Genomic DNA, 115,343 nt, shown 5'->3' on the forward strand with positions numbered 1-115,343 from the left:
CGAAAGCACCATATTTTTCTGCTATTTCTTGATAGTTACTGTCAAATAAGGTACCATCCATTAAATACCCGGCATACATAACATTGACTTTATTACCAATTGCTGGCTTTTCTCCGGTACCGTTTTCTAAAGTCAATACCTTAAGTCCGGATGGCAACGTTTTAGCTTTTGCTTTTTGAGCATCTATTGATGCTGCAAACTCATCTTTTATTTTTTGCACTGCAGCTAATTTCTCAGCTTTTTCCTTTTCTATGGCGGCCAGTCTATCTTCTTCACCATCAAAATAATCGGTCATAATCTGTACAGCATCGAACTTACGAGCTTCTTTACCATTGCGAATTATTTCTATAGTGTTCATAATAACCGGTTCTACCGGTTTGTTGCCTGCTCCTACAGGTACATTGGCAATTGAATCCACGACGTCCATACCTTCCACGACCTCACCAAAAACAGAATGCTTGTTGTTTAACCAAGGTGTTTCTTTATGTGTAATGAAGAATTGACTACCATTTGTTGCGGGTCCTGAATTTGCCATGGACAAAATACCTTTTCTGTCATGTACCAAAGAATCATTGAACTCGTCCATGAATTTATACCCAGGGTTTCCGGTACCTTGACCTAATGGGTCGCCACCTTGAATCATAAAGTCTTTCATGACCCTATGGAAGGTTAAACCGTCATAATACTTTTTGTCTTTGTACTCTTCGCTCACAAAAGTATTTGTACCCTCTGCCAAAGAAACAAAGTTTGCGACGGTAACGGGTGTTTTTTCTTGCTCTAGGCGAACAATGATATCGCCCTTAGAGGTTTTGATATCGGCGAATAAACCGTCACCTAAGTCTGCTCTTTTGCTAGTCTTACAGCTGGTCATAATTAAACCGATAACTGCAAGCAAATACATTTTTTTAATCATAATGGTCATTTTAATTTACTGTATTTTCTTGTTGTTTTTCTATTTGTAAAATTGTTATGGTAGACTTAAGGGGAACGTTACTGCCAATTTTATTTTCATCGCCATGATAACCAAAGGCTATGGAGGAAGGAAACAAAAACGTGGCGCGCTCCTTTTCTTTTAGCATTTTAACGGCATCACGTAAGCCAAGGAATAATTCTTGTTTATCTACCTTGTAATTAACAACACCAATATCTTCCTTAGAGTATATGGTGTCATTGTCCAATGTTAATATATCATAAGTAAATACAACCAAATCGTCCGTTTTAGGTGTGTAGTCACTTGTTTCATTTACTGTTAAATAATGATACCACGAGCCAGATTTGCTATGATCATAATGTTTTAATGAATCCAACTCGATAATCGCCTGAATTTTCTTTTCTTCGGCTTCTAGCAACTTTCGGCTTCTTTCTATAGATGCCTTAAAGAAGCTTCCGCTTTTGGTCTGTACCGGTTTTCTTGGTTCAGGACCATCACAACAGCTAAATAGTACGGCTAAAAATAGAATAGATAATATTCTCATGATTGTAATTGATTCTTATACAATGGTAATAACGCGGTAAATTTGGCAATGGTATCTGCTATATTGTCTTCACTTCTGCCTCCTGCGGCGTTTGTGTGCCCGCCACCATTAAAATGTTTTCTTGCAAAGTCGTTGACAGAAAAATCGCCAACGGACCTAAAAGAAATTTTAAAAATTCCTTCTTCTTTATTCTCAATAAAAATTACGGCAAATTTAATACCGTCTAAGGTTAAACCGTAGTTTACAAAACCTTCTGTATCTCCTTTTTGGTAATTGTATTTGTCCAGTTCTTCTTGGCTCAAAGTTATATATGCCGTAGCATATTCGTTTAAAATGACCATATTCTTTAACGCACAACCTAATAAATGTAGTCGGCTTGGGGAGTTGGTGTCATAAATTCGATGATGAATTTCTGTGCCTTCAGCACCCTTGTCCATAAGGTCTGCTACAACTCTATGTGTATTACTTGTGGTTGCTGCAAATTTAAACGAACCGGTATCTGTCATAATTCCCGTATAGATACAGTTTGCCATATCTGGGGTAATGCTATTTTCATCACCTAGTTGATTAATGAGTACATATACCATTTCACAAGTAGAGCTCATGCTTACATCGGAATACATGATACTGGCATAGTCAGAAGGTTCTTGGTGGTGGTCTACCATCACAAAAGTAGCCTGCGCCGACTCTAAAATTTCGCTCATTTGACCAACGCGACCTAAGTGGTTAAAGTCTAGCGTGAAAACTATATCCGCTTCGTTGATTACTGTCTTGGACTGAGAATTTTCTCGGTCAAAATTTAATATCTGTTGTGCCCCGGGCATCCATTTTAAAAATTTTGGAAAGTCGTTGGGCGCTACAATAGTTGCTGAATGACCATTGTTGGATAAATAGTGCCAAAGTGCCAATGTAGATCCAATGGCATCACCATCAGGATTTTTATGTGGTATAATAGCTATTTTCTTTGGTGATGAAAGTAGCTTTTTAAGGGCGTTCAAGTGCTCTAAATTCATGGCGGCAAAGATACAATTTAATAATATAGGCTTTAAACGGAATACCTTAATTTTACCCAGACTTAACTATTTTACATGAAAAAAATTGCTTTTTTAATTTGGGGTATTCTGCTCGTTTCTTGTTCGTCTAAAAAGAGTTTAACTGAAAAAAAAGACTTTGTGATTGCATTTGGATCTTGCAATAGGGTTGATTTGCCTAACCTTTTGTGGGATGATATTCTTAATACAGAACCAGATGTATGGATCTGGGGCGGGGATAACATCTATGCAGATACAGATGATATGAAAGCTTTGAGGGCAATGTATGATCAACAAAAGAATGAACCTGGTTATAAAAAACTGGCTCAGACAACAGATGTTTTAGGCACATGGGACGATCATGATTATGGGTTGAATGACGGAGGTGTTGAGTTTAAGGCTAAAGATGCCAGCCAGCACGAGTTTTTGAATTTTATGAACGTACCTGAGAGTAGTGAGTTGCGAAAGCGAAAAGGGGTATATAATTCCAAAAATTATGTAATTGATGGTCATGAGGTCCGTATTATACTTTTAGATACAAGATATTTTAGAACACCACTTACACCAGATACCGAAACGGACAAGAGAATTAAACCAAATGAGTATGGTGTAGGTACTATTTTAGGTGATACACAATGGAACTGGCTAGAAAAGGAGTTGCAAAACTCTACTGCAGACTTCAACATTATTGTAAGTAGTATTCAATATCTATCTCAGGAACATGGTTTTGAGGCTTGGGGGAATTTTCCGCATGAAGTGGATAGGCTGGCAAAATTAATAGAGGATACTAAGCCTAAAGGTGTTGTTGTGTTATCTGGAGACCGCCATATTTCTGAATTTTCAAAAATCAATCTAGAGGGTATAGATTATCCTTTAATTGATTTTACCAGTAGTGGACTCACACATGCGTATAGGGAATTTTCTGGTGAACCTAATAAATACAGAGTTGGAGAGGTAGTTTATACCGAAAGTTTCGGAATATTGGAATTTGATTTTAAGGCTAAAACGGTTGATTTTAAAATAGTTGGTGATAACGGAAATGTGTTAGGGCAATTAGAACAAGTCTATGAATAGTTGTGAGATATGTGGAAAAACGTATTTTTGCGCAAAAATTAAGATATGAGTACGAATAGAACGTTTACAATGATTAAACCAGATGCCGTTGAAAACGGACATATTGGGGCTATTTTAGAAAAAATTACTGCTGCTGGTTTTAAAATCGTAGCGATGAAATATACACAGTTAAGTTTAAGGGATGCACAAGAATTTTATGGTGTGCATAGAGAGCGCCCTTTCTTTGGTGAATTGGTAGAGTTTATGACCAGAGGCCCAATTGTAGCTGCAATTTTAGAAAAAGAAAATGCAGTTGAAGACTTTAGAGCTTTGATCGGTGCTACAAACCCTGCTGATGCTGCAGAAGGTACTATACGTAAAATGTTTGCTACCAGTATTGGTGAAAATGCCGTACATGGTTCTGATAGCGACGAAAACGCGGCTATTGAAGGTGCTTTTCACTTTGCAGGAAGAGAAATTTTCTAAGACAATATTTTTATGAATTAAAAAGCCAGTTCTTTAGAACTGGCTTTTTTTGTCTTATTCAATTATAGATGTTTATCTAAGTATCAATTTCTTCACTACTTCTTTTCCAATTTCTTCATTGATCATTCGTACTATTTTAGATTTGCCTAGGCTTAGCTCTTCGCGCAATACGGAAGAACTTAAAGAAACATACAAGGTGCCAAATTTCAGCTCAATCTCTGTAGTATAGTTGTCTACACCGTTACCCATTAATTTAGCCCATGCAGCTCTTGCATCGACTTTGTCTATTCCTTTTTCTAATTTATTCTTTTGAATAAATGCAGAAAGTGCCTCTTTCATTGAAGTATTTTCGTTTCCTCTGCTTGCCATTATGGGGTTATGTTTATAGGTTCAAATCTATTATATCTATAGGTGACACCTTCGCTATTTTTTACCGAAAAACTTTTCTCATCTAATGAGGTCAACACTTCTTCCCATATGTTGGAATCGTTAGTGTATTTCATAAAAATAGAGTCATTAGAAATTCTAATAAAAAAAGCTTCGGCGTCGTTTGATGTTTCAAAGGTGCCATTAAATTTTGGATCTACTTTTTTCCTAAATCCTGATAATGAATCTAACTTTATATAGTCGACTGTACTATTAATTGAGTATTCTTTTTTTGCTCCATCTACGAAGGTAACTTCTTTTATTTCCCAATACCCATTTAGCAAGTGTAATTTGTCTTTGTCAACTTTAGCACCGCAAGAAATTAGAAATAGAGAGAGAATAAGAGTAAGCTTTTTTATCATTACAATTTAAATATTTTATAGGATTGATGAGTTTTTTTAACAATGCTCTCGGTACGGTCGGCGTGGGTGTCACTAATGAATATTTGCCCAAAATTCTCATTGTTTACCAATGTAATGATATGGGAGACCCTATGTTCATCTAGCTTGTCAAAAATATCATCAAGAATTAAAATAGGTGTTGTGCCACTTTGAGATTTCATAAAATGAAATTGAGCAAACTTAAGGGCAATCAAATATGATTTTTGTTGGCCTTGACTTCCGAATTTTTTGATTGGGTATTGGCTGATCTCAAAGCTGAGGTCGTCTTTGTGGATGCCAACACTTGTATATTGTAAGGCGCGGTCTTTGTCTAGATTTTTGTTTAATAGCGTAAGCAAATCATAATCTTTTAATTTACTTTCATAAGAGAGGGAAACATCTTCAGAATTGCCGGTAATAGCTTTGTATTGTTCTTGAAAAATAGGAATAAACGCTTCTAGGAAAGAAGTTCTTTTTTTATAGATTTCAGAACCATAAGTATGCATTTGCTCATTATAAACTGCCAGCGTATCGTTATTGAAAGTTCTATTGGCAGCAAAATATTTTAAAAGTGCATTTCTTTGAGAAACAACCTTATTATACTTAATGAGGTTTTGTAAATACGATTTATCTGATTGAGAAATGACTCCGTCAATGAATTTTCTTCGTGTTTCGCTTCCTTCAATGATCAAATCCCTGTCTGCAGGAGATATGATAACTAGCGGCAACAGTCCTATATGGTCTGCAAAACGTTCATAAGCCTTACCGTTACGTTTAATTATTTTCTTGTTGTTTTTTTTAAGGCTGCAAACAATTTTCTCTTCTCTACCTTCTTTTTCAAACGTACCGTCGATCACAAAAAAATCTGATCCATGTCTAATGTTTTGAGAAGAGACTGGGTTGAAATAACTTTTTCCAAAAGACAAATGATAAATAGCATCTAAGATGTTTGTTTTACCTATACCATTAGCGCCTACAAAACAATTTATTTTTGCATCAAAAGCAAGTTCTTTAGATTCAAAATTTTTATAATTGATCAGTGATAATTGTCTCAGCAGCATTAAAAATTTCCGATTTTAGATTTGGTAGGATGAAAACTAGCTTAAAATATCCAAAAATAACGAATAAATACACTTTGCGATTTCAATAAAACCATTATTTTTGCGCGATCAATAAATTTACAGATGGCAACATATAAGAAAAGAGGATATAAACCTGAAACAAAGGCTGAACAGCAAGAATTTGATGAACAGGAAAGCACAACAGCTGAGGTTTTTAGTTCTTTAGATGAAGGAGCTTCAAGGTCAGAAGAGTGGGTTTCTAAGAATCAGAACTATATTTTAGGTGCCATTGGGGTAATAGCTATTAGTGTTTTGGCATATTTGGCGTACAATCAGTTTGTTGAAAAACCAAAGGAATCAAATGCGGCAAATGAAATGTATTACCCGCAGCAATATTTTGATCAAGCTTTAGTAGCGACCAGTCAAAAAGATTCATTGTTTACTTTGGCTTTAGAAGGAGCTGAAGGTAAATACGGTTTCTTGGATATCATTGAGGAGTATAGTGGTACTAAAGCTGCAAACTTGGCAAATTACGGTGCAGGTATGTCTTACTTGAATATGAACAAATATCAAGAGGCTATCACTTATTTAGAGGATTTTAGTTCTGACGATGCTATTTTAGGTTCGTTGGCCAAAGGTGGTCTAGGTGATGCTTTTATGCAATTAGACCAACCTTCCGATGCTTTAGGGTATTATGAAGCTGCTGTAAAACATAGCGGTAATGAATATACAGCCCCTAAATTTCTTTATAAAGCAGGTGTTACTGCATTGGAAATGGGGGAGAAGGATAAGGCTTTGGAGTTTTTTGAAAGAATAAAGAACGATTTTCCAAAATCAGAAAATGCTAGTTCAATAGATGCGTTTATTGGTATGGCTAAAAGTGCTGAATAATGGCAACAGAAAATAAAAATTTATCGGCTTACGATAAGGCAACAATCCCAAACGCGAACGGACTTCGGTTTGGGATTGTTGTTTCAGAATGGAATTCAGAGATTACCGAAGGTCTGTATAATGGTGCTGTTGATGCATTGTTAGATTGTGGTGCCCAACGTTCTGATGTTATTCGATGGGATGTTCCCGGAAGTTTTGAACTTACTTTTGGTTCAAAAAAAATGATACAATCCCATAAGGTAGATGCTGTGATTGCCATTGGTAGTGTAATACAAGGTGAGACCAAGCATTTTGATTTTGTTTGCGATGCCACTGCGCAAGGCATTAAAGACCTGAACGTGATTACGGATGTGCCTGTTATTTTTTGTGTGTTGACCGATAATAACATGCAACAAGCTATTGATCGTAGTGGAGGTAAACATGGTAATAAGGGCACGGAGGCAGCTATTGCCGCAATTAAAATGGCTGTTCTTGGCAACTAAGGTTTCCGGTCTTTTATTTTTAATCTGTTTCTAACTATTTTAGAGGTAACGGTTGACAGCTTCAACTGTTAACAAATTTTGGCATTCCTATTATGCCCTGTTTTTCTATTTTAAGTAACTTTGAGGTTATGGGGATGTTGAGTAAAATAACAAAGTTGCGAAAGAATAGGCGGTTTGAGTATAACCCCAGATTTTATGATGATAAAGGAAAAGGGAATCCTTACAAAATTGAGCCTAAATTTGACCAATTTCGCAGTACACTGAATACATCTCGAGGTTTAAAAAGAAAAATCAACAGTGCCATAGAAGACGCTAAAAGAAAAGGTGATCGCAACCTTAAGATGAGAATGGTCATCATTATAGCTGTTTTGGTTTTGATTTTTCTTTATATAATTGATTTTGACCTCTCAATTTTCTTTTCTTCATAATGGCCGATATTATTAGACTTTTACCAGACCATGTAGCAAACCAAATTGCTGCTGGTGAAGTGGTACAACGCCCATCATCAGTAGTTAAGGAGCTGATGGAAAATGCCATCGATGCCGGTGCAACCGATATTCAACTAATTATAAAAGATGGTGGCAAAACACTTATTCAAGTAGTTGATAATGGTAAGGGTATGAGTGGTACAGATGCCCGTTTGAGTTTTGAACGCCATGCAACGTCAAAAATTCAAAAAGCTGAAGATTTATTTAATTTGCATACCAAAGGCTTTAGGGGAGAGGCACTTGCATCTATTGCTGCTATTGCCCATGTAGAGATGTTGACCAAAACCGAAGATGATGATATTGGTACAAAAATTAAGATTGAAGGCAGTAAAATTGTTTCACAAGAAGTAGTAGTTGCTCCAAAAGGGACTTCTATGTTGGTAAAGAATTTATTTTTCAATATTCCGGCTAGAAGAAATTTTTTAAAATCTGACCAAGTCGAGTATAGACATATTACCGATGAATTTCATAGAATTTCATTGGCACACCCTCAGGTAGCATTTAGTTTTTATAATAACGGGAGTGATGTTTTTCAATTGCCGGCCAATGAATTCAGAAAGCGTATAGTTCATATTTTTGGAAGAAAGACCGACGAGAAACTGGTTCCGGTCGAAGAGGAAACTCAGGTAGTAAAAATATCAGGATATATTCTAAAACCAGAATTTGCTAAAAAGAGTAGAGGAGAGCAGTTTTTCTTTGCTAACAACAGATTTATAAAAAGTCCGTATTTACATCATGCAATTTTAGGTGCTTTTGAAGGAGTGATAAGACCAGGAACGCATCCTGGTTATTTTTTGAATTTAGAGGTGGATCCAGGTACAATCGATATTAATATACACCCTACAAAAACAGAAGTTAAATTTGATGATGAGCATACATTGTACGCTATGTTGAAATCTACCGTTAAGCATAGTTTGGGGCAATTTAACGTTGTGCCAGCGCTTGATTTTGAACAAGACCAAAACTTAGATATTCCGTACTCTTATAAAAATAAGCAGATTGGTATTCCGCAGGTAGTTGTAGATGCTTCATTTAATCCGTTTGAAACAACTGTTAAAACATCAAAAGGAAATAACAGTACAGGTAATTATAAAAAACCAAAAGTTGAAGGTTGGGAAAATTTATATGCGGGACTAGAAACCAAGGTAGAAAGTAATGTTAGTCATTTGGAATTTGAATCTGAGGTAGTGAATAGCACTATCTTTGATGATGAAAAAGAATCTGTTGAGCCGACTACTACTACGTTTCAATTGCGTAAAAAATTTATAATTACAACTATAAAATCTGGAATGGTAGTTATAAATCAGAGTAGGGCACATCAACGGGTGCTTTATGAAAACTTTTTAAAGAACATAACTATTAAAGAAGCCGTAAGTCAGCAATTACTTTTTCCGTTGACTTTGTCATTTTCACCAGGTGAAATGAACATTTTAAAGGAAATTAAAGAGAACCTTTGCACTGTTGGTTTTGTATTTGGTGATTTGGACGATGAGGGTGTTGAGATAAAAGGAGTTCCTGTTTTGGTCGCTGAGAGCGAAGTACAAATGATCATGGAGCAGTTGATGTCAGATTTTCAACAAGAGGTGCCTGGAGATAGTTTTTCCCAAAGTGATATGTTGGCAAAAACATTGGCAAAAACCCTGTCTGTAAAAACAGGGGAATCCTTAGACGAGTTTTCTCAAGTAAAGTTGGTCAACGATTTATTTGCTTGTAAAGAGACTACATTAAGCCCTTTTAACAAAAAAGTATACGTGACCATTACCGAGAATGATATTGAACGAAAATTTATATAGATGGGAAGAATAACAGAAACTATAAAACATTTACTGATTATTAACGTGCTATTCTTCATTGCCACACAGTTGTATGGGGAACAAATGTATGAGTTGTTTTCTCTTTATTTTCCTAAGAACGAGCATTTTCAACTATGGCAATTAATTACCCATATGTTTATGCATGGGGGTTTTATGCATATTCTTTTCAATATGTATGCGCTATGGGCTTTTGGTTCGCCTTTGGAGCAAATGTGGGGCAGAAATAAATTCCTGTTCTTTTATATATCAGCTGGTTTAGGTGCTGCTTTAATACATATAGGGGTGAACTACTATTATTATAATGCGGGTATGAGTGCTTTAATGGAGGCAGGCTTAGCTGAAAGTAGTATTCTTGAAATCATTAATAGCGGTCAGTATAGTACAGAATGGTACAATATAGCGGATCGTTCAACCATAGATAATTTCTTAGGGGCGTTCAATACACCTGTAGTGGGTGCTTCTGGGGCTATTTATGGTATTTTGGTAGCTTTTGGTATGTCTTTTCCAAATAGTGAATTGTTTTTAATTTTCTTACCGGTACCTATTAAGGCTAAGTTTTTTATTCCCGTTTTAATAGCATTAGATTTGTTTTCTGGCGTTACCGGGTATAGTTTGTTTGGTCAAGGAATTGCCCACTTTGCACATGTTGGTGGGGCACTCTTTGGATTTTTGATGATGTGGTATTGGAAGAAAAATCAGTTTAATAATAATAGGTGGAACTAAAGTATGGCTCAACCAGATTTAAAATATCAATATAGTAGGCTAAACATTGCCGAAAAATTAATTGTTATTAATGTCATTGTATTTCTAATAAATGCGTTGGTACCGTTTCTCTTAGGCTTATCCGGCAATAGTATTGTTAAGTGGTTTGAACTGCCAAATGATATTGTAGATATTGCTTTTCAGCCATGGTCTATAATTACCTATTCTTTTTTTCATGGTGGTTTTGGTCATTTATTTTGGAATATGCTTTTAATTTATTTTGTTGGACGCATTTTCTTAAATCTCTTTGATGCAAAACGATTTCTTAATGTCTATGTATTAGGAGTTATTCTTGGGGGATTGTTTTTTGTTTTGGGTTACAATATTTTTCCGGCATTTTTTAATACAAATGCCTATCTAATTGGTGCTTCTGCAGGGGCTAGTGCCGTATTGATTTTTATATGTACCTATCTACCCAATCAAGAGGTTAGGGTTATATTCTTTAATGTGAAGTTGTGGATTGTGGGCGCAGTCGTTGTGCTTAGTGATTTAATACAGTTGCCTATAAGTAACTCAGGAGGACATTTAGCGCATTTAGGTGGTGCGTTTTTAGGGTATTTGTATGCGAGTCAATTGGCAAAAGGAAATGATATTGGTTCTGGTTTTTCTAGGTTTATGGATAGTATAGCAAACATGTTCAAAGGGACAGGAAAGAAGTCCAACATGAAGACCGTATATAAGAAAGAGAATACATCAAAATCTAAATCCACGGTCAGTGATTATGATAAGAAATCTCATCAAAAGAAAATAGATGCAATTCTAGATAAAATAAGTAAATCTGGCTATGAAAGCTTATCTAAGGCTGAAAAAGATTTCTTGTTTAAAGCGGGAAAAGAAAATTAAAATGAAGAAATTATCTTTTTTCAATAAAATCATGTGGTTTTTAAACGTGATTGCAACTCTTACTTTGTTTTTAGCGTGTATAGTACCTTATACCTCAATTGCTAGTTTAGCCTTTATTAGTTTGGCGGTGCCGGTTTTGGTGTTGTTCAATATGTTGTTTTTTTTGTATTGGCTAATTGGAAGAAAAATCAATATGTTATTGTCGCTGTCCGTATTGATTTATGGATATATCACCTTGGGTTCCTTTATCGCTTTTAATGGTAGAAGTAATGAGAAGATTGAAGAAGATACCATTTCTCTACTTAGTTATAATTCATTGGGTTTTCGAAGTAAATATCATAATGAATGGGAAACATTAACTACTCCGGAAGTGATAGAATTTGTAGAAGGAGAAAATCCTGATATAATCTTTTTTCAGGAATTTCAACCAATTTTTATTAAGGATGATATGTTAAAGGATTACCCTTATAAGGCTAATAAATTCAAAGATAAAGAAGGAGTGTCCAGTAAAAATTTAGCTATTTTTTCTAAATATAAAATCATTGGAAATGGAGAGTTGGATTTTCCCAATACCTTCAATGGTGGAGTGTATGCTGATATCCTATTTAAAGGAGATACGATTCGTTTTTATAACCTACATTTAGAATCGTTGAGCATTAGACCTAACTACATTAAAAAAGAAAGATCAGATAAGCTATTTGTACGTTTAAGAGATTCTTTTGATAAGCAAGAAAGACAATCTAATTTGGTAAAGGAGCATATAGAAAGCAGTCCATATCCGGTTATTGTTGGCGGAGATTTCAACAATACGCAATTCTCAAAAGTGTATTTTAATATCAAAGGAAATTTAAAAGATTCCTTTTTGGAAGCGGGTCATGGTTACGGGGAAACCATCAAGTTTTGGAAGTTTCCTTTTAGGATAGATATGATTCTAACAGACCCTTCATTCAAAGTTGTGTCACATAAAAATTACAAGATCAATATATCTGATCATGAGCCAATTATGGCTACTATTAAAATCCCTTAGTAATAAAAAGGCAATCAATTACATCTGCTAATATATGTATGAGCAGTGCCGCACCAATGATTCTCGTTTTCTTAAAAGTAAGTAATAAAATGTAAATGGCTATCGCCCAATAGGTATGTAATGGGTGAAAATCAATACTGCAGCGGTTAGAATCAAACATTGGTGTAGCCAACAGGTGGTCCACATCTATAATAATACCCGATAAAAGAATTACTGCAGACCAAAATTTGTTTTCACGGTAAAAGTAGATGGCAATGACAATCGGTACTAGAAAATGAATGCCATAATGTGCTATAAACCTAAGCATTATCTTTATAGATAAAATCTTTTCGAAGATATTCAATGGAATTTGGTCCCATGTTGAAAAGCAGGTCTAAAATGCTTAAATTAGGTATGAAACCATGACGATCCCCAAAAACCTGAGTGTAAGGTTCTATAGTAAGGTTGTGTTTTAATTTGGTATTGATCAAAAATCTAAAATCTTCATGTTCACTTAGGGAAACTTCAAATTCTTTTGTAGATTCTTTGGGCATTTCCATTTGTAAACACTCGAATATTGTTTCTATTGTTTTTAAATTGTAATCTAACAACTTATCATATGGTTGGTCATATAATGGTTTAATCTCGTCTTCGTAAAATTCAAAAAACGGAGATGTTCTGTAAGCAGTTTGCAGGGTGCGCCAATGTTGCCTTTGCCATGGATAGGAATTGTCTATTAAAACATCTTTATACTTCTGCCTGCCTTGTTCTTTACCAACATGAATAATCGGTATGCTTAAAATATGCTTGCCGCGATCATTTGAAATGTAGGTTCTATTTCTAAATGTCTGCTTTTGATAATTATCATGTACTTCCCAACATGTAGGTTCATGCAGAACATAGCTAAACGTTAGTATATTTGGAAAGTATGAAGGATGAATTACTTTCATCTGCCTTATTTAGTGCTCTTATTACGTTTCCAGAACCAATTTCCAACTAGATAGGCAACTAATAGTATCAAGAAATACTTAAAATAAGATTGTGGTTCTCCGTCGCCATTTACTGTGGTAAAAATACGATCCCATCTAGGTCTCCAATTGGAAATGCCTTCGGTAAAGTTGTCAAAACTCATCCAAATAAAGATAGGGGTGCCCACAATATGATTTTCAGGCACATAGCCCCAAGCTCTACTGTCTTCAGAATGATCTCTGTTGTCCCCCATCATCCAAAAATAATCTTGTTGAAATGTATAGCTGGTCGCAGGTTGTCCATTGATGCTAATTTGATTTCCGGATATAGAAATTTCATTGTTCTCATATTCTTCGATTATCTTCTTATATAATGGAAGAACTTTTAAATTTAAAGCTACAGTAGCACCTTTCTGAGGAATGTAAATAGGACCTAATTGACTATAGTTCCAAGGATAGTCAGGACTTTGAGGAAATAAATTGATCCCTCGTCTACCTTTTTCTGTTACTTGTTGTACAACAGAATCTATGTTGGAATCTTTTCTTAGTGAATTGACCATTTCAGTGGTTAGCGGAACCGTACGCTCACGATCGGTAATTTCTTTTAACGATAACCTGTATTTGGAAATTAGGTTGGCTGGAATACCTTTTGATTTGGTAAATAATTCAATTTGTCCGTTTTCACTTTGGTTAAACCCAATAATGTAGTTTCTAATTCCGTTAACTTGTTCTTGGTTTAAGGGGTTTGATAGGTATTTTCGTGTAAAATCCGTAATGCCTAAGTTGTCCAAAGCTCTTGATGAAACCCCTTTTGAGCTGTAAATAGTGTAGTCAAATTGAGGTTTAGCACTTTTAGGTAGTTCTAATTGCTTGCCGTTTATAAAGACGTAACCATTACGGACTTCTAATGAGTCCCCTGGAATACCCACACAGCGTTTTACGTAGTTGGATTTTTTGTCAATAGGTTTGTCTACACCTTTTTCCTTTTTGAAGAAAACCCTAACTGTATCGGCAGGCCAACTAAAAACTACAATGTCATTTCTTTCTACTTTGGTAAATCCTGGTAGTCTAAAATAAGGGAGTTGTGGCTTTTTTAAGTAAGATGGCACACCTAAAACAGGAAGTGTGTCGTGAACCATTGGCGCAGCAACCGTCGTCATTGGTGTTCTTGCTCCGTAATGAAACTTGCTAACAAATAGAAAATCACCCACCCTAAGCGTGCGTTCTAATGAACCTGTAGGTATTACGTAAGGTTGTATAAAATAGGTGTGTACCAAGGTGGCCGCGACAACAGCGAATAAAATGGAACTTACCCACTCTCCGGCAGCCGTTTTAGGTTGTAAAGATCTGTCTTCTATATAAGTTACTTCTAAGGCATAATTTACATAGTAAATATAAAAACCTAGCGTTAGAACCACTATCCATGTTTCTAGCTTGCTATTTCTGCCAAAACTTCTAATGGTTTCTACCCATATAACAGGAAACATTAAAAGATTTATAATTGGTATGAACAACAAGATCACCCACCATTTTGGTCTGTTGATGATTTGCATTAAGACAATGGCGTTATAGACAGGTATTGCAGCTTCCCAAGCTTTTCTACCGGCTTTAACGTATAATTTCCAAGTTCCTAAAAAATGGATAACTTGTACAATGAGAATAAATATAATCCATTGAGTGCCGTTCATCTTCTTTGTTTTTTATTGAAATAGTTTGAATTATGATAACATGCGCTAGATATCAATAATCCATGAGTCTTAAAGATTTATTTTTGTTACGTTTTTAACCAAGGTTTAACACATCTCTCATTGAGAATACACCTGTTTTTCCAATAATCCATTCTGCTGCGGTTACCGCACCCAAAGCAAAACCTTCTCTGTTATGCGCGGTATGTTTTATCTGAATGCTATCAACAACACTATCATAGGAAACGGTATGTGTTCCTGGAACCTTGCCAATTCTTTTTGATGTAATTTTCAATGATTCGGCAGACGCACTATCTAGTTTCCATTCTTTATAATTGGAGTTTGCAATAACCCCTTCAGCCAAAGTTATAGCTGTGCCACTGGGTGCATCTAATTTTTGCGTGTGGTGAATTTCCTCCAATTCAGCCTTATATTCTGGTATATTCTGCATCATTTTAGCCAAATAATTATTCAGCTCAAAAAATATGTTTACACCCAAGCTAAAATTAGAAGCATATATAAACGCTCCTTTTTTATCCTTACACAAACTAACGGCATCTTCATAATGATTTAACCAACCCGTTGTTCCGGATATGACCGGTACATTGTTATTGATACAAGTAGTGATGTTATTGAAAGCAGCGCTAGGCATACTAAAATCAATGGCAACATCCATTACGCTAAAGTCAATGTTTTCTGTATTTTCATCAATTTTGGCTACTATTTCATGACCACGATTCAAGGCAATTTGCTCTATCATCTGACCCATTTTTCCGTATCCGAAAAGTGCAATTTTCATTCTTAAAATTTTATAATTAATGCCATGCCGTAATTTGGACTATTGGTTACTTGATTAAAATCTAAGTAAGGCTCAAAGTCTATACTGAGGTCATCGTCAATATTAAACTGTTTTAAATGTGCGTCAACATTAGCATCTACAATATTTAGGGCGTATAACCCTATAGCTGCAACCAACCAAAGGTCGCGGTCATTTTGAAAACGTTCTTGTTGGTATTCAAGGTCATCTAAGTCCAAATCTGGGTCTGCACCTTCTGGGTTATCTCCATTGATATCATAATATTCATCATCTGTAAACCCGGCCTGCCTTCTTTTAAAGGCAGTTCTAAAACTTTTGTACTGATTGTTATTCCATGTATAAGCGTATATACTGCCGCCAATGGCTCCCCAAACAATTGGAACTTTCCAGTATCTCTTGTTATAGATTTGTCCCATACCGGGTAGTACGGCAGAGTAAAATGCAGCTTTACTAGGGGCTAATGGTTTAAATTCTCTTTCTACCTTTTTCAAGGCAACAGAATCTTTAATGACTATCCCTTTTTTGGCAAGGTCTGCCTGTACGCTATCTATTTCAGTTTTAGGTATAGAATCTTGCTCCTCTTGTGAAAAGGTGAAATTAATAAATAGCAAAAGTGTACTAAATAATAAAAGATAGTTACGCACCTGTTATCAATTTTTTGATACGGTCAAATTCCTCTTGAGACTTAAATGGTATGGTTATTTTTCCTTTGGCATTATCGGTAGATTTAATATCTACCTTTACAGATAAGGCATCCGTTAATTCTTTTATCCCTTTTCTAACAAATACAGCTGGGTCGTTCTTCGCCTGCTTTTTGACCTCTGTAGGGGCTTCTGCCTTAGAATGATATGCTTTTACGGCGCTTTCGGTATCTCTAACAGAAAGGTTGTCAAATATAATTTTCTCGTAAATTGAAATTTGATCTTCTTTTTTCTCAATATTGACCAAAGCCCTACCATGCCCCATACTTAGAAAACCATCGCGCATACCTGTTTGAATAATAGGGTCTAGCTTTAAAAGGCGTAAATAATTGGCAATAGTAGATCTTTTTTTACCAACACGTTCGCTCAACTTTTCTTGTGTAAGATTTATTTCATCTATTAAACGCTGGTATGAAAGTGCTATTTCTATAGGGTCTAAGTCTTGCCTTTGTATATTCTCAACCAAAGCCATTTCCAAAGACTCTTGGTCATTGGCAATACGTATGTACGCAGGTATAGTTTCTAAACCTAATAGTTTAGAAGCACGAAACCTTCTTTCACCTGATACTAGCTGAAATTCATTAAAACCTAGTTTTCTAACGGTAATTGGTTGTATAACCCCCAATTCTCTTATAGAAGTAGCAAGTTCCTTTATGTGTTCGTCATTGAAATTTGAACGTGGTTGAAACGGATTTACCTCTATATGGTCTAAATCCAATTCAATTATATTTCCAACAACTTTATCTGCATTTTTGTCAGATGCTGTGTTTATGTCATTCTCCGGATCTTTTAAAAGAGCCGAAAGTCCTCTACCTAAAGCTTGTTTTTTAGTCGCTTTTGCCATACTTAAACCGTCTGCTTATTTTTTTTGACTATTTCATTAGCCATGTTCAAATAATTTGTTGCCCCTTTACTGGCAGCATCGTATTTGATAATACTTTCACCATAACTAGGAGCTTCACTTAACCTAACATTTCGTTGAATTACGGTGTCAAATACCATATCTCCAAAATGCTTTCTTACTTCATCTACCACTTGGTTAGATAATCGCAACCTTGAGTCGTACATCGTCAACAGCATACCTTCAATGTCCAATTCAGAATTATGTAGTTTTTGTACGCTCTTAATTGTATTCAGCAATTTGCCTAAACCTTCAAGTGCAAAGTATTCGCACTGTATAGGTATTATAACTGAATCTGCAGCAGTCAATGCATTTAAGGTCAACAATCCTAAAGAAGGAGCACAATCAATTAAAATATAATCATAATCGTTCTTAAGGTCCGTAATGGCCTTTTTCATCATGTATTCGCGCTCATCCTTATCTACCAGTTCAATTTCAATGGCAACAAGGTCAATATGTGCCGGAATAAGGTCTACATTGGGTGATGTGGTCGGTATGATCGTCTCACGAGCACTTTTGGTGTGTTCCAAAAGTTGGTAAGAACCCAATTCAACCCCATCGACATCTATACCAAGCCCAGAAGTAGCGTTCGCCTGGGGGTCAGCGTCTATCAATAATACCTTTTTTTCCAATACACCTAGCGAGGCAGCTAAATTTACTGAGGTAGTAGTTTTGCCTACACCTCCTTTTTGATTGGCTATAGCAATAATCTTGCCCATGTTCAAAGTAAGTTAGGTGGTAAAAATACAATTATTTATGAGGCTAATGAAAGCTTTTTGTTAACACTAAGTGAATAAGCACTCACTTTTCATTAATAATGCGTTAAACTTTTAGTTTTGAAAAGGTTAAGACTTGGTGTAACATAAAGTATTTAGAAAGTGAAAAACTTATTAAAATGATATGAAAATTATTTTTTATCCTTAAGTTTTAGACTATCCTCATATTCAATAAGATAAATTTCTTCGTTCTTTTTCTTAAGATAATACTCTTCTCTGGCAAATCGTTCCAACTCATCTTCGTCAGATAATTTTTCTATAATCTTTTTATCCTTGGCAATTTCTTCTTTTAAGAATTCTTGTGTTTTCTCAAGCTTCTTAATTTCTTTTCTTAACTCTAGGTGTATTAACAATGAATTGGTGTCAAAAAAAAGCATCCAAACAACAAAAACGGTCAAGACCAACACATACATGTTGGTCATGATTTTAAACCATTTTTTTTGTTTTAAATCTTTGAATGCCATTATGACTGCATTATTTTTTCGTTGATGATACTCTTTACAATTTCAACGGCTACTGTATTGTATTTATTATTAGGTATAATAATATCAGCGTATTCTTTGGTAGGCTCAATAAATTGTTCGTGCATTGGCTTAATGACCGATTGATATTTTTCAAGGGTTTCATCTAAATTCCAACCACGTTCGTTTACATCTCGTTTTAGTCTTCTAATTAATCGTTCATCTGTATCTGCATGAACAAATATTTTGATATCGAACATTTTACGAATAGCAGAATTGGTCATGATTAAGATACCCTCTACTATGATAACTTTTGTAGGGTGGGTAAGTACAGTTTTTGCGGTTCTGTTACATTCAAGAAAAGAGTAGACCGGTTGCTCTATTGATTCTCCGTTCTTTAAGGCGATTAGGTGTTGTTCCAATAGGGCAAAGTCAATGGAGCTTGGGTGGTCAAAATTGGTCTTTCGTCTATCTTCTAATGATAAATGAGACAGATCGTTGTAATAAGAATCTTGTGAGATTACACCAACTTCTTCATTGGGCAATTCATTGATGATTTGATTTACTACCGTGGTTTTTCCACAACCGGTTCCACCAGCAATACCTATAACGAGCATACATTGAAATTTAATGCAAAAGTACATATTTGAATTTCAAAATTACCTAAACTTAAAAATCAACTTTTAATTAACATTGCTTGCATGGTTAAGCCGTATTTTTGCACAATGCAGAATGAACAAGTAAAGCCAAATTTTGAATTTGTAGCCTTAATGGCTTCTTTAATGTCAATTGTTGCCTTAACAATTGATGCCATTTTACCGGCTATGGCAGACATAGGTATAGCTATCAATAGTTTAGATCCAACCCGGAATCAACTATTGGTAACCATGATATTTTTGGGATTGGGGGTAGGTCAACTTTTTTTCGGACCACTTTCAGATAGTTTAGGTAGAAAGCCCATTGTTTATTTAGGTTTTACGGTGTTTCTTATTGCTAGTGTTATTTGCTTGTTGGCTCCAAATCTTGAAATTATGTTGCTGGGGCGTATTTTGCAAGGTATTGGGTTATCTGCTCCAAGAACAATCAGTATATCCATAATTCGTGATACTTATAGAGGAGATTACATGGCAAAAATTATGTCATTTGTTACGGCATTTTTTATTTTGGTACCCGTAGTTGCTCCGGCTATAGGTAAAGGGGTAATGGAGTATACTGGATGGGAAGGAATTTTTTATATGCAATTGTTTTTTGCTCTTGTTGTAGGTATCTGGTTTTATAAAAGACAGGAAGAAACGTTGAAACCCCAACATAAAGTGCCATTTTCTTTTCATGTTTTTGTTAGAGGTACCAAAGAGATTTTTAAATATAAAGAAACTGTTTCGTGTACCATGATTTCGGGTTTGATCACAGGATCCTTCTTAGTGTACTTAAGCTCTGCGCAACACGTGTTTGAAGAACTTTATGGTTTAACAGATACATTTCCATATGTATTTGCAGGTTTGGCATTGTCCGTTGGTTTTTCAACATTAATGAACGGTACATTGGTATTGCGTTTTGGGATGCGTAATCTCTCTTTTGCCGCACTGGTTGCCTTTACGGTAATTGCTTTGTCTTACAGTTTACTGTTCTTGAATTCTCAAAACCCGAGTATAACGATACTATTGATATTTCTTTCGTTACAATTTTTATGTTTAGGTTTTATCTGGGGTAATATGCGATCTATTGCTATGGAGCCAATTGGGCACATTGCAGGAATAGGTGCTGCCATAACAGGATTCATTTCTACAATTCTGTCCATTCCTATTTCTATATTTGTGGGAAGTTTTATTGAGGATTCTGTTTGGGCACTGTTTGCTGGTTTAGGGGTATGCGGCTTAATTTCGGTAGTGTTGTTTATGTCTTTTAAAACCAGGCCCTTGTTCGCGAATAATCATGCCTTCTCTAAGTAATCTTTGTAAAAGCGTCTAATTGTTGCTTAAGGTTTTAAATTTTTAGAGTTTTTGTTATCTATACGCTTTTTAAGGCTATTCGTACGTTAATTGGTTGATTTTCAGAACTGTGAATTTATATTGTGAATGTTATGTTATAATAAATAATAATGTTTACAGCTATGAAAAATCCTTTTCTCTATGTGCTAATACTATGGCTTGTTTTTGTAGCATGTAAGAATAGGGGAAATACGCACGATATTTCAAACAGACCTTTTATAGCTTGTGCGCCTATTACAACAGATTTATCGTGGTATCAATCTGATAATATAGCTCCATTGATCGATGGTTTGGATGTAATGGAGTTTCCCGTAACTACTAATGATAGGCTGGCTCAAAAATATATTAATCAGGGCATGGTATTGGCTTATGGATTCAACCATGCAGAAGCGGCAAGGTCTTTTTATTATGCAACTAAATTGGATCCTGATTGCGCAATGGCATACTGGGGTTTTGCCTATGTTTTGGGTCCAAATTATAATGCGGGCATGGAGCCGGATAATTACCAAAGAGCGTATGATGCTGTTCAAAAGGCAAAAGAATTAGCGAGTAAGAATGCATCTCAAAAAGAAAAGGATTTAATTAATGCCTTATCCAAAAGATATGTTCAATTCCCGGTCGAGGATAGAAGTGAACTTGATCTAGAATATTCAAATGCGTTACGGGAAGTTTATAATAAGTATTCATATGATGCAGATGTAGCTGCCTTATATGCCGAATCTATCATGGATATGTTTCCTTTTGATTTGTGGGATGAATATGGAAATCCAAGAGAAAGAACAAATGAAATTGTTCAAGTTGTAAATAAAGCTTTGGAAATAGATCCAAAACATCTGGGTGCCCATCATTTTAAAATTCATATGCTTGAAGCATCCTTGCACCCAGATGGAGCTTTGGAAAGTGCCAAAATTTTTGACGAAGGTCTGGTGCCTGGCGCTGGACACCTTATTCACATGCCTTCTCATGTTTATATAAGAACGGGTGATTATCATAAAGGTACTTTGGCAAATTTGCGGGCTGTGGTAGTAGATAGCAATTATGTGGCTGCTTGCAATGCCCAAGGTGCATACCCAATAGCCTATTTTCCCCATAACTATCATTTTTTGGCTGCTACCGCTGCGTTGGAAGGAAATAGTAGTTTGGCGTTAAATGCTTCGTACAATGTAGCAAAACATTCAAGTACTACCTTAATGAAAGAGCCGGGCTGGGGAACACTGCAACATTTTTACACGATACCGTTTTATATTAGTGTAAAGTTTGGTAAATGGGAAGAAATATTGGAATTGGAGAATGAGGTACCTTCTTTAAAATACCCTGCCGCAATTCTTAATTATGCACGTGGTATGGCTTTTTTAAGTTTAGGTGAAATGGAAAAAGCAAAAAAAGAATTATACTCTTTGGAAACTTTTGCGAAAGATGAAAGTTTAAAAGAAATAACCATTTGGGATATTAATACCGTTTCGGTATTGGTTCAAATTGCCAGAAATGTTTTAAAAGCTGAGATTTTGGCAAAGGAATTTAAATATTCTGAAAGTATATCATTGTTACGCGAAGCGATTGAAATAGAAGATGGATTAAATTATAATGAACCGCCAGATTGGTTTTTTTCAGTAAGACATCACCTTGGAGCAATTCAAATAGAAGCTGGGTTGTACAATGATGCAGTAAGTACGTACAAAGAAGATTTGCTGAGGCTACCTAAAAACGGATGGGCGCTACACGGTTTAAAACTGGCTTACGAAAACTTAAACAATCAGGATAAGGTGAAAGAGGTTGAACTGCTAAGAAAGCAAAGTTGGGAAAATGCCGATATTGTTTTGACCACCTCTCGTGTCAAATAAAATTCGCCAAACCCATTTTTTCAATGAGCTTGACGAACTTGGTTTAAATAAAGTATGTGTTGTAATTGTAAACTATAGTGCATTGTCCATAATTTCTTGAACAACTTCTGGGTTTAAAAGTGTACTGGTATCTCCTAAATTACTAGTGTCGTTGCTGGCGATTTTGCGTAATATTCTTCGCATAATTTTACCACTTCGAGTTTTTGGCAGACCAGATACAAATTGAATTTTATCCAATTTGGCAATAGGACCTACATGTTCTGTAATTTGCTGGTTGATCTCTTTTCTTAAATTTTCACGATCTCTACTTTCACCAGTTTCCTTAAGAATAACATAGCCATAAAGTGCATTTCCTTTTATATCATGTGGGAAACCTACAATAGCGGATTCCGCAACAGCAGGATGTTCGTTAATAGAATCCTCAATAGGAGCGGTACCCAAATTGTGACCAGAGACAATGATTACATCATCTACACGACCTGTAATTCTGTAATACCCAACGGCATCTCTCAACGCACCATCACCTGTAAAATACATGTTTTCAAAGGCAGAAAAATAGGTATCCCTGTACCGGTCATGATTGCCCCATACCGTTCTTGCAATAGACGGCCATGGGAATTTAATGCACAGCCTACCATCGACTTGATTGCCTTTTATTTCTTTACCATTCTCATCCATTAGTGCCGGTTGAATGCCAATAAATGGTAAAGTCGCGTATGTAGGCGTAGTTGGTGTTACGTAAGGTATTGGTGTAATCATTATTCCGCCTGTCTCCGTTTGCCACCAAGTATCCACTATAGGGCTGTTTTTTTTGCCAACATTGTTGTTGTACCAATGCCATGCTTCCTCATTTATGGGTTCACCTACTGAGCCTAACACTTTAAGGCTGGATAAGTCATGTTTTTCAACGAAATCTAAATTTTCTTTTGCCAAAGCTCTAATGGCCGTTGGCGCGGTATAAAACTGATTAACTTTATGTTTTTCTACAACCTCCCAAAAACGTCCGTAATCTGGGTAGGAAGGAACTCCCTCAAACATTAATGTGGTTGCTCCATTGGCAAGTGGACCGTACACTATATACGAGTGCCCGGTTATCCAACCTATATCAGCAGTACACCAGTAGACATCATTTTCTCTATATTGAAATACGTTTTTAAATGTATAGGCGGTATATACCATATAACCTGCAGTGGTATGTACCATTCCTTTGGGGGTACCGGTTGATCCGGAGGTGTACAGTATAAATAATGGATCTTCGGCATCCATGATTTCTGCAACACAATCTGCATAAGCTTCGTCCAATAAGGGTTGTAACCATTTGTCCCTGCCATCTAGCATGTCTATTTTGGTTCCTGTGCGTTTGGTCACTAAAACATTGGCTACACCAGGGCACCCTTCCAATGCTTTGTCGACAATTCCTTTTAGGTCGATAGATTTACTACCTCGAAAAGAACCATCCGCAGTTATGACAACCTTACAATCAGAATCATTGATCCGTGTTGCTAGGGCATTTGAAGAAAATCCTGCAAATACAACGGAATGTATGGCGCCAATACGTGCACATGCCAATAATGCGACAGATAGCTCAGGAATCATTGGAAGATAAATACAGACACGATCTCCTTTTTTTACGCCATGGTCCAATAAAACATTTGCCATGCGGCAAACTCTCTCGTGCAATTGCCTGTAGGTGATATGAAGAGCTTCTTCTTTAGGATTGTTAGGTTCAAATATGATGGCGGTTTTGTCACCTCTTGTGGGTAAATGCCTGTCTAAACAATTTTCAGTGATGTTGAGTTTTGCACCTTCAAACCATTTTATTTCGGGCTTTTTAAAATCCCAGCTCAAAACATTGTCCCAGCGCTTGCGCCAGACAAAATGCTCCTCTGCAATCTCTTCCCAAAATGCTTCGGGATTTCTGATCGATTTTCTATAGACTTGATAGTATTCCTCAAGATGTTTAATGTGGTAATTACTCATGGTATGCGTTAATTAATATGCAAAGGTTGTTGAGGCCTTTGGTCGTTGTTGTTTCTAATTGATTTATGTTGTTTAATGTCCCGTAGCTTCACCTGCACCACTGGGTATTCTAATATTTTCTACAATTTCTTGAACATCTTCTGGAGGTTCAGGAGTAAATTGCAGTATAATAATGGCTACTATAAAATTAGCGATCATTGCAATGCTACCAAAACCTTCTGGTGAAATTCCAAACCACCAATCGTCTGATGTTCCGCCCCCAAACCAACCGAATTTAAATTTGGTCATATAGAAGAGCATAAGTAAGATGCCGACGACCATGCCGCCAATGGCGCCTTCTTTGTTCATTTTTTTGTAAAATATACCAAGTACGATTGCCGGAAAAAAAGATGCGGCAGCAAGACCAAATGCCAGGGCGACAACTGCAGCTACAAAACCTGGCGGATTTATACCAAAGTACCCTGCAATTATTACGGCAATGGTGGCCGATCCCCTTGCGACCCATAATTCTGCCTTATCCGAGATGTTAGGTTTAAAGACTTTTTTGACCAAATCATGTGATACCGAGGCAGATATAACAAGCAATAGCCCTGCTGCCGTTGATAGGGCAGCCGCCAGACCGCCAGCGGCAACCAAAGCAATTACCCAAGCCGGTAGATCCGCAATTTCGGGGTTTGCCAATACCATAATATCATTGTCAATAGTCAATTCATTCTTTGACTTTTCAGCTACATATTGAATTTTGCCATCTTCATTTTTATCATCAAAAGATAATAGTCCGGTTTCTTCCCAATTTTTGAACCAAACAGGCATGTTTGAATATTCTTCATTACTGACCGTGTTGATGAGATTGGTTTTTGCAAATACGGAAACAGCCGGGGCCGTGGTGTATAAAATAGCGATTAGTAATAAGGCGAGTCCAGCAGATTTACGAGCATCTTTTACTTTTTTCACCGTAAAGAAGCGAACAATGACATGAGGTAAGCCTGCAGTGCCTACCATGAGAGCCAAGGTTATGGCAAAAATATCGGTGACAGATTTAGATCCATCGGTATATTCGTTGAAACCTAGTTCTGTAGATAATCCGTCTAGTTTATCCAATAAAAAAGTTCCAGACCCATCATTTAAGGTGGAGCCCATTCCTAATTGAGGTATAGGATTTCCTGTCATTTGTATGGATATGAAAATTGCAGGAACCATAAAGGCGAAAATCAGCACACAGTATTGTGCTACTTGGGTATAGGTAATGCCTTTCATTCCACCTAACACGGCATAGAATAATACGATGATCATTCCTATAATCACCCCCGTATTGATATCTACTTGAAGAAATCTTGAGAATACTACACCTACACCGCGCATTTGTCCTGCCACATAAGTAAAAGATACGATCAGTGCACAGATCACAGCTACAATTCTAGCCGTTTTTGAGTAGTAGCGGTCACCAATAAAATCCGGAACGGTGAATTTCCCGAACTTTCTAAGATAGGGAGCAAGTAATAGGGCCAAAAGCACATATCCGCCTGTCCATCCCATTAAATATACAGAACCATCATAGCCAGCAAAAGAGATGATGCCTGCCATAGAGATAAATGAAGCTGCCGACATCCAATCTGCTGCGGTGGCCATACCATTGGCTAATGGAGAAACACCGCCACCCGCAACATAAAAATCTTTTGTAGAACCTGCGCGAGACCATATAGCTATACCTATGTATAGTGCAAAGGTGAGTCCTACTAAAATATATGTCCAGGTCTGTACACTCATTTTGTTAGTTTTAGTTGGTGTGATTAATCGTTGTATCCATATTTTTTATCCAATTTGTTCATGAGTCTTACATAAACAAAAATTAGGATGACAAAGATGTAAATAGACCCTTGTTGCGCAAACCAGAAGCCTAATTTGAATCCGCCGATCTTAATAGTGTCCAATGCTTCCTTAAATAAAATGCCAGCTCCAAATGATACAGCAAACCAAATGGTCAGCAAGATGAATAAATAACGTACATTTTCTTTCCAGTAAGCGGTAGCTTTCTTTTGTTTTTCAGACATTTTATATGCTATTTTAATGAGTGAATACGCTTAGCATGTACTAAAGCCGTATTCGTTTAAAACTTGTACCATGACAGAGCAAAGGCTCTATTATTTTAAATCACGATTATCAAGTAAATTAGGCATAAAAGTTTAATTAGGTATGAACAATACTCCACTTGATGAATCTTTTTTTGCTCCAGTTACAGATGAAAGTACATTTGTTAGTTGCTCAACTCTTAAAACGCCCATTAAAGCAAATACCAAAGCTTCTTTAAACTCTATAATTATTTTTTCGGGCACCACTACATTTGTGGTTTCGCCCAATTTAGCTTGTAATGTTTCGGTTAGAAAGGAGTTTAAAGCTCCGCCACCGGTTACCAATAATTCTTGGTTGTTGTGTTTAAAATTCAATTGAATCTGTTGTGCCACTTTATCGCAGATATGATGAATGCTGGTGTGTAACAAGTTCTCTAAGGTATCTTTGGTATCTTCAACAATGGGCACTACCTCGGCTAAAAACCACTCATACCCAATAGATTTTGGGTGTGGTAATAAATAGTACTCTAGACCATTTAACCTTTCTAACATGGTTTTGTTTATTTTGCCCTTGCGGGCTAGTTTACCGTCTTCGTCATATTCTAGATCCACCTTTCTGGTAATATAGTTGAGAATCATATTTGCTAAACCAATATCATAAGCTATTCGCTTTCCTTTTACATCAAAAGATATATTACTGATGCCACCTAAATTTAAACAGAAATCATATTGGTTAAAGAAAATACTATCTCCAATAGGTACTAAAGGGGCTCCTTGACCACCCAATGCCAAATCATTTGTTCTAAAATCACAGATGACTTTTATGCTGCAAGCATTTGCCAAATGCTGTCCTGAGCCAACTTGAAACGTAAGCCCCATCTCTGGTCTATGGTGAGTGGTATGACCATGACTGGCAATATAATCTACTGCCAACGAATAGTCGTTAACAAAGGTCAAAACCTGTTCTCCTAGCCAAGTACCATAGGTGTTATGTAATTCTATAAGTTTTTCTGCAGATAAATCAATGGCATTTTTTAAGGTGTTCAACATTTCAGTTGAATACTTAATGCTCTTGGTTTCTTTGATTTCAAATTGCCAAGTTCCTTTTTTCTCCCAAATGTGACAGTAAGCTAAATCAAGGCCATCTAATGATGTGCCTGACATGAGACCGATAATTTTATATGTTTTCATTTTTGATGGGTTGCCGTTTTTTTACTTGATAATAATAAATGATCAGTGCTGCCAGTGTTAGTTCTGTTATTAATGAAAAAATAGAGCCTTCAAAACCGAATTGCCCTCCGTTCATCATATTATTTTCTGGAACAGTGAACTCTATGATACTATAGATATCTTGCCCGCTTACATTAAAGCCGAACAAGGATTGAAATAGATTCCAACTAAAATGGAAGGCTATAGGGTACCATAAATTTTTTGTGTAGATGTATGAGACCCCCAGTGCAATTCCTGCTAAAAAAAGGCCTGTTAAACTGAAAAGACTAATATTTGGATTTGCTCCATGAGCTATGGCGAACACTATAGAAGAAATTATAAGTGCGATATACTTGTTAAAGGATAGCATAAGGTTCTTTAGAATATACCCTCTAAAAAGAACTTCTTCTAAAATGGCTACAAGTATGAACAGTAATGTGGTATAGATTAACTCTAATACATCAAAGTTATATTCAGTATAGATAATTTCCTCGGCAGCCCATAAACTAACATAGGCCAACCCCATTATGACCAACCCAAGTAGAGTACCTATTATAATATCGTTTTTTCTGTTTTTAATCTGAAGCCCAACGTCCATAAAATTTTGCTTGTCCATATATTTCATGAAAATCCAGACTAAAAGTAGCGTTCCTAAAAACGAGAAAAATGTCATGATTAGTTGCTGAAGAGAGGATTTTTGAAAATCGTTATCACCAAATGGAATACCGGCAACGAAAGCACCGGCAACATGAAATAGACCAACTATTATAAAATATGGAAATATCAATGCAATTACTCTAGCCCACCCACTATGATTCATAAGACTTTAATTTAGTTTTACAGGTAATTTTCCTTTTGCCTCTAATGTACCCATAAAATGTGCTGTGGCAACGTCTTGAAACTCTTTGAAATTCTGATAAGCAATTACGGTAGCCATTGTTTTATCCGTTTTAAAAGATTGTAGAGCATATGGGTTTCCAAAATGATATAGGACCACTTTTTTGGTAGTGATTAAATCATTTAAAAAATCTATTTCCTCTTGAAGAAAACCAAAATTATTGGTTGGTTTTATTTGAGGAGGAGTTAGCAGCAAAAGAATCTCGGTTTCATTTTCAACTTCTTTTCGCATTGCCATAACATTTTTAACAATATCTTGGTTCGTTTGATCTGTGGTAAATCTTTTAAGTGTCAATGTGCAGAAATTGGTTGTTCTAAAATGTTCAATACCTTGCGCAGTGCCATTATGTAAGGTGATTGATCGCTCCGCTATTTGTTTGTTCAGAGCACTTGGGTCTGTTAATTCTAGAGTGGAATCAACTTCTGATATTGCCTTTGCTTTCAGTTTCCAAATACGTTCTATACTCTTGTTAATTTGTGCTTCCGATGCATTTTTTAAAATACATTGAATGCCTTCTTCTATATGCTCGGCAAAGCATAAAACGTCATTACCTGCATTAAAGGCCATCCATTCCAATTCTCCTTTGGTTGGGTAGTTTTTAGATACTGCATGCATGTTCAAGGCATCTGAAATGACTACTCCGTCAAAGCCCATTTCATGCCTTAATACACCGGTTATTATATCTTTATTAATGCTAGATGGTAATTCTGGGCTAGTGGTTAGTGCAGGCACGGATAAATGACCTACCATCACCGAATCTACATCTTCATCTATTAATTTTTGAAAAGGGTAGAGCTCTGTCTCCAATAACTCGGCTTTTGTTTTCTCTATAACAGGAAGCCCCAAATGTGAATCTGTAGCCGTGTCTCCATGTCCGGGAAAATGCTTAATGCTTGTGAGTATACCTTCGGACTGGGTTCCTTTTACAAATGCTTTTGACAATGTGATTAATTGTTCTTTGTCATCACCAAAGGATCTATACCCAATTACAGGGTTGTTAGGGTTTACGTTGACATCTACTACAGGAGAAAGATTCCAATGTATTCCTGCGGCTTTACAATCTTTGGCAATGTTCTGGCCTACTTTAAATACTAAGTCTTTATTGTCCTTATTGGCTCCTAAGGTAATGGCGTACGGATATTGGGGGGTGTTTTCTATGCGCATGGCCAAACCCCATTCCGCATCAATGGAAATCAATAGGGGGTAAGTAGCCGCTTTTTGATATCTTTTGATGAGGTTTTTTAAAGTTTCAAAACTATTTTCATTGACAACAATTTTCTTTTTGCCTTCAAAGTTAGTTGCCGCACTTGCCCGAGAATGAAAAAAACAAAGCCCGCCAACATGGTGTTCAGAAATTAATTTTTCTAGCTGCTGTATTTCTTCTTCGGTATCATTTATAAAAGCTGCGGGCATAAATAATTGACCAACTTTTTCTGAAAGTGAAAGTTGCTTTAAAGCTTTATTTGTAGGTAGTAATCTATTCATTGGTAACCGTTGTTTTTTTGCCGAAATCTGCTGGGTAGGTAATAAATTTTAAAAGTAAGAGTGCTGGTAGGGCCGCAATGACTACCCATACAAAAAAGCCGTCATACCCCAGCCATTGCTGCATGTAACCGCTGATCATACCGGGTAGCATCATCCCTAAGGCCATAAAACCGGTGGCAATGGCGTAGTGAGATGTTTTAGATTTGCCCTCGGCAATGTAAATGAGGTACATTAAAAAGGCAGCAAAACCGAAACCATATCCAAATTTTTCAAAAACCACTGTTGCCGTAACGGCATAGATACTTGTAGTATTGGTCATGGCCAAAACGGCATAAAGAATATTAGGCAGGTTCAATGAAAGTACCATGGGTAACATCCATTTTTTTAAACCATCGCGTGAAATTAAGATACCCCCCAATATACCGCCAACTGAAAGAAAAATAACTCCTACGGTACCGAAAATAGTTCCTAATTGTTCCGTAGAATATCCTAATCCGCCTTTATCAGGTGAGTCCAATAAAAAAGGGGACGCCATTTTTACCAATTGTGATTCACCTAAACGGTACGTAAGAATAAAAGCTAACGCAATACCTATGCCCGGTTTTTTAAAGAATGATGCAAATACCTCTAAAAAGCCTGCTGGTTTTTCTTTATCCTCCGTATTTTCAGATTCATATTTTGGTGTAACAAAAAAGTTGGCAACAGTCATGATCAACATTAAAAAAGCGGCAGCTGACATGGTTATGCTCCAAGCTTTGGTGTTGTCGCCATATTTGTTTTCTAAGAAACCGGCAAGTACAACTATTAAACCTTCCCCCGTTACCATGGCAAGTCTGTAGAAAGTACTTCTCATACCAACAAAGAACGATTGTTTTTTTTCTGTTAAGCCAAGCATGTAATATCCATCTGAAGCAATGTCATTGGTGGCAGAGGCAAATGCAGCCATCCAGAAACAGGCCAAAGATGAAACAAAGAACATATTAGTGGGCAATGTTAAGCCCACACCTAACAATGCAATAGCTATTAATAGTTGCATGCTTAAAAACCACTTTCGTTTGGTGCTTTTTAAATCAACGAACGGACTCCATAATGGTTTAAGTACCCATGGTAAATAGAGAATACTGGTGTATAGGCCTATGTCTTCATTGCTGACCCCTAATTTTTTGTACATGATTACGGAAACCGTAACTACCAATACATAGGGTAAACCTTGTGTGAAATAAAGCACAGGTACCCATGCCCAAGCTCCTTTGTCTTTTTGTACCATACTACTTATTCACTTGTTTTAAATTAATAATTATTGGAGTGGTCTCTTTACCGTAAACATCTATGAAACTAATGGCGTTGTACTTTTTCTTCAACTGGTCAAGTGGTATGTTTAGGCTTGTGTTATTGTTCTCAACATAAATTTTCGATCTTAATTTCTTTATGTCATAGGTGTCTTTTACCCTTATGCCAGATGAGTAGACTAAAGCAAATCTTATATTGTTCAAGTCATTGAACTCTAGTATTAATTCGGTATCGTTTTTACTTGCACTTACCAATTTTGGTGTTTTTACCGTGTGGTTTTTGGCCAAGCCAGAAATAGGATTCAATGCTGGTCTCTTATAGTTTTTTTTGTGAATATATTCTACCACATCATCTTTGTCAGTCATTAATGATTTGGCACTGAACATGATATTGCCTTGTATTTGTGGTGTGTTACGCGCCAACTCTAATTGCATGGGCAATTCTTTTTTTTCTTCCCAAGCTTTATCGCTGTTATTTCTAATTTTATAAGGTCCGTTACCAACATATAGATTAGTGTTATAGTTGTTCTTTGCCCACCAATCAACAATTTTTCTGTGCGATGCTACAGGTAGATCCATACTCCAGTATACTTGGGGTGCTAAATAATCTATCCAACCTTTTTCCATCCAAAGTAATGGGTCGGCATACAAATCTTCATAAGTAGTTTGTCCTGCTTTGGTGTCAGAACCTTTTGGATCTGTACTATTATTTTTCCAAACCCCAAACGGACTTATACCAAACTGAACCCAAGGTTTAATTGATTTTATGGTTTCGTGAGACTGTCTTACTAAAGAGTCAATATTACTACGTCTCCAATCATCTAATTTTTGATGCTCTTGTGCGTACATTTTAAAGGCGACTGAGTCATCAAAAACTTCATTTAAAACCTTGTAAGGATAAAAATAATCATCAAAATGGATGGCATCTACATCATAATTAGTCACCAACTCCGCTATAATATTTGAAAAATGGTTGCGAACTTCTGGCAAACCTGGGTTGTAATAATTTTTCTTGCCGTAATGTACGATCCATTCCGGATGGGTACAGTAGTCATGGGTTTCTGATAATACTTCAAAATTTTCATCGAAAGTTGCCCTGTACGGATTTAACCATGCATGGAACTCCATGCCTCTTTCATGGGTTTCGTTGATCATCCATTCTAGGACGTCTGTATTCCATTTAGGGGCTGTGCCTTCTTCGCCTGTTAAAAATCGTGAATATGGTGCGTAATCAGATTGGTAAAAGGCATCGCCGGCTGCACGTACTTGAACTATAACGGCGTTATAATTCTCTCTTTCATAAAAATCTAAAATCTTTAAAAAATCGGTTTTTTGTTTTTCTGCGGAATCATTGCCATTCTTTGGCCAATCTATATTGACCACAGTAGCGACCCAAACCCCTCTAAATTCTCTTTTAGGGTATTTTTCATATGACTTAAAAATGCCACATGAATTAAGAATAAATAGTAAAGCAAATAGTGTTAGCTGTTTTATCATAAAGTTGAAGCCGATTAGATGACTTTTAACAAAAAAGGCCCATTTTAATTTTAAAAATAGGCCTTTTAATTCAATTCAGTTGTTAGTTGAATTTATGTCTTACAAAGGCTTCCATTGCTGCATATGATGATAAGCCCATTGCTTTGTATTTATTAGCGGTATCCCGATTTCTTTCTTCGGCGCGCATCCAGAATTCTCTTGAATCATCTCCTTGAAACATTACACCATCTTTTTGGGATTGGTGACAGAAAATAGCATTACGCTTTTTCAAAACCTGACCCGGACTCATTGGTACTGCCATTTCAATTTCATTGATGTCCCATTCATGCCAAGCACCTCTATAAAGCCATAACCAACAATCTTTCATAAAGTCTTCGGTCTTTAGTTTTTCGCAGGCTGCAAACACTGCATCTAAACAAACTTTGTGCGTGCCGTGTGGATCGGCAAGATCACCAGCTGCATATATTTGATGGGGTTTTATATCGCTTATAATATTGGCGACAATGGTAATGTCTTCATCAGAGAGATTTTTCTTTTTTATGGTGCCCGTTTCATAGAAAGGCAGATCTAAAAAATGCACATTTTCATCTTGTAACCCCATGTATCTTGTTGCTGCATAAGATTCTCCTCTTCTTATCTTGCCCTTTAAATTTCGAACTTCTGGCGAGTCTATACGGGTTTCATTCTTTTCCGAAAGAGATTTGATGATTTTATTAGCTTCGTCTGACGGACTGATATGTAAAGCTATTTCTGCATATTTCCTGGCGTCTGTATCAGAAACCGCTATGTTACCAGAGGTTTGATATACAATATGCACCTCATGGCCTTGTTCTACAAGCCTGTCAAACGTACCACCCATTGATATGACATCATCATCTGGGTGCGGACTAAATATTATCACTCTCTTTTTTGCAGGAGTGGCACGTTCTGGGCGGTGAGTGTCATCTGCGTTAGGTTTTCCTCCAGGCCAACCTGTTATGGTATGTTGCAGTTTGTTGAACATTTCAATGTTCAGGTTATAAGCATCATTTAGAGCCAATAAGTCTGCCATACCGTTATCGTTGTAATCTTTATCGGTTAAACTTAAAATCGTTTTTCCGGTAGTCTCACAAAGCCAAACGATAGCTTTAGCTTTCAATTCTTCTGTCCATTCACAGGCATCTACCAGCCAAGGAGTTTTGTTTTTTGTCAATTCGCTTCCGGCACCCGTATCAAGAACAAAGGTGCAATTGTCATGCTCTTGCAAATATGTTGCCGGTACGTGTGAAGATATTTCCCCTTCAATTGTTTTCTTAATAATGTTCGCCTTGTTTTGACCCCAACCTAATAAAACAATACGTTTAGCTTTTCTTACTGTTGAAATACCCATAGTAATGGCTTTTCTAGGTACATTGTCTATGCCTAAAAAAGAAGGTGCGGCATCTACTCGTGTAATATGATCTAATGTAATTACCCGAGTGCCGGAATTAAAGTGAGATCCAGGTTCATTAAAACCAATATGCCCTGTTCTGCCAATACCTAAAAGCTGAAAGTCCAGTCCGCCATGTTCTTTAATTTTACGCTCATAGCTTAAGCAGTAAGCCGTAGTTTCTTCATTGCTTACCGTGCCATCTGGAATGTGAATATTCTTTTCAGGTATATCTACATGATTAAATAGATGTTCGTGCATGAAGTAGAAATAACTTTGAATATTATTTGGCTCCATGGGTAAATATTCATCTAAGTTAAAAGTGATTACATTTTTAAAACTTAGACCTTCTTCCTTATGCATGCGAACCAACTCTTCATAGACCCTGATCGGTGACGATCCTGTGGCTAAACCCAAAACGCAATTTCTTTTTTGCCCTTGTCTCTTTTTTATTAAAGCTGCAATTTCATGAGCAACTTGAATAGAAGCTTCATTTGAATCTTGAAAGATTACATTATGAATTTTTTCAAACCTGGTTTCTTCGAATTGCCCAATGGGTTTATGACTAATGTCAATTTTGGAATCTATTACGGCGTTTTTCATTTGATATTGATGGGTTTTTGGATTTTTAAATCATGCAAATATATGCGTTATTTTTATTAACTGCAGTTTTTTGCAATAAATTTTGCGACTTTTTGCTGTTAATTTATCCTTAACTACACTTTACAATATATTAACGTCATAAAACGGCATCTGATAAAATTCGCTATATTTGCCATGTTTATTAGAAAATTGCCGTTAATATGTTAAAAGAGGAACGCCAACAAACCATTTTAAATGAGGTGGATCTGCACAATAGAATTCTTATCACAGATATTGCCGAGGCGTTAGATGTATCTATTGATACCATTAGGCGAGATGTAAAGGAGCTTGATGCGGAAAATAAGCTCAGAAAAGTACATGGTGGCGCCATTTCTATGGGTTATATGACCAATAGTGCAAGAAATACTAATATTTATAAATTAGAGGATAAAGTTACTATTGCAACCAAGGCAGTTGCCATGTTGCGAGATGGTGCGGTTATTTTTTTGGACGGAGGAACCACGTGTATGGAATTGGCACGAATAATACCTGAAAACTTAAATCTTACCTGTTTTACCATAAGTCTGCCCGTTGCCATGGAACTTTCTCATAAAGCCAATATTAATGTGATTTCTATTGGTGGTCAAATTTCAAAAGAAGCACAGATCGCTATTGGTGCAAATGCCATTCACCATATTTCTGAAATTAGGTTCGATTATAGTTTTATAGGAACGGGATATGTAGATGCTACCTTTGGCTTAACGGAGTTTGATTGGGATATCGTTCAAATAAAAAAAGCGATTATAAAAGCCTCTAAAAAAACTGTATTATTATCTATTTCAGAAAAATTAAATTCTCAGCATCGATATAAAACATGTGATATTAGTTCTATTAATACTATGATTACTGAATTGAACCCCGGTGATCTGTTATTGAAAGCCTTTAAAAATCACGATATAAAAATTATATAATTAAATGGATTATAAAAAAATCACCGAAACTCCTTCTAATCATAATAATTTGGAGTTAATGGATACCCAGACCATTCTTCAAAAAATGAACGAAGAGGATAAGAAAGTGGCAATGGCGGTAGAGAAAACTATTCCGCAGGTTACTAAGCTTGTAGATGCTTTGGCAGAACGTTTTGCAAAAGGAGGTAGGCTATTTTATATTGGGGCAGGAACCAGTGGGCGTTTAGGTATTCTTGACGCTTCTGAAATACCCCCAACTTTTGGTATGCCACATGAACGCGTAGTTGGTTTGATCGCAGGCGGAGATACGGCTATAAGAAAAGCTGTAGAAAATGCTGAAGACGCCATACAGCAGGCATGGGTAGATTTAATGATGCATGATATCAATGATACCGATGTTGTAGTCGGTATAGCGGCATCTGGTAGTACTCCTTATGTAATTGGGGGATTGGAAGATGCAAAGAAAAATGGAATTTTAACGGCTGCAATTACCAACAATCCTGGCGCTCCTATTGCAAAAATTGCGGATATTCCCATTGAAATTAATGTGGGACCTGAATTTCTGACCGGGAGCACTAGAATGAAAAGCGGTACATCTCAAAAATTAGTATTGAATATGATATCTACTGCCTTAATGATTAAAATAGGTAGGGTGAAGGGGAACAAGATGGTAAACATGCAATTGAGCAATGATAAGCTTGTTGATCGTGGTACTCGTTATATTATGGAAGGTCTTGATATTGATTATCCCGAAGCTGCTGCCTTATTGAAAAAGCATGGGTCTGTTAAACTGGCTATAGATGCTGGTAAACAATAAAGACGATGACTACTTCTAGCTAAAGAGAAAGCCTGAATATTTAAATTTATATTCAGGCTTTTTTTATGCTTTAGCTTTTCGGAATCAATTTATAGATTCCTTTTCCTTCAACAGCTACATAAATTAATCCGTCCGGACCTTCATGTACGGCACGAACTCTTCCCATACCGTCCATTAATTTTTCCCTAGCAATTACTTTGTTACCATCCAAAATCAATCGTTCTAAATATTGGAAAGCCAAAGATCCTACCAATATACTCCCTTTCCAGTTTTTGTAGATGTCACTAGTAACATAAGTCATGCCGCTAGGTGCAATAGAGGGTACCCAATAATGAATAGGCTGTTCCATACCTTTCATTTCGGTTTTATCTGTAATAGGTGTTCCGCCGTAATTAATGCCATAAGTAACTAATGGCCAACCATAATTTGCACCTTTTTTAATGATATTGATTTCATCGCCACCTCGCGGTCCGTGTTCATGGTCCCAAATTTCTCCTGTTTCGGGGTGCATGATCAAGCCTTGGGGATTTCGGTGTCCATAGCTATAAATAGCTGTTTTGGCACCTTTGACATCCTGAAAGGGATTGTCTGCGGGTATACGTCCATCATCGTGCAAACGGTATATTTTGCCTCCATCTCTTTTAATGTCTTGCGGGTTGGTATCCCTGTCGCCACGTTCACCTATAGAAAAGTATAGAAAACCGTTTTTGTCAAAGGCAATTCTAGATCCAAAATGTTGTCCTTTGGTAGTGTTAGGTGTTGCTTTGTACAATACTTGCTGTTCAGTCAATGAGTTGTTCTTTAATTTTCCTCTCATTATGGCAGTGTGCCCTCCTTTTTCCTTTCCTTCTACAGACGCATAGGTTAAATAGATCCAACCATTTTCTTTGTACTTTGGGTGCAATGCAATATCTAAAAGTCCGCCCTGGCCTCTATTATAAACTTCAGGAATATTACCGATTATCGATTTTTTGCCCTTGTTAAAATGTATCAATTTCCCTTCTTTTTCAGTGATTAATAAACTATTGTCGGGAAGGAATGTAAAGCCCCATGGAATCTGTAGCTGATCGATGAACAGCTCAGGGGTGAAAAACATCTCTTTTGGGGTATTTACTTTATTTTCAGGGTTTTGTGCGCAAGAAAAATTAAGCGTTACAACGAATAAAAGCGGGATGATAATACTATTTTTCATATTGAGGCGTTAGAAATATATTAAAGAACACGTGATTAAATTAAAGACAAAATATAAGTAAAAAATTACACCAAAGAACTATAAAGATCCCAAATCGAAATTGTTCTTAAAAACGAAACTTAACCTATGCTCCCAAAACAACAGCGGTATACGCTGTATGTACTGTTTCTGATTGTTATTTCAGTAATTGGTACTACGGCTCTGGCCAACTCCAAAGTAAGTACTTTGTATGCAGAGGTGGCCCATGTAATCGAAAAGGCTGTTTCGATTTCTACCACAAATCAACCCATAAAAGAAAATAAAGAAGCGCTTACGCAAAAAGCTAGCTTGGCAGCTCCTGCAATGTTCAATACGGTTATTGTAGGTGCAGATGCTACCGAAACGTGTAACGATAACGGATTTACAATTGCCCGCTTTAATTTATGTGGGGATTATGATGATCGTATAATAAGTTTATCAGGAGGTCCTTATAGTAGTGTCATATGGCAAGAATTGGGAGGTTCTTGTTCACCTGATGTTAATACTGAATGTCCTAATACCACCGCTTCTTGTTATTCAAATGTTGTAACTGGGCAACAAACCTTTACTCTTGATGCGAGCTCTGTACCCTCTACTTCTGGAGCTGAGTATAGGGTTTTAGTAGACGGACAACCTTATTACTTTAAGGTTAAAAAAAGTACTATTACCCAAACTTATGTAAAACAAGACTATATATGTGGGGTTGATGGTAGAATTCAAATAACAAATCTTTCTAGTGCCTATGAATTTGCTATTGATAGTGGTAGCGGATTTGGAGCTTGGCAAGGAGCTATTTTCTCAAATTTGGCACCTGGTACATATAATGTAAAAGCTAGATTGAGAAATACGGCAAATACTTGCGAATACCCATATGAGCCTATAGTTATAGAAGAAAAGGAAATTGAGATTTCGGCAACGTTTACAGATGCCCTTTGTAGTGGTGATACCGGTAGTATTACCGTAACCGCCTCAAACGTTCCTGGTCCATATAAATATACCTTGCTTAATTCTAGTGGCGTTGCCCAAGAGTTTACCGCTTTTGTTTCTACAAATCCCTACACTTTTTCTGCTGTAGGTTTTGGAACTTATACGGTACAGGTAGAAACACAGCAATGTACTGGTGATCCGTTAAATGGAATTGATCCACCTAGGCAAAGTGTTGATGTCAATGGTAATCCATTAACTATTGGTGCGGGTGCTTCTGCTTTAGATGCATCTACGGAGGTAAACAGTAGTTTTGGGTGTTCTGACATCTCAAGTGTAGATATTACCTTAAATACTTCTGGTGGTTCCGCACCCTATACCTTTACGGTTAATGGTGGTCCGGTACAACCTTCTTTTGGAGATGCCGCTACCGATTCTGGTACTACCACATATACGGTAACCTCTGCAGGAACTTATGATTTTGTTATTACTGATAGTAACGGCTGTATTATAAATGCATCATCTGATGTAGAAGATCTGTTACCACCAGATGTTACAGTTGCAGGTATAGATGGTACATGTAGCAACGGTGGTGCAAAATTAGAGTTCACCATTAATAATGGTAGAGGTTATAATATTTCATATAGGGAAAGTGCAGCTGATCCTTGGGTAAGTACGCCACAGATTTCTGTTGCGGCAGGTACCTATAATGATATAGAGGTAAGATACCAACAAGGAGGTTTTGAATGTACTTTAGATTTGCCATCTGTAACCGTAGATACTGTGGACTCATTGACCGGAAGCGCTACTAAAGTGGCAGATGTAACCTGTTCTGGAGCTGGAACGGTAGGTGGTCAAATTGATTTTGTTGGTCCATTTTCAGGAGGCTCGGGTAGTGGTTATGAGTTTAGTATTGATGGTGTAAACTTCTCAACTGTTACTTCGTACACAGATTTGGCGGCAGGAACTTATACACCGATCATTCGTGATGCTGGCGGTTGTAGATTAGAACTTACTGCTATTGATATTTTAGATGTTGATCCACCTACGGATTTAGATTTTGCACAAAGTAATACAAGTTGTGCAGCAGGTACTACAGATGTTCAGTTGACACCTACTAGTAATGCTGCAGTAAATAGATATGAAATTATTAGTCCGGCGTATGTTGACAATGGTACTAATGATACGTTTACGGGTTTAATGACCTCACAAGCGTATATCTTTCAAATAACCGATGTTAACGGATGTTCGTATACTGAAGGTTTTAGACCGGTTGAAATTAGTTCTATCAGGGTACGAGTAAAATCTGGTGGCGACTTAAGGGTATGTAACGGTGCAACCGATGGTACGGGATCCTTTGTTGTAGATGGTTTTGCTAACAATTATACCTATGACATTAATGGTGGATTATTCACTGGAGGACCTCAAAATAATAATGAAGTAGCACTTCCTTTATCAGGTGCAGGTACCTATACCATTACAGTAACCGATGCCGATACCGGTTGTACGGATACTACTTCTTTTGATATTGAAGAGGCTCCTGTTTTAGATTTATCTACGAGTACGGTTACGGCAATGAGCTGTGCCAATGGTAATTTAGGAAGTGTAAGAGCAAATGCAACCGGTGGTTGGGGAACATATAGATATACCTTGACCCCTCCGGTAGGACCACAAATAGGTCCAAGATCTGGAAGAACCTTTAGTAATCTTTCTGCAGCGGGAACATACACATTATCTGTAGAAGATGCTGAAGGTTGTACAGATACCTTTACTTTTGACTTAAACCCAATTGATGCGCCATCTATTGCATTAGATGGTCCGTCTTCAGATTTTTGTTTTGTAGCCGGCGTAGGAGCTACGGTTGCCGTAACCTCAACCGCTGGTACTGCAGCAGTAGGTACGCACCAATATAGAATTAATGGTGGAACTTTACAGGCGAGTGCTTCTTTCTCAGGCCTTTCTCCTGGTAACTATACTATTGAGGTGGTAGATGGTAATGATTGCTCGGATAGTTTACCTATCACCATTGAGCCCCAATTAAGGGTAAACACCAGTATTGAAACTGAAATACCTTGTGGAGGAGCTCCTGGTCAAATTAGAGTTCAGGTGAACGGTGGCTATACTGCAGGCGCTGGGGCTAAACAATATGAAGTTAGTTCTGATAACGGGGTAACTTTTGGTGCGGCAATACCATTGACTTCCAACAACTTTTTATACGATACCGCTATACCGGGCGATTATGTCTTTAGAATTACAGATAACAATACTACAAGTAGTGGTTGTGTTGCCGAATCGGTTGCAATAACGTTGAACCCACCACAAAATATTGCAGCGGCGACATATATTACTAGACCCGTTAGCTGTAGCTCAACTAATAATGGAGCAGTAACAATAACACCCGATGCAACAAGTGGGGTGCCACCATATGAAGTTAATTTTAACGGAAATGGTTGGGGTTCAGAAACTGTATTTTCAAATTTGACCGTTGGAACGTATTCTTATTTGGTTAGAGATGCTAGAGGTTGTGAAACCGTTGCAGATACTTTTGATATTATTTTGGATAGTACGCCACCACCTGCAACTACAGTTTCAGAAGTTCAGGCAGTTTGTAGTGGTAGTGGTCCAGTTAGTGGAGGTATAAGTATTGATGCAGTTACAGATGGTACGCCTAGTTTTGATTTTATTATAGAGGATAATACAGGTGTAGAAATTACTCGTGTAGAGGATCAAAGTACTTTTCCGATCCAAATTTTAGATCCATCATTGGTAACTGGAGATTATACTATTATTACGATTGATGCCAATGGTTGTACCGATATTGATACGGTTACCATTACATCAAATGAAGTGGTAATTACACCAATTCCGCAACCGGTACCTCTAGATTGTGATGATACTGCTTTCACCTATGCTGTTAATGTTAGTGGAGGTTCAGGGTCTTATCAGATAAGATTGTTGGATCAGCCATCATTCTATAATCTAAATAATACACCAGGGGTCAATGACCATACTTTTAGCAACGCTACAGACGGTATTCAATATGGTGTAGCGTATACTGTTGTAGTATTGGATGTGGGTACTGGTTGTACCTATGAGCAAGAAATTCCACCAGTTGAGGGTCCGTCTTCTTTGGATGTTACGGCATCTTCCACACCTGGTGCTTGTGATATCAACAGAAATGGTGAAATAGCCTATGAAATTACTGGTTATACTATTGGTGATCAGTTAAGAATAGTATTGATCAATAACGAGGATGGATCGGAAACGGAGTTAGAAGCTGCTTTGACAACTACAGGTTTACCTTATAACGGTACCTACGCGGAATTGCCTGGAGATTATCAAATTTTGGTTGAAAATTTAACTGATACTTGTACAGATGCTGCATCCGTGACTATTGATCAGAATTTACCGGATATTGATATTTTACAGGAGGTTCCTGCAAATTGTAATGCCTTTGGTCAAGTTACGGTTCAAGGAAGAGGTGGTTCTGGCGGACCATATGAATTCGCGTTTATGAACAATGGTGATGTGCCTACTGGTACTGATTGGACAACAGATACCACGTTTACAGCTCCTGATGGTGATTATGACGTATATGTTAGAGATGCTAGCGGATGTACATCTTTTGATATTGCTACCATTATTTCTTTAGATCCAGATTTACCGGCACCTACTTTTACCGTTGTTAATCAATGTGATCCTACCTCAACGGCATTTGATATTACCGTTACCGTACCAAATTTTTTGAATACACCGAGATTTACTCTGGGTGGTGATGAACAATTGCCTACGGATGATGGTACAAATTGGACTTACACTTACACGGTAAGCAGTCCAGGTGATTATGTAGTAGATGTAGTTGATGCCAATGGATGTACAAGTCAAGGTACTGCCACGGTGTATGATTTCTTATCTGCAACAGGTGACTTTACTACTGATAGTACTTGTAATGATGCTGATGGAGAAATTACAATAACTACCAATGGCGGAAGTGGAGATTTCGATTATGAATTAACAGGTATAGATTATAATTCAAATGCGGTGGCACCGGTCTTACAAACCAATGATCCGGTATTCACTGGTTTAGAACCTGGTAATTACCAAGTTGTAATCACTGACCGTGTTGTAAATGATGGAACTGGTTTTTGTGAAACTACGGTATCTAACATTATTCTTAATCAGGCTGCTCAACCAGTAATTGTTGCTCAAGATGCTGATGATATTAGCTGTAGAGATGAGAATGATGGGTTTATAGAAGTAATAGTTGGTCCTGCAAATGCAATGGTTCCTTTTACTTCGCAAGATACTCCGTTAACCTATATTCTAAATGATGTTACATCTGGTACAACGGAAGTTACAAGGAATAATACGGGAGCCTTTTCAGGTTTGCCTGCGGGAGATTACCAAGTACAAGTAGTTACTGCACGTAACTGTGAGGTGTTGTCTTCGGTACATACCATAAATAACCCCGATGATTTTAGTATTACTGCCAGCGCAGCGGATTTTTCCTGTGAACCAGGTGCTAATAGATATAGTTCCACCATTATTACCGTGAACGTTGTTGATGCCGGTACTATAGGTTCTGGTTATCAATATAGTATTACCGGGTTCGAGAACTATCAAACAGGTAATACATTTGAAATCATTGATAATGGTTCTGCTCAGAATATTACGGTTTATGCTATAGATGGCAATGGTTGTCAAACTACATTTGATGTGCCTACGATCAATCCGCCAACAGATGTTGTACCCACAATCATAGATATTGATATTTTAAATTGTAGAGATGATGAACGTGTACGTATAGAAGTTGCGGGTACAACTGACTTTACTGTAAATACAGTTTCGGTTACAGCAGTTGCTCCAGTAACAAGTTCAGCCGGAAATAATTATGTAGACGTATTTTTACCGGATGTTGGTGATTATTTATTCGAAATTGTTGATAATACAGTAGGTTGTACCTATCCAATGCCTGTGCACACGGTTAACACGCCTGTTGCACCAACAGTATTAATAAGTGAGGCTAAACCGGTTAGCTGTGCGGTACCTGGTAGCGATGGAGCATTGTTCATTACCGTAGGTGATTATAATGGTGTATATGATTATATCGTTTATGAGGCTACTGATGATGCTAGAACAACTCCTTTGGCTTCAGGAACTTTTGATACCAATAATTTCCCTGATGTTAATGGTGATGAAGCCCGTATAGATAATTTACCTGGTGGTAATTTGATCGTAGATGTGGTTTCTGTGGGTAATCCATATTGTGCAGGTATCAGTAATGTTGCCAATATTAGAACACCTAACGGTCCGCTACAAGTTACGGCAGAGTCTATAGGAAATGTTAGCTGTACCAATGACACAGGTGAAATTGTTGCTACAGGTACTGGTGGTTGGGATACTACTCCTTATGAGTATAGATTATTAATGAGCACGGATAATGGTGCTACTTATACCACTGAAATTGCTGCATTTTCCAATGATAATGAATTTACCGGCTTGTCATTCGGTTTCTATGAGATAGAAATCAGGGATGTAGAAGGGTGTACAAATACAGTGGAGTTAGAATTAGAAGAAGTACCGCAAATAGTTGCCGGTATAAGAGAACCACAGAGTTTAGATTGTCCAAATGGTAATAATGCGGTTTTAGAAGCTTATGATATTACGTCTGGTGATGCTATTACTGCAACAGCAGGAGCAAGTGGTGGTTTTCCTGGTGCAGGTTACAATTATACATTATTGTATTTAAGTGGTGATGATAATACGGCTGTAGTATCTGAAAGTGGTTTGCAGAATACACCAACCTTTATTGGAGATAGTGGAGGGTACATCAGTGCTGGCTGGTACGCAATAGAAGTTTCGTCTAGTTTTGGATGTTCTTTTGTTACCGAAGCTTATTATGTAGATCCACCACCACCAATTCAGCCGGTATTGGTACAGACAAGAGTGCCCGGTTGTGGAGGGGATGGCGAAATGAGAATGACCGTTGAAAACCCTGATCCTTTGTTTACTTATGAATATTTAAGGGTGGAAAACGGTGTTACCATTGGTACCTATCAACCAATGACAGGGAATTCTGTTACCATATCTGGAGTACAGGGTATTACTTATCAATTTGATGTGAGAAAGGTAAATGCCGCAGGTGCTTGCCCCGCAATTAGATCAAATGGTATTACCATGACCGATGCTACGGGAATAACGTTATTGCCTAACTTACCAGATGATATTTCTTGTGCATCTGAATTGGATGGTAGAATAGAATCTTTTGTGAACGGCGGTGTAGGTGAAGATGTGTTCTATTTATACGAAGGTGACCCTGTTGATGCTTTTAATCCGGCAGCTACTGCAACAGTGGTAAGAGGTCCCCAAGATAACGGTACATTTGAAGGTTTAGCTGAAGGAACCGAATACTATATAGCGGTAACTAGTGGAGCTACTTGTAGTGATATTGCTGGTCCGTTCGCAATAGTTAGACCTGATCCTATAATTTTTGACGCCGTGCCTACAAATGTTTCGTGTAACGGTGAAGAGGATGGTACCATAACCGTATCTGTTAGCGCCGGTGGTGAAGGGTTAATACAGTTTGCGATTGCTCCTAATTTTAATGAGTTCTTTAGTGATTCGGATAACCCTGGTACATATACTTTTGATGAGTTGGCGGCAGGTACTTATGAGATTTTGATCAAGGATGATAATGGCTGTTTTGAAAAGGATTTTATTACTATTGAAGAGCCTGATCAAATAGAGGTGATCAATATAGATACTACACCCGAGTTGTGTATAGGTGCAAATAATGGTACTGTGGTATTTGATGTCATTGGAGGTACTCCTTTCAATGATCCTTTAGTAAATCCTACGCCATATTTTGAATATAAAATAGAAATGATCGATCCGGTAGATGAATCGGGTACCGCCACGTTTGCACCCTATACTGGTGAAATAATAGAAGACTTACAGGGTGGAGCATCTTATGTTATCTATATACAAGATGTAAACCAATGTACGGCTTCAGAATTATTTACTATAGATATTGGAGTAGATTTAACGGCAGCAGCTCAGGTGCAGTATGGTTGCGAAGGTATATTCCCTACCAGTACAACCACTATTCAACTGGAAAATGATAATCTTTTGCCGGAACTAATGTTTGCTCTAGATCCAATAGATCCTACAGATGCTATTACGGCTAATGCTACTGATGAGTATGTATGGGGAGATTTACCTGCCGGTGATCACATTGTATATATTTATCATGAAAATGGTTGTACCAATAGTGTTGAGTTCAGTATAGATGGTTATGAGCCATTAAGTTTGGTAGTTGATAAAACTGGTCCCAATGAAGTTCAAGCTTCTGCCGCTGGTGGTTATGGTGAATATGAATTCTTTTTCAACGGACAATCTTTTGGAGATGAGACCGTATTTACTACCAATGAAAGCGGAATTGTAAATGTTCGTGTTAGAGATGCAAGAGGTTGTGAACTGGAGCTTAGCGTACCCTTTGAATTCACCGGAATGTTAGAATTTCCTAATTTCTTTACACCTGATGGTGATAACTTGAATGATATTTGGTCTCCAAATAATAGAGAGCTATTTGATGGTGTAGTGGTTAAAATTTACGATCGTTACGGTAGGGTAGTAGCTGTTTTGGATGAGGTCAGTGGCTGGGACGGAACCTATGAAGGTAAAGAGGTGCCTACGGGTGATTATTGGTATGTTGTAAATGCAAATAGTGATGCCATCAAATATGTAGGTCACTTTACATTGTATAGATAATAACTTTAAAATAATATGATTTTAAAAGAAGGAGATGCTCTTAGCATCTCCTTCTGTGTTTAGGGGTGATTGCTTATAACTTAGTTTTGGTAAATAGCATTTGAAATCCAAATTGATCTAATGATACTTTAACTTTAATACAACTTGTTTTTAGGTACATTTGAGCGTAAATTGTTTTTATGATGAGGATTGTCCCGTATATAGTTCTATTGATTATTTTTCAAAGTTGTGCATCTCAAGAAAAGCCTAGTCTAATAGACGCTGAGATGGAGACCAATGTAAAAGAGAAATTATCTTATTATTTGTACTATCCTGAGGATTATGAGGACGAACCTGATAAAGAGTTTCCGATCTTATTGTTTTTGCACGGTGGTGGTGAATCTGGTGATAGCCTGGTCACGGTGAAGAGAAATGGTCCTCCAAAATTGATAGTTCAAGGAAAAAAGTTCCCATTTTTGATTTTGGCGCCACAGAACCCCAACGCCAAGAAATGGTGGAATACAAGGGCTGTTAAACAGTTATTGGATTCTATTGTGGATAATAATAGAATAGACAAAAAACGGATTTATATAACCGGATTAAGTAGGGGTGGTGGCGCTGCATGGGAAATGGCAGTGCAGTATCCCAATACATTTGCTGCAATGGCAGTAGTTTGTGGTATGGCACCATTGCCCTATGCTTCGTGGATCAATAGGGAAATGCCCATATGGGTCTTTCATGGTGAGAAAGATAAATCCATTCCATTCTCAGAGTCTGAAAATATGGTGGCTAAATTAAAGGAAATGGGATATGAGGTAATTTTCACAAGATATCCTAACGTAGGTCATAGTGCATGGATAAAAGCTTATGAGACCGATGCACTTTATGATTGGTTTATGAACCAGGAATTAAAGTAGATTTTAAAAACTACAATGAAAAGCAAGCATACAAAATACATTTTATGGTCAATTGTACTTGTATTGCTTGTTTATATCTTATGGTATCTAAAACATACTGTTACAATCTCGGATTATTTAGAGCCGGAAATCGTAGCTACACATTATAATGGCAAAAACTTTGTAGCTCAGGATACCTGCATAGAATGCCATGAAGATATTTTTAAGAGCCATGTAAAAACAGCCCATTACAACACCTCAGCGATTGCCAATGAAGAACACATTAAAGGTAAACTTGCCGAAGGCTCCAATGAGCTGAACCTAAAAGGGGTGCGTTTAAAATTAATAAAAGAAAACGATGGGATTTATCAATTGACCAAACCAAAGTTTGGCGATACTGCCTTGGTGAAATCTAAGCTGGATATTACTATTGGTTCTGGTGTCAAAGGGCAAAGTTATCTTAGCTGGGAAGATGATAAGCTGTATCAATTACAGGTATCCTATTTTGAGCCTGCCAATACTTGGGTCAATAGTCCCAATTTTCCCGAGTACTCTTTCAATAGACCTGTAGATGATAATTGTTTAAAATGTCATGTGACCTTTGCCGAAAACAAAAATGAATCTGGTAACGGAAATATTTATAACCGAAATAAATTGTTGCTAGGTATTGATTGCCAAAGGTGTCATGGACCATTAGAAGAACACGTAGTTTACCATAGGACCAACCCTAATGCGAAAGTAGGTGTGCATGTAGATAATTATGGTAAGTACACCCAACAACAGCGCTTAGATGCCTGTGCCGTATGTCACTCTGGGTTACAAGCACAACAGGTAAAAGGTAATCCGTTCTCCTTTATTGCTGGCGATACATTATCGGCCTACTCCAAAAATTATCAGAATAACAATAGAAATCTCAAATTAGATGTTCATGGAAATCAAATGGGGCTTCTCAGTGAAAGCAAGTGTTTTGTGAATTCTTTAAAAATGGATTGCATTACTTGTCATAGTCCACATGAAAATGAACGAGGTGAACAAGATGTTTTCAATGCAAAGTGTTTGTCTTGCCATACTATTACAGCTATTAATAGTAGCGTTGAGGTAAATAAACATACTGAAACGCTAAATTGTATTTCCTGCCATATGCCCTTGGTACCTTCTGAAGTAATGAAGTTAAAATTAGACGATGGTCTCAACGAAATACCGGTCTATATTAGAACTCATTTAATAGGTGTCTATCAATAGTTTAACCGAGTAGTTTTAAGTTAATAAAGAGTGGCCAAAAAAATAATTTGACCACTCTTTATGCAACTAACAATTAACAATTATTTTAATTAGTAAGCTGGATCTTGTGTCAATGTTGGTTGACCATCAACTGCAGATCTATCAATTGCTTGACTTGGTATAGGGAAATATTCATTTTTTCCCTCCGTAAAAGATTTTCCTACTAAGTATGTTCTATGTTGAGACTCACTGGCTATGTAGTTGTTTAAGGTTTCAGCGGCAATTCCCCAACGGACCAGATCCCAATAGCGGTGACCTTCCATGGCAAATTCCAATCTTGTTTCAAAACGTACGGCATCCCTTGCGGCAGCTTTGTCCGTCCAGGGTGCATCATACGTTGCAATATCATAATTTGCTGCAGCTTCGCCCTCTACAATGCTGAAATCATTTCTGTCCGTACCTTGTGTGGCCAAGGGTACAAATCCATCAGGATTAGCGGCTCTTGTTCTAATTTCATTTACAAGTTCACGAGCTCTTTCTAAACTTCCTACTTCCACTTCTGCTTCTGCCAACCATAATAGAATCATGCCATAGCGCATATATCTGTAATTGTTTGCTGATAGATTTCCCCATCCGCCAACACCAAAACCTTCTGGCTCTGCCACATGCTTCTTAGAGAAGAAAGGACCTGCATATGACAAATCTCTAACAAAATCGGTTTGATAGATTTTGAAACCTTTGTAAAGTATTCCAGGTCTTCCTAAAGTATGATCTATTCTAGGGTCTAAAGTAGCCGTTTCAGCACTAGTACCATCTTCATTGGTATCTATACTGATGTCCTCAGCATCAAAATTATCGATCAAAGGTAATCCTGCTTCGGTTCTATAGGCATTTACCAAGTTTTGTGATACCTGATAAAATCCGCAACAACCCCAAGGGTCTGTATAAGGGTGGGCAAGACCCATACCTCTACTAGAGGCTTGATCTGCAGCACTACTTACGGCATATTGAATTTCAAATATAGACTCTGGGTTATTTCTTGTGGCTACCAAAAAATTATCTTCAAATTTAGTGGCAAGGCTAAATACACCTGAGTTCACAATTTCATCTAGCAAAGTTTTGGCCTCACCAAGTTTTGCGGTATTAGGCGTTCCATTCTCGTCCCAACCCTGGTACATTTTTGATTTGGCCAAGAAAGCTTTAGCTGCCCAACTAGTAGGTCTACCTACTTGACTTTGTGTTGTGGGTAAACTTGCCGCTGCAGCTTCAAAATCAGCTTCAATAAACGGCCATATTTCACGATCATTAGGCACTTTGGTGCTTTCAACATCATCTAAAATGTAATCTTCCTCGCCAATGTAAGGTGGCATTCTCCACATTTTGCGTGCTTCCATATGAAAAATACCTCTTAAAAATCGCGCTTCTGCAATCACTTGGGTTCTCTTTTCATCAGAAAGATCTTCTAAACTATTGGCGGCGTTAATGGCATTGTTTGCTCTAGCTACACCTTTGAACAATGATCTCCATCTATTTGTAATATGACCATTGAAAGATTGATAGTCATAGGCTTCAATAAAAGACTGCTCTGGTTGGTCACCCGCATCGGTACCCTTTAGTGCATCATCCGAAGCTATGTTAAATGCCCAGTTTTCTACCGTAACGTTCCAATCTGCAGTGCCATCTAAACCTGCACCGTCAATCATGGCATAGGCACCCAATAGAATGCCATCTAAACCATCTTCCGTTTCAAGACTATTTGTACCAAATTGCCCCTCTGGAGTTCGTGTTAAAAATTCATCGCTACAACCAACCGTAAAGATGGCCATACAGATAAATACCATTAATATTATATTTTTTCTTTTCATCATTAAAATTTTATATGTTTCATTAAATGATAGCTTTTTTAAGCAATTAGATTTTTTAGTTAAGGGTTAATCTTAGACCTAATGTATAGGTACGCGATACCGGCATGTAACCGCCATCAAAGCCTAATGTAGCGTCATCTCTATTGCCTGCTTGTATCTCGGGGTTTAAACCTGTGTACTTTGTCCATGTAGCTAAGTTTTGACCCTGTACATATATCTGTCCTCTTGAAATACCTATTTTTTCCATTAAATCTGAAGGGAATGAATAGGTCAACTGAACATTTTTAAGTCTAAAATAACTACCATCTTCAATGAAATAAGATGAAGGTCTACTACTAATTTGATCGTTAGCATCCATTATTGGCACAGTGGCATTTGGATTAGCCGCTACCCATTCGCTAATGGGAGCAGAAGGGTTGGCAGGTTGCCATGCATCATAAAGCGCTCTTTTTGATCTGTTTCCTTGAAAGGTGTTGAAATCTGCAAAATACCTTACGTAGTTGTAAATGTCATTTCCTTCAGAACCATTACCAAATATGTTCAAGGCCAGGTTTTTGTAACTAACATCTATATTGACACCATAGGTGAAATCTGGGTGCGGACTTCCAATGATCGTTCTATCATCATCATCTATCTGCCCATCATTATTCACATCTGTTACCTTCAATTTACCAGGTGCATTGTAGCTGCCATATGTAGGCCAAGCATCTGCCTCTGCCTGAGATTGGAAAATCCCTTCTGTCTTAAAGCCATAGAAAGATGATATTGGTTCGCCAACTTCTGTTATGGTTAAAGAAGGAACTCTTGAAGCATCACCAAACAAAACGGTACCGTCATTTGTTTCACTTAATTTATTAACCTCGTTTTTGTAAGCAGAAAGGTTGAAGCTAACACCGTAACCCCAGTCGCCTTTTTTATCGTCCCAAGATATTTGTAAGTCTACACCTTTATTGGTCATTTCACCAACATTGAAGAATGGTGCTTGTGCATCACCTGCGGTATACGTGATTTGTCTTCTAAACAACATATCTGTCGTTATCCTGTCCCATAAATCAAGACCAATATTAAATCTTCTATCGAACATTGAAAGGTCAACACCAATGTTGTTTGATGTAGTAGTTTCCCATTTAGCATTTGGGTTACCATAACTTTGAACGTCAAAACCTAAAGTTGGTGCACCCGTTGCTCCATCAATTGGATATCCTGCGTTGAAAATATTGGAGCGGTAAGTAGTATAAGAATTGTAATCTCCAATTTCTTGGTTACCCGTTTTACCCCAACCATATCTAAGTTTAAGTTCATCTACCTTTTCTAGATTTTGCATAAAGGCCTCGTCTGATACTCTCCAACCTAAACTAAAAGCAGGGAATATTGCACTCCTAGAAGCAGATTGAAACCTAGATGAAGCATCATTTCTTAATATAAACTGAGCTAAATATTTTCCATCGTAGTTATAATTCAGCTTTCCAAATTCAGAAAACAGCGTATAATCTCTAAATGCATACCCGTAGTTACTCGCCGTGGTAGCATCACCTAAATCTAAATAGCGTTGAATGTCAAGTGTTTCAAAAGCATAGCCATTTCTACTGGCCCCAAATTCTTCACCATAAGCCTCAATACCCTCAACCCCTACGTAAGCATCAAAATTATGGACTTCATTCCAAGTTTTAGCATAGGTCAAAACCGTATTCCATTGCCATTGATATTCATACCTGTTAGTGGAAGTAGATCCGCTGATGAAGTTTCCTTCTACATACTCTGGGTTTTGTCTTCTTAAATACCTACCTCTTTCACCTGTAGCATCTACACCAAAACTAGTTTTCACCTGCAAGTCGTCCGTAATGTCATAAGAGGCAAAAACGTTACCGAATACACGTAAGCGATATGTTCTGTTGTCTTGCTCTCTGTATAAAGTTGCATATGGGTTAAAGTTGTTACCTAGGTTAGCACCTCTACTACCTGCAAAGTTACCGGCAATATCGTAGATAGGTAAAAGTGGATGATGTTTATACGAACCCGAAACTGCATTTTGTTCTTCATCATTTCCAAAACCACCTTTTCTATTGTCAAAGTTTACAGAAAGGTTTTCACCAACAGTTAACTTTTTATTTAATGCTTTAAATTCTGTATTTGCACGAATGGATGTTCTATTGTAGCCTACAAATTTAGTTATCGCATCTTGAGCAAAGTAACCTAGTGTAAAGGCATATCTTGCATTTTCAGTTGCGCCAGAGGCTGATATTTGATGGTTTAAAATTGGTGCGGTTCTAGTTACTTCATTCCACCAATTGGTATCGGCGGCGCGCACAATAGCATAAATATTACCTTCTTCCAATGCATACAAATCGGGGTCTGTACCGGGATCACCTTCCATGGCGCCACTTGGGAAAACATAGTCAGGTATTCCTATTTCTCCATTTGGGCCAAAAGAATATTGACCATGACTAGGATCCTTGCCAGCATATAGATCGGCTAAATAAAGGTATTCACCTAACTCCGCAGCATTTAAGGCTTCTACTTCTCCTAATCCCGACTGTAAACCGTAATAGGTATCATAGGTGATGACCGGTTTACCCATTTTACCTTTTTTGGTGGTGATAATTATTACACCATTTGCAGCTCTTGAACCGTAAATTGATGCTGCGGATGCATCTTTAAGAACCTGTAAAGATTCTATGTCATTTGGGTTAAGGTTTGCTTGTGATCTTGAAGGTACCCCATCAATAACGTATAGAGGGTCATTGTTACCAATGGTACCAAAACCTCTAATTCTTACCGTAGCCTCACCACCGGGAGTTGCATCATTTACAATACCAATACCGGCAGCCCTACCTTGTAGTTGTTGTGCAAAAGTAGTAGCAGGCACGGCATTTAGCTCTTCAACATCTACTGTTGAAACTGAACCGGTTACATCTCTTTTAGACTGAGAACCATATCCTGTTACAACAACCTCATCCAAAGCAGCGGCATCTTCGGTTAAGGTTACTGAAATAGGAGAGGAGCTAGCAGCTATTTCAACAGTTTTAAAACCTACGTAACTCACTACTAAGGTTGCAGATGTCGCTACGTTTATGGTAAAATTACCATCAAAGTCGGTTTGGGTTCCATTTGTGGTACCTTTTTCAATGATACTGGCACCAGGTAACGGAGTGCCTAGGTCATCTAATACCGTACCGGTCACAGTTGTTTGAACCTTGAGGGGTTCATTGTACTTAATTTCGTTTGGCTTTTCATTAGCGCTAAGGCCATTAAAGCATAAAGACGCTAAAATCAATAAAAATCCGCTTCTTAAGACTGACTGTCTTTTCTTGGATTTTAATGATCTAAAATCTAGTTTTTGATTCATAATTAGTTGTTGTTTGATTAATTGTTGATTTATTAACTAATCTTAATTTTAGTTAAGATTAACGTAATATTATTATAATATTAGTTAATAATTTATCAAAAAACCAATTTTACCTATTAAATTTTATGAATAGTTTATTTGTAGTTTCAGTGGTGTTGTTTGTCGATAATTAGATGTCGTTCAGGTATGATTTTGTAGGGTAATAAATACAAGTTAAGTGAGGTGTCAAGCAAAAAAGGGTAAAATAATCTGTAACCTCACAGATTATTTCACCCTTTTTTATTTTAATTTAAATAGCTAACAAAAGTTGGATATTCTCTTGAGATGTTTAAATATCCTCTATTTAATTAGGCTTGCTCAAATTAATGAATTCATGCGAACTAGTTTTTTTGAAAAATTCTTATAGAATCTCTGTTTTGCGTAACAATATAATAGGGTAGTGCGTTCTTACTATTTTTAACGGTAGTGATACTTTTTGCATCACCAGGAACAAAAAAGCCGCTTTTGCTAGTTGATACCGATTTAAAATTACCATTACCATCATTTTGCAATAGCAGACCGTTTAAGGCATCATTACGACCTACAAAAACTTCATTACCAAAATTATTGCCAATTAATAAGATGTCATTATAACCGTCTTCATTAAAATCTACCGTTATTGAACCGTTAATAGGGGCTACTTGTGCATCAATAGGTAAAGGCATATGTGAAAATTTACCCTCACCTTCATTTAGCAGCACTATGCTTTTGTCATAATTAGCTGTTAATTTAGTTGAATTTTGTAATTCTTCATTAGAAAACAAGCTTGTGATTGTTGCCCTTGAATAGGCTTTAAAAGAATTGTACTTGGCTCTGAAAATAGGACTTTGGCCATTTAAATCTCCCCAAAAGTTTACAGGAAATGATTTGTAGGTAGGGTTTTCAAAGCTTTCTTTAAAGTAAGCGAACATGACTGGGTCTAAAGTACCATTGTTATCAAAATCTTTGGCAATCAGATTAACAGGTTTTTCAGGTGTAGAATTGTAAAAGTTGTTCATACCTAAATTACCTATTATAAAATCTATATCACCATCATTGTCAACATCTGTTTTTGTTATACTCTCCCACCAGCCAAATAAACTGTCTACCCCGGTATTTTCCAATTTCGAAAAACGTGTAAGGTTATTTTTATAAATGGTAATAGGCATAAATTCACCCACAATAATTAGATCTTCATTTCCATCCAAATCAACGTCTGCCCATACAGCATCGTTTACCATTCCTATATGACGAAGGTCTGGAGCTATATTGTCCGTAACATCTTTTAAAATACCTTTTTCGTTCTTTAAAATAAAACTTTTGTCAGGATTGGGGAATTTAGAAAAAGGAGTTTTGCCACCAACAAAAAGATCAACATATCCGTCATGGTCGTAATCGGTAATAGCTACTGTAGAACCACTTGTTTTAACCAATGGCATTTTATCCGTAGTAAGCATGAAATTTCCGTTACCATCGTTTGTTAGTAACCTATGATTGTAATAATTGCTATCCAATTTAAACTCGTTACTGCCAGAAACGAGATACATGTCTAGATCGCCGTCATTATCTAAATCAAACAAAGCAATACTTTCTTCTTCATATTTTTTATTTTCCTCATCGGTGAACAAAGGTTTTTGTGTAAAATGACCTTGCGCATTTTGGAAAAATAATTGTGGCGACATACCGGCAGAACTGGCAACTATAAAATCTTGATGACCATCACCGTTTAAATCTCCAGCAGTGGTAAATGGACCATTTTGTGTTAGTTTATGCGGTAATGTACGTTGAATGTTATAATCGATGATATCTTTTTCTTCATGTAAAAACGTTACCCCAATATCTTTTGAAACTTCTCTAAAAATTGGTTTTTCCTTTTTGGGGACGAATGGAAAAACAAGGCTGTTATTTTTTACTGTCTTTGCATTTTTGGCCTCTAATATTATACGTTGGTTACTTTCAATGTCGGTCAATTTTTGGTATTTATTATCTGGCCATAAAACTTCGATAGACTTAACTTTTGTTGCATCACCAAGACCAAAATGAAATATATCCTCAACGGTAGACATGTAGCCCCTATAGGTGTGATATTCTTTATACTGAAATGTGCCATCATTTAGCCGAACAACAATTTTAGCTCCATCCTTTAAGGTATTGGAGGAGGTGTTATTTAAAGCTATGCTCAAATAATTATTTTTTTCATCACTTGTGTCTGTAGTATTTTCAAATATGGATGCTTCATCATTAATATTGTTTATGATATAGTCTAAATCCCCGTCATTGTCAAGGTCGGCAAATGCAGCACCGTTAGAAAATGATGGTATGCCAATGCCCCAATCATTACTTACATCAGTAAAACCATTGTTATGATTATTTTTATAGGCATAGTTTGGAATCTTAATTTTAGGAATTGAATCTAAGATTTGTGCAGGACTAAGATATCTACTAACATTAAATTTAAAATCGCCAAAATCCAAATCGGTAATATCTCTAGGAAAGCCATTTGTAATCATTAAGTCTTGGTAGCCATCATTGTCCATATCCGCAAAAAGTGGTGACCAACTCCAATCTGTTTTTGACACGCCAGCCAATAAACCTATTTCGCTGTAAGGTATGTTGTTGCCATTGCCTTTTTGAAGCATGTTTCTAGTGTGTTGGTATTCATAACCAAATCTTTCGTTCAAAATATATTCAGTGTATTTATGCCCAGATAAGGTAGTTTTTAACCTTCTGTTGGTTTCGCCAAGCATATCCAAGGTTACAATATCTAAATAACCATCATTGTTAAAGTCAGATATATCATTACCCATAGAAAATTTGCTTTGGTGCTTTATACGAGATGCAATTTGATTGGTAAATGTTCCGTCTTGGTTATTGATATAAAGAAGGTCATTGGTCAAATAGTCATTACTTACATAAATATCTGGCCAGCCGTCATAGTTAAGGTCAGATATAGAGAGCCCTAAACCAAAACCTTCAATAGTTATACCTGCTTCAACGGTAGCATCTGTAAAAGTGCCGTCGCCGTTGTTCTTGTATAATTTATCATTGCTTAATGCAGTTCCATCGGTAATTTTCTTTCTATAGTTGGTAGGTAAAATATGAATATCTACATTATTAAGTACATATAGGTCAAGTAAGCCATCTTTATTGTAGTCAAAAAAGGTAGCGCCCATACTGTTGCCAGATTCTTCTATACCATATTCTTTTGCTAAATTTTTAAAAATTGGAACGCCATTTTCATTTAGACCTTGATGAACAAATAGTATGTTTTTTTTGGCCTCGTCACTATTCAACATTGCAGAACATACATACATGTCTAAATAACCGTCATTATTGATGTCAGCAAGTGCAACTCCAGTATTCCATTGATCAATAGCTTCTATGCCAGATTCTTTTGAAACATCCTTGAATTTAAAATCACCAAGATTTAGGTATAATTTATTATTTACTTGATTACCGCTAAAAAAAATATCCGGTAGCTCATCATTGTTGAAATCACCTACGGCAACACCACCACCATTAAAAATGTATTCGCTAGTTAGAATATTAAAGCTATCCGTTTCTATTATTTTATTGTTGAAGGTAATTCCAGATTCATTACCCGGAACCATTTGAAATAATGTTGATTTTTGTTTAGTACATGAAAAGATACTAATTGCGATCAGTATTATTGAAGAGTAAGAAATAATACGCATATCAGTTAGTTTTTGTTGTGTTGTTTGTTGTAAGTTATTGTTTAAGTATTGTTCTTATCAGTTAATTGAGTTTAGACAAGTGTTGAGGAGTACTATTTGAATGAATAGTCTATTTGTTCATCTACTATGCAAAATAGTGTTTTACAATGAATTTATGAAAGTTAAATAGATGGCATTATAGGCTTAAATTATTTAAAATTTAACCAGGGTAATTCTAAATAAGGATAGGTTTTTAGGATATAAAAAAAGCAGGACATCAATTAGATGTCCTGCTTATTATAAAGAATTTATGGTCTTAAAAACCTGGGTTTTGTTCTAAAATACCTCCACTTAAATCAATTGCACTTAAAGGTATAGGCAATAAATCATGTTTAGCTTCGAATGCGTTAGCTTTTGTGCCAAAATTTTCAATAGTACGGCTTTCATTAGCAATGTACTCATTGATTACTTCAACTCCGTTGCCCCATCTTCTTAGGTCAAACAAACGGTGACCTTCCATTCCAAGTTCTAAACGGCGCTCATGACGAACTGCTTTTCTTGCAAATGCTTGATCAGAAAAACTTGTGTAAGGTTCAATTACATAATTGGCTGCATCTGCATCACCAGCTTCATTTTGTACATAAGACATGCTTTTTGCTCTGTTTCTAACCATGTTTACCCAAGTTAATGCTGATGCTAAGTCGTTTAATTCAACTGCAGCTTCTGCACCCATTAAAAGAACATCTGCAAAACGTATAATGTTATAGTTTATACCAGAGTGTTGCTGACCCCATGCACCTGTACCTTGGTTGTCGGTATCACCAGATTGATAAACGTTTTTGGATGGTAAATATGGACCTGATATATCAGCAAATGTTGCACGGATCCAAGAATGCCCTGGGAATGTACCATAACCATTATAATCAATACCTCTTCTACCTACAGTATAATCTAATCTAGGGTCTAAAGGTCCGGTATGAGGTGTAAAGGCATCTTCATCTTCAATACCGTAATCATTGGCTACATCATTACCAGCAGCATTAAAGGTATCTAATAATGGTAATCCGTCCTCATCAGTTTGGAAAGCATTTACCAAATCTTGAGAAGGTTGGTAAAAGCCACAACATGAACCAAATGGACCTGGATTAGGGAAGTTTAGTACACCACCAATATTACCGTTAAAAGATTGTCCGGTATCTGCAGTGAACTGAATAGCGAAAACAGATTCTGAACTATTCTCACCTGAGCTAATGAAATTGTCCAAGAATTCAGCATTTAAACTGTATGGACCATTGTTGATTACATCTTCTAATAAATCAAATGCAGCTGCCCAATCTGATTGCTGTAAGTGTACTTTTCCTAAATAAGTCTGGGCTGCCCAAGATGTAGGTCTACCGGATTGCTCTTGTGTAGCAGGTAGATTATCCATTGCGAACTGAAAATCAGCTTCAATCTGATCCCAAATAGGACCTGGATTTGGTTGGTTAAACTCTGTATTTGCATAATTTTCTTCAGAAATGTAAGGAACATTTCCGTAGATTCTTTGCAACTCAAAATTAAAATGACCTCTTAAAAAACGGGCCTCGGCAAGTTTACCTGTTAAATCTGCATCTTCAATTGAAGAAATAAGAGATATAACGGCATTTGCTCTGTTTACACCTGCAAAAATTGACGACCATTTACCTAAAACGTATGGGTTACCTGTGGTCCAGTTGTAAACTTCCATTTCAAAAAGATCAGCTTGGTCACCATCTGTACTTCCTTTGTGGGCATCATCTGCGATAACATCAAACCACCAGTTGTCACCACTAGCGGCAAAACCGTTACCTGATAAATTGTTTCTAATTCCATCTAAGGTTGAATACGCGCCAATTAAAAGTAGTTCTACACCGTCTTCATTTTGAACGGCAGCATCACTTAGCGCACCTATAGCGGGTTGCTCTGTAAATTCATCGCTACATGCACTTATAGCGGCGAATAATGTGAATAAATAAATTAATTTCTTTTTCATTTTTTTACAATTTTAAATTAAATCCAAGTGTAAGAATTCTAGATTGTGGTACAACCTGGTTGTCTACACCCAATGTTAAGTTATTACCGGTAACAGATGATATAATTTCTGGGTCAAAGCCATCATATCCTGTAATAGTAAACAAGTTTGTTCCTTGAATGTATACTCTCAACATATCAAGACCAATTTTACTTGTCACTTTTTCAGGGAAAGCATACCCTAATTGTATATTCTTTAAACGCAAGTAAGAGCCATCCTCTACAAAGTAAGAATTAGGTTGCGTTTCGCTGTTTTGTATTGAATTACTTAATGCTGGTAAAGTAGCATTAGTATTTGATGGTGTCCAAGAATCTAATACTCTGACACTTCTATTTCCATCAACAAAAGTTGGGAAATCTGTAAATATCTTAACGTAGTTGTATACATCGTTTCCTTGAGAACCTTGTAAGAATAATGATAGGTCAAAAGCTTTATAACCTAGGTTAAAGTTAAAGCCATATGTAAAGTCTGGATGCGGAGATCCAATAAATGTTCTATCACTATCGTCTATAGTATTATTACCATCTATATCTCTATACTCAAATCTACCTTCATCTGTGAAACCTATTACTTCTCTACCAAAGAAAGACGAAATTGGTTGACCTACTTGAGTTCTAGATACTGCTCCACCACGGAAGCTATCATCACCTGTTTGGAATTCACTGATCCAATCTGTTACTTCATTCTTGTAATGAGAGAAATTTACATCAAACCCATATTTCCAACCAGATGTAGTTTCATCTTTGTATCTAAGATTAATGTCAAAACCTGTGTTTTCTACATTACCTGAGTTTACGTATGGTGCCGCAGCATCAATTGCTGTAGTACTGATCAAACTGTTATCTTGTGTAATCAAATCTTTTGTAGTGATCTTAAACCATTCAAAATCAACATTGAACTTGTCATTGAAAAAGCCTAATTCTACACCTGCATTAATAGCTTCACTAGTTTCCCAGCGTAAATTTGGGTTACCAACAGAAGATAATATTGCTCCAGTAGCAATTGCATTACCGTCAATAGCATAGTTACCTAAACTCTCATTAAGTGAAGAAATATTGATAGTAGGGTTACTTGCAGGTAAAGATTGATTACCTAATTGACCCCATGAACCTTTTAATTTGAACCAGCTCAAAGCTGAATCAGAAGAAATAAAATCTTCTTTGCTAACTACCCAACCTGCACTAATAGAAGGGAACGTATCACTCTTATTATCCCCTGAAAAACGAGAGGAGGTATCATTACGTAAGGTACCCGTTATAAAATATTTGTCAGCATAAGAATACGTTGCAGAACCAAATAAAGAATAAAGAGATGTAGCCGAATCAAAAGCATTGTCGATGTTTGGTGTTCCGCTACCATTGTTCAACAAATAAAAATCTGGAGTTTCAAATAAGAAACCTGTACGGCTAACTTGTTTTCCTTTAATTCCATCTTCTACAGACTCTATACCTACTAAGGCATCTATTTTGCTGTTTTCAAAGGTTTTCTTGTAATTTAAGGTGTTAGTAAAAGTCCAAGAATAGCCATCTTGATTTATTTCTGTTAGTGTGTTAGTTCCTAACGGCTCACTATGTTCTGGATCTAAAGCTTGGAAACTACGGGTGTTGAATGAATTGATTGTTCCACCAATAGTAGTTTTGAAAGTAAGGCCATCCATTAACTCAGCTGATAAGTATACATCTCCAAGAAGTCTTAAGGTCTTATTAAAGTTGTCACTTTGTCTACTTAATTGAGCTAATGGGCTTCTTGAGTTACCTGTACCTTGAGCACCGGTACCAGCAAAGTTTCCATTGTCATCATATAAAGGAATTAATGGGCTGCTTCTTACCGCTTCTTCATATCTTGCTCCAGCTCCACCTTGGTTACCATTGGAATATGCAGCACTAAAATGCTCTCCAATTCTTACTTTGTCTCCAAGTTTAAATTCAGAATTTAAACGTATTTGACCAATTTTGTAAAATGTATCTACAAGGTTACTTGGGTTGTTTAAATAATTTGCTGAAAGAGAGTATTTACTATTTTCCTCACCATTTGCAACAGAAAAGGCAACACTTTGTATTACCGAAGTTCTTGTAATGGCATCTAACCAATCAGTACCGTTAGGGTTAACAGTAGCCGAAGCGTCACCTCTTACAATAGGGTCATAAGAAACAACTCTGGTATAACCATTTAAGGTAGAAGGAACAATTGCTGAAGAACCATTTCCGTATTGTGGGTGGTCAAAAGCTGTACCATCGTTAGCTGCACTTTGAAATAGGACATCTCCTAATTGTTGTGCGTTCAAAAAATCTGGTGTATTCGCTATTGAAGAGAAACCAGTATAAGTATCAATAGATACTATTGGTTTTTCCATATTGTAACCACCACCTTTGGTTGTAATAATCACTACCCCGTTAGATGCTCTTGCACCGTAAATTGCCGCTGCACCATCTTTTAAAACGTTCATTTGGGCAATATCGTTAGGGTTTATACTATTTAGTACAAATGGATCATCTGTCTGTAGACCATCTATAATAAATAATGGGTTGGTGTTATTACTAGTACCAAATCCACGAATATTAATTTTTGGTGGACTTCCTGGTGTAGCATTCTGTACTACGGTAACACCACTAACACGTCCTTGTAATGCTGAGGCAGCATTTACAACTGGTGCCTTGGTTGCTTCAGAAACATCTACAGAAGCTACAGACCCCGTAAGGTCACCTCTTGTTTGTTGAGAATATCCTAAAACAATAACTTCGTCAAGTGCAGCTGCATCCTCGGCTAGGGTAGCGTTTACATTTGACTGGCCGTTTACGGCAACTTGGGTGCTTTTAAATCCTATATAGCTAAATACCAACGTAGCACCGGCAGATACATTTAAGCTATAATTACCATCAAAATCTGTTTGTGTACCGTTAGTAGTACCTTTCTCTACGACGTTTGCACCAGGTAAAGGTTGACCTGTGTCATCTAGAACGGTTCCGGTAACAGTAGTTTGAACTGCTCCTACTTCAACTTTGTTTGAAGTACTTGTGTTTTCATTTGCCTGCACTAATTGTGCGCCTAGGCAAACAAGCATTGACAATACCCCAGATTTAATAAAGGAAGACCTTTTACTGGAGCTCATCAACGTGTAATCACGTTTTTGACTCATAATTGTTGTTTGTTAGTTTAAATTAATTGTGTAGAAATTGACTTTTTAAAATTTATAGTTGCGGAATTATATGTTAAAAAAATCAAAATCCGGTATAATAATAGCAATTTTCCTTTAATAATCGATGATCCGATAGCGTTAATTTGTAAGTGTCAAAAGTTTAATTTTCTTTAATTTGATTGTGAAAATCGTTTTAGAAGACCGTAATTATTAAGATATCAATAATTTATGATCAGATAAATTTCTGTTCTAGAAGTTAAAATTTTAACAACTTATTGTAATTATGTATAGAAAAATAAGGTTTAAAGTTAATATACAACGTTGTAGTTTGCGAAGTTTCTTGTTTAAGTTGATGTGATTTTTGAACGTTATTATGCCGAAATTCAGAACATTTTAGTGACGAAAACAAGAAATTAAAATTAGTTTTCCTTCTAAATCAGTTGTAGCAAAAACATAGTTTTCACCACCGTCTTTTAGACCTAGTTTTCTTCTAATTTCAGACACTGAATCAGGAAAATTTCTCGTAGTAATATTGGCTTTTTTGATACCGGATTTTTTAAAAGATTTTTTAGAATATTCATAGATACTTTCAATTTTGAACACTCTACCAGGAAACTTGATTAACTCTGTTGAAGTAAAGAGATGTGAGTTTGGATGTAATTTATTTAGTTTGAAGAATGCTCCAATAAATTGAAAAGACCCTGATTTTAAGATAGCTGCATTTGGTTCGTAAAGGTAATTTTGTGGTTTGGAAAAGATGGAGATTGCATTTTCTTCATCACTAGGTTTAAAACTGAACTCTTGTTTTATGCTATTTTTAAAATTGATTGTTTTTATAATAGGTTCTTGATTGTACTCTTTATCCATTAACCATAACACCTCTTTTACATCGTTATTTATCGCAACAATATGTATTTCTTTTACATTGCTCAATTCTGTTAGTCCAATTTTTAAATCTAATAACGGACCTGTTTTAACCAATACGTTATTGGCCTTTGTAAATAAAAAAGATGCTTGGTTGACTATATTTGGCTCACAATCAGCTAAATAGTATACTTTTTTATTGTTTTTGTCTCTTCTGGAAGGATCTATATATAACCAGTTAAAAGTGGTTGTTGAGGCTTTTAAAAACTCTAATCCCTCAGACGCGATACAGTTAATGTTAGTAGCGCCCATTTGCTCAAAATTATGTTGCGCTATGTTAGACAAGGCACTATTTTTTTCAACATGGGTTACTTGTTCAAATTTTTGTGAAAATGAATAAGCGTCTACCCCAAAACCACCTGTAATGTCAACAATACTCTTGCCATTGATTAATGAAGCCTTGTATTGCGCCGTAACTTCAGATGAAGTTTGTGATAAGTTCAGTTTATTTGGGTAGTATATATTTTTCGTTGAAAACCAAGAAGGTAATTTTGCTTTGGCTTTTGTTTTAGATTCAATTTGCTCTACCAATTCTTTGGAGGAAACTTCTGTGAACCTCGGTTTTGATAAAAGTATCTTATGCACATCTGTGCCCAGTTTATCCTTAATATATTGTTGTACCTCGTCTGTAACTATTTCTGAATTCACCTCTACCTAAAGATTATGCGTCAATGATTTAACAATTTGGTTATCGGATAAAAATTCTTTTAATATAACTTTTATTGCGGTGTAACCCGGTACGGCTACAATCATACCTACAACACCAAATAGTAGCCCCGCAATAATAATGACCAGGAAAATTTCTAATGGATGGGATTTTACACTATTTGAGAATATGAATGGTTGTGAGAAGAAGTTATCTACCAATTGGCCAAAGAGTAACCCTAAGAATACATAACCTGTTTTTGGGAGTATAACTTCGCTAAAATCCGATCCTAAATTACTGGTCATGGTAAGGGTCAACATTATTACACCGCCAATTATAGGACCTATATATGGTATTATATTGAACAGCGCACATAGAAAAGCAATTACTACAGCATTCTCAATACCAACGATTAAAAGTACTATGGTGTAAATGACGAAAAGAATAAAAATTTGAAGTAACAATCCCACAAAATATCTTGATAACAAACCATTTATTTTTCCGATGGAATTCGTTGTGCCTTTCTTTTTATCAATTGGAACGAAAATCAACAATCCATTTTCAAATAATTTGCTGTCTTTTAAAAAGAAAAAAGAAATAAAAAGCACTGAAAATAAGCCAATACTTGCAGAGCTTAATACATTTAAAAATGAATTAAGAAAATTAGGAATGAACCCAATATCCAAACCTTGTAAAATATTTTTTTCTAAACCGGCATCATCTATAACGTCTTCTACGATATGAGATGATAGGCCAAGGTGATTGGTGATTTGATGGTATAAGGTGTTTAAACTGGTTTGTAATTCATCAATATCCAATAAGGACAAGTTCTTTCCTTGTTCAGAAAGTAATGGTATAAACAAGGCTATGATACCGGCTAGAACACCTACCATTAAAAGCATGGTCAGTATTACTGCTAAAATATTGGGCAACTTAATTTTTCTAAAAAAACGTACTAGTGGGCTGCCTATAAGCGCTACTACAGCGGCAATGGCCAAATAGGCCAAAACAGATTGTATAGTATAAAGAAAGTATAGCAAAATGGCGATACCTACCAATACGCCAATAGCTCTTAATATGCCCTGTGAGATTGTTTTTGATGTCATAGCTTAGTTTTTAAAGGCGTAGGTAATAATATTGGCTCCCATTTCAAGTGCTTTTTGTCTTACTTCTGGAGCGTCGTTATGAACTGTTGGGTCTTCCCAGCCATCACCTAAATCAGACTCTGAGGTAAATAATAATAGAATCCTATTATCCTGTAAAATTGCAAAAGCTTGTGGACGTTGCCCGTCATGCTCATGTATTTTAGGTAGTCCCTTTGCAAAAGAATATGAATTATTGAAAATGGGGTGATCAGCTCCCAATTCTTCTAAATTTTTGTTGGGGAATAGTTTTTTTATCTCCCTTGTGATGTATGGTTTCATGCCGTAATTATCATCAATATGTAAAAAACCACCTGACATTAAATAGCTTTTTAAGTTTTCAATTTCCTCATCTGAAAAAACCACATTACCATGCCCTGTCATATGTAAATACGGGTATTGAAAAATTGTGCTGCTACCTACTTCTACAGTTTCGGGTTTGTTTTGTATTGTTGTTCCAATATTGTCATTACAGAATTTTATAAGATTTGGTAATGCCGTAGGGTTGGCATACCAATCACCGCCACCTTGATATTTTAGAATTGCAATCTCCTGTGCTCTTAAGTTAAGGCACGTAAACGCCATTATAAGAAAAAGATATATAGTAAGGTTTTTCATTTTATTTCGAATAATAAAGTATAATCACATTATTATGATTGATAAAAAAAATTATGTTTTCTTATTTTCTATAGTTGGCCTTCTGTTAACCACCATTATTTGGTCTCAATCCAGTAAAGATAATAAAGTTGATGTTGCTTTGTTTTCTGAACATTCGGAAAAATTATCTAAGGGTAGTGTGGTGCTTGAACTTTTTACTTCGCAAGGATGTTCTAGTTGTCCACCGGCAGATGCACTTTTAGAAACTATAAAGGATTCATATCCAGATAATGTTTTTGTTTTGAGCTATCATGTGGACTATTGGAATTATATAGGTTGGAAAGATCCTTTCAGTAATCAGAAATTTACCGTGAAACAAAGTGCCTACAATACAAAATTCAGGTATCGCAGTAATTATACGCCAGAATTGGTCGTTAACGGCAAAGAGCATATGGTGGGGTCAAATAGGGCGGATGTTATTAGGGCTGTTGAGAAATATAGCAATTTACAGTCTCAAAATGTTATTGGTATATCTAATATTACAATAGATGGTGATAAAGCAACTTTTGAATATAACGTTAATGGCAAAATTGAAGATAAAACTATAAGGGCTGTCTTGGTGCTTAATGAAAGAACCACAGAGTTTAAAAGGGGAGAAAATCGTCATAGAACTTTAAAGAATGCCAATATTGTAGTAGCCGAAAAATATTTAAATGATGTTAAATCAAAAGGCTTTGGTTCTATTGAAATTCCAAACATTGTAGGTAAAAATGAAGCTATAACTTTGATGTTATTGGTAGAGAACGAAAAGGTGGATATTACTTGTGCTGCAAAGGTTGCTATTTAACTAGCCATTGTTGATAGATGCTACAATGGTACAAGCAACAATAGCCGCAGTCTCAGTTCTTAACCTTGTTTTACCCATAGCTACCGGGGCATACCCTTTTTCCAATGCACTTTTGATTTCTTGATTTGAAAAATCACCTTCAGGGCCAATAAGTATAGTAATGTCTTTGTCAGCTGCAACACGCCTTTTTAGTTCATGTCTTTCGGTTTCTTCGCAATGTGCTATAAACTGTAACCCTGTTATTGGTTTTTCTAAAAACTCAACTAAGGAAATTGGTTCGTTAAGTTTTGGTAGATAGGTTTGTAATGATTGTTTCATTGCTGATTCCAATACCCTTTTCATTCGTTCTAATTTTAGAATCTTACGTTCTGATCGATCACAAATAATAGGGGTGATTTCATCAACGCCAATTTCTGTGGCTTTTTCTAAAAACCATTCAAAACGATCGTTCATTTTTGTGGGTGCAACGGCCATATGTAACCAATGAGATTTGGCATGTGTTTTTTTAGATGAGTTGATCTCTACCTCACATTTTTTAATGGCATCATCAATTATCGTAGCTTCAAATAAGTAACCTGCTCCATTCGTAATCCATAATTTATCCCCATTCTTTTTTCTGAGTACTCTGATGATGTGTTTGCTTTCATTACTGTCAAAAGTAAAGGTGTTGGCAGTAGGGTCTAGTTCAGGATTAAAGAAAAGTTGCATGTGGTTTTTGTTTTAATCTATGAAATAACATATCTGGCCTTTGCCGTAACGTCTTGATCCGAAAATTTTTCATTTTTATATTTCAGATAACCTACTATGCCGATCATTGCGGCATTATCTGTACAAAATTCAAATTTTGGGATGTAGGTATTCCATCCATATTTGGTTTGTGCTTCGGTTAAAATATTGCGTATTCCAGAATTTGCAGATACCCCTCCACCAATAGCTATTTCCTTTATACCGGTCTGTTTCACTGCTTTTTTTAATTTTTTCATTAAAATAGTAATGATGGTATATTGAATAGATGCGCAAATGTCTTCCAGGTTGTTTTTAATAAAATCTGGGTCTGCCTTGGTCTGCTTTTGTATAAAGTAAAGAATATTTGTTTTTAATCCACTAAAACTAAAATCCAAGTCTTTTACATTTGGTATGGGGAAATCAAATTTATGTGGGTTGCCAGTAGCTGCATATTTATCTATTAACGGACCGCCAGGGTAGGGTAGCCCTAATATTTTTGCACTTTTGTCAAAAGCCTCTCCTACAGCGTCATCAAGTGTTTGTCCAATGATTTTCATGTCAAAAAAATCATTTACCTGAACAATTTGTGTATGGCCACCACTTATGGTCAATGCTAAAAAGGGAAATGAAGGTGCTTTCATGGTTTCCTCTTTTATAAAATGGGCCAATATGTGGGCTTTCATGTGGTTAACTTCGATCAAAGGAATCTGTAAACCAAGTGATAACGATTTGGCAAATGAAGTACCTACCAATAATGAACCCATTAAGCCAGGTCCACGTGTAAATGCTATGGCTGATAATTGTTTTTTATCGATATTTGCTTTGGCTAATGCTTGGTGAACAACTGGCACTATATTTTGTTGATGGGCTCTTGAAGCAAGTTCAGGTACAACCCCTCCATATTCTTTGTGAATTGCTTGGGTGGCAACAACATTACTGAGCACTTTATCGTTCATTAAAACTGCCGCAGAAGTGTCGTCACAAGAAGATTCAATAGCAAGTATATAAATTGTTTTGTGCTCCAGCATATTTGGAATAAATTTTGAATAACAAAGGTAAAACATAAAGACCTATCAAAAAACTGAGAAAAATATTGGTTAGAACATTATTGGTGATTTTACTGATATGTGTTTTAGGTACCATCATTTTTTCGCTGCCAGTGGTACAGACCTTATTGGCACAGTTTGCTACGAAAAAAATCAACGATCAATATGGAACGCACATCAATATTGAGCGGTTAAAGGTTTCGTTGATTTCTTGGAATACAGGTTTGGAAGGTGTCTATATTGAGGATTATCAGCAGGATACACTTTTTTATGTAAATGAACTTAAAACCTCTATTCTAAGTTTAGGTAATCTTGCTCAAGGTAATTTGGAATTTGGTGATATCGCTGTTGATCAACTGAACTTTAAACTTAAAACATATTTTGGCGAGAGAAATACCAACTTAGAAGTGTTTGTAGATAAGTTAGATGATGGCAAGCCAAGGGCGGAGGGTACGCCCCCTTTTAAATTATCTTCATCTAATGTGGATATTGCGCACAGTAAGTTTAAATATATTGATGAGAATTTACAAAATACTACAGTTTTAAATTTTGATAGCCTAAACATAAATGCGGGCGACTTTTTAATTTTAGGCCCAGAGGTTTCTGCGGATATTAAAGAAATGTCATTCTTTAGTAATAGAGGGTTAAAAGTAGATCGCTTGGCTACCAATTTTAAATATACTAAGCAGCAAATGCGTTTTGATTCTCTAAGCATTAATACACCATTATCTGCTTTAGAAGGTAATTTGGTTTTTAATTATAACCGAGAAGATTTTGCCGATTTTTTGAACAAGGTTAATGTAGTTGCCGAGTTTAAGGAGTCTAAAGTGGCTTTTGATGAAGTCAACTTACTTTATGATGAATTTGGAAAAGGTAAAGAAGTAACCTTCAATGCAAATGTGAATGGAGTATTGAACGATTTGAACACTGATGACCTTTTCTTGTTTTCAGATGATACCGGTATTCGTGGTAATTTTAATTTTAAAAATCTCTTTAATAAACAGAAAGCATTTAGTTTAAATGCCGAAATGAGGAATGTAACAAGTAGTTATTATCAATTAAATGCATTATTGCCCAATTTAATTGGTAACTCATTGCCGTCGTCATTTAGCAAATTAGGTCAATTTACAATTCGTGGTAATGCCTTTATTACCAATTCTTCTATTGATGCTAAAGTGAACTTAAATACTGCCGTGGGTAGTAGTTATGCGGATATTGTACTTAGCGATTTTAATAATATTGACAATGCAACTTATAAAGGTTTTATTTCTTTGATAGATTTTGATTTAGGTGATTTTGCCGAGAATAAAAACTTGGGAAAAACAACCTTGGATTTTAATGTGGAGGGTAAAGGTTTTGTAAAAGAAAAATTGAACACCGAGGTAATTGGTCAAATTTATTCTTTGGAGTTTAATAAGTACAACTATCAAGACATTAGAGTGTCGGGGATTATAAAAGATCAATTGTTTGATGGTTCTTTGGTAAGCAATGACGAGAATTTTAAGTTCGATTTTAAGGGTCTTGCAAATGTTGCCGAGACAAGGAACAATTTTAATTTTATCGCCTCGGTTGATTATGCCGATTTAAAGAAACTGAATATTATAAATGATAGCGTTTCTGTATTTAAAGGAAATGTAAGTATGGATATTACAGGCACCACGTTTGATAATATTGTTGGTGACATCAATTTTACACAAACTAGCTATCAAAATAAAAATGATACTTACTATTTTGATGATTTTGCGGTTACCTCTAGTTTTGATAAAGAGAGGGAACGAACCATAAATATAAATTCTCCAGATATTATTACCGGATTTATGAAAGGTAATTTTAAGGTAAGAGAATTGGGTAAACTTGTGCAGAACTCCTTGGGTAGTATTTATACAAACTATAGGCCTTTTCAAATTTCAGATGGTCAAAATCTCTCTTTTAATTTTAAGATTTATAATAAAATCGTAGATGTGTTCTTTCCAGAAGTTCGCTTTGATCCAAATACGTTTATTAAAGGTAATATTGTAGCAGATGAGGGTGATTTCAAATTAAATTTTGAGTCTCCAAGTATAGAGGCCTTTGGTACGGCAGCCGATAAAATTGAAGTGCGTATAGATAATAAAAACCCATTATTCAATACATATGTATCTGTTGGTGAGTTGGATACCCCGTATTATAATTTTAAGGATTTTAACCTGATCAATACTACCTTAAAGGATACTTTGTTCTTTAGGTCAGAGTTTAAAGGCGGTAGTGAGTTCAATGATTCTTACAACCTAAACTTTTACCATACATTCAATAAGGAAAATAAATCTGTAATTGGTCTTAAAACCTCCGATGTCAATTTTAAGGGGAATAAGTGGGTTTTAAACAAAGAGGGAAATACAAAGAATAAGGTTATTCTAAGTAGGTCTTTAGATAGTATTACAATTCAAGAAATTGTAATGAACAATGAGGAGAAAGAGCAGATAAGGTTAAAAGGACAATTGGCAGATTCTACTTACAAAGACCTACAGTTGCAATTTAAAATTGTTTCCTTAGATAAGATAACCCCGGTAATAGATAGTTTGAAATTACAGGGAGAGGTCAATGGTACCTTAAACGTTTTACAGAAAGATGGTGTTTATTTACCATCATCAAATCTAAATATTGATAAATTCGGTATTAATGATATTCCTTTAGGTGATTTAGCTATAAATATCATTGGCAATAGAGATTTGACAGAATTTCAAGTGAACTCCCAACTGTCTGATAATGGCTTGGAAAAATTTAGCGTAGTTGGTAGTGTAGAGAATAGGGGAGATATACCAAGGGCAGATTTAATTGCGAATTTCAGCAATTTTAATTTAGAACCTTTTAGCCCTTTGGGTGAAGGGGTTATTGATCATATTAGGGGAGATATAGACGGTAGGGTGGTTATAAAGGGAGATGTTGATAATCCAAACTTTGACGGGCTTCTTACTTTGGACAATGCTGGTATTGCTGTGCCGTACCTAAATGTAGATTATGAATTTGCACCCCGGTCTAGAGTTGTTCTAAGTAATCAAACATTTGATTTTGAAAATATAGCATTAAAAGATGTTGTTAAGGGTACTACGGCAAATTTAGATGGTACCATTACTCATAGTTTCTTTAAAGATTGGGTTCTGGACTTGAATGTTGATACCAAGAATGATAGGTTCTTGATTTTAAATACAGAATTTAAAGAGGGTGAGTTATATTATGGTACTGGTTATTTGAATGGTACAGGACGAATCTATGGTCCTACTACTGCTTTGAATATTACGGTTGATGGTACTACCGCAAAAGGTACTTCTTTAAAAATTCCGCTTAGTGATGTTGCTAGTGTTGGGGATTATTCTTTTATCAATTTTATTGAAAAGAACGATAAAAAGAGAATAGAGAGTCAGCGACAATTAAAGGATTATCAAGGTCTTGAACTTGAATTTAACTTAGATGTAACGCCTGATGCCGAAGTTGAAATAGTAACAGATACAAAAACCGGTAGTTCCCTAAAAGGAACAGGGGTAGGTATTATTTTAATACAGATCAATACCAATGGTAAATTTGAAATGTATGGTGATTATGTTGTGGTAACAGGTGAATTCAATTATAAGTTTGGTGGTATTATAGATAAGAAATTTACGGTTGAACCCGGGGGCACCATTAATTGGGATCAAAAACCATTAGAAGCCATTTTGAATATGGAGGCGATATATTCATTAAATGCGAATCCTGCTCCATTATTAGATGATGCCGGTTTTACCCGTAGAATTCCTACTGACGTAATTATAAGTTTAACCGGGCAGCTTCAAAAGCCAGATATTGATTTTGGTATTGATTTTCCGGGTACTAATTCTATTGTAAAATCAGAATTGGAATACAGACTGCAAGATCCCACCGTAGAGGAGAAAAATGCGATATTCCTATTGGCTCAAGGTACTTTTGTAAATTCTCAAAGTGGTATTAACCAACAAGCAATTACAGGTAATTTGGTTCAAAGCGCATCTAGCATTTTGAATTCAATTCTTAGTGGTGGTAATGATAAGTTCAACCTTGGTCTATCCTATGAGCAAGGTATTTTAGACCGTTCTGCGGATATTGAGACAGACGATAGAATTGGTGTTACGGTATCAACACAAATATCGGATAGAATTCTATTTAACGGTAAAGTAGGGGTTCCGGTGGGTGCATCTAGTGAAACCTTGGTCGCAGGTGATTTTGAAATACAGGTTTTGCTAAATGAAGAAGGTACGTTAAGTGCAAATTTTTTCAGTAGACAAAGTGAAATACAGGCATATTTGTCGGATCAACAGGGGTCTACCCAAGGGGCGGGAATTTCGTATGAAGTTGATTTCAATAATTTTAAGGAGCTTTTTCAAAAAATACTGGCTACCAAACCAAAAGAAAAAGAGGTACCTGGAAAAGAGATTGAAACACCATCATCTGTCATGGGAAATGATAGCCTTATTCGTTTTTACAATAAGCCAAAATCATTAAATCAATAACTAAACGCTACATAATTGTTAAGTATTTAAATATTTTAAGAATTTAAGCATCAATATGTTACAACGAAATCCTTTTCGTTGATTTTTTCTTAAAATGCGATGGAAGTTAGTTCCTTTTTTGATGAAGATTTGTTACTTTCGTTGGCTTAAATTTTTCAATGTTATCACAAATTAAAAAAATAGCAGTGCTGACTTCAGGAGGCGATTCTCCTGGTATGAATGCAGCAATTAGATCGGTTGTTCGTACGTGTGCCTATATGAAGGTAGATTGTGTTGCAGTCTACAGAGGGTACCAAGGTATGATTGAGGGAGATTTTAAACCAATGGATGCCCGTAGTGTAAATAATATTATCAATAAAGGGGGGACTATTTTAAAATCGGCAAGATGTAATGACTTTAGAACTCCAGAAGGAAGAAAAACAGCTCATGATCAGTTAGTAAAGGCAGGTATAGATGCGTTTGTCGTTATTGGAGGAGATGGTAGTTTTACCGGTGCCATGATTTTTAATAGAGAGTATAACTTTCCTGTAATTGGAATTCCCGGTACTATTGATAATGATATTTTTGGTACTACGTTTACATTAGGTTTTGACACAGCTTTGAATACTGTAGTAGAGTGTATAGATAAAATTAGAGATACTGCCAGTTCCCATAACAGATTGTTCTTCGTTGAGGTTATGGGTAGAGATGTTGGGCATATTGCGCTTAACGCCGGTGTTGGAGCTGGTGCAGAAGAGATTTTGATTCCTGAGGAAAACTTAGGTTTAGACAGGTTGTTAGAATCTTTGAAAAGAAGTAAAGAGTCTGGTAAATCATCTAGTATAGTTATTGTTGCCGAAGGTGACAAATCTGGTAAAAACGTATTTGAACTTAAAGAATATGTTGAAGAACATTTGCCTATATATGATGTGCGTGTATCTGTTTTAGGGCATATGCAAAGGGGTGGTGCGCCATCTTGTTTCGATCGTGTGCTTGCAAGTAGAATGGGCGTAAAGGCGGTTGAGGCATTATTAGAAGGCAAAACGAACCTTATGGTGGGTATACAGGATAATCAACTTACTTTAACGCCAATTAACAAGGCGATAAAAGGACATACAAAAATTGATAAGGAGCTCATAAGAGTTTCTGAAATAATGACTACATAATTTAAATATTAAAAAGAGAGAAAATGTCAAATTTGAAAATAGGAATTAACGGATTCGGTAGAATAGGAAGATTAGTCTTCAGAACAACAATCAAGCGTGGAGATGTTGATGTAGTAGCTATCAATGACTTGTTAGATGTTGAGCACTTGGCTTACTTGTTAAAATATGATTCGGTACATGGTAAATTCGATGGTACTGTTGATGTAAAAGATGGTCAATTGATCGTAAATGGTAAGACTGTTCGTATTACTGCGGAAAGAGACCCTAAAAATTGTAAGTGGGATGAGGTTGGTGCAGATACCGTTGCTGAATGTACAGGTATTTTTACAACTTTAGAAACTGCTCAATATCATATTGATGGTGGTGCTAAAAAAGTTGTTATTTCTGCGCCTTCTAAAGATGCTCCAATGTTTGTAATGGGTGTTAACCATACAGAGGTTACTGCTGACAACACAATTGTTTCAAACGCATCATGTACTACAAACTGTTTAGCTCCAATGGCTAAGGTGTTAAATGATAAATTTGGTATTGAAGAAGCTTTAATGACCACCGTTCATGCAACAACGGCTACTCAAATGACTGTTGATGGTCCTTCTAAGAAAGACTGGAGAGGTGGTAGAAGTGCAATGTTGAACATTATACCGGCTTCTACGGGTGCTGCTGTAGCGGTTACCAAGGTAATTCCTGCATTGAAAGGTAAGCTTACGGGAATGGCGTTTAGAGTTCCTACTGCAGATGTATCTGTTGTAGATTTAACTGTTCGTCTTGAAAAGGAAACTTCTTACGAAGAAATTAAAAAAGCATTTAAATCTGCTTCTGAAGGGGAGTTAAAAGGTGTTTTAGGATATACAGAGGAGTCTGTAGTTTCTCAGGATTTCATAGGTGAGTCTCATACAAGTGTATTTGATGCTGGTGCAGGTATCGAGTTGAATTCTAAATTCTTCAAGTTGATCTGCTGGTATGATAACGAGGCTGGTTTCTCCAATAAAATGGTAGACCTAATTCAGCACGTTAACACGTTGTAAGCATCATTTTAGTATAACAATAATATATCCTGAAAATGAGGCTTTTGCGTCTTGTTTTCAGGTTTATTTTTTTAAAGACATTCGGTATATGATTTTAATAGTAGATAGTGGTGCAACCAAGTCAGATTGGATTGCTTTAGATGAAAATGGCGAACAGCTTTTTTTAACGCAAACATTGGGTTTAAGCCCAGAAGTGTTGACAAAAGATGTCATAGAAGATCGCTTAGCGAATAATTTTGAACTTTCTAAGAACAGGGAGAAAGTCAGTCATTTGTACTTTTATGGTGCCGGTTGTGGTACCGATCGTATGAAAGTCTTTTTAAAAGGTATATTCAAAGACTTTTTTCCAAATGCAAAAGCAGATGTAAAGGAAGATACATATGCGGCAATTTTTGCTACTACCAAAGTTGGTCACCAAGGTATCGTTTGTATTTTAGGTACGGGGTCTAATTGTAGCTATTATGACGGTAACCAATTATTTCAAAAAGTAACTTCATTAGGGTATATACCTATGGATGATGGTAGTGGAAATTTCTTTGGACGTAAGTTGATACGTGATTACTATTTTCATAAAATGCCATCTGATCTAGCGCATAAGTTCGCAGCTTCGCATGATTTAGATGCCGATGTAATTAAAGAAAACTTATACAAGCAGCCTAACCCAAATACGTATTTGGCAACCTTTGCTAGGTTTTTAATTGAAAATAAAGAACATCCGTACTCTAAAGGGGTTATAGATAAAGGTTTTCAGCAATTTATAAATAACTACGTAATGCAATTTGAATTGGCTACAAAGGTGCCGATCAATTTTGTAGGTAGTATTGCGCATTACCTAAGAGATGAATTAACATCTGTACTGCTTAGAAATGATTTGATCGTTGGTGTTATTAGGCAAAGACCTATTGAAGGGCTTGTGGAATTTCACAGATCAAATATGTAAAACGTTATTTTACGGCAATCATTGAAATTTCAACATTTACGAACTTAGGTAAATTTGCTACTTCAACGGTTTCTCTTGCTGGTGCAGTTTCTGCATTAAAGTAAGTGGCATAAACTTCGTTTACTTCGGTGAATTGATTCATGTCACTGAGAAATATTGATGATTTAACAACATGTTCAAAGGTCATTTCAGCTTCGGTTAAAATGGCCTTTAAATTTTCCATAGACTGTTTAGTTTCCAATTTAATATCACCTGAAACTAATGCGCCACTTTTTGGATTAATTGGAATTTGCCCAGAGATATATAAGGTGCCATTACTTAAAATTGCTTGGTTATATGGGCCAATTGGTGCTGGGGCATTTTCTGTATTTATAATTTTTTTCATCGTAGCTAATGTTTAATTTTTTAATTCTGACTTCTGTTTTCCCACTTAAGGTCTTTTAAGATAGAAGAATCTATACCAATAAAGAAATACCATCTTTTATAGGTGCCAAAAGGTGTCCAGTTAAAACGCATGGTGAAACTTTTTAGGTCTCGTTGAAAACGCAATTGGGTTAAGGTGAAACCTTGATTTTTGAAATCATAACCAGATGAACCTCCTATAGACCACCTTGGCGCAAGCTCTATGTCACCAGAAAACATTAAAGAGTGACTACTAAATTCATTTTGCCTTGCTGTGTTGCTATAGTTTGCGGAATAGGCCAACCTAAAATTCCATGGTATTTTGGTTCCATATATTGGGTTTTCAACATCGGCATTTTTGTCGTCCTTCCTAATGGGGTTTGAATTGAAATCATCGGCCCTTCCAAAAAGGTCGTCATCTCTACCACCACTTTGCGCTACGTAATCAAAAGGATCTTCATCTTCTTCCTTCCTTCCTTTGTCATCTTTTTTATTGAACATATCACTACTAATAGAATAGGATACATTGGCATTAGCTCTAGTAAGTCTAAATAGGCTACCGCCATTGTCAATATTCCATGTGTCTATTCTTCTACCATTATTATCTATGGCATAAGGGTCTAAACCGGCAGAAAAATTAATGGACATTTTGTTGTCCAAAATGTTGGTTCCACCATTAATGCTCAGTGGATTCAATCTAAGGGAATCAGATTCGAAATTATATCCGGTGGAGACATTAAAATTACTTAAAAGAGATATTTTTTTAGGTTCAAGTTTTGTGGAGTCTTTATCCTTTACCTTAGCTTCTAAAGTGTTGGCCAATGAAAAACTTAAGCTGTTAGACTGCCCTAAAGAAGGTGCTCCGTTTAATGTTCCCGTAAAACGACTGTATTGTACTTCTACACCGTCTTCACCTAAATATTCGTCATAAAATTGCTCAAATGAGGGTGCATAGCCATAACTAAGAGAAGGCCTAAGTGTGTGTCTAATAGCTTGAATTTTTTTGTCCTCACCAAAATTAAAAGTACCATATAAGGTAGTTCCAATACTTGCACTAAAATTATAGGTATTGTAACGGTCAAAACCACTAACCGTATCTATAACAACTTCCTCGGCAACATCGTCATAGCTTCTGTTGTATGTTTCCAATGTCCAAACATCTTCATAGTTACCGCCCAAACTAACGCTGAAAAATTTAGCAACCTTAAAGTTCGTTGCAACAGGAATACTATGACTGGCACCTACACGGGCATTGTCAAACATCCTAGACGTGAAAAAATCCTCGTCATTTGTCACTAACCTATTTTGTGCGTTTACGCTGTACTGAAAGTTGATGTTGTCTATGATTCCTTTCTTTACACCGTCTTGCTTTACAAACGGATAAATACGCTCTACACTTGCTTGAAATGTAGGCAAGGTCATATTAATATTGTCATCATCGTCATCATCATCTGTAGCTACCGATGTCAGTTGTGAGTGGGTAGCGGTCAAACTCATGTTCACAGAAGGGTAATTTGGAAATGTTTTAGAGTATGAAATTGATGATGATAGGGTGTTGTTCTGGGTATTTGGTAAATTTCTTTGTTGTAAGGAATTTTGGTAATAATCGCTACTTCCTAAATTTACCGATGCTGAAAATCGTGAGTTGGGACTTGCCTTGGTGTCTTGTGTGTGAGAAAATTGAATATTATAGTTTCTAGAAAGACTGTAATCACTAAAACCTTTTTGGCTATTAACGATATTTTCAAATCTTAGGTTTACATTACCACGATACTTGTACCTTTTAGTATAAATAGATGCTGTTCTAAATGCGTAACTTCCGTTCGTATAAAAGTCTCCGGATAAAGTAATGTCGGCATAATCACCTAATGGTACATAATACCCCATATCTTGTAAAAAGTAACCCGCATCTGGATCGTTACCGAACGAAGGCATTAAAACACCTGCTGATCGGCCAACACTCAGTGGAAAATAAGCAAATGGCATTGCTATTGGGGTTGGTACATCTGCAATATATAAATTGCTGAACCCGGCAATCACTTTTTTCTTGGGAACAAATTTTGCTTTTCTAACCCTTATATAATAATCTGGGTTAATAGTGTCCGTTGAGGTGGTCAATTTTCCTTCGCTTAGAAAGTAAACGGAATCATTCTCTTTTTTGGTAATCTCGGCATAAACCTTCATGGCATCACTACCCAAAGCACCGGCTGCCGCTTGTTGTTCTGTTCGTGAATTCCAGATCAGTGCCTTTTGCGTATCAAAATTAAAACGGATAGAATCTGGTATAACAATGTTCGATCCCAGTTTAAAATAGGGTAGCTGGCTGTAATTGCCAAGTGAGTCAACCATTCTACCGGCATACACCTCATTTTTAATGTAATCCATGATGATGATACCAGCTTTTAACTCCGTATCTTGATAATAGATTTCAGCTTCGTTATAGAGGTAAATTTTATTTTCTTTTTGGCTTAATTTCACATAATCTTTAGCCTTATAAGTGATTTTATCTAAAAGTAAAGGAGGCTTTTGATTAAGGGAATCTGTAACCAAAGAATCATTGGCTATAGAGTCTTTTATTGCGGTTGGCGGAAATAGTGGTGCAATAATTGAATCTCTCTCTGCTTTGATATTGAGCGGAGTGATTTTTCCTTCTTGACCGATGGCAAAAAAACCACAGACAACAACCATGAATAGGAAAAGTAAGTATTGTTTGTTTGATTGCAAGGCTATATATCCTATTTTTGTAAAGGTTTGGCGGTCAAATGAGCCGTTATTTGAGATGTCAAACTTACATATATTTTTTAATCCCCATGTAGGGTCTTACAATAAATTTAACCATAATAAGGGCGATATAATCCCCAATACATATGAAAATAAAATTCTTAAGCATTTCATTGGTTTTAGTTACAGCCGTATTTCTACTGTCTTTTACTGTTGATAAACAAGAAGTTGAATCTGATGATCCATTTATTGTTGTTTTAGATGCCGGTCATGGTGGTCATGATCCAGGAAACTTGGGAAATGGGTATTTGGAGAAAAAAATCGCTTTGAACATTGTTTTAAAAGTCGGTGAAATTCTTGAAAAGAATAAGGATATTAAAGTTATCTATACGCGTAAGGATGATACGTTCATTGATTTGTACGTTAGGGGCGAGGTTGCCAATAAAGCCAATGCAGATTTGTTCGTGTCGGTTCATTGTGATTCCCATACCTCAGATGCGCATGGGGCAGGTACCTTTGTATTAGGGTTGCATGCCAATAAGCAAAACTTTGAAATTGCGAAAAAGGAAAACTCTGTAATTTATTTAGAGGACAACTATGAAAATAGGTATGCGGATTATGATATTAATTCGCCGGAATCGGTAATAGGTTTGACCATTATGCAAGAAGAGTTTTTGGATCAAAGCGTTGCTTTGGCCACAATGATACAGGAAAATTTTTCTAGCCAACTTAAAAGGACAGATAGAAAAGTAAAACAAGCCGGTTTTATAGTCTTGCACCAAACTTTTATGCCAAGTGTTCTTGTAGAGACCGGTTTTCTTACCAATAAGGATGAAGGTGCTTATTTAAATTCTACTAAAGGGCAGAATGAAATGGGAGATGCCATTGCGAAAGCCATATTGAATTATAAAGAAGGCGTACAACCTACTGTAAAGAATGTAGAAACTACGGTTTCTAAACCTAATGTGCCGCCAATTAAAGAAGAAGTGGTGGCTAAAGCTGATGAAAAAAAGGAACTGGCTGTTAAAGAAATAGCTGAGATTGAAGAGAAAAAAAATGTAGCTAAAGAAACTGTTGCAGAAAAAGTTTCTGAGGTTGAAAAAACGGAACCTATTAATACACCGGCGGTTGTTGTAAAGAAAGAAGAGGTTGCTCCAAATGTGCAGGTAAAAGAAGCGATCAATGCCAATGAAGTAGCTAAATCCATTGTCTTTAAAATTCAGTTAATGGCAAGCAGTAAGAACGTAGCACTTAACCCTGGTAATTTTAAAGGACTTTCAAACCTTTCACAAGAACCTTATAAGAATTTATACAGGTATATGTATGGTGAAACAAGGTCATATAGAGAAGCTAAAATGATGCAAGGTCAGGCACAGGGTAAAGGATATAAATCGGCTTATATTGTAGCTTATAAGCTTGGAGAAAGAATTCCTATTCAAGAGGCTATAGACGAGGTTTCTCAATTTAATCCATAAAGTGTAAATATTATTCATAATTTTGAGTGTAATAAAAATACAGTTGCTTGAAACTATCTAGAGAATTAAAAACGGGAATTATTGTAATTGGTGGCATACTACTGTTCATCATGGGATTCAGTTATTTAAAGTCCACTCCAATTTTTGATAATAGCAAAACCTTTTTTGCAGTTTACCCTAATGTTGGCGGACTCCAATCTGGTACTACTGTTTCTATTAATGGTTTTAGTGTTGGTAAGGTTAATGATATTAGGTTTTTAGATGAAAGGGGAAATCTATTGGTAACTTTTACGGTTGGTAATGATTTTAAATTTTCTAAAAATAGTACGGTAGAATTATATGATACAGGTATTATTGGTGGTAAGGGTTTACAGATAAAACCTATTTTTGATGGTGCACCCGCGCAGTCTGGAGATACTTTAAAAACTGAAACAAGGCCCGGTATTACCGATCTAGCACAGCAAAAACTAAATCCATTGGTACGTAAAGTTGAATCTGCAATTTCTGGAGCGGATTCTGTATTGGTGAATGTGAATTCTGTCTTGGATGAAAACACCAAGAAAGAGCTGAAAGAAGTTATAGGTGGTTTAAATGAACTGATCACTAGCTTAAACGGAAGTGCATCAACACTTAATACCGTTTTGGCCGGAAATGAAGAAAAACTAAATACTTCATTTGAAAATTTTGAAAAGCTTACGGCTAATTTTGCGAAACTATCAGATTCTTTAAACGCTGCCGGTCTTGGCCGTACCTTGGCCAGTTTGGAATCTACCATGGCAAATCTAGATCAGCTAACAGCCAAAATTGAAAATGGCGATGGTTCTATGGGCTTACTTATGAATGATAAGGAGCTTTATTCAAATCTAAACAATGCTTCTAGAGAGCTAGACTTATTGCTGCAAGATTTTCGTTTAAACCCTAAAAGGTATGTAAACGTTTCGGTTTTTGGTAAGAAACAAAAAGATTATGAATTACCAGAAGATGATCCTGCCGCAAATTCTATAGAGAATTAAAGAAGACTTAATTATATGCAATATCTCCCTAATGTAATTTTTGTAATCCTACTTGTTGTGGGTGTTGGTTTTTTTGTCAAGAATATTAGCAAGCTAAAAAGAAATATATTTCTTGGTAAAGAAGCTTCTTTGAATGATAATAAACCACAGCGTTGGAAAAACATGGCTAAAATTGCCCTTGGGCAAACTAAGATGGTCGTAAGGCCAATTGCCGGTATGCTGCATATCATTGTTTATGTTGGTTTTATCATTATTAATATTGAGGTTCTTGAAATTATTTTGGACGGTATTTTTGGTACCCATAGAATGTTCGCCGTTCTAGGGCCTGTTTATGATTTTTTAATTGGCTCTTTTGAAGTTCTTGCGCTATTGGTAATAGTGTCTGTGGTGATATTTTGGATAAGAAGAAACATCATAAGGTTAAAGCGTTTTCTTAAGCCTGAAATGGAAGGATGGCCAAAAAACGATGGTAACCTTATACTTTGTATTGAGTTGGTTTTGATGGTGCTATTCTTGACCATGAATGGGGCTGATTATCAATTGCAACAAATGGGGGCAGACCACTATGCGGCTGCAGGTTCTTTTCCAATAAGTAGCATGCTTTCACCAATTTTTGAGAATATGTCCATTCCTACACTTGTACTTGTTGAGCGTATAGCTTGGTGGTTACATATTGCCGGAATATTGTTTTTCCTTAATTACTTATATTATTCAAAACATTTACATATTCTTCTTGCCTTTCCAAATACATATTATGGTAAGCTTACTCCTAAAGGGCAATTTAAGAACCTACAGTCGGTAACAGATGAAGTGCGTATGATGATGGACCCAGATGCAGATCCGTATGCAGAACCTGCTGAAGATGCTGCTGTGCCAGATAAGTTTGGAGCATCTGATGTGCAAGATTTAAGTTGGGTACAATTGTTAAACGCTTACACTTGTACAGAATGTGGTCGTTGTACAAGTGAGTGTCCGGCCAATCAAACCGGAAAAAAACTATCGCCTCGTAAAATCATGATGGATACTCGTGATAGACTTGAAGAGGTAGGAAAGAATATCGATCAAAATAAGGGTGAATTTAAAGATGACGGTAAGCAATTACTGAACGATTATATTACGCCAGAAGAGTTATGGGCATGTACATCCTGCAATGCTTGTGTTCAGGCCTGCCCAATTAGTATTGATCCACTATCTATCATTATGGATATGAGACAGTATTTGGTCATGGAACAATCTGCCGCTCCAACAGATTTGAATAATATGATGGGTAATATTGAAAATAATGGAGCACCTTGGCCATTTAATCAAATGGACCGTTTAAATTGGAGTAAAGAATCTTAAAGAGAGATATGGCAAGTGAATTAAAAGTGCCTACAATGGCAGAGTTTTTTGCAGCTGGAACAGTTCCCGAAGTATTATTTTGGGTTGGTTGTGCCGGTAGTTTTGATGATAGGGCAAAGAAAATAACGAAGGCTTTCGTTAAGATTTTGAATAAGGCGAATGTTTCATTTGCTGTGCTTGGTACAGAAGAAAGTTGTACCGGTGATCCGGCAAAACGAGCTGGTAATGAGTTTTTGTTTCAAATGCAAGCAGTTACAAATATAGAGGTGCTAAATGCCTACGAGATTAAAAAAATAGTTACGGCATGTCCGCATTGTTTTAATACGATAAAAAATGAATACCCTGGTCTAGGCGGTAATTATGAAGTTGTACATCATACTCAATTTCTTAAAGACCTGTTGAATGATGGTAGAATAGCTATGGAAGGAGGCTCTTTTAAGGGTAAACGAATTACCTTTCATGATCCTTGCTATTTGGGTAGAGCTAACGGAGTTTATGAAGCACCAAGAGACTTGATCAGAAAGTTGGATGCTGAACTTATAGAAATGAAAAGCTGTAGGCAAAGAGGTTTATGCTGTGGTGCAGGTGGAGCGCAAATGTTTAAAGAACCTGAAAAGGGTGATAAAGATGTAAACATTGAGCGTACGGAGCAAGCTTTGGAAACCAAGCCGGAAATAATTGCTGCAGGTTGTCCGTTTTGTAACACCATGATGACCGATGGTGTTAAGAACAAGGAAAAAGAAGGTGCTGTTGCGGTAATGGATATTGCCGAATTAATTGCTACCGCAGAAGATTTATAAATATAAAAGTATAGAAATTGCTAGTAGACTTTAAAACATTACCGGAAACTTCCAGAGTTTGGATTTATCAGTGCAACCGTTCATTTTCTGATGTGGAAATAACTGAAATCAGTTCAGATTTAGATGCTTTTCTAACTTCTTGGACTGCGCATGGTAATGATTTAAATGCCGGCTATGAAATAAAGTATAAACGCTTTATTATCATTGCACTTGATCAATCTACACAAGGTGCTACAGGGTGTTCAATAGATGCATCTGTGCGTTTTATTCAAGAATTGGAAAGAAAGTACAATGTTATGCTTTTGGATAAAATGAATGTTTCTTATAAGCAAGGAGAATTCGTAGCCTATAAAAGTCTATTGGATTTTAAGGCAATGGCGAAACAAAAAGCCATTTCTAAAAATACTATTGTATTTAACAATCTGGTTGCCAATAAGGGAGAGTATTTAGAGCATTGGGAAGTACCTGCTTCCGAAAGTTGGCACGCTCGTTTTCTTTAACATAATTTCTTCTTAAGTATTAGAATTTATTGGGTTTTATCGATGAAATGCAATAATTTCAACCTGTATTAGTTATCTCAGTACATATTATTTTATGCGCCATATTTTTATTATTATTTGTGGGTTGTTTTGCTATTCGGTACTATCAGCCCAAAATCCGTTAGTTACCGGTGATAGTTTAGGACAACAAGCGTGGGTGAATAGCCAATATGCTCAAATGAGCTTGGATGAAAAACTGGGGCAATTATTTATGGTCAGTGTAGCATCTAACCAAAGCAAACAGGCTACCGATAAAATTAAAAACCTGATTGTTCAGGAACACTTAGGCGGTGTTATTTTTTCCAAGGGCGGGCCAGTACGTCAAGCAAAACTTACCAATAATTATCAAGCTGTATCTAAAATCCCTTTATTGATCGGGATGGATGCCGAGTGGGGACTTTCCATGAGATTGGATTCTACTTATGCTTTTCCTTGGAATATGACATTAGGTGCTATACAAGACAGTTCCATTGTTGAAAGAGTAGGTTATCAAATAGGTAAACATGCCAAACGTTTAGGGGTGCATATAAATTTTGCTCCAGATTTAGATATTAATACCAACCCAAAGAATCCTATTATAGGAAATCGTTCTTTTGGTGAAAACAGGGATAATGTAGTTCAAAAAGGAATTGCTTTTATAAAAGGAATGGAAAGGGCTGGTGTGTTGGCCAATGGGAAGCATTTTCCCGGTCACGGAGATACCGAGGTAGATTCTCATCATAATTTACCCATAATTCCTTTTTCCAGAAAAAGGTTGGATAGTCTAGAATTGTATCCGTTTAAAAAATTAATAGGTTCAGGTTTAAGCAGTATTATGGTTGCCCATTTAGAGGTGCCAACTCTTGAAATGAAGAAAGAACTGCCTTCTTCAATCTCAGAACAAATAATTACAGGAATTTTAAAAGAGGAGTTAGGGTATAATGGCTTGATTTTTACAGATGCCCTTAATATGAAGGGAGTATCCACAACCGGTAAAGAGGGTAGTGTAGAACTTGCAGCTTTTATGGCAGGTAATGATATGCTATTAATGCCAGAGAATATTGTAAGTGCCAAAGAGAAATTGACTAAGGCTTATGAAAAAGGTAAATTGACAGAGAATCGTTTAGCCTATTCGGTTAAGAAAATTCTAATGGCAAAATACAAGGCAGGTTTACATCATTACAAACCCATTAAGCTTGAAAACCTATATAACGATTTAAATGGCCTTGAAGATGATATTGTTTATGAGCAAGCTATAGAAAATGCTATTACCGTAGTTAAAAATAAACTGGATCTTCTATCCATTAAGAACTTGGACAATAAAAAAATTGCCTATGTTAAAATGGGGAATTCGGACAACGAGGCATTTGTCCAAGGGTTAAAGAATTATGCAGAAGTTACCGTAATTGAGGCAAGTGATATTACTACTTTAAAAACAAGACTAAAAGAATTCAATTTGATTATTGTTGGTCATCATATGAATAATGAGAGTCCTTGGAAGTCTTACAAATTCTCGAACTCAGAATTGGAATGGCTGCAGGAAATTGCTAATGAGCGTACTTCTAATCTTATATTATGTGTATTTGCAAAACCATACGCACTATCGGATATCGATTCGTTCAATAATATAGATGCTGTGGTAATGGCATATCAAAATAGTGATATCGCCCAAGAAAAAACTGCAGAAATACTATTTGGTGCTGTAGGTGCTACAGGTAAATTGCCCGTTACGGCGCATGAAGAGTTTCCGGTGCATACCGGAATAGAAGTTAAGTCTTTGAGTAGATTGGGCTATAGTATACCAGAACGTGTGGGTATGAGTTCACAAGGACTAAAACGAATTGATGAATTAATGCACGACGGCCTTGATAGTTTAATGTTTCCTGGAGCGCAAGTGCTAGTGGCTAGAAAAGGTAAGGTAATCTATCAAAAAGGATTTGGTAAACCTACCTATGATTCTAAAGAGAACATTACTAACGATTATATTTATGACTTAGCTTCCCTTACCAAAATATTGGCAACATTGCCTATGGTCATGAAGATGGAGGAAGAGGGTAGAATTGGGCTTAATAATACGTTTGAAGAGTTGGTTCCTAATTACTCCAATACAGAAATTAAGAACGTAACAGTGCTTAAAGCATTGTCCCATTACGGGCGTTTGCCGGCATGGATTCCTTTTTATATTAGAACATTGGATGAGAACAAAAAGCCTTCAAGTGAATTTTATAGAAATTCACCTTTGCCAGGTTTCTCTACCAAAGTTTATGATAATCTGTATTTAACAGATGCCTACCAAGATTCCATTTACAATAGAATAGGGAGGCAAGATTTAAAATCTAACCGGTATAGGTATAGTGATGTTCCTTACTACGTAATGAAAAAGGTAATTGAGGATAGCTATGGACAAAGGTTAGATCATTTAACCAATAATTTTTTATACCAAAGAATAGGAGCAAACCATACAACTTACAATCCTTTAGAGAAATTTGATAAGAATAGTATAGTGCCTTCAGAAGAGGATGATTATTATAGGTACGGCACGGTTCAAGGATATGTTCATGATATGGGAGCGGCCATGCAAGCAGGTGTTGGTGGTCATGCAGGTTTGTTCAGCAATGCCAATGATATTGCAAAAATTATGCAGATGTACCTTCAAGATGGCTATTACGGCGGTACAAAATTTTTTGATTCTAGAACGGTTAAGAAATTCAACACTTGTTATTTCTGTGAAAACAATGTAAGAAGAGGAGTAGGCTTTGATAAGCCTCAATTACAGCACAGCGGACCAACATGTGGTTGTGTTTCTCGAAAAAGTTTTGGGCATAGTGGTTTTACGGGAACTTATACGTGGGCAGATCCTGAAGAGGAAATTGTATATGTATTTTTATCTAACAGAACTTATCCGTCCGCATCTAATACACTTTTAGTTAAATCTGGGTTAAGAACTAGAATTCAACAAGCCATTTACGATTCAATTCTGAATTAAAAAAGGTAATTTTGTTGTAATGAAAATAGCAATAGTATGTTACCCTACCTTTGGAGGTAGTGGTGTAGTAGCAACGGAATTAGGTATAGCATTGGCCAATAGAGGTCATGAAATTCATTTTATTACATATAAGCAACCAGTTCGTTTGGAGTTGCTGAGCAATAAAATTTTCTTTCATGAAGTGCATGTTCCAGAGTATCCGTTATTTCATTACCAACCATATGAACTTGCCTTATCCAGTAAATTGGTTGACACCATTAAGCTTCATAAAATAGACCTTTTACATGTGCATTATGCCATACCACATGCCTATGCTGGCTATATGGCCAAGAAAATGTTAGAGGAAGAAGGTATCTATGTGCCCATGATAACAACATTACATGGAACAGATATAACCTTGGTGGGTAAACACCCCTTTTATAAGCCTGCCGTAACGTTCTCAATAAACCAATCTGACGTAGTTACTTCAGTGTCGGAAAGTTTAAAACAAGGAACTTTAGAAACTTTTGATATACAAGGTGACATCGAAGTCATTCCTAATTTTATAGATGCTAAAAAGTATAGTACCTCCTTTACCGACTGCCAAAGGTCTAACATGGCAACAGAGGAGGAACGTATTGTAACTCATATTAGTAATTTTAGAAAGGTAAAACGTATACCGGACGTAATTAAAATTTTCAGTAAAATTCAGTTAGAAATTCCTTCTAAATTGATTATGGTTGGTGAAGGACCTGAGAAAGCTGGTGCAGAACGTTTATGCGAAGAATTGGGTATTTCCGATAAAGTTATATTTCTAGGTAATAGTAATGAGATAGATAAAATTCTGTGTTTTTCAGATTTGTTTCTTTTGCCATCGCAATCGGAGAGCTTTGGTCTTGCGGCACTTGAGGCAATGATCAATAAGGTGCCTGTTATTTCTAGTAATGTGGGTGGTATACCAGAGGTCAACACAGAAGGTGTTAGTGGGTTTTTAAGTGATGTGGGAGATATTAATGATATGGCTTCCAAAGCAATTACCATTTTGAAAAATGATAATGTTCTGGAAAGATTTAAGTTAAATGCGCTTAAGGAAGCCCAACGATTTGATATTCAGAAAGTGGTGCCGTTATACGAAGAAGTTTATGTACGAGCTTATAATGGAAGATTGAAAAATGTTTAAATATTCTATTTATTTACTATTAGCCGCCATAATACAATTAAATTCTTGTAAAAGTACTGCTCAAAGTAATTTGCAAGAATCTGATGATGTTGGTATGGAACTTATTTTAAATGAGAATTATAGCGGATTTGAACAAGAGAAGTATTTTTTGATAAAAAGCCAAAAAGAATTAAGTGCTTTTTACGGCAAAATAAATAGAACCCGTAAGCCGGGGTTGACTCCGCCAAAAATAAACTTCGATTCGGAAATGATTTTGGTCTGGTGTGGGGATAGTTCAGCAACTAACTATGCTAATTTCAAGGTGAGTGAAAAAGATGAGTTTATAGAGCTTCATAAACTAAAAAGTAACACTTCTGAAGAAGAAAGTAAATTGGTGGTAAGCCCTTTTAGTATGTATAAATTACCATTAAGCCCAAAAAGTCTTAAAATTAAAAAGTAATTAATCGATAATATTTCTACATTCAACTATCAAACGATTTTAACTGCTGTATACAGTTATTATTTTTTAACGACCTCATTTACAATTATTTTTACATTTTATAACCCAAATTATTAATTATGAAAACTACTAAAATTTTCAGTTTTATATTTCTGCTCGTGCTATCGTCTGTCACATTTGCTCAAGATGAGCTTCAGATAACGGCTAAAGATAGTGTTGTGCAGAGTTCATGGATTGTTGGTATAGGTTTAAATGCCGTAGATGATTCTGGTAATGTCTTTGATGGTATTTTCAATGTTGGTAAAGAATGGAATATAGTTCCATTTCCTTCAAGGGTAAGTATTGGTAGGTACTTTAAAAATGGATTGGGTTTAGAAGCTATTGGAGCTTTTAACACTTATATGGAGGGTAATATAATTGATGGAAATGTAATATCAGAAGATATCAATTACTATAGCTTTGATGGTAGAATAACATATGATCTCAATAAAATTATTGGTCAGACTGGTTGGTTCGATCCTTATGTTGGTATAGGGGCTGGTTATACAGATGCTAACAATAAGGGTAGAGGTACGTATAACGCAGTAGTTGGATTCAGAACTTGGTTTTCGGATCGTTGGGGTTTAGATTTTAATTCAAGTGGAAAATGGGCAATGAGTCAAGCTGATGGTGCTACAAATCACATACAACATGCAGCGGGTGTTGTATATCAATTTGGTATCGAGAAAGGTCTTTCCAAACGAGGTGAAGAAAAATTAGAATTGTTAGCGGCAATTGAAAAAGAAAAACAACGTCAGCAAGATTCAATCAATGAAGTAAATCGATTAAAGGATGAAGCCTTATTGGCAGAAAGGCTTAAGAAGCAGCAAGAAGCGGATGCATTGGCAGCTGCTGAAAAGGCCAAAATAGATGCGTTAAATAAGAAAAGGGAAGAAATTAAGTCACGAATAGAAAGTTTGGGTAATGTTTATTTTGCCTTAAATTCTTCCGTGGTAAATACTAGTTCTAAGAAAGTTTTAGATTCTTTGGCAAATGTTCTAGAAGAAATACCAACATTAAAATTAAAGATTACTTCTCATACAGATTCAAGGGGAACCTCTAAATATAATGATTGGTTATCTCAACGTAGAGTAGATAAAACAAAGGCTTATTTAATTTCTAAAGGTATAGTTGAAGATAAACTGGTTACAGAAGCATATGGAGAGACTATGTTATTAAACGAATGTGATGATAATACATATTGTCCAGAAGATAAACATGCTGTGAACAGACGTTCTGAGTTTGTTATTTTAGAGTTTTAAATGTTAATCTAAATAGTCGTTCTCCGTGTTTTATGTACATTTCTGTTTTATATAGAAATTGAATTAATTGGTTTTCTATACATAGGGAAAAAATCGTTTGTATTTGGGTCTGAATAATTAATGGAGTTCATTGTAAGTGAATTTTTAATTTCTTCATTCAAATACTCGTATATTTCTTGGTTAACGATTTTTCTTCCGGTATAGAATGTAATATCATTTTCTTTTGGGAAAAATGATTTTTTATAAGCATAAAGATTGTCATTGTTAATTCTGCCACCTCCTAGAACATAGGTTTTATAGCCGTTTTCTATTGCCCAATTAATAATATTTACTTTTAAAAAATCATTTGGACGACAATTAAAAAATTCTGCATTGGTACCGCCAAGGTATGAGTATATTGTATCTTTTGATAATAATAAAAATTCCGTGGAAATAGGGGTGTTACCTTTAGAGACTATAGCGATAGCGCAATGTTGTGGATTCAATTTTACATAATTTTGGAAATAGTTTAAAGAAAAGTATAAATCAATATCCGCATTGCGTCTAATCATTGTGTTTTTGTATATGTCATAAAATTGAGAAACGATTTTAGGTTCCATGTTACCTGAATATACATGAAATGTTAATTGATTTTCTACAGACTTTCTGAAGTTATTTCGAACCTTTTTATCAAACTTATTCCATATTGTATTTGGGTCTGTAAGTTCCCCACAAACATTTTTTAAGGTCGGTATTATTTTACCATTATAGCCTAAGGTGTTATTGTTAAGGCTAAACCTTATAAATTCTGTAATAACATTATTTTCCTTATACCACAGGTCAGCAAGTTGCCAAAATTCATTCATGTCTTTTTCGTTGGCCTCTTTTGATATTAGTGGACCGCTATATCCATATGGACTAATAACGTCATTAAAAGTGGTTTGTTTGTTGTTGATTATAATAGACCGAAGAACTATTGGCATTAGGATTATGGAATCGTTGGCTTTACGCAATACAAAACAATGGATTGAGTTTTTTGAAAATTTATTGTTAAGGTTTAAATCAAATTTGAAAAAAGGGTTGTCATCATTAATTTTTGCACACTCTTTTAGGTAAGAGCTAAAGTTCTTTGGTGTGTCTATATTGAAAACTTTAAAAGAGTTGGATTTCATTATTTAATTTTAATTGCTTGAAATTCATCTGTTAATTTATTAATTGTTTTGACAATTATTTTGAATCCTTTTTTACGAAATTTTGTGTAAAGTAATTCAAAATTATCATTGTCATTTATTTTAATAGCTACTTGATTTAATATAATTCCTTTGTCATATTCATGGTTTATAATGTGAGTGGTAATTCCTGTAATTTTAACTCCATAAGCCAAGGCATCTTGAATAGCTGTCTTTGTTCCTAAAAAACTAGGAAATAGAGACGGATGAATATTTATTATTCTGTTTGGAAACGTACTTAACATTTCTTGTTTAATTAAGTATTTATAGTTCAGGAGAAATATAAAATCTATTTTTCTTGATAGTATTTCGTGGATTAGTTTTTTTTGATGTTCAATAGAATCTTTAAATGTGTTTCTTGATATTTGCAAAACATCAATACGGTTACACTTTGCTATTTTAATCGCACTAAAATCGCTTGATTCGTAAATGATTAGAGAAATATCGAAGAAGTTTTGTTGAGGATTTTTTTGATAATAATTAATGATGTCATATACATTATTACCTTTTCCGCTACACAATAATGCCCATTTTACTTTATCGGAATTCTTCATGTAATCTCATTGAAGTAAGTTTAATCTATGATTACAAAGAGTTAGATTTTATAGTAAATGTATATTTAATTAATTACATTCTATCCTCTCATTAAGAATATTTTAAGGGAGAATTTAATTTCCAACATTGAAATTGAAAACCGATGAGGAAGTTTCATTTCCAACATAGTCTCTTGTTACTATTTTCCAATAATATGTATTGCCGGCCTCAACGGGAATATCGTTATATCTAGTTGTTTCAATATTCTCGATAAAAATTTCGGGAATTTCAGATTCCCCAAAATACAGGTCATAGTTCAATATGTCATTGTCTTCATCTTCGCCCTTCCATATTAAATTTACGGTGGTACTGGTTTGCGATATTGATGCTCCTGATACTGGTGATATTGCAATTGCAGCCAAAGGCGCCGTAGATGTTTCCCAGGGACCTATGTTTTTAAAAGTCCAAAGGGAACTTCCGTGATTTATAGAATCACTTACTGCCCATGAATAAGAGTTGTTTCGTTTAAGTGGAATTGAAACTTTATTACCAGTACTTTCATACACTTGAACAGTTTTATTGTCGAGGTTGGTCAGCTCTAGGTAAAATATCTGGTTTTCATCTTCAGTTGAAGATTCCCATTTAAATTCAAGTGTATTGGTTGTATCTGTAAGTATTATTCCTTCGTTAACCTCAGAATTGTCTTCTGGATATAATAAGTAAATGGTGTTTTTTTGGTATTCAAGAACTTCAGCATCAACGCCACATGAATATATTCCTATGAAAATTAAAAATATGAAGATTATTGTCGTTTTTCTCATTTTAACTTATAGAGTGGGGTTGGTAAAAGTGCAAAAAGTCCAAAATTAAAGATTATATGTTCAACGCTCTAAGTATTGATTGTAAATGTAACTATTTCATATTAATTGATTTAAATGGTTTAATTAATTCAAAGAAAATAAGTAAACATTGCATATTTTGACAAAGTTGCAAGTAACTAGTTCATATGGTAGTTGTTGACTGGAAAAAATAGTAGATAAATGCAATTTTTTTGTAAGAATTATTCGGTTAAATCATTGTTTTAAACCTCCTTAAATAAGCTTTATATATTGAAATTAAACGTTTTTATATGGCGTTGAACGATATTAATCGAGTGTTCGTTAATATTGCTTTTTTTTTGTTTTATAATTATACCCATCTCTATATTAATTAGAATTATGATTAAAAAAATTACTTTATCTTTTCGTAATGTAAAAAAATTACTGCTAGCAACAAGTGTTGTAGGTTCAGTAGCGGTTTTCATGAGTTTTAGTCCAATGTTTTTTGGACCTGGTTTAACCGAGGCTACTCCTTATGTAGCATTTACGGATACCAACTTTCCAGATCTTAATATTAGTACTCAGCCTTATGAAGTTGCATTTGAGAATTTAACTTTTGATTATCCTTTAACATTTAATCCTGTACCAACACAAAATCGTATTATAGTTGGTCAATTAAATGGGGAGATTTTTTGGTTTCAAGATGATCAAAATGCAAATGTTAAAAACTTAATTGTTGATTTTTCTGAAGAAGTCGGTTCTGCTGCGGGTACTAGAACTGATGGAAATATTGAAGTTTGGGACGGTGGTCTATTAGGACTAGAATTACACCCTGATTTTGGGACAAGTGGTAATAATTATGTATTTATTTATTATACAACGGAATCAGAAACAGGTGATGATACCTTAAATGATGGAGGAAATGGTACCTTCGGATGTGATTTCAATAATTTTCATGGAAATTACATTCATTTAGAGCGTTTTGAAATTGACCCTGTTGATCTTTCCTTTGTTGAAGGTTCTAGAACTAGGCTAATAAGACGTAGAATGTTAAACACTGCACACCGTGGTGGGGCTTTGGTATTTGGAGATGATGGTTTTTTATATGTAGCAATAGGGGAACAAGGACGTGCAATTAGCTCTCAAGATATATCTGAAAATATTGATGGAAGTATTTTACGTATAGATGTGGATATGGACATTACTAAAAGTCATCCGGCAATAAGAAAAATGCCTGAAGACATAGGGGCACCAGAAGAAGTTACAGGTCAGAATTATTTTATTCCTAATGATAATCCTTTTTTAGATCCATCAGGTAATAATTTTGAAGAGTTTTATGCTATTGGAATACGGAGTCCACATCGTATGAGTAAAGATTCGGATACCGGTTCAATATATATAGGTGATGTAGGGCTAAGTACTCATGATGAAATAAATGTACTTATATATGGTGGTAATTATGGCTGGCCTATATATGAAGGTGAGGTTCAGGGACCTGAAAATGGTTGCGGAATTACTAGTTTGTTAAATGGCATGCCTCATGAATTACCATTAACTGCATTCTCAAGGGAGGATGCTGGTTCTATTATTGGCGGTCATGTATATAGAGGTTCGGAATTCACGTCTTTTAATGGAAAGTATATTACTGCGGACTACATTACTGAAAAGATATTGTCTGTTGATATATCTTCGGGAGAGGTTTCCACTTTGGGTTCTATGCCTAGAAGACCTATTTCATTTGGAGAAGATGCTGATGGAGACATATTTTACCTTACTGCAGGTAATAATATACAATTACTAAGGTTTGTTGAACCAGGAGTTGTTACTGGTGTACCTCAAACCTTGACAGCAACTGGAGCTTTTACCGATGTTGAAAATTTGGTGGTTAAAGATGGTTTTTTACCGTACGAACTAATTGACCCTTTTTGGTCTGATGGTGCATTGAAAAAACGTTGGATGGCTATTCCCAATGATGGAAATCCAGATACAGTTGATGAACAAATTAATTACTCTGAGAATGGTATTTGGGAATTTCCTGTAGGTTCGGTAATGATAAAGCATTTTGATTACCCTATAGATGAAAACAATCCAGAGGTGACGCAAAAAGTTGAGACGAGATTTTCTATAAAAAATAGCAATGGAAATTGGACTTTCTTATCATATAAGTGGAATGCTGCACAAACCGATGCAACACTTATTGATATGAGTACTGGTGATGCACAAGATGTTCAAGTTGCTTTAGAAGGTGGAGGTAGTAAAACTATTACGTGGCAATATCCATCCACAAGTGAATGTTTAAGTTGTCACAATGAAATATCAAAAGGTACTTTAGGACCAAGAACTAGATACCTGAACAGTGAATTTGATTACGTTGAAGTTGGCGGTGTTGTGGGTAATCAATTAGTTACATTAAGTGAGCTTGGTTTTATAGAGGAAACCATAACTGATGGCGATACACAAAACTTTTTGACCCATGCATCCATTAATGATATTAATGCGAGTGTTGATGACAAAGCAAGATCATACTTAGATTTAAATTGTGCTTATTGTCATCGATCGGATAATAACCTTCGCGCAGATTTTGATTTAAGATTATCAAAAAGTTTAATAGAAACTAATTTATTGACAGCATCAATTGCGGAACCTGTGGAAGAAATGCCATCGGATCAGCAGATTATTTTTGTTGGTGATCCTTCAAAATCTCAAATTTATCATAGAGCTAATAGTACTACACCAGGGGTTATGATGCCGTGGCTAGCCAAAGGTCAGGTAGATGAAGCTGGTGTGGCCTTATTGGAGGAGTGGATTACTAACTTGTCAATTCCACCTACACCGGTAATTTCGGCAGATAAAACGCTTGGTAATATAGATTTGATAGTCAATTTTACAGGTAATGAATCTACCGATGACGAGTCTGTTGATTCATATGAATGGACTTTTGGTGACGGTGGAACATCTTCAGAAATAGATCCTAGTCATACGTATACAGTACCAGGTGTTTATACCGCTACTTTGGCAGTTACAGATAATGATGGTCAAACAGAATCAAAATCAATTGAAATTACTGTAACTGGTGGCGCTGTTAATAATACAGCAGATGAGAATATTAATGTAGCCTTGGCTGGTGATGCAATATTATCTAGTCAAATACATGGTGAAGAGGGGCGTGGGGTAGCCCAGGACATATTATATGACCCTTCAATCAATGATTACGTTGTAGCAACGGATTGGAATGAATTTGGAGTTCTTCGTTATCATGATTCGGGTACATTGCCCATTGAAGAAGCTATTACTTGGAGAGTTGATTGGTTGAATAAAAAGTTAGTTAACTATATCACTTTTGGAGGAACTTATGAAAATCAACCTCAACCCAATACGGCTTGGAGACTTAGTTATCGTCAAGGAGACAATTGGATAGTAATAGAAGAAGGAGTTGGTGGTTGGATCGATTCCGGAATTTATGAATGGGGAGGTAAATCTCAAGATCCAGTTGAAGCTGATGCTTTCCGTATGCAATTATATAGTGATGGCGTAAATGATATTGAAAGTACGCATTTAAGGGCAAGAGGAGGTAACTCTTTAAGAATTGACGACACTGACCAACCTATAAAAGCAACCTTGTTTCAATATTTGGAAGATGATGGTGCTCCAACGGCAAGATTTGATTATACAACTAATGATCTGGAGGTAACTTTTGATACTTCCGAAAGTACTGATGATGTTGGTATTGTTACCTTTGATTGGGACTTTGGAGATGGTGAGACATCTGATGAACAAAATCCAGTTTATGATTTTGTAGGTCCAGGAACTTATGATGTTACTTTAACGGTAACGGATGCTGATGGATTAAGTGATAGTTTTACGCAAAGTATAACTGTTGATGGAGTTCCTGTTATACCGGTGGCCAATGCCTCTTCCAATGTTCAATCGGGTCCTGCGCCTTTGACTGTTGAATTCACGGGCAGTGGTTCTACAGATGATGTTAGCATAGTTTCCTATGCTTGGGATTTTGGAGATGGTTCTACGTCTTCTGAAGAAGATCCAATATATGAATATACGGTACCTGGTACTTATAATGCTACATTAACGGTTACTGATGCAGATGGTAACGCTGATGAATCAACCATAAAAATTGTTGCAAATGGAGGTGCAGTGGATAATAATGCAAACGCTAATGTGAATTTAGCCTTGTTGTCAGATGCTGTATTAAGCGGTTCGGTAGAAAATGGTCGAGGTACACCTGAAGCTATATTATATGATCCATTACAGGATAATTACTTTGTTGTCACTGATTTTAATGAATATGGTGTTTCCAATGGTGAAAACTTAGGAACTCCAGATGTAGATAACGGTTTTAAATGGCAGGTAGATTGGGCTAATAGAAAGGAAGTTAATTATATCACTTTTGGTGGAGTATATCCTAATCAACCACAACCAAATTCTGAATGGAGAATTAGCTATAGAATTGGTAATGATTGGACTATCTTAGAAGAAGGAACTGGTGGGTGGATCGATGCTGGAATCTTTGAATGGGGTGGTGCAACTACAACACCCATTCAGATGGACGGTCTTAGGGTTCAAGTGTATAGTAATGGTGTAAATGAAGTGGTAAGTATTCATTTAAGAGGTCGAGGTGGTATTTCTAATAGATTAGATGATAGTGATACCCTAACAAAAGCTACCTTAATACAATTTTTACCAGATACAGGTGCACCAGAAAGTGCTTTTGCTTACACTATAAATAATTTGGAAGTAACTTTTGATTCTTCTGAAAGTACAGATAATGTTGGCATTGTTTCCTATACATGGGATTTTGGAGATGGTAACGGTTCTACCAGTGCAAACCCTGTACATACTTACGAAACTTCTGGTACATATGATGTTACTTTAACAGTTACGGATGGCAATGGTTTAAGTGATATTTCGGTTCAAGAAATTACTGTAATGGAAGATAATTCTATACCGGTGGCGGTTGCTGCATCAGATGTATCCGTAGGTCCTGCACCTTTAAATGTACAGTTTACAGGTAGTGATTCTAGTGATGATGTTGGTGTGGTCTCTTATTTGTGGGATTTTGGAAATGGAGAAACTGCTGATGTGGCTAATCCAAACTATACCTACTCGGCATCTGGTAACTATACGGTTACTTTAACGGTTACCGATGCGGATGGTAACACCAATATAGACGAACTTAATATTTTAGCTAATGGGGGAGCTGTGGACAACAATCCAAATGCCGGTTTAAATTTGGCATTACTTCCAGATGCAGTGTTAAATGGATCTGTTTTAAACGGTAGAGGAACACCGCAAGCTATTCTTTTTGACCCATCAAGAGGTAATTATTATGAAATAACCGATTTCAATGAGTATGGGGTTGCAAAAGGTGAAAACCTTGGTACACCTGACGTTGATGATGCATTTGTATGGCAGGTAGACTGGGCCAATAGAAAAAATGTTAATTACATTACTATCGGTGGTGTTTTTGATAACCAACCACAACCAAATTCGTTATGGAGAATTAGTTATAGAGTTGGAAATAGCTGGACTATCTTAGAAGAAGGTACGGGAGGTTGGATCGATGCTGGTATATTTGAATGGGGTGGGCAAGCTCAAGCGCCAATCGCTATAGATGGGCTTCGTGTGCAAGTATATAGTGACGGTGTTAATGATTTAATTAGTATCCACTTAAGAGGTAGAGGTGGTGTGTCTAACATAGTAAATGATAGTGCTACGGAGACAAAGGCTACGTTGATTCAATATTTGCCGGACACAGGAGCTCCTGAAAGCAGTTTTGAATATGTTATTAATGATCTTGAAGTTGATTTTGATGCTACTTTAAGTACTGACGATATGGGTATTATATCTTATGAATGGGATTTTGGAGATGGAAATATGTCAACTGACCAAAACCCAACAAACGTGTTTGCAACTTCAGGTTCTTACAGCGTTATGTTAACGGTAACCGATGCAGATGGTTTAAGCGACACCTCTACACAGGTCATTAACTTGGGTGCACCGGCAAATGAAGCGCCAGTTGCCGTAATTGAAACAAGTCTAATTACCGGGGCAGCGCCACTTACGGAAGATTTTGTAGGGAGTAATTCAAGTGATGATGTGGCTGTAGTTACATATGAATGGGATTTTGGAGATGGCAATTTGTCTACTGAAGCAGATCCTACATATGTTTATACTCAACCTGGGAACTATACCGCTACTTTAACGGTAACAGATGAGCAGGGATTAACGGATCAAGCATCTGTAGATATTATTGTAACCAGTGATCAACCAGATAATGAACCTAATGCAGGTATTAATATTGCCTTATTACCAGATGCAACGGTAACTGGATCTGCCACAAATCCTAGGGGAACAGTACAGTCTATATTATATGATCCGGCTAGAGATGATTATTTTGTTCGAACGGATTATAATGAATATGGGGAGCCGTTTGGTGCTAATTTAGGAACACCGGATGTTGATAATGGTTTTAGATGGCAAGTAGATTGGGCCTCACGTAAATTAGTGAATTATATCACCTTTGGTGGTGCATATGATAACCAACCGCAGCCAAACTCTTTATGGAGAATTAGTTACCGTGTAGGTAATGATTGGATTATTTTGGATGAAGGAGCAGGTGGCTGGATCGATGCTGGTATCTATGAATGGGGCGGTACGGAACAAGCACCTATTCAAATGGACGGATTAAGGGTTCAAGTTTATAGTGATGGAGTTAATGATTTGGTAAGTATTCATTTACGTGGAAGAGGTGGCGTGTCAAATTCTTTAGATGATAGTGCTACTGAGACAAAAGCTACATTAATACAATATTTACCTGATACCACTGCACCTGAAAGTGCTTTTGATTATACCATAGATGAACTTCAGGTAAGTTTTGATTCTTCGTCAAGTACGGATGATAACGGAATTGTATCTTATTTTTGGGATTTTGGAGATGGAAACACCTCTGACGAACCAAATCCAATTCATGTATACGCTGCCTCTGATACCTATAATGTTTCCTTAACGGTTACGGATGCAGATGGTAAAGTAGATACTTCTGCCGCTAATATTTCTGTGGCTGGAAATGGTATTCCTATAGCGCTTGCTACCGCAGATGTATTGGAAGGTGATGCTCCGCTAACGGTTTCCTTTAATGGTAGTGGGTCTTCTGATGATAATGGTGTAGCATCCTATTTATGGGATTTTGGAAATGGTGAAACTTCAAATGAAATGAATCCTGTATATACTTTTGAAGATGTTAATGTTTATGAGGTGATATTAACGGTAAGCGATGCTGAAGGTCAAACCCATAATACTTCATTGACCATAACCGTAAATGAACCAAACGTGGCACCAGTAGCCATAGCTAGTTCAGATATTGTTTCTGGTGAAGCGCCACTTACTGTGTCTTTTGTAGGTAGTAACTCCACAGATGATGATGGTATAGCTAGCTATACTTGGGATTTTATTGATGGCGGTACATCAAATTTGGCAGATCCAGAGTATGTTTTTGAAACTGCAGGTGTATTTGAGGTTGCCTTAACCGTTACGGATGAAGAAGGATTGTCCAATACCACAACGCTGACTATAACGGTTGAAGAGGGTATGGTTGTAAATGAAGCACCAGTTGCCATAGCTAGTTCAGATATAACAACAGGTGAAGCACCGCTTTCAGTATCGTTTGTAGGTAGTAATTCTACAGATGATAATAATATTGTTACTTATTCATGGGACTTTGGTGATGGAGGAACTTCTATGGAAGCCGATCCAGAGCATGTTTTTGAAACTGCCGGTGAGTTTATGGTGGTATTGACCGTGACCGATGATGAAGGCTTAACAGATGAAGCATCTCTAGTGATTACGGTGGTTGTTGAAAATGATTTTAACGAAGCACCAGTTGCTGTGGCTAGTTCAGATGTGGTTACAGGTGAAGCTCCGCTTACGGTATCATTTATAGGAAGTAATTCAACTGATGATAACGGTATTGTTTCTTATGAATGGGATTTTGGTGATGGTAACATAGTACTTGAGGCAGATACTGAATTTGAATTTGAAACAGCTGGTACATATGAAGTCGTTTTAACGGTAACAGATGAGGAAGGTTTAACGGATTCAACTTCATTGTCAATTGTGGTAGAAGAAAATGAAGTACTTGAAGAAGTAGCGTTGGATATGGTATTATCACCTAATCCTTCCGTAGATTTTGTTGAAATAACTTTAAATGGTATTGTTGATGATGAAGATATCATAGGTTTTATGCTCCATGATTCCGCGGGTAGATTAATTAAGCAGTACACCCCTAATGAAATTTTTGTAAGTGGCACGTATAGAATATCATTAGAAATTTTAACCGCAGATGTATATGTTGTTACTGTTGTATTGAATAATGATGAACCTGTTTCTAAGAGACTAATTTTAAGAAGGTAACATTTGTTTTATAATTTAAGTCGTGTTAAAGTTTTTTTACTTTAGCACGACTTTCTTGTTTCAATCATGTTATGCTGTTAATTATATAGTTTTATCGAATAATTATAATAAAACTTATTATTTAAGGTTTAATTTGTCAGCAGGCATAGGTATTTATGTTTAGAACTTAACCAGCTTAATAGATTATAGTTATTAGTAGCCATTAAAACAATTCAAATTGAATAATACAATACAAAAGATAAAGAACGATTCTAGTATAAATGTCGTTTTTACAGATTTGTTTGATACTTTAATACATAGAACAGTTCATCCAAATTATGTATATAGAATTTGGGCTAAATTTCTCATTAGAGATTTGGGATTAACATTAGATGTTGGGGTTTTGTTTAAGATTAGAGCAAATGTTGTATCTAAGCTAGCTGCCGATATGAAATTAAGTAAGGTTGAGGTGCCTTATGAGCTAGTAATGAAGGAAGTGTACTATAGATTGATAAATTCTAATATTCTGGATAACGTAGAATGGTTAGAATTTTATAATATTACTATGGAAGCAGATTATAGAAGTGAAACTTCTGTACAGTTTATAAACGCTTCATTGGTAGATGGTCTAAAATTTTTGAAGTCTGAAAATTATAATATTTATATAGTTTCAGATTATCACTTGCCTAAAAGTATTATTTTAAGATTGTTAGATTTTCATGGTATCACTGATATTTTCAATGAAGTTTTTATTTCATGTGATTATAAAAAGAGTAAAGAAAGTGCAGGTAATTTGTACCCTTTAGTTTTAGAAGCAACAGGTTCTGTTGCAGCGGAAACAGCCATGATGGGAGATAATAAAACCAGTGATGTTATTAATTCCGTTAAACACGGTATTTCAGGAAACTTCTTAAAGCATTATTCACATAAATTTAGAAATAAAAAGAATTTATTCGGTAATGTAGAAAAGGAGTTCATTAAGGCTTGTAAAAAGGTAGAAAAGAATTGTAAGAAAAGTGATTATCCATTTAGTGAATATATCATTCACTTTTATTTTTTTACCGAAAGATTGTATACTGAAGCAAAAAAGAACGGTATAAAGGATTTATTCTTTTTGGCACGTGAAGGTCATTATTTAAAGCATTTATTTGATGCTTATCAGAAATTTAATGGAATAAGTTCAGAGAATCAAATAAACACACATTATTTCAAAGCTTCAAGACATTCTGCTAAACAAGTTTCTCTAAAACCTATTGAAGAAGAAAAATTTGCTCCTATAAAAAAGAACTATGATGTCATGACAACTGCCCAGTTTCTGGAATCTTTTAATATTGAAGAAAAAGATATATTAACAATTGCTTCGGCGGTTGGTGTAGATAAAGATGAAGAAATTGAAAATTTCAGTGCATCGGACGTTGTTATTAAGTTACGAGCTAATGACGCTTTTAAAGAAGCCTATGAGTTACATAGGGTAGGGCAACGCGATGCTTTTAATAATTATTTAAATTCATTTAACGTTGACTTTAAGTCAGATGGTATGACTTTAGTTGATGTGGGTTGGGGAGGTACCATGCAAGAATGCATTTATCAATACTTAAATTGCGAAGTACCGGTTACCGGATATTACATAGGTTTGCGCGAAATTTATACTATAGAAAGTAAAACAAAAAGATACGGCCTAAATTTTACGGTGTATCCTAAAAAAGGTTATTCTGACCATATTCTTCAAGCAAATGGTCAATTGTATGAGCAATTATTGGCAGCCCCACACGGAAGTACCTTAGGTTATAAGAATAATCCCGAATTTCCTACTATAGAATACCATGAGCCTAATGAAAAAAAGGTATTTGATGAATTTATATCGCCTATTCAAAAGTTTATGGATACGCAATTCGATGATTTGATGAAATCATTAAATGGACTTACTTATTCTGATACTATGGTTCAAAATTACATAACAGGACTTGCGTTGAGGTTGGGATTGTTTACTAATAGGAAGAAGTTGAAATTTATACAATTAATCTCTAAAGGTTTTTATCAAAATGTTGGGGGAAATAAAGTAGGTATGGTTTATGATCCAAGTCAATTGTCTCAATCCAAAATACAGCTTTTAAAAGAATTTATTTGGAGTCCGGAAAAGACATTTAGATACTTGGTAAAGGTTAAGCCATTATTATATGATAAAAAAATGGCTTGGATGGGGTGGACAGTGAGTAGTTCGTATTATTATATTAAGTTAAATAGATACCTGAAAAGTAGAATGTTTACTAAAGATTTAATTAGTTAGATATCACAAAAAATAAACCGTGTTGTTATTCTACAATGCGGTTTTTTATTCTTAATACTTATTATACGACACTTATTTCATTAAATGATCGTATTAAGCTTTCTGGTGAGTTTAATGCGTTGTAACAACTGTTAGGGTGTATGTTTAATCCATTATCAATAAGACCAATAGTATGCCAACCTAGATACGCAGGTGTTATAAAGTCCTTTTTAAAATTATCTCCAAAATAATAATACGTAGAAACCTTTAATTCTTTCTCTATTAATTTGAAGTTTCTTTTACTTGGTTTTTCGGTACCAACACTTTCGGAAATAATACAGCAATCAATAAGGTTCCATATACCTAACGCCTTTAATTTATTGGATTGTGTAACGGTTCTGCCGTCAGTAACAATACCAATTTTCCCCTGTTTTTTCTTAATGCCTTGAAGGAGTTCCAAAACGCCAGGAAAAGGTTTAATTGTAGGAAAATGGTTCCTATACTGAAATATCAGATAGTCTATGGAAACATCGTATTTTTCAGCTAAATATAAAAAAGGATTATCTCCATTTCTATAAATTGAAAATACATGATTATAGAGAATTTCAGTATCTTTTTCAGTAAGCTCTGAACAAATATACCAATAGGCAGATTTTAAATATTCTATTTCATTATATAAGGTATCATCTAAATCAAATACCAAAGCTGTAGATCTATCAATCTTTATATCCATGCACTAAAACTTCACCGTCATATCGAAGCATAAGTAAATCTTCTTTCCAATCATCGAAATAACCTGTTAATTCTTCTCCTAATAAGTATTCTTGTAAAATCCATTTTACATAGTTTGCACCAGCACTATGCGTTAAAGGGTAGCCACCTCCAAATCTTGGGTTCACTTCTATACCATAAATGTCTTTGGTTTCTTTGTGCATAAAAAATTGAACCGTTAAGCAGCCTCTTATGCCATCTAGGTGTCCTAACTGTTTTTTAATAAAGGGTACTAATTCATTCTTTTTGGTAATTCCCTTATTTACTTCACCGGCTCTTACATAAAGTCGCTGTCTTGGTACTGCACATCTTAAATTGCCATTTTTGGTATAATAAAGATCACATGTGAATTCATCATAAAGGTCGTGGTCCAAGTATTCCAAGAACATTAATTTTTTGTTTTCATAATGATATTCGGTCAATTCATCCTTATTCTTAATAACAAAGTTGTCAATACTGCTACTACCATCGTAAGGTTTTATATAAAGTGGTAATTGAAAAGTGTTTTTGCAGTATTCTTCCGCTACATTAACCCCTTTAGATTCAAAAAAATCATGGATCATTCGTTTATCCCTACATTTTGCAACAAAATCTTCATTGGGTACCACTACCGTTATTCCATTCTTTTTTAATAATTCTTTATGCTGTGACAATGGTAATAAAGAGGGATCTATAGTAGGTATTATTAATCTAATGCCTAAGTTGGTACACTTTTTTATTAATAACGAAATATATTCTTTATCACTTGCTTTTGGCATAGTAAAACTTCCATCGGCAACTCTACATGCAGCGGATAATTTGGGGTTCATGTCTGAGCCATATACCTTTGCATCGGGGAAAATAGATGTCAATTCTTTTTTAAAATAGTTGGCCAAAGAAACTCTGCGACCTATAGAAGTAATTAATATATTATTCATTTAAAGATTTATCTTGGCAGATTATTAAGCATAACTAAATGCAAATTAAATAATTTAAGGTTATTTTAACATTTGCTCAAAAATAGCAATTATTTTAAGATATTGGTTTATAACTTTTTCTTTCAATATCTAGATCGGCCATATAATTGCTCTGATCTAGTTCAACGTCAGAAGTTTTAAAGACTTTAATTAATGTTTTGTAAAAAATTTGCGCATCTTGTTTAAAACTTAAATTCTTAACATAGTAAATATCTTTTTTAAATTTTTCATCCCAACTCATATAATTTCTACCTGTAATTTGAGCTAATCCTGTAATGCCTGGGCGAACCGAAAACCGAATTCTTTCTTCAGGTCTATAGTAAGGTAAATATTTAACTAATAAGGGTCTTGGACCAATAAGACTCATATCGCCTATCAAAACATTAAACAGTTGCGGCAGTTCATCTATTGATGTTTTCCTTATGAAGATTCCAAGAGAAGTTAACCGTTCAGTATCACTTAATAGCTCTCCATTTTCATCCTTTTTATTGTTCATGGTCTTAAATTTAAAAACCTTAAAGATTTTTTCGTTTTTTCCAGGTCTACTTTGTGTGAAAAAAGGGGTGTCCTTAAAGTCTAAAGCCAAAATTACAGCTACTACTAGTAAAATTGGTGATAATACCAGTAAACCAAATAGGGAAAGAACAATATCAAATAATCGTTTTAAGTATTTATACATGATTAGGGGACTATTTAAGTTAAATTTTGACTTCGTTTACAACTTCTGCAAATTGTTTGCATAGTAACGTTTTGTCATAAACGGTTTCTGCAAGTTTTCTTGAATTTTTGCCCATTACTTTTAGGTTTTCTTGATTTTGCGAAAGTAAAGTCAATTTATCTGCAAAGTCTTGAGGAGATTCTGGATCTACAAATATGCCACATTTATTGTTTTCCACTAAATCTTTTGTCCAACCGGCAGAATTTACAATGATTGGTTTCTCTGCAGATAAGGAATCAAACAATTTGTTTGGAGAGTTAGTGGCTAGAATTGGTAAATTCTTGAAAGTTACTAATGAAACATCGCAAAAGTTAACAACTTCAGACGTTTTTTCCATATTAAAAAAGCCTAAGTATCTTACATTGTTATAGCCTTCTTTTGTGTTGTAAGCTTCTATTAATGCAGTACCTGGTCCACTGCCTATAAATAAAAACTCAATGGTTTTGTTTTCTTTTAATAACGCAGCACTTTCTAAAATATATTCAATAGCATTGGCTTTGCCTAAAGCACCAAAATAAATTACTTTAAAGGTATCTTGTGAAATGTTCAAGTCTTTCATTAATGCATAATCTGGCTCTCTTGACCAGAAGGCATCTATTTTTGCCATGTTGGGTATCATGCTAACCTTTTGCTTAGGTGTGTTTTCTTGCAAAACGCCATCTTCCATACCGGGTGAAAGTGCAATGACATGACTGGCATTTTTGTAGATGGTACGTTCAAACCATTTAGCAAATTTAATGGCTGTTTTATTGTTTAGCCCGCCCATTTGAATGGGTACCTCTGGCCAAAGATCTCTAACTTCAAATAGATAAGGGATTTTTTTAATTTTTTTTAAAACCAAAGCAGGAAAACCAATGGTTAACGGGGTAGAGGTGGCTATTACAAAATCAATATTTTTTTCTTTCATTGCTAAATATGTAGAAAACACCATAAAATGCAAAAAAGATTTTAAACGTGATGCTATACTCATGGTTTGTGAATAGGGCACTCTAACATATATGACGTTTATGCCATCTACCGTTTTACGCTCAAACCTTTTTTTATTATTTTTTCCTAAAGAAATAACAGTTACTTTATGACCATGCTTTAGCAACTCTAGGCTGTTCCAATAAGAACGTGTGCCACCAGGTTGATCAGGTGTGGTGAAGTATTGATGTAGGTATAGAATGTTCATTCTCTAGTTGCTTTAAGATTTTAATTGCTTCATTTGGCTTTAAGTTCCAATATTTGGTTTCTTTAATTTTTTGAAAAATATTATCTTCAAATCTTTTTTTATAAAATTTGGCTGGACTACCAAAATATATCGAATTCTCAGGAATATCAGTGTTTACAAAAGACATTGCTCCAATAACAGCGCCATCTCCAATTGTAACGCCTTGCTTAATTATACAGCCAGCCGCAATCCATACGTCATTACCAATAGTAGTGACTTTATCATAAATGCAATATTCACTTAATCTTGGAGATGTACTAGCCCACCAATAAGAATGTTGCATACCTCCAATCTGAACACCTGGAGCTATTGAAGAATAATTACCAATATTTGTATTTATAATAACGGTATTGCATGCTATATAATTTTCTCTACCTATTTTTGAGCCAGATATAAGCGAATTATTACTTATTTTGGTACTATAATGGATTTTATTTTTTTTTATAAAGTCTGTAGGTATTCTTAAAATAACCTTGATTGTAAAATATATTTTTTTAAAAAGTAACATATTGATTATATAGTTGAACGTATTTGTCGGCTATGTTATTCCATCGGAATAAGGAAAAATCAATTCTATCTAATTGATAGTTTTCATAGTTTTCTATAAGCTTTATTAGATTTAATTTAATTTCTGAGATGTCATCAATAGAGCACTTTTCACCTACTTCAAATTCAAAAACATTATCTACTCCATCATTTTCCATATACAAAATAGGTAGTCCTTGGGACAAACTTTCAATATATACCAAACCAAAAGTTTCACCTACTGAAGGCATAGCAAAAATATGATTTTCTTTATACAGATCTTTTAATTTACTTTTATCATTTACTTGCCCTATCAGGTTAATTATAGCACTATTAGAGTACGCAAGCTTTTTTATTGAATTTTCATCTTTGCCTCCAGAACCGACAATACTTAGTTGTAATGGATAATTGGAATTGTTTAATTCAATAATAGCATTTGCTAACTTAATCAGGTTTTTTCGTGGAATTAATCGACCTACATATAGGACCTTGAAGGGTTGCTCTTTTTTTTGGTTTGTTATATTGTCTAACCAAAAGTCATTAATTCCATTGTAAATTACCTTAGATTTATTTTTGAGACTTACTTTGTTACCTAATACTAACGGATGTTTGAAAAATTTGTTTTGTAAAGAGTCACTTATAAAAATTATTTGCTTTGCTTCTTTTAAAATAGCTTTTGCTAAAAAAATTAGATCAGGACGGTATTTTAGAAAAACTTCAATGTCTGTAGACCTTATTGCTACAATATATGGGATATTGTGCTTTTTTTTCAACATATAACATAATCCGCCATCACTAAATAGTGTTGTAGCATGTGAAATTTTAATTTGATCAATTTTAATTTGGGATACCAAATCCTTATACAAAAATTTTATTTTTTTTCTATAAAAAAATTTATGTTTTAGTTTTAATTTTTTTGAATAGAATATATGACTTTTTCCTGTTTTAAATTCTATATTATTATTTCCAACCGGTGTAGTATTTCTAATAGGATTAAATACTATTTGTGGAATATTTAATTCATCTATAGATCTATAAAGATTGCTATGAACTTTTGTTAAAGAAAAATCATTACAAATGTGTAGCACCATTTTGAATTATTTTAATTGTTAATGACAAAAACTTATTCAATTATTTTTTTAAGAGTGTTTTCCCATTTAGTAATTATAAATTCTAATTTAAATTGACTAATATGATTTCGGTCAAAATCTGTGTACATTTTGCGTTTATTTTGATTTTCAATTAATAAATTTATCTTATTTGCCATTTCTTGAATATTGAATGGTTGTATCAAATATCCATTTTTTTTGTCAATTATTATTTCATTAGGACCTGTAGGTATATCAAAACTAACTAACGGTAATTTTGAGGCTAACCCCTCAATTAAGCTCATAGGAAAACCTTCATATTTTGAAGTCATAACCATCATGGCGTAATCATTATATAAATTATATAAATCACTACTTTGCCCCATAAGATTGACTTTACCGCTTAAATTTTTTGATTCTATTATGTTATTCAACATTTCTTCATCTTCTCCTGAACCATAAATATCCCATATAAAGTCAGGATGTTTTTTGAAAACTAATTCAGCAACATCAAGTGCAGCTTCAAAGTTTTTTTGAGCGGTTAATCTGCCAACACTAATAATTTTTTTTGAGTTTTCATTGTAAGTTTTTACATTTTCCAATAATCTTTTGTCAATAGGGTTATAAATTTGAGTAACAAATTTCGCCTTAGTTTCGTTACTGTAATTCTTTTCATCAGTTTTTGTCAGACTAATTAAGCAGTCACAAAAAAGGGCGCTAAAATGTTCGTTGAAAATTCTAAATTGTTTATTTGAAGTACCTTTAAAACTAGAATGAGACCAGTAAACTAACTTGGTTTTATTAAAACGTGTGCCAAGAACGCTTAAGGGTCCTGTAATTGCGCCACAAGAAATAAGAATATCTATGTTATATTTAGAGGTTATTTTTCGTAATTTATTAGTAGCGGACCATATACCCTTTTTCATGGGTGTTCTTTTTTCTAATAAATAATGATATGGTAATTCGCTGTTCCAATCATAAGAGTTAGACTGCTTTTTAGCATAACTGATAATATGAATTTCAAAATTTGGATTTAAACTTAATTCATTTGAAATAATGGAGGTAACCCTTCCTATTCCTCCTCGTTCTGTTATGATACTTAGCAGAAATGCAACTTTTATTTTACCATTCATCATTTCTTATTTTTTAAAATTGACAACAGTTTATTTTTAATTGTCAAGTATTCCATTGGTTTAATTATTTCATTGGTAGAAATAAAAACGATGACTCCAGTAATAAGTTGTATGAATAGCATTAAATATATATCTGATAAAAAATATGTAATGCTTAACATACTAACAAATGTGACAATAGCAATTGTAAAAAATGGTAAAAAATCCTTTAATTGATTCTTTAGATTATAATTAATTATTTTTCTGGTGTAAAAACTATTAATAAAATATTCAATTATTGAGAAGGTAATAAGCCCATATATCATATAAACTATTCCATAATTAACGGTTACTAATATTATTGGAATAAGTATTATTTTTTTTATTACTTCTAGTCTGAGATTTAGATTAGAGTAACCTTTTATAAGTAACAAATTTAAATGTAGAATTTGTAATGGATACAACATGCCTGGTATACATAAAAGTTGGAGATAAAAAATAGATGTTTCCCATTTCTCACCTATAGTAATTAAAATTAAAGGTTTTGAAATGGCTGCAATAATAAGCATGATCGTAAAGTTCAAGAACATACTAAAACGAATGAACTGAATAAATTTTAGTTTTAGATTTTTTCTGTCATTTTGAAAATTAGATAATATTGGAAAACTGATTCTTCTTATAGCGAAGGTTATGTTGGTAGAAAATGGAGTTTGAAATTGGTCAGCTCTTGTGTAAAAACCCAAAGATGTAGGGGAGAAGTATTTGCCAATTATAAAATAATATACATTTTTATAAGCAGTATTTACCAAATTTGTTATTAAAAGTTTATAGCCGAAATTAAATAATTCCGTAAAACTTTGTCTAGAAAATTGAAGTTTTGGAGCCCAGGTAGAGCTTATCCATAACATTATACTATTCATTAGCGGTCTCAAAACTGAAAACGCTATTAAACTCCAAACACCATAATCCTTATACGCCATAAAAACGGCAATAGCACCTGCTAATAAGGAGGATATTACAGCAAAAACACCAAGTTTTTTAAAATCTAATTGTTTAGTTAAAATGGTTCTTTGTATAATAACAAGCCCATTTATGACAAGAATTGATGCCGATACTTTTATTAAGTCATTTAGAATTGGCGTGTTAAAAAAATACGCTATCTGTTTTGCAGAAAAGAAAAGTAATAGATATAAAAAAACAGCCGTAACTAAATTTGTGTAAAATACCGTGTTGTAATCTTTATCATTGGCTTCAACTTTACGTATTAAAGCGCTACCAAATCCAGCTTCTACAACTGAATTAGTCACTGTGATAATAGCGGTTATAATACCTACAACACCAAAATCCTCAGGAGTTAAAAGTCTGGCTAATATTATACCTACAATAAATATGGCTCCTTGGCTAAATATACCTTCAAAAACGGTCCAGCTGAAACCGCTAATTGCCTTTTGTTTTAATGACACATTATTTAAGTTAAAATGTTTTGATAATAATTTATGTTAGCTATCTATTGTGAAACGGTGTCATTCTTTTGAAGCGTAATAATTAGGAAAAAGTACATCATGGAAAAAGGGAATTTATAGAACACATAAAAATTATTATAAATTAGAAATGTAATAAAAAACAATAGATAGAATTTGTATAGTGGGTTATTTTTATCTTTCCTGTAATTTTTGATACTTTGTATTGTCGGTATTAGAAATAAAGCGAATAACAATACGCCTCCAATTATTCCATGTTCGGCTAAGACTTCAGTGTACGAATTGTGGGTAAACAATCTATATTTACTATAAAAAGGGAATTGGCCTAAACCTACTCCAAAAATCGGATTAAGTTTAAAAACTTCTATACCTTCTTCAATTAAAACTTCTCTTGAGTCTTTCTTATGTTCAGTTTTCGCTACTCTGTTTTGTATTCTAGACCCTTCATAAATTTTTAAAAATTGAAAAAGCAATAGAACTAAAGCAGAGAGTATTAGAAATTTTCTAAATATTGTTCTGAATTTAGTTGGGTTGACGGGCTTGTTTACAAATAGCCAAAAACTTACATTGATAAGAGTTATTAGCAGTAATCCTGCTCTTGACTGCGTTGTAAAAGCAATAATCAAGAATAAAATGGGTAGTAAAATTAAAAATATAAGTATAAGATTCTTCCTATATTTTAAATAAAGATAAAACAATGAGAAGTTGGCAAAAATGCAGAAATAGGAATATGCATTCGCATTTAACATAAACCTATCTCTAAATGCTATGGCCGATGCAAAATTGGTAGTGATATTACCATTTATGACCATTATTAAAAACAGTAAAATAATAGATATAATGTAACCAATATGAATATAATTGCTATAATCTATTCTTTTTGTAAGGCCAATGGCAATATATGCAGATATTACTGCACCAAAAAAGGAACTTAAAGTAGAAGTAAATTCTTCAAAGCCTTTGTAGTAAAATACAGTAGTAAAGCTTATTAAAAATAAAGTAAAAAATATGAAAAATTCCTTTTTTTTTAAGTGTAGATCTTTTGAATCGTATAAGAAGGATATTCCAGCTAATATAGGCAGCAATCCCATAGTTACTATATATTGTAGCTGAAAATATGGACCTAAAGCTATTAAAAAAATAATAACAAAAATTATAAAAAGACCAAGTATTAATTTTGGCTGATTAGTTTTGTTCATGCTAATTAATTATACTATACAAAGTGCATTACCATTTCAACTAAATAATAAGATATGCCAAAAATAACTACTAAATAGAAAATACTACTATTAATTCGATGTGATTGTTAATTTGTTCGGTATTAAAATAAAAATTATAAGCCCTGAAAGGGCTTATAATTTTAAATTATTGTTCTGGGTAAACTGGATGTCCATCCTCTAAGATTTTAGCATTTAATGCCGCTATGCCTAAGGGCTGAATTCCATAATAAGTTAAATTCTTACCAGTATAATCTTTTATAATTCTTTCCTGTATTTCTGAATCATAACTACCTAAAACAAGCCATTCATGAATTCTACCATGTAAATCAAATTCACCTGTACCATCCACATTGGACATAAAATTGGAGCCAAATTCTTCTTTCCAAATAACATCTTTTAACGTTGATTTTAAAGCGTCTATATCTTCTTGGTTCCAATACATGTCATTTTCATAGGCGTTTACAATAAAACTAACTATTGCGCCTGCATGATCCGTATCTTGAATTGAATTAATATCCCAACGTTGACTCCAGGTTACTGCTGATGAAACCTTACTGTTAGGTTTTAACTGATTTCTAAGATTAGATGGGCGGTAGATCATATCGCCGTATGAAATATTTTCAAAAACAGTTTTGTATTTTTCCTTGCCAGTGATAATATATAACTCCATACCAATTCTAGCCCAATGAGTAGACATATGGGTGTTAATTCTATAAAAATTATTTAACCCTTGAACTTCATATCTTTCCCAAATGTTTTTCTCTGAGAATGCTAAAAGTTCTTCATATTGTTTTTGATAGTCTTCTGTGGCTCTCAAATTTGGCGATTGATGCATTATTCTAAGTAACGTAGCTACGTAGCGCCAATAGTAACTATCCCAGAGTGGGTATCCATCATTTTCATTGTTTGGCCATCCTAGGTATCCGTTACCTACATTAGCAGCGTCGCTAACCGTTAGATTAATTAGTTTTAAAGCTTCATCCAGATAACTGTTTTCCCCTGTCGCTTGCCAAATTTTAATTAAACCATCAACATAATAGGCTAAAAAATAATATTCTTGACCTACATTTGCACTTTTGGCTCTAAGTAAGGCATCTGCATGATCAATTTGATTATCATTATCCAACCATTCTTGATCGAACTTACTTTGCCAATATTTTACAGCTTCACTGATTTCGTTTGGTGTTCTATTGGACTCATTATCAAGTATAGATTCATCATTACTAACCGTAACAGTAGCCTCTTCCTCTGTAACCGTACCTTCTTCATCAACTTCTTCTGCGGTATATGTAAAAGTGTCTTCAAACTCTTCCGTTTCGGTTATTTCTTCCTTAGGAGTATACGTTAGGGTATTATCACTATTGATTACAATTGTTCCGTTCTGGGCTGTGGAAGTATTGGTAATGGATACATTAGTTAATTCTTCAAAATTGTCATTGTTCAATACATCTAGAACAATATCAGTATTATTATTAATGTAGAAAACATCATTTACAACATAGGTTTGTAAATTAGTAGCGTTATCATTTTTAGTAATAACATACTCAGATAATAAATCGGCATCTTTACTACAAGAGTGGAAAATTAAAACAAGACATAGTAGGGCTGTCATGCGTGTAGGGATGTGTAGGTTTCGCATAATGGGTTAAAAGTGTTTAATTACTTAAGATTTAGGGATTTAAAAATATTTCTTTTTTTTAGAATAACGATGAAATAAACCTTTTATTCGTTGAAATACATCAATTGTTCTTCAATTATACGGACGAAGTTTGTCTTTTGGATTAAAAAAATATTCAAAATCGATAAAAAGCAGTTTTTTTTAACATTTTATTCCCGTTTGTAAATTTATCGTAAACTTGTGGTGGATCTATTTTAACACTAAAATCTGTATAAACAAAAAGGCGTCCCTAAAAATAGAAACGCCTTTATGCTAAAAATAATAAGATTATACTGCAATGTCCATATTTTGGATTACTGCTCTATATTTTGGAAAAAATGAAATGTCATTTTTGTCAATTCCAGGATACTTATTCAAATGGTCTATAGTTAGTTTTTCGTATACCTCTTCATTGACTACAAATTTCCATAATTTAAAGTTTTTGAAATCTTTGGAAAATCCGCTTTTAAATCTGAAAAGAGAATCTTCATTGCTGCCACCTCTTCCTCCTCCAAGGTTTAAATAAGTGTATCCTTCTTCAACTGATTTTAGCCGCATTTCATCTATAATAAGTTTTATGGGGTTTAAATCAAAAAAGTCAGCATCTAAGCCAGATAGGTGATATTGTACAATATTGTCCTTTTTAATAAAAATTGCACCACCTATAGTTTTCTGGGTCTCATTGTCCTTACAAATCATTAGTTGAGGTGTATAGTCCTTACTGGCCATAATACGCTCAAAATATTCTTCATTGAAAAAGTAACTATCGGTGGCATCTACACGCCTCATGTTTTCATGATACAATTCTATGAACTTTTTTAAATCTTCTTTGTGATTGCCTTCAATAACGGTACAAACTTTTCTAGCCTTGTTTAAGTACGTTTTTAGCCTTCTGTTAAAATTAGCTCTCTGAACATCAATAGGTAATGTAAGGTCTAAATAAACTACCATCCCTTGCTCTGTAATTTCTCCTAAACCTTTAAGTAAATCTTCTTGGTTAACCATAAAAGGATGTAGTCTAGAAAATACAGATATGATATTTTTCTCA

At 35.4% G+C, this 115,343-nt stretch carries 83 protein-coding genes (2 of these 83 cut by a window edge); 32 read left to right on the forward strand and 51 right to left on the reverse strand.

Annotated features, from left to right (window positions below):
* The 3 genes in view from CSC80_RS10070 to CSC80_RS10080 are tightly spaced (at most 10 nt apart) and all read right to left on the reverse strand, a layout consistent with a single transcriptional unit that may run on beyond the window.
* Positions 1–913: the 5' portion of a peptidylprolyl isomerase gene (locus CSC80_RS10070; RefSeq protein WP_074674755.1), read on the reverse strand. The gene continues 227 nt to the left of window position 1, outside the view; only the first 913 of its 1,140 coding nucleotides appear in the window; its start codon is at positions 911–913; the stop codon falls past the left edge of the window.
* A gap of 10 nt (positions 914–923) precedes the next feature.
* Positions 924–1,475: a gliding motility-associated peptidyl-prolyl isomerase GldI gene (gene gldI / locus CSC80_RS10075; protein ID WP_071341761.1), complete on the reverse strand. Its 552-nt coding sequence runs from the start codon at positions 1,473–1,475 to the stop codon at positions 924–926.
* Positions 1,472–2,488: a bifunctional oligoribonuclease/PAP phosphatase NrnA gene (locus tag CSC80_RS10080; RefSeq protein WP_099191551.1), complete on the reverse strand. Its 1,017-nt coding sequence runs from the start codon at positions 2,486–2,488 to the stop codon at positions 1,472–1,474. The genes gldI and CSC80_RS10080 overlap by 4 nt, the downstream gene beginning before the upstream one ends.
* Positions 2,489–2,563: 75 nt before the next feature.
* Here CSC80_RS10080 and CSC80_RS10085 point away from each other — a divergent pair, with 75 nt between their 5' ends.
* Together CSC80_RS10085 and CSC80_RS10090 are read left to right on the forward strand one after the other, a co-directional pair.
* Positions 2,564–3,580 carry an alkaline phosphatase D family protein gene (locus CSC80_RS10085; RefSeq protein WP_099191553.1) on the forward strand — a complete coding sequence of 339 codons (1,017 nt, stop codon included), beginning with the start codon at positions 2,564–2,566 and terminating at the stop codon, positions 3,578–3,580.
* A 45-nt stretch (positions 3,581–3,625) separates the two neighbouring features.
* On the forward strand, positions 3,626–4,045 hold the full coding sequence (locus tag CSC80_RS10090; RefSeq protein ID WP_071341764.1) for a nucleoside-diphosphate kinase: 420 nt from the start codon (positions 3,626–3,628) through the stop codon (positions 4,043–4,045).
* Between the two features lie 72 nt (positions 4,046–4,117).
* On the opposite strand, the gene CSC80_RS10095 is transcribed toward CSC80_RS10090, so the two are convergent.
* The 3 genes from CSC80_RS10095 to CSC80_RS10105 are packed head-to-tail and all read right to left on the reverse strand — an operon-like array spanning position 4,118 to position 5,912.
* Positions 4,118–4,414, reverse strand: a complete 297-nt coding sequence (locus CSC80_RS10095) for a DUF721 domain-containing protein (protein ID WP_058103334.1) — start codon at positions 4,412–4,414, stop codon at positions 4,118–4,120.
* Positions 4,414–4,833 carry a lipocalin family protein gene (locus CSC80_RS10100; RefSeq protein ID WP_099191555.1) on the reverse strand — a complete coding sequence of 140 codons (420 nt, stop codon included), beginning with the start codon at positions 4,831–4,833 and terminating at the stop codon, positions 4,414–4,416. The genes CSC80_RS10095 and CSC80_RS10100 overlap by 1 nt, the downstream gene beginning before the upstream one ends.
* Positions 4,833–5,912, reverse strand: a complete 1,080-nt coding sequence (locus CSC80_RS10105) for a DNA replication/repair protein RecF (protein ID WP_099191558.1) — start codon at positions 5,910–5,912, stop codon at positions 4,833–4,835. Before CSC80_RS10105 ends, CSC80_RS10100 begins: the two co-directional genes overlap by 1 nt.
* A gap of 123 nt (positions 5,913–6,035) precedes the next feature.
* Here CSC80_RS10105 and CSC80_RS10110 point away from each other — a divergent pair, with 123 nt between their 5' ends.
* From CSC80_RS10110 to CSC80_RS10140, 7 genes are all read left to right on the forward strand, one after another.
* Positions 6,036–6,803 (forward strand): tetratricopeptide repeat protein, encoded by a 768-nt coding sequence (locus tag CSC80_RS10110; protein ID WP_099191560.1) that lies wholly within the window; start codon positions 6,036–6,038, stop codon positions 6,801–6,803.
* On the forward strand, positions 6,803–7,285 hold the full coding sequence (ribH, locus tag CSC80_RS10115; protein WP_058103330.1) for a 6,7-dimethyl-8-ribityllumazine synthase: 483 nt from the start codon (positions 6,803–6,805) through the stop codon (positions 7,283–7,285). The genes CSC80_RS10110 and ribH overlap by 1 nt, the downstream gene beginning before the upstream one ends.
* A gap of 155 nt (positions 7,286–7,440) precedes the next feature.
* A complete protein-coding gene (locus tag CSC80_RS10120; protein WP_317038720.1) occupies positions 7,441–7,713 on the forward strand; it encodes a riboflavin synthase subunit beta in 273 nt (90 codons plus the stop codon).
* The gene (gene mutL / locus CSC80_RS10125) at positions 7,713–9,566 is read left to right on the forward strand and encodes a DNA mismatch repair endonuclease MutL (RefSeq protein ID WP_099191562.1); all 1,854 of its coding nucleotides are present in this window, start codon (positions 7,713–7,715) and stop codon (positions 9,564–9,566) included. The genes CSC80_RS10120 and mutL overlap by 1 nt, the downstream gene beginning before the upstream one ends.
* Entirely contained in the window at positions 9,567–10,310 is a 744-nt protein-coding gene (locus tag CSC80_RS10130) for a rhomboid family intramembrane serine protease (protein ID WP_099191564.1), read from the forward strand. It begins immediately after the preceding gene.
* Positions 10,311–10,313: 3 nt separating this feature from the next.
* Entirely contained in the window at positions 10,314–11,192 is an 879-nt protein-coding gene (locus CSC80_RS10135) for a rhomboid family intramembrane serine protease (protein WP_058103326.1), read from the forward strand.
* A 1-nt stretch (position 11,193) separates the two neighbouring features.
* A complete protein-coding gene (locus tag CSC80_RS10140) occupies positions 11,194–12,219 on the forward strand; it encodes an endonuclease/exonuclease/phosphatase family protein (protein ID WP_180268600.1) in 1,026 nt (341 codons plus the stop codon).
* On the opposite strand, the gene CSC80_RS10145 is transcribed toward CSC80_RS10140, so the two are convergent.
* The 9 genes from CSC80_RS10145 to udk all read right to left on the reverse strand — a co-directional run bounded on the left by CSC80_RS10145 (position 12,206) and on the right by udk (position 19,124).
* Positions 12,206–12,526 (reverse strand): DUF6122 family protein, encoded by a 321-nt coding sequence (locus tag CSC80_RS10145; protein WP_099191568.1) that lies wholly within the window; start codon positions 12,524–12,526, stop codon positions 12,206–12,208. The two genes, CSC80_RS10140 and CSC80_RS10145, sit on opposite strands and share 14 nt — an antisense overlap.
* Positions 12,519–13,148, reverse strand: a complete 630-nt coding sequence (locus CSC80_RS10150; protein WP_099191570.1) for a WbqC family protein — start codon at positions 13,146–13,148, stop codon at positions 12,519–12,521. The genes CSC80_RS10145 and CSC80_RS10150 overlap by 8 nt, the downstream gene beginning before the upstream one ends.
* 5 nt (positions 13,149–13,153) lie before the next feature.
* Positions 13,154–14,854 (reverse strand): signal peptidase I, encoded by a 1,701-nt coding sequence (gene lepB / locus CSC80_RS10155; protein ID WP_099191572.1) that lies wholly within the window; start codon positions 14,852–14,854, stop codon positions 13,154–13,156.
* A 94-nt stretch (positions 14,855–14,948) separates the two neighbouring features.
* Positions 14,949–15,650: a 4-hydroxy-tetrahydrodipicolinate reductase gene (dapB, locus tag CSC80_RS10160; RefSeq protein ID WP_099191574.1), complete on the reverse strand. Its 702-nt coding sequence runs from the start codon at positions 15,648–15,650 to the stop codon at positions 14,949–14,951.
* A 2-nt stretch (positions 15,651–15,652) separates the two neighbouring features.
* Positions 15,653–16,312: a DUF5683 domain-containing protein gene (locus CSC80_RS10165; protein ID WP_236973370.1), complete on the reverse strand. Its 660-nt coding sequence runs from the start codon at positions 16,310–16,312 to the stop codon at positions 15,653–15,655.
* Entirely contained in the window at positions 16,305–17,213 is a 909-nt protein-coding gene (locus CSC80_RS10170; RefSeq protein WP_058103319.1) for a ParB/RepB/Spo0J family partition protein, read from the reverse strand. Before CSC80_RS10170 ends, CSC80_RS10165 begins: the two co-directional genes overlap by 8 nt.
* A 2-nt stretch (positions 17,214–17,215) precedes the next feature.
* Positions 17,216–17,989: an AAA family ATPase gene (locus tag CSC80_RS10175; RefSeq protein WP_058103318.1), complete on the reverse strand. Its 774-nt coding sequence runs from the start codon at positions 17,987–17,989 to the stop codon at positions 17,216–17,218.
* 188 nt (positions 17,990–18,177) lie between these two features.
* The gene (locus CSC80_RS10180) at positions 18,178–18,510 is read right to left on the reverse strand and encodes a septum formation initiator family protein (protein ID WP_058103317.1); all 333 of its coding nucleotides are present in this window, start codon (positions 18,508–18,510) and stop codon (positions 18,178–18,180) included.
* Positions 18,510–19,124, reverse strand: coding sequence for a uridine kinase (udk, locus tag CSC80_RS10185; protein ID WP_058103316.1), 615 nt, complete (start codon positions 19,122–19,124; stop codon positions 18,510–18,512). Before udk ends, CSC80_RS10180 begins: the two co-directional genes overlap by 1 nt.
* A gap of 108 nt (positions 19,125–19,232) precedes the next feature.
* Here udk and CSC80_RS10190 point away from each other — a divergent pair, with 108 nt between their 5' ends.
* Both CSC80_RS10190 and CSC80_RS10195 read left to right on the forward strand, forming a co-directional pair.
* Positions 19,233–20,456, forward strand: a complete 1,224-nt coding sequence (locus CSC80_RS10190) for a multidrug effflux MFS transporter (RefSeq protein WP_099191576.1) — start codon at positions 19,233–19,235, stop codon at positions 20,454–20,456.
* Positions 20,457–20,617: 161 nt separating this feature from the next.
* Positions 20,618–22,336 (forward strand): hypothetical protein, encoded by a 1,719-nt coding sequence (locus CSC80_RS10195; RefSeq protein WP_099192296.1) that lies wholly within the window; start codon positions 20,618–20,620, stop codon positions 22,334–22,336.
* Positions 22,337–22,408: 72 nt separating this feature from the next.
* Here CSC80_RS10195 and acs read toward each other — a convergent pair whose 3' ends face one another.
* From acs to nagB, 9 genes are all read right to left on the reverse strand, one after another.
* Complete coding sequence (acs, locus tag CSC80_RS10200; protein ID WP_099191578.1) at positions 22,409–24,316, reverse strand: acetate--CoA ligase; 1,908 nt, start codon at positions 24,314–24,316, stop codon at positions 22,409–22,411.
* Between the two features lie 72 nt (positions 24,317–24,388).
* Positions 24,389–26,083, reverse strand: a complete 1,695-nt coding sequence (locus tag CSC80_RS10205) for a sodium:solute symporter family protein (protein ID WP_099191580.1) — start codon at positions 26,081–26,083, stop codon at positions 24,389–24,391.
* A gap of 23 nt (positions 26,084–26,106) precedes the next feature.
* On the reverse strand, positions 26,107–26,367 hold the full coding sequence (locus CSC80_RS10210) for a DUF4212 domain-containing protein (protein ID WP_099191582.1): 261 nt from the start codon (positions 26,365–26,367) through the stop codon (positions 26,107–26,109).
* A 132-nt stretch (positions 26,368–26,499) separates the two neighbouring features.
* Positions 26,500–27,576 (reverse strand): anhydro-N-acetylmuramic acid kinase, encoded by a 1,077-nt coding sequence (locus CSC80_RS10215; RefSeq protein ID WP_099191584.1) that lies wholly within the window; start codon positions 27,574–27,576, stop codon positions 26,500–26,502.
* Positions 27,563–28,414, reverse strand: a complete 852-nt coding sequence (locus CSC80_RS10220; protein ID WP_099191586.1) for a type II CAAX endopeptidase family protein — start codon at positions 28,412–28,414, stop codon at positions 27,563–27,565. The genes CSC80_RS10215 and CSC80_RS10220 overlap by 14 nt, the downstream gene beginning before the upstream one ends.
* A gap of 6 nt (positions 28,415–28,420) precedes the next feature.
* Positions 28,421–29,977, reverse strand: coding sequence for a glycoside hydrolase family 3 N-terminal domain-containing protein (locus tag CSC80_RS10225; protein WP_099191588.1), 1,557 nt, complete (start codon positions 29,975–29,977; stop codon positions 28,421–28,423).
* Entirely contained in the window at positions 29,970–31,244 is a 1,275-nt protein-coding gene (locus CSC80_RS10230; protein WP_099191590.1) for an MFS transporter, read from the reverse strand. The genes CSC80_RS10225 and CSC80_RS10230 overlap by 8 nt, the downstream gene beginning before the upstream one ends.
* 1 nt (position 31,245) lies before the next feature.
* Positions 31,246–32,763: a family 10 glycosylhydrolase gene (locus CSC80_RS10235; protein ID WP_099191592.1), complete on the reverse strand. Its 1,518-nt coding sequence runs from the start codon at positions 32,761–32,763 to the stop codon at positions 31,246–31,248.
* An 82-nt stretch (positions 32,764–32,845) separates the two neighbouring features.
* Positions 32,846–34,774, reverse strand: coding sequence for a glucosamine-6-phosphate deaminase (nagB, locus tag CSC80_RS10240; protein WP_071341786.1), 1,929 nt, complete (start codon positions 34,772–34,774; stop codon positions 32,846–32,848).
* A 200-nt stretch (positions 34,775–34,974) separates the two neighbouring features.
* Here nagB and CSC80_RS10245 point away from each other — a divergent pair, with 200 nt between their 5' ends.
* A complete protein-coding gene (locus tag CSC80_RS10245) occupies positions 34,975–35,724 on the forward strand; it encodes a DeoR/GlpR family DNA-binding transcription regulator (protein WP_099191594.1) in 750 nt (249 codons plus the stop codon).
* 4 nt (positions 35,725–35,728) lie between these two features.
* Positions 35,729–36,541, forward strand: a complete 813-nt coding sequence (murQ, locus tag CSC80_RS10250; protein WP_099191596.1) for an N-acetylmuramic acid 6-phosphate etherase — start codon at positions 35,729–35,731, stop codon at positions 36,539–36,541.
* Between the two features lie 70 nt (positions 36,542–36,611).
* Here the strand turns inward: murQ and CSC80_RS10255 are convergent, their stop codons facing one another.
* Positions 36,612–37,733: a PQQ-dependent sugar dehydrogenase gene (locus CSC80_RS10255; RefSeq protein WP_099191598.1), complete on the reverse strand. Its 1,122-nt coding sequence runs from the start codon at positions 37,731–37,733 to the stop codon at positions 36,612–36,614.
* A 126-nt stretch (positions 37,734–37,859) separates the two neighbouring features.
* Between CSC80_RS10255 and CSC80_RS10260 the strand changes: the two genes are divergently transcribed.
* The 3 genes from CSC80_RS10260 to CSC80_RS10270 all read left to right on the forward strand — a co-directional run bounded on the left by CSC80_RS10260 (position 37,860) and on the right by CSC80_RS10270 (position 48,562).
* Positions 37,860–46,445, forward strand: a complete 8,586-nt coding sequence (locus CSC80_RS10260; protein WP_099191600.1) for a T9SS type B sorting domain-containing protein — start codon at positions 37,860–37,862, stop codon at positions 46,443–46,445.
* A 179-nt stretch (positions 46,446–46,624) separates the two neighbouring features.
* Entirely contained in the window at positions 46,625–47,341 is a 717-nt protein-coding gene (locus CSC80_RS10265; protein WP_058103302.1) for a PHB depolymerase family esterase, read from the forward strand.
* Between the two features lie 15 nt (positions 47,342–47,356).
* Entirely contained in the window at positions 47,357–48,562 is a 1,206-nt protein-coding gene (locus CSC80_RS10270; RefSeq protein ID WP_099191602.1) for a cytochrome c3 family protein, read from the forward strand.
* 89 nt (positions 48,563–48,651) lie between these two features.
* Here the strand turns inward: CSC80_RS10270 and CSC80_RS10275 are convergent, their stop codons facing one another.
* The 8 genes from CSC80_RS10275 to CSC80_RS10310 all read right to left on the reverse strand — a co-directional run bounded on the left by CSC80_RS10275 (position 48,652) and on the right by CSC80_RS10310 (position 65,960).
* On the reverse strand, positions 48,652–50,409 hold the full coding sequence (locus CSC80_RS10275; protein ID WP_236973371.1) for a RagB/SusD family nutrient uptake outer membrane protein: 1,758 nt from the start codon (positions 50,407–50,409) through the stop codon (positions 48,652–48,654).
* A 52-nt stretch (positions 50,410–50,461) separates the two neighbouring features.
* Complete coding sequence (locus tag CSC80_RS10280; RefSeq protein ID WP_099191606.1) at positions 50,462–53,752, reverse strand: TonB-dependent receptor; 3,291 nt, start codon at positions 53,750–53,752, stop codon at positions 50,462–50,464.
* A 380-nt stretch (positions 53,753–54,132) separates the two neighbouring features.
* Positions 54,133–57,465, reverse strand: a complete 3,333-nt coding sequence (locus CSC80_RS10285; protein WP_099191608.1) for a VCBS repeat-containing protein — start codon at positions 57,463–57,465, stop codon at positions 54,133–54,135.
* A 295-nt stretch (positions 57,466–57,760) separates the two neighbouring features.
* Positions 57,761–59,455, reverse strand: coding sequence for a RagB/SusD family nutrient uptake outer membrane protein (locus CSC80_RS10290; RefSeq protein WP_099191610.1), 1,695 nt, complete (start codon positions 59,453–59,455; stop codon positions 57,761–57,763).
* A gap of 4 nt (positions 59,456–59,459) precedes the next feature.
* Entirely contained in the window at positions 59,460–62,630 is a 3,171-nt protein-coding gene (locus CSC80_RS10295) for a TonB-dependent receptor (protein WP_236973372.1), read from the reverse strand.
* A gap of 393 nt (positions 62,631–63,023) precedes the next feature.
* The gene (locus CSC80_RS10300; RefSeq protein ID WP_099191612.1) at positions 63,024–64,202 is read right to left on the reverse strand and encodes an SAM-dependent methyltransferase; all 1,179 of its coding nucleotides are present in this window, start codon (positions 64,200–64,202) and stop codon (positions 63,024–63,026) included.
* Positions 64,203–64,208: 6 nt separating this feature from the next.
* Positions 64,209–65,306: an AI-2E family transporter gene (locus tag CSC80_RS10305; protein ID WP_071341796.1), complete on the reverse strand. Its 1,098-nt coding sequence runs from the start codon at positions 65,304–65,306 to the stop codon at positions 64,209–64,211.
* A gap of 3 nt (positions 65,307–65,309) precedes the next feature.
* Positions 65,310–65,960, reverse strand: a complete 651-nt coding sequence (locus tag CSC80_RS10310; protein WP_058103295.1) for a DUF4159 domain-containing protein — start codon at positions 65,958–65,960, stop codon at positions 65,310–65,312.
* A gap of 34 nt (positions 65,961–65,994) precedes the next feature.
* On the opposite strand from CSC80_RS10310, the gene CSC80_RS10315 reads away from it, so the two are divergent.
* Positions 65,995–66,786: a DUF1223 domain-containing protein gene (locus CSC80_RS10315; RefSeq protein WP_099191614.1), complete on the forward strand. Its 792-nt coding sequence runs from the start codon at positions 65,995–65,997 to the stop codon at positions 66,784–66,786.
* Here CSC80_RS10315 and CSC80_RS10320 read toward each other — a convergent pair whose 3' ends face one another.
* Positions 66,787–67,494: a 16S rRNA (uracil(1498)-N(3))-methyltransferase gene (locus CSC80_RS10320; protein WP_091605399.1), complete on the reverse strand. Its 708-nt coding sequence runs from the start codon at positions 67,492–67,494 to the stop codon at positions 66,787–66,789.
* Between the two features lie 17 nt (positions 67,495–67,511).
* A complete protein-coding gene (tsaD, locus tag CSC80_RS10325; protein WP_099191616.1) occupies positions 67,512–68,540 on the reverse strand; it encodes a tRNA (adenosine(37)-N6)-threonylcarbamoyltransferase complex transferase subunit TsaD in 1,029 nt (342 codons plus the stop codon).
* 83 nt (positions 68,541–68,623) lie between these two features.
* Between tsaD and CSC80_RS10330 the strand changes: the two genes are divergently transcribed.
* From CSC80_RS10330 to CSC80_RS10345, 4 genes are all read left to right on the forward strand, one after another.
* Positions 68,624–73,057, forward strand: coding sequence for a translocation/assembly module TamB domain-containing protein (locus CSC80_RS10330; RefSeq protein WP_343224346.1), 4,434 nt, complete (start codon positions 68,624–68,626; stop codon positions 73,055–73,057).
* Positions 73,058–73,215: 158 nt separating this feature from the next.
* On the forward strand, positions 73,216–74,202 hold the full coding sequence (pfkA, locus tag CSC80_RS10335) for a 6-phosphofructokinase (RefSeq protein ID WP_058103291.1): 987 nt from the start codon (positions 73,216–73,218) through the stop codon (positions 74,200–74,202).
* A 23-nt stretch (positions 74,203–74,225) separates the two neighbouring features.
* Positions 74,226–75,227: a type I glyceraldehyde-3-phosphate dehydrogenase gene (gene gap, locus CSC80_RS10340; RefSeq protein ID WP_058103290.1), complete on the forward strand. Its 1,002-nt coding sequence runs from the start codon at positions 74,226–74,228 to the stop codon at positions 75,225–75,227.
* An 88-nt stretch (positions 75,228–75,315) separates the two neighbouring features.
* Positions 75,316–76,167, forward strand: coding sequence for an N-acetylglucosamine kinase (locus tag CSC80_RS10345; protein ID WP_074673146.1), 852 nt, complete (start codon positions 75,316–75,318; stop codon positions 76,165–76,167).
* 4 nt (positions 76,168–76,171) lie between these two features.
* Here the strand turns inward: CSC80_RS10345 and CSC80_RS10350 are convergent, their stop codons facing one another.
* Together CSC80_RS10350 and CSC80_RS10355 are read right to left on the reverse strand one after the other, a co-directional pair.
* Positions 76,172–76,552, reverse strand: coding sequence for a RidA family protein (locus tag CSC80_RS10350; RefSeq protein ID WP_074673147.1), 381 nt, complete (start codon positions 76,550–76,552; stop codon positions 76,172–76,174).
* Between the two features lie 20 nt (positions 76,553–76,572).
* The gene (locus CSC80_RS10355; RefSeq protein WP_099191618.1) at positions 76,573–79,257 is read right to left on the reverse strand and encodes a putative LPS assembly protein LptD; all 2,685 of its coding nucleotides are present in this window, start codon (positions 79,255–79,257) and stop codon (positions 76,573–76,575) included.
* A 179-nt stretch (positions 79,258–79,436) separates the two neighbouring features.
* On the opposite strand from CSC80_RS10355, the gene CSC80_RS10360 reads away from it, so the two are divergent.
* The 9 genes from CSC80_RS10360 (at position 79,437) to CSC80_RS10400 (ending at position 90,322) form a co-directional block, all read left to right on the forward strand.
* Complete coding sequence (locus CSC80_RS10360; RefSeq protein WP_099191620.1) at positions 79,437–80,765, forward strand: N-acetylmuramoyl-L-alanine amidase; 1,329 nt, start codon at positions 79,437–79,439, stop codon at positions 80,763–80,765.
* Between the two features lie 47 nt (positions 80,766–80,812).
* The gene (locus tag CSC80_RS10365; protein ID WP_058103285.1) at positions 80,813–81,778 is read left to right on the forward strand and encodes an MlaD family protein; all 966 of its coding nucleotides are present in this window, start codon (positions 80,813–80,815) and stop codon (positions 81,776–81,778) included.
* Between the two features lie 15 nt (positions 81,779–81,793).
* Entirely contained in the window at positions 81,794–83,119 is a 1,326-nt protein-coding gene (locus CSC80_RS10370; protein ID WP_099191622.1) for a (Fe-S)-binding protein, read from the forward strand.
* An 8-nt stretch (positions 83,120–83,127) separates the two neighbouring features.
* Complete coding sequence (locus CSC80_RS10375) at positions 83,128–83,919, forward strand: (Fe-S)-binding protein (RefSeq protein ID WP_099191624.1); 792 nt, start codon at positions 83,128–83,130, stop codon at positions 83,917–83,919.
* 17 nt (positions 83,920–83,936) lie between these two features.
* Complete coding sequence (locus CSC80_RS10380; protein ID WP_071341805.1) at positions 83,937–84,419, forward strand: ABC transporter ATPase; 483 nt, start codon at positions 83,937–83,939, stop codon at positions 84,417–84,419.
* A 94-nt stretch (positions 84,420–84,513) separates the two neighbouring features.
* The gene (locus tag CSC80_RS10385) at positions 84,514–87,423 is read left to right on the forward strand and encodes a glycoside hydrolase family 3 N-terminal domain-containing protein (protein ID WP_099191626.1); all 2,910 of its coding nucleotides are present in this window, start codon (positions 84,514–84,516) and stop codon (positions 87,421–87,423) included.
* 19 nt (positions 87,424–87,442) lie between these two features.
* Complete coding sequence (bshA, locus tag CSC80_RS10390) at positions 87,443–88,582, forward strand: N-acetyl-alpha-D-glucosaminyl L-malate synthase BshA (RefSeq protein WP_099191628.1); 1,140 nt, start codon at positions 87,443–87,445, stop codon at positions 88,580–88,582.
* The gene (locus tag CSC80_RS10395; RefSeq protein ID WP_099191630.1) at positions 88,575–89,021 is read left to right on the forward strand and encodes a hypothetical protein; all 447 of its coding nucleotides are present in this window, start codon (positions 88,575–88,577) and stop codon (positions 89,019–89,021) included. Before bshA ends, CSC80_RS10395 begins: the two co-directional genes overlap by 8 nt.
* A 119-nt stretch (positions 89,022–89,140) precedes the next feature.
* Positions 89,141–90,322: an OmpA family protein gene (locus CSC80_RS10400; protein WP_099191632.1), complete on the forward strand. Its 1,182-nt coding sequence runs from the start codon at positions 89,141–89,143 to the stop codon at positions 90,320–90,322.
* A gap of 47 nt (positions 90,323–90,369) precedes the next feature.
* On the opposite strand, the gene CSC80_RS10405 is transcribed toward CSC80_RS10400, so the two are convergent.
* The 3 genes from CSC80_RS10405 to CSC80_RS10415 form a co-directional block, all read right to left on the reverse strand.
* Complete coding sequence (locus CSC80_RS10405; protein WP_099191634.1) at positions 90,370–91,473, reverse strand: GNAT family N-acetyltransferase; 1,104 nt, start codon at positions 91,471–91,473, stop codon at positions 90,370–90,372.
* Positions 91,473–92,084, reverse strand: a complete 612-nt coding sequence (locus CSC80_RS10410) for a formyltransferase family protein (RefSeq protein ID WP_099191636.1) — start codon at positions 92,082–92,084, stop codon at positions 91,473–91,475. The genes CSC80_RS10405 and CSC80_RS10410 overlap by 1 nt, the downstream gene beginning before the upstream one ends.
* A gap of 114 nt (positions 92,085–92,198) precedes the next feature.
* Positions 92,199–92,885: a hypothetical protein gene (locus CSC80_RS10415; RefSeq protein ID WP_099191638.1), complete on the reverse strand. Its 687-nt coding sequence runs from the start codon at positions 92,883–92,885 to the stop codon at positions 92,199–92,201.
* 396 nt (positions 92,886–93,281) lie between these two features.
* Between CSC80_RS10415 and CSC80_RS19785 the strand changes: the two genes are divergently transcribed.
* Together CSC80_RS19785 and CSC80_RS10425 are read left to right on the forward strand one after the other, a co-directional pair.
* Positions 93,282–101,309 carry a PKD domain-containing protein gene (locus CSC80_RS19785; RefSeq protein WP_099191640.1) on the forward strand — a complete coding sequence of 2,676 codons (8,028 nt, stop codon included), beginning with the start codon at positions 93,282–93,284 and terminating at the stop codon, positions 101,307–101,309.
* Positions 101,310–101,526: 217 nt separating this feature from the next.
* Positions 101,527–103,575, forward strand: a complete 2,049-nt coding sequence (locus CSC80_RS10425; protein WP_099191642.1) for an HAD family hydrolase — start codon at positions 101,527–101,529, stop codon at positions 103,573–103,575.
* Positions 103,576–103,636: 61 nt separating this feature from the next.
* On the opposite strand, the gene CSC80_RS10430 is transcribed toward CSC80_RS10425, so the two are convergent.
* From CSC80_RS10430 to CSC80_RS10480, 11 genes are all read right to left on the reverse strand, one after another.
* Positions 103,637–104,287: an HAD family hydrolase gene (locus CSC80_RS10430; RefSeq protein WP_099191644.1), complete on the reverse strand. Its 651-nt coding sequence runs from the start codon at positions 104,285–104,287 to the stop codon at positions 103,637–103,639.
* Positions 104,271–105,242, reverse strand: a complete 972-nt coding sequence (locus CSC80_RS10435) for an ATP-grasp domain-containing protein (RefSeq protein WP_099191646.1) — start codon at positions 105,240–105,242, stop codon at positions 104,271–104,273. Before CSC80_RS10435 ends, CSC80_RS10430 begins: the two co-directional genes overlap by 17 nt.
* Positions 105,243–105,336: 94 nt before the next feature.
* The gene (locus CSC80_RS10440) at positions 105,337–105,960 is read right to left on the reverse strand and encodes a sugar transferase (RefSeq protein WP_099191648.1); all 624 of its coding nucleotides are present in this window, start codon (positions 105,958–105,960) and stop codon (positions 105,337–105,339) included.
* A gap of 19 nt (positions 105,961–105,979) precedes the next feature.
* A complete protein-coding gene (locus tag CSC80_RS10445) occupies positions 105,980–107,173 on the reverse strand; it encodes a glycosyltransferase family 4 protein (protein ID WP_099191650.1) in 1,194 nt (397 codons plus the stop codon).
* On the reverse strand, positions 107,133–107,720 hold the full coding sequence (locus tag CSC80_RS10450) for a chloramphenicol acetyltransferase (RefSeq protein WP_099191652.1): 588 nt from the start codon (positions 107,718–107,720) through the stop codon (positions 107,133–107,135). Before CSC80_RS10450 ends, CSC80_RS10445 begins: the two co-directional genes overlap by 41 nt.
* On the reverse strand, positions 107,707–108,828 hold the full coding sequence (locus CSC80_RS10455) for a glycosyltransferase family 4 protein (protein WP_099191654.1): 1,122 nt from the start codon (positions 108,826–108,828) through the stop codon (positions 107,707–107,709). The genes CSC80_RS10450 and CSC80_RS10455 overlap by 14 nt, the downstream gene beginning before the upstream one ends.
* Positions 108,829–108,860: 32 nt before the next feature.
* A complete protein-coding gene (locus CSC80_RS10460; RefSeq protein WP_099191656.1) occupies positions 108,861–109,961 on the reverse strand; it encodes a glycosyltransferase in 1,101 nt (366 codons plus the stop codon).
* Positions 109,958–111,400 (reverse strand): lipopolysaccharide biosynthesis protein, encoded by a 1,443-nt coding sequence (locus tag CSC80_RS10465; RefSeq protein WP_099191658.1) that lies wholly within the window; start codon positions 111,398–111,400, stop codon positions 109,958–109,960. The genes CSC80_RS10460 and CSC80_RS10465 overlap by 4 nt, the downstream gene beginning before the upstream one ends.
* Positions 111,401–111,444: 44 nt before the next feature.
* Positions 111,445–112,617 (reverse strand): O-antigen ligase family protein, encoded by a 1,173-nt coding sequence (locus CSC80_RS10470; protein ID WP_099191660.1) that lies wholly within the window; start codon positions 112,615–112,617, stop codon positions 111,445–111,447.
* 166 nt (positions 112,618–112,783) lie between these two features.
* Positions 112,784–114,277, reverse strand: a complete 1,494-nt coding sequence (locus tag CSC80_RS10475) for an Ig-like domain-containing protein (protein ID WP_143751737.1) — start codon at positions 114,275–114,277, stop codon at positions 112,784–112,786.
* 306 nt (positions 114,278–114,583) lie between these two features.
* Positions 114,584–115,343, reverse strand: partial view of a peptidoglycan bridge formation glycyltransferase FemA/FemB family protein gene (locus CSC80_RS10480; protein ID WP_099191664.1) — the 3' portion only. It continues 302 nt past the right edge of the window; 760 of the gene's 1,062 nt are visible here — the last part of the coding sequence; its start codon lies off the right edge, out of view; the stop codon is at positions 114,584–114,586.

The sequence above is a fragment of the Maribacter sp. 6B07 genome (assembly GCF_002700155.1).
Classification (GTDB): domain Bacteria; phylum Bacteroidota; class Bacteroidia; order Flavobacteriales; family Flavobacteriaceae; genus Maribacter; species Maribacter dokdonensis.

What these genes read in the sequence shown, in the direction of transcription:
- gldI (WP_071341761.1), bottom strand. Translation starts at nt 1,475, where the DNA reads ATGAGAATATTATCTATTCTATTTTTAGCCGTACTATTTAGCTGTTGT.
- CSC80_RS10080 (WP_099191551.1), bottom strand. Translation starts at nt 2,488, where the DNA reads ATGAATTTAGAGCACTTGAACGCCCTTAAAAAGCTACTTTCATCACCA.
- CSC80_RS10085 (WP_099191553.1), top strand. Translation starts at nt 2,564, where the DNA reads ATGAAAAAAATTGCTTTTTTAATTTGGGGTATTCTGCTCGTTTCTTGT.
- CSC80_RS10090 (WP_071341764.1), top strand. Translation starts at nt 3,626, where the DNA reads ATGAGTACGAATAGAACGTTTACAATGATTAAACCAGATGCCGTTGAA.
- CSC80_RS10095 (WP_058103334.1), bottom strand. Translation starts at nt 4,414, where the DNA reads ATGGCAAGCAGAGGAAACGAAAATACTTCAATGAAAGAGGCACTTTCT.
- CSC80_RS10100 (WP_099191555.1), bottom strand. Translation starts at nt 4,833, where the DNA reads ATGATAAAAAAGCTTACTCTTATTCTCTCTCTATTTCTAATTTCTTGC.
- CSC80_RS10105 (WP_099191558.1), bottom strand. Translation starts at nt 5,912, where the DNA reads ATGCTGCTGAGACAATTATCACTGATCAATTATAAAAATTTTGAATCT.
- CSC80_RS10110 (WP_099191560.1), top strand. Translation starts at nt 6,036, where the DNA reads ATGGCAACATATAAGAAAAGAGGATATAAACCTGAAACAAAGGCTGAA.
- ribH (WP_058103330.1), top strand. Translation starts at nt 6,803, where the DNA reads ATGGCAACAGAAAATAAAAATTTATCGGCTTACGATAAGGCAACAATC.
- mutL (WP_099191562.1), top strand. Translation starts at nt 7,713, where the DNA reads ATGGCCGATATTATTAGACTTTTACCAGACCATGTAGCAAACCAAATT.
- CSC80_RS10130 (WP_099191564.1), top strand. Translation starts at nt 9,567, where the DNA reads ATGGGAAGAATAACAGAAACTATAAAACATTTACTGATTATTAACGTG.
- CSC80_RS10135 (WP_058103326.1), top strand. Translation starts at nt 10,314, where the DNA reads ATGGCTCAACCAGATTTAAAATATCAATATAGTAGGCTAAACATTGCC.
- CSC80_RS10140 (WP_180268600.1), top strand. Translation starts at nt 11,194, where the DNA reads ATGAAGAAATTATCTTTTTTCAATAAAATCATGTGGTTTTTAAACGTG.
- CSC80_RS10145 (WP_099191568.1), bottom strand. Translation starts at nt 12,526, where the DNA reads ATGCTTAGGTTTATAGCACATTATGGCATTCATTTTCTAGTACCGATT.
- CSC80_RS10150 (WP_099191570.1), bottom strand. Translation starts at nt 13,148, where the DNA reads ATGAAAGTAATTCATCCTTCATACTTTCCAAATATACTAACGTTTAGC.
- lepB (WP_099191572.1), bottom strand. Translation starts at nt 14,854, where the DNA reads ATGAACGGCACTCAATGGATTATATTTATTCTCATTGTACAAGTTATC.
- dapB (WP_099191574.1), bottom strand. Translation starts at nt 15,650, where the DNA reads ATGAAAATTGCACTTTTCGGATACGGAAAAATGGGTCAGATGATAGAG.
- CSC80_RS10170 (WP_058103319.1), bottom strand. Translation starts at nt 17,213, where the DNA reads ATGGCAAAAGCGACTAAAAAACAAGCTTTAGGTAGAGGACTTTCGGCT.
- CSC80_RS10175 (WP_058103318.1), bottom strand. Translation starts at nt 17,989, where the DNA reads ATGGGCAAGATTATTGCTATAGCCAATCAAAAAGGAGGTGTAGGCAAA.
- CSC80_RS10180 (WP_058103317.1), bottom strand. Translation starts at nt 18,510, where the DNA reads ATGGCATTCAAAGATTTAAAACAAAAAAAATGGTTTAAAATCATGACC.
- udk (WP_058103316.1), bottom strand. Translation starts at nt 19,124, where the DNA reads ATGCTCGTTATAGGTATTGCTGGTGGAACCGGTTGTGGAAAAACCACG.
- CSC80_RS10190 (WP_099191576.1), top strand. Translation starts at nt 19,233, where the DNA reads ATGCAGAATGAACAAGTAAAGCCAAATTTTGAATTTGTAGCCTTAATG.
- CSC80_RS10195 (WP_099192296.1), top strand. Translation starts at nt 20,618, where the DNA reads ATGAAAAATCCTTTTCTCTATGTGCTAATACTATGGCTTGTTTTTGTA.
- acs (WP_099191578.1), bottom strand. Translation starts at nt 24,316, where the DNA reads ATGAGTAATTACCACATTAAACATCTTGAGGAATACTATCAAGTCTAT.
- CSC80_RS10205 (WP_099191580.1), bottom strand. Translation starts at nt 26,083, where the DNA reads ATGAGTGTACAGACCTGGACATATATTTTAGTAGGACTCACCTTTGCA.
- CSC80_RS10210 (WP_099191582.1), bottom strand. Translation starts at nt 26,367, where the DNA reads ATGTCTGAAAAACAAAAGAAAGCTACCGCTTACTGGAAAGAAAATGTA.
- CSC80_RS10215 (WP_099191584.1), bottom strand. Translation starts at nt 27,576, where the DNA reads ATGAAAACATATAAAATTATCGGTCTCATGTCAGGCACATCATTAGAT.
- CSC80_RS10220 (WP_099191586.1), bottom strand. Translation starts at nt 28,414, where the DNA reads ATGAATCATAGTGGGTGGGCTAGAGTAATTGCATTGATATTTCCATAT.
- CSC80_RS10225 (WP_099191588.1), bottom strand. Translation starts at nt 29,977, where the DNA reads ATGAATAGATTACTACCTACAAATAAAGCTTTAAAGCAACTTTCACTT.
- CSC80_RS10230 (WP_099191590.1), bottom strand. Translation starts at nt 31,244, where the DNA reads ATGGTACAAAAAGACAAAGGAGCTTGGGCATGGGTACCTGTGCTTTAT.
- CSC80_RS10235 (WP_099191592.1), bottom strand. Translation starts at nt 32,763, where the DNA reads ATGATAAAACAGCTAACACTATTTGCTTTACTATTTATTCTTAATTCA.
- nagB (WP_071341786.1), bottom strand. Translation starts at nt 34,774, where the DNA reads ATGAAAAACGCCGTAATAGATTCCAAAATTGACATTAGTCATAAACCC.
- CSC80_RS10245 (WP_099191594.1), top strand. Translation starts at nt 34,975, where the DNA reads ATGTTAAAAGAGGAACGCCAACAAACCATTTTAAATGAGGTGGATCTG.
- murQ (WP_099191596.1), top strand. Translation starts at nt 35,729, where the DNA reads ATGGATTATAAAAAAATCACCGAAACTCCTTCTAATCATAATAATTTG.
- CSC80_RS10255 (WP_099191598.1), bottom strand. Translation starts at nt 37,733, where the DNA reads ATGAAAAATAGTATTATCATCCCGCTTTTATTCGTTGTAACGCTTAAT.
- CSC80_RS10260 (WP_099191600.1), top strand. Translation starts at nt 37,860, where the DNA reads ATGCTCCCAAAACAACAGCGGTATACGCTGTATGTACTGTTTCTGATT.
- CSC80_RS10265 (WP_058103302.1), top strand. Translation starts at nt 46,625, where the DNA reads ATGATGAGGATTGTCCCGTATATAGTTCTATTGATTATTTTTCAAAGT.
- CSC80_RS10270 (WP_099191602.1), top strand. Translation starts at nt 47,357, where the DNA reads ATGAAAAGCAAGCATACAAAATACATTTTATGGTCAATTGTACTTGTA.
- CSC80_RS10275 (WP_236973371.1), bottom strand. Translation starts at nt 50,409, where the DNA reads ATGATGAAAAGAAAAAATATAATATTAATGGTATTTATCTGTATGGCC.
- CSC80_RS10280 (WP_099191606.1), bottom strand. Translation starts at nt 53,752, where the DNA reads ATGAATCAAAAACTAGATTTTAGATCATTAAAATCCAAGAAAAGACAG.
- CSC80_RS10285 (WP_099191608.1), bottom strand. Translation starts at nt 57,465, where the DNA reads ATGCGTATTATTTCTTACTCTTCAATAATACTGATCGCAATTAGTATC.
- CSC80_RS10290 (WP_099191610.1), bottom strand. Translation starts at nt 59,455, where the DNA reads ATGAAAAAGAAATTAATTTATTTATTCACATTATTCGCCGCTATAAGT.
- CSC80_RS10295 (WP_236973372.1), bottom strand. Translation starts at nt 62,630, where the DNA reads ATGAGTCAAAAACGTGATTACACGTTGATGAGCTCCAGTAAAAGGTCT.
- CSC80_RS10305 (WP_071341796.1), bottom strand. Translation starts at nt 65,306, where the DNA reads ATGACATCAAAAACAATCTCACAGGGCATATTAAGAGCTATTGGCGTA.
- CSC80_RS10310 (WP_058103295.1), bottom strand. Translation starts at nt 65,960, where the DNA reads ATGAAAAACCTTACTATATATCTTTTTCTTATAATGGCGTTTACGTGC.
- CSC80_RS10315 (WP_099191614.1), top strand. Translation starts at nt 65,995, where the DNA reads ATGATTGATAAAAAAAATTATGTTTTCTTATTTTCTATAGTTGGCCTT.
- CSC80_RS10320 (WP_091605399.1), bottom strand. Translation starts at nt 67,494, where the DNA reads ATGCAACTTTTCTTTAATCCTGAACTAGACCCTACTGCCAACACCTTT.
- tsaD (WP_099191616.1), bottom strand. Translation starts at nt 68,540, where the DNA reads ATGCTGGAGCACAAAACAATTTATATACTTGCTATTGAATCTTCTTGT.
- pfkA (WP_058103291.1), top strand. Translation starts at nt 73,216, where the DNA reads ATGTTATCACAAATTAAAAAAATAGCAGTGCTGACTTCAGGAGGCGAT.
- gap (WP_058103290.1), top strand. Translation starts at nt 74,226, where the DNA reads ATGTCAAATTTGAAAATAGGAATTAACGGATTCGGTAGAATAGGAAGA.
- CSC80_RS10345 (WP_074673146.1), top strand. Translation starts at nt 75,316, where the DNA reads ATGATTTTAATAGTAGATAGTGGTGCAACCAAGTCAGATTGGATTGCT.
- CSC80_RS10350 (WP_074673147.1), bottom strand. Translation starts at nt 76,552, where the DNA reads ATGAAAAAAATTATAAATACAGAAAATGCCCCAGCACCAATTGGCCCA.
- CSC80_RS10355 (WP_099191618.1), bottom strand. Translation starts at nt 79,257, where the DNA reads ATGGTTGTTGTCTGTGGTTTTTTTGCCATCGGTCAAGAAGGAAAAATC.
- CSC80_RS10360 (WP_099191620.1), top strand. Translation starts at nt 79,437, where the DNA reads ATGAAAATAAAATTCTTAAGCATTTCATTGGTTTTAGTTACAGCCGTA.
- CSC80_RS10370 (WP_099191622.1), top strand. Translation starts at nt 81,794, where the DNA reads ATGCAATATCTCCCTAATGTAATTTTTGTAATCCTACTTGTTGTGGGT.
- CSC80_RS10375 (WP_099191624.1), top strand. Translation starts at nt 83,128, where the DNA reads ATGGCAAGTGAATTAAAAGTGCCTACAATGGCAGAGTTTTTTGCAGCT.
- CSC80_RS10385 (WP_099191626.1), top strand. Translation starts at nt 84,514, where the DNA reads ATGCGCCATATTTTTATTATTATTTGTGGGTTGTTTTGCTATTCGGTA.
- bshA (WP_099191628.1), top strand. Translation starts at nt 87,443, where the DNA reads ATGAAAATAGCAATAGTATGTTACCCTACCTTTGGAGGTAGTGGTGTA.
- CSC80_RS10395 (WP_099191630.1), top strand. Translation starts at nt 88,575, where the DNA reads ATGTTTAAATATTCTATTTATTTACTATTAGCCGCCATAATACAATTA.
- CSC80_RS10400 (WP_099191632.1), top strand. Translation starts at nt 89,141, where the DNA reads ATGAAAACTACTAAAATTTTCAGTTTTATATTTCTGCTCGTGCTATCG.
- CSC80_RS10405 (WP_099191634.1), bottom strand. Translation starts at nt 91,473, where the DNA reads ATGAAATCCAACTCTTTTAAAGTTTTCAATATAGACACACCAAAGAAC.
- CSC80_RS10410 (WP_099191636.1), bottom strand. Translation starts at nt 92,084, where the DNA reads ATGAAGAATTCCGATAAAGTAAAATGGGCATTATTGTGTAGCGGAAAA.
- CSC80_RS10415 (WP_099191638.1), bottom strand. Translation starts at nt 92,885, where the DNA reads ATGAGAAAAACGACAATAATCTTCATATTTTTAATTTTCATAGGAATA.
- CSC80_RS19785 (WP_099191640.1), top strand. Translation starts at nt 93,282, where the DNA reads ATGATTAAAAAAATTACTTTATCTTTTCGTAATGTAAAAAAATTACTG.
- CSC80_RS10430 (WP_099191644.1), bottom strand. Translation starts at nt 104,287, where the DNA reads ATGGATATAAAGATTGATAGATCTACAGCTTTGGTATTTGATTTAGAT.
- CSC80_RS10435 (WP_099191646.1), bottom strand. Translation starts at nt 105,242, where the DNA reads ATGAATAATATATTAATTACTTCTATAGGTCGCAGAGTTTCTTTGGCC.
- CSC80_RS10440 (WP_099191648.1), bottom strand. Translation starts at nt 105,960, where the DNA reads ATGTATAAATACTTAAAACGATTATTTGATATTGTTCTTTCCCTATTT.
- CSC80_RS10445 (WP_099191650.1), bottom strand. Translation starts at nt 107,173, where the DNA reads ATGAACATTCTATACCTACATCAATACTTCACCACACCTGATCAACCT.
- CSC80_RS10450 (WP_099191652.1), bottom strand. Translation starts at nt 107,720, where the DNA reads ATGTTACTTTTTAAAAAAATATATTTTACAATCAAGGTTATTTTAAGA.
- CSC80_RS10455 (WP_099191654.1), bottom strand. Translation starts at nt 108,828, where the DNA reads ATGGTGCTACACATTTGTAATGATTTTTCTTTAACAAAAGTTCATAGC.
- CSC80_RS10460 (WP_099191656.1), bottom strand. Translation starts at nt 109,961, where the DNA reads ATGATGAATGGTAAAATAAAAGTTGCATTTCTGCTAAGTATCATAACA.
- CSC80_RS10470 (WP_099191660.1), bottom strand. Translation starts at nt 112,617, where the DNA reads ATGAACAAAACTAATCAGCCAAAATTAATACTTGGTCTTTTTATAATT.
- CSC80_RS10475 (WP_143751737.1), bottom strand. Translation starts at nt 114,277, where the DNA reads ATGCGAAACCTACACATCCCTACACGCATGACAGCCCTACTATGTCTT.